At 62.3% G+C, this 115,343-nt stretch carries 94 protein-coding genes and 3 pseudogenes (1 of these 97 running past the window's edge); 31 read left to right on the forward strand and 66 right to left on the reverse strand.

The features are described from left to right. Together AC4PS7_RS27215 and AC4PS7_RS27220 are read right to left on the reverse strand one after the other, a co-directional pair. Positions 1–223, reverse strand: a pseudogene (locus AC4PS7_RS27215) (ribonucleotide-diphosphate reductase subunit beta); the annotation flags it as partial. Between the two features lie 286 nt (positions 224–509). Next, positions 510–1,607: a DSD1 family PLP-dependent enzyme gene (locus AC4PS7_RS27220; RefSeq protein WP_021491965.1), complete on the reverse strand. Its 1,098-nt coding sequence runs from the start codon at positions 1,605–1,607 to the stop codon at positions 510–512. A gap of 70 nt (positions 1,608–1,677) precedes the next feature. On the opposite strand from AC4PS7_RS27220, the gene AC4PS7_RS27225 reads away from it, so the two are divergent. Beyond that, positions 1,678–2,304, forward strand: coding sequence for a helix-turn-helix transcriptional regulator (locus tag AC4PS7_RS27225; RefSeq protein ID WP_492179839.1), 627 nt, complete (start codon positions 1,678–1,680; stop codon positions 2,302–2,304). Here AC4PS7_RS27225 and AC4PS7_RS27230 read toward each other — a convergent pair. Continuing rightward, complete coding sequence (locus AC4PS7_RS27230) at positions 2,292–2,672, reverse strand: RidA family protein (protein ID WP_021491966.1); 381 nt, start codon at positions 2,670–2,672, stop codon at positions 2,292–2,294. The genes AC4PS7_RS27225 and AC4PS7_RS27230 overlap by 13 nt on opposite strands. Further along, complete coding sequence (locus AC4PS7_RS27235) at positions 2,669–3,634, reverse strand: threo-3-hydroxy-L-aspartate ammonia-lyase (RefSeq protein ID WP_010210685.1); 966 nt, start codon at positions 3,632–3,634, stop codon at positions 2,669–2,671. The genes AC4PS7_RS27230 and AC4PS7_RS27235 overlap by 4 nt, the downstream gene beginning before the upstream one ends. A gap of 113 nt (positions 3,635–3,747) precedes the next feature. On the opposite strand from AC4PS7_RS27235, the gene AC4PS7_RS27240 reads away from it, so the two are divergent. The 4 genes from AC4PS7_RS27240 to AC4PS7_RS27255 all read left to right on the forward strand — a co-directional run bounded on the left by AC4PS7_RS27240 (position 3,748) and on the right by AC4PS7_RS27255 (position 6,815). Beyond that, positions 3,748–4,377 (forward strand): LbetaH domain-containing protein, encoded by a 630-nt coding sequence (locus tag AC4PS7_RS27240; RefSeq protein ID WP_010210684.1) that lies wholly within the window; start codon positions 3,748–3,750, stop codon positions 4,375–4,377. A gap of 151 nt (positions 4,378–4,528) precedes the next feature. Continuing rightward, positions 4,529–5,260, forward strand: coding sequence for a DUF4365 domain-containing protein (locus tag AC4PS7_RS27245; RefSeq protein ID WP_052489896.1), 732 nt, complete (start codon positions 4,529–4,531; stop codon positions 5,258–5,260). Positions 5,261–5,373: 113 nt separating this feature from the next. Then, positions 5,374–5,892 carry a sigma-70 family RNA polymerase sigma factor gene (locus AC4PS7_RS27250; protein WP_010210683.1) on the forward strand — a complete coding sequence of 173 codons (519 nt, stop codon included), beginning with the start codon at positions 5,374–5,376 and terminating at the stop codon, positions 5,890–5,892. Further along, entirely contained in the window at positions 5,889–6,815 is a 927-nt protein-coding gene (locus tag AC4PS7_RS27255; RefSeq protein WP_045792209.1) for a FecR domain-containing protein, read from the forward strand. The genes AC4PS7_RS27250 and AC4PS7_RS27255 overlap by 4 nt, the downstream gene beginning before the upstream one ends. A gap of 37 nt (positions 6,816–6,852) precedes the next feature. On the opposite strand, the gene AC4PS7_RS27260 is transcribed toward AC4PS7_RS27255, so the two are convergent. From AC4PS7_RS27260 to AC4PS7_RS27270, 3 genes are read right to left on the reverse strand one after another with little or no spacing between them, the layout of a single operon-like run. Further along, positions 6,853–7,569, reverse strand: coding sequence for an ABC transporter ATP-binding protein (locus AC4PS7_RS27260; RefSeq protein ID WP_069673100.1), 717 nt, complete (start codon positions 7,567–7,569; stop codon positions 6,853–6,855). Further along, entirely contained in the window at positions 7,566–8,387 is an 822-nt protein-coding gene (locus tag AC4PS7_RS27265; RefSeq protein ID WP_069673099.1) for an ABC transporter permease, read from the reverse strand. Before AC4PS7_RS27265 ends, AC4PS7_RS27260 begins: the two co-directional genes overlap by 4 nt. A 10-nt stretch (positions 8,388–8,397) precedes the next feature. Then, positions 8,398–9,354, reverse strand: a complete 957-nt coding sequence (locus tag AC4PS7_RS27270; protein WP_154846835.1) for an aliphatic sulfonate ABC transporter substrate-binding protein — start codon at positions 9,352–9,354, stop codon at positions 8,398–8,400. Between the two features lie 317 nt (positions 9,355–9,671). On the opposite strand from AC4PS7_RS27270, the gene AC4PS7_RS27275 reads away from it, so the two are divergent. Then, positions 9,672–9,887 carry a TOBE domain-containing protein gene (locus tag AC4PS7_RS27275; protein WP_060752785.1) on the forward strand — a complete coding sequence of 72 codons (216 nt, stop codon included), beginning with the start codon at positions 9,672–9,674 and terminating at the stop codon, positions 9,885–9,887. A gap of 189 nt (positions 9,888–10,076) precedes the next feature. Here the strand turns inward: AC4PS7_RS27275 and AC4PS7_RS27280 are convergent, their stop codons facing one another. Genes AC4PS7_RS27280 through AC4PS7_RS27295 form a run of 4 tightly spaced genes read right to left on the reverse strand, consistent with a single transcriptional unit; the run spans position 10,077 to position 12,788 of the window. Further along, positions 10,077–11,228, reverse strand: a complete 1,152-nt coding sequence (locus AC4PS7_RS27280; RefSeq protein WP_154846834.1) for a MalY/PatB family protein — start codon at positions 11,226–11,228, stop codon at positions 10,077–10,079. A gap of 59 nt (positions 11,229–11,287) precedes the next feature. Continuing rightward, positions 11,288–11,881, reverse strand: a complete 594-nt coding sequence (locus AC4PS7_RS27285; RefSeq protein ID WP_010210671.1) for an FMN-dependent NADH-azoreductase — start codon at positions 11,879–11,881, stop codon at positions 11,288–11,290. Further along, positions 11,878–12,318 carry a GNAT family N-acetyltransferase gene (locus AC4PS7_RS27290; protein WP_042571192.1) on the reverse strand — a complete coding sequence of 147 codons (441 nt, stop codon included), beginning with the start codon at positions 12,316–12,318 and terminating at the stop codon, positions 11,878–11,880. The genes AC4PS7_RS27285 and AC4PS7_RS27290 overlap by 4 nt, the downstream gene beginning before the upstream one ends. Continuing rightward, positions 12,315–12,788, reverse strand: a complete 474-nt coding sequence (locus AC4PS7_RS27295; RefSeq protein WP_010210663.1) for a carboxymuconolactone decarboxylase family protein — start codon at positions 12,786–12,788, stop codon at positions 12,315–12,317. Before AC4PS7_RS27295 ends, AC4PS7_RS27290 begins: the two co-directional genes overlap by 4 nt. 131 nt (positions 12,789–12,919) lie before the next feature. Here AC4PS7_RS27295 and pdxR point away from each other — a divergent pair, with 131 nt between their 5' ends. Then, on the forward strand, positions 12,920–14,347 hold the full coding sequence (gene pdxR / locus AC4PS7_RS27300) for a MocR-like pyridoxine biosynthesis transcription factor PdxR (protein WP_492179840.1): 1,428 nt from the start codon (positions 12,920–12,922) through the stop codon (positions 14,345–14,347). A gap of 64 nt (positions 14,348–14,411) precedes the next feature. Here pdxR and AC4PS7_RS27305 read toward each other — a convergent pair whose 3' ends face one another. From AC4PS7_RS27305 to AC4PS7_RS27330, 6 genes are all read right to left on the reverse strand, one after another. Continuing rightward, on the reverse strand, positions 14,412–15,488 hold the full coding sequence (locus AC4PS7_RS27305; RefSeq protein ID WP_010210660.1) for a nucleoside hydrolase: 1,077 nt from the start codon (positions 15,486–15,488) through the stop codon (positions 14,412–14,414). Between the two features lie 28 nt (positions 15,489–15,516). Next, positions 15,517–16,827, reverse strand: coding sequence for an MFS transporter (locus AC4PS7_RS27310; RefSeq protein ID WP_010210658.1), 1,311 nt, complete (start codon positions 16,825–16,827; stop codon positions 15,517–15,519). Between the two features lie 322 nt (positions 16,828–17,149). Continuing rightward, on the reverse strand, positions 17,150–17,782 hold the full coding sequence (locus tag AC4PS7_RS27315) for an N-carbamoylsarcosine amidohydrolase (protein WP_044287083.1): 633 nt from the start codon (positions 17,780–17,782) through the stop codon (positions 17,150–17,152). A 13-nt stretch (positions 17,783–17,795) separates the two neighbouring features. Next, positions 17,796–18,548 (reverse strand): maleate cis-trans isomerase family protein, encoded by a 753-nt coding sequence (locus tag AC4PS7_RS27320; RefSeq protein WP_010210656.1) that lies wholly within the window; start codon positions 18,546–18,548, stop codon positions 17,796–17,798. Positions 18,549–18,562: 14 nt separating this feature from the next. Continuing rightward, entirely contained in the window at positions 18,563–19,360 is a 798-nt protein-coding gene (locus AC4PS7_RS27325) for an alpha/beta fold hydrolase (RefSeq protein ID WP_010210654.1), read from the reverse strand. Then, complete coding sequence (locus tag AC4PS7_RS27330) at positions 19,357–20,490, reverse strand: FAD-dependent monooxygenase (RefSeq protein WP_010210651.1); 1,134 nt, start codon at positions 20,488–20,490, stop codon at positions 19,357–19,359. Before AC4PS7_RS27330 ends, AC4PS7_RS27325 begins: the two co-directional genes overlap by 4 nt. A gap of 308 nt (positions 20,491–20,798) precedes the next feature. On the opposite strand from AC4PS7_RS27330, the gene AC4PS7_RS27335 reads away from it, so the two are divergent. The 4 genes from AC4PS7_RS27335 to AC4PS7_RS27350 all read left to right on the forward strand — a co-directional run bounded on the left by AC4PS7_RS27335 (position 20,799) and on the right by AC4PS7_RS27350 (position 26,626). After that, positions 20,799–21,851: a 2,5-dihydroxypyridine 5,6-dioxygenase gene (locus tag AC4PS7_RS27335; RefSeq protein ID WP_042571190.1), complete on the forward strand. Its 1,053-nt coding sequence runs from the start codon at positions 20,799–20,801 to the stop codon at positions 21,849–21,851. A 151-nt stretch (positions 21,852–22,002) separates the two neighbouring features. Then, positions 22,003–22,437 (forward strand): MarR family winged helix-turn-helix transcriptional regulator, encoded by a 435-nt coding sequence (locus AC4PS7_RS27340; RefSeq protein ID WP_010210647.1) that lies wholly within the window; start codon positions 22,003–22,005, stop codon positions 22,435–22,437. 173 nt (positions 22,438–22,610) lie between these two features. Next, complete coding sequence (locus AC4PS7_RS27345; RefSeq protein ID WP_010210646.1) at positions 22,611–23,093, forward strand: (2Fe-2S)-binding protein; 483 nt, start codon at positions 22,611–22,613, stop codon at positions 23,091–23,093. 5 nt (positions 23,094–23,098) lie between these two features. Next, entirely contained in the window at positions 23,099–26,626 is a 3,528-nt protein-coding gene (locus AC4PS7_RS27350) for a molybdopterin cofactor-binding domain-containing protein (RefSeq protein WP_457243846.1), read from the forward strand. A 41-nt stretch (positions 26,627–26,667) separates the two neighbouring features. Here AC4PS7_RS27350 and AC4PS7_RS27355 read toward each other — a convergent pair whose 3' ends face one another. Further along, positions 26,668–27,315, reverse strand: coding sequence for a TetR/AcrR family transcriptional regulator (locus AC4PS7_RS27355; RefSeq protein ID WP_021491976.1), 648 nt, complete (start codon positions 27,313–27,315; stop codon positions 26,668–26,670). Positions 27,316–27,475: 160 nt separating this feature from the next. On the opposite strand from AC4PS7_RS27355, the gene ggt reads away from it, so the two are divergent. Further along, entirely contained in the window at positions 27,476–29,200 is a 1,725-nt protein-coding gene (gene ggt, locus AC4PS7_RS27360; RefSeq protein ID WP_010210643.1) for a gamma-glutamyltransferase, read from the forward strand. Between the two features lie 56 nt (positions 29,201–29,256). On the opposite strand, the gene AC4PS7_RS27365 is transcribed toward ggt, so the two are convergent. The 3 genes from AC4PS7_RS27365 to AC4PS7_RS27375 form a co-directional block, all read right to left on the reverse strand. Beyond that, positions 29,257–29,775, reverse strand: a complete 519-nt coding sequence (locus tag AC4PS7_RS27365) for an AAA family ATPase (protein ID WP_137206571.1) — start codon at positions 29,773–29,775, stop codon at positions 29,257–29,259. Further along, positions 29,772–30,335, reverse strand: coding sequence for a nicotinamide riboside transporter PnuC (gene pnuC / locus AC4PS7_RS27370; protein ID WP_047543734.1), 564 nt, complete (start codon positions 30,333–30,335; stop codon positions 29,772–29,774). Before pnuC ends, AC4PS7_RS27365 begins: the two co-directional genes overlap by 4 nt. Positions 30,336–30,441: 106 nt before the next feature. Continuing rightward, on the reverse strand, positions 30,442–32,076 hold the full coding sequence (locus AC4PS7_RS27375) for a methyl-accepting chemotaxis protein (protein WP_021491978.1): 1,635 nt from the start codon (positions 32,074–32,076) through the stop codon (positions 30,442–30,444). Between the two features lie 218 nt (positions 32,077–32,294). Here AC4PS7_RS27375 and AC4PS7_RS27380 point away from each other — a divergent pair, with 218 nt between their 5' ends. Together AC4PS7_RS27380 and AC4PS7_RS27385 are read left to right on the forward strand one after the other, a co-directional pair. After that, a complete protein-coding gene (locus AC4PS7_RS27380; protein WP_010210636.1) occupies positions 32,295–33,125 on the forward strand; it encodes an undecaprenyl-diphosphate phosphatase in 831 nt (276 codons plus the stop codon). After that, positions 33,122–33,505, forward strand: coding sequence for a DUF1294 domain-containing protein (locus AC4PS7_RS27385; protein WP_010210632.1), 384 nt, complete (start codon positions 33,122–33,124; stop codon positions 33,503–33,505). Before AC4PS7_RS27380 ends, AC4PS7_RS27385 begins: the two co-directional genes overlap by 4 nt. Before the next feature lie 385 nt (positions 33,506–33,890). On the opposite strand, the gene AC4PS7_RS27390 is transcribed toward AC4PS7_RS27385, so the two are convergent. Together AC4PS7_RS27390 and AC4PS7_RS27395 are read right to left on the reverse strand one after the other, a co-directional pair. Continuing rightward, complete coding sequence (locus tag AC4PS7_RS27390) at positions 33,891–34,247, reverse strand: MmcQ/YjbR family DNA-binding protein (RefSeq protein ID WP_044287086.1); 357 nt, start codon at positions 34,245–34,247, stop codon at positions 33,891–33,893. After that, the gene (locus tag AC4PS7_RS27395; RefSeq protein WP_010210630.1) at positions 34,244–35,152 is read right to left on the reverse strand and encodes a LysR substrate-binding domain-containing protein; all 909 of its coding nucleotides are present in this window, start codon (positions 35,150–35,152) and stop codon (positions 34,244–34,246) included. The genes AC4PS7_RS27390 and AC4PS7_RS27395 overlap by 4 nt, the downstream gene beginning before the upstream one ends. A 125-nt stretch (positions 35,153–35,277) precedes the next feature. On the opposite strand from AC4PS7_RS27395, the gene AC4PS7_RS27400 reads away from it, so the two are divergent. Next, on the forward strand, positions 35,278–35,889 hold the full coding sequence (locus AC4PS7_RS27400; protein ID WP_010210629.1) for an FMN-dependent NADH-azoreductase: 612 nt from the start codon (positions 35,278–35,280) through the stop codon (positions 35,887–35,889). Positions 35,890–36,117: 228 nt separating this feature from the next. Then, on the forward strand, positions 36,118–37,155 hold the full coding sequence (locus tag AC4PS7_RS27405; RefSeq protein ID WP_021491980.1) for an alpha/beta hydrolase family protein: 1,038 nt from the start codon (positions 36,118–36,120) through the stop codon (positions 37,153–37,155). Here the strand turns inward: AC4PS7_RS27405 and AC4PS7_RS27410 are convergent. The 3 genes from AC4PS7_RS27410 to AC4PS7_RS27420 all read right to left on the reverse strand — a co-directional run bounded on the left by AC4PS7_RS27410 (position 37,149) and on the right by AC4PS7_RS27420 (position 41,456). Continuing rightward, positions 37,149–38,324, reverse strand: coding sequence for an MFS transporter (locus tag AC4PS7_RS27410; RefSeq protein ID WP_010210626.1), 1,176 nt, complete (start codon positions 38,322–38,324; stop codon positions 37,149–37,151). The genes AC4PS7_RS27405 and AC4PS7_RS27410 overlap by 7 nt on opposite strands. A 164-nt stretch (positions 38,325–38,488) precedes the next feature. Continuing rightward, positions 38,489–40,075, reverse strand: a complete 1,587-nt coding sequence (locus AC4PS7_RS27415) for an ABC-F family ATPase (protein WP_010210624.1) — start codon at positions 40,073–40,075, stop codon at positions 38,489–38,491. A gap of 142 nt (positions 40,076–40,217) precedes the next feature. Beyond that, positions 40,218–41,456 (reverse strand): MFS transporter, encoded by a 1,239-nt coding sequence (locus AC4PS7_RS27420; protein WP_029529153.1) that lies wholly within the window; start codon positions 41,454–41,456, stop codon positions 40,218–40,220. Positions 41,457–41,611: 155 nt separating this feature from the next. Here AC4PS7_RS27420 and AC4PS7_RS27425 point away from each other — a divergent pair, with 155 nt between their 5' ends. Then, positions 41,612–42,424: a class I SAM-dependent methyltransferase gene (locus tag AC4PS7_RS27425; protein ID WP_010210621.1), complete on the forward strand. Its 813-nt coding sequence runs from the start codon at positions 41,612–41,614 to the stop codon at positions 42,422–42,424. 141 nt (positions 42,425–42,565) lie between these two features. On the opposite strand, the gene AC4PS7_RS27430 is transcribed toward AC4PS7_RS27425, so the two are convergent. Next, positions 42,566–42,952, reverse strand: a complete 387-nt coding sequence (locus AC4PS7_RS27430; RefSeq protein ID WP_010210620.1) for a TIGR03067 domain-containing protein — start codon at positions 42,950–42,952, stop codon at positions 42,566–42,568. A 297-nt stretch (positions 42,953–43,249) separates the two neighbouring features. On the opposite strand from AC4PS7_RS27430, the gene lpxO reads away from it, so the two are divergent. Further along, positions 43,250–44,149 (forward strand): lipid A hydroxylase LpxO, encoded by a 900-nt coding sequence (gene lpxO / locus AC4PS7_RS27435; protein WP_010210619.1) that lies wholly within the window; start codon positions 43,250–43,252, stop codon positions 44,147–44,149. Between the two features lie 21 nt (positions 44,150–44,170). On the opposite strand, the gene ligD is transcribed toward lpxO, so the two are convergent. Further along, entirely contained in the window at positions 44,171–46,630 is a 2,460-nt protein-coding gene (gene ligD, locus AC4PS7_RS27440; RefSeq protein WP_492179841.1) for a DNA ligase D, read from the reverse strand. A 3-nt stretch (positions 46,631–46,633) separates the two neighbouring features. Continuing rightward, positions 46,634–47,467, reverse strand: coding sequence for a non-homologous end joining protein Ku (gene ku / locus AC4PS7_RS27445; protein WP_010210615.1), 834 nt, complete (start codon positions 47,465–47,467; stop codon positions 46,634–46,636). Between the two features lie 184 nt (positions 47,468–47,651). Here ku and AC4PS7_RS27450 point away from each other — a divergent pair, with 184 nt between their 5' ends. Then, positions 47,652–47,966: a hypothetical protein gene (locus AC4PS7_RS27450; RefSeq protein ID WP_031290812.1), complete on the forward strand. Its 315-nt coding sequence runs from the start codon at positions 47,652–47,654 to the stop codon at positions 47,964–47,966. A 12-nt stretch (positions 47,967–47,978) separates the two neighbouring features. Next, entirely contained in the window at positions 47,979–49,136 is a 1,158-nt protein-coding gene (locus AC4PS7_RS27455; RefSeq protein WP_350487639.1) for a PQQ-dependent sugar dehydrogenase, read from the forward strand. Between the two features lie 32 nt (positions 49,137–49,168). On the opposite strand, the gene AC4PS7_RS27460 is transcribed toward AC4PS7_RS27455, so the two are convergent. Together AC4PS7_RS27460 and AC4PS7_RS27465 are read right to left on the reverse strand one after the other, a co-directional pair. Continuing rightward, positions 49,169–49,648, reverse strand: coding sequence for a nuclear transport factor 2 family protein (locus AC4PS7_RS27460; protein ID WP_010210610.1), 480 nt, complete (start codon positions 49,646–49,648; stop codon positions 49,169–49,171). A gap of 53 nt (positions 49,649–49,701) precedes the next feature. After that, positions 49,702–50,265, reverse strand: coding sequence for a TetR/AcrR family transcriptional regulator (locus AC4PS7_RS27465; protein WP_492179842.1), 564 nt, complete (start codon positions 50,263–50,265; stop codon positions 49,702–49,704). Positions 50,266–50,390: 125 nt separating this feature from the next. On the opposite strand from AC4PS7_RS27465, the gene pssA reads away from it, so the two are divergent. After that, on the forward strand, positions 50,391–51,734 hold the full coding sequence (pssA, locus tag AC4PS7_RS27470) for a CDP-diacylglycerol--serine O-phosphatidyltransferase (protein ID WP_021491988.1): 1,344 nt from the start codon (positions 50,391–50,393) through the stop codon (positions 51,732–51,734). A gap of 63 nt (positions 51,735–51,797) precedes the next feature. Here pssA and efeO (AC4PS7_RS27475) read toward each other — a convergent pair whose 3' ends face one another. Genes efeO (AC4PS7_RS27475) through efeU form a run of 4 tightly spaced genes read right to left on the reverse strand, consistent with a single transcriptional unit; the run spans position 51,798 to position 56,009 of the window. Next, positions 51,798–52,616 carry an iron uptake system protein EfeO gene (gene efeO, locus AC4PS7_RS27475; protein WP_010210607.1) on the reverse strand — a complete coding sequence of 273 codons (819 nt, stop codon included), beginning with the start codon at positions 52,614–52,616 and terminating at the stop codon, positions 51,798–51,800. A gap of 27 nt (positions 52,617–52,643) precedes the next feature. After that, on the reverse strand, positions 52,644–53,948 hold the full coding sequence (gene efeB / locus AC4PS7_RS27480) for an iron uptake transporter deferrochelatase/peroxidase subunit (RefSeq protein ID WP_010210606.1): 1,305 nt from the start codon (positions 53,946–53,948) through the stop codon (positions 52,644–52,646). A gap of 14 nt (positions 53,949–53,962) precedes the next feature. Beyond that, positions 53,963–55,165 carry an iron uptake system protein EfeO gene (gene efeO, locus AC4PS7_RS27485; RefSeq protein ID WP_044287144.1) on the reverse strand — a complete coding sequence of 401 codons (1,203 nt, stop codon included), beginning with the start codon at positions 55,163–55,165 and terminating at the stop codon, positions 53,963–53,965. Positions 55,166–55,175: 10 nt separating this feature from the next. Next, positions 55,176–56,009 (reverse strand): iron uptake transporter permease EfeU, encoded by an 834-nt coding sequence (gene efeU, locus AC4PS7_RS27490; protein ID WP_044287145.1) that lies wholly within the window; start codon positions 56,007–56,009, stop codon positions 55,176–55,178. A 167-nt stretch (positions 56,010–56,176) separates the two neighbouring features. On the opposite strand from efeU, the gene AC4PS7_RS27495 reads away from it, so the two are divergent. Further along, positions 56,177–57,202, forward strand: coding sequence for an AraC family transcriptional regulator (locus AC4PS7_RS27495; RefSeq protein WP_492179843.1), 1,026 nt, complete (start codon positions 56,177–56,179; stop codon positions 57,200–57,202). A 109-nt stretch (positions 57,203–57,311) separates the two neighbouring features. Here the strand turns inward: AC4PS7_RS27495 and AC4PS7_RS27500 are convergent, their stop codons facing one another. From AC4PS7_RS27500 to AC4PS7_RS27590, 19 genes and pseudogenes are all read right to left on the reverse strand, one after another. Next, positions 57,312–58,727: an efflux transporter outer membrane subunit gene (locus AC4PS7_RS27500; RefSeq protein ID WP_038453228.1), complete on the reverse strand. Its 1,416-nt coding sequence runs from the start codon at positions 58,725–58,727 to the stop codon at positions 57,312–57,314. Beyond that, positions 58,724–61,903 (reverse strand): efflux RND transporter permease subunit, encoded by a 3,180-nt coding sequence (locus AC4PS7_RS27505; protein WP_010210597.1) that lies wholly within the window; start codon positions 61,901–61,903, stop codon positions 58,724–58,726. The genes AC4PS7_RS27500 and AC4PS7_RS27505 overlap by 4 nt, the downstream gene beginning before the upstream one ends. 15 nt (positions 61,904–61,918) lie before the next feature. Continuing rightward, entirely contained in the window at positions 61,919–63,160 is a 1,242-nt protein-coding gene (mexE, locus tag AC4PS7_RS27510; RefSeq protein ID WP_042571180.1) for a multidrug efflux RND transporter periplasmic adaptor subunit MexE, read from the reverse strand. 450 nt (positions 63,161–63,610) lie between these two features. Continuing rightward, a complete protein-coding gene (locus AC4PS7_RS27515) occupies positions 63,611–64,978 on the reverse strand; it encodes an isochorismate synthase (protein ID WP_492179844.1) in 1,368 nt (455 codons plus the stop codon). Next, entirely contained in the window at positions 64,975–65,283 is a 309-nt protein-coding gene (locus AC4PS7_RS27520) for an isochorismate lyase (RefSeq protein WP_010210594.1), read from the reverse strand. The genes AC4PS7_RS27515 and AC4PS7_RS27520 overlap by 4 nt, the downstream gene beginning before the upstream one ends. Beyond that, a complete protein-coding gene (locus AC4PS7_RS27525; protein WP_044287148.1) occupies positions 65,280–66,038 on the reverse strand; it encodes a thioesterase II family protein in 759 nt (252 codons plus the stop codon). Before AC4PS7_RS27525 ends, AC4PS7_RS27520 begins: the two co-directional genes overlap by 4 nt. After that, a complete protein-coding gene (locus tag AC4PS7_RS27530; RefSeq protein WP_198832050.1) occupies positions 66,035–67,633 on the reverse strand; it encodes a (2,3-dihydroxybenzoyl)adenylate synthase in 1,599 nt (532 codons plus the stop codon). The genes AC4PS7_RS27525 and AC4PS7_RS27530 overlap by 4 nt, the downstream gene beginning before the upstream one ends. Further along, positions 67,626–68,345: a VOC family protein gene (locus AC4PS7_RS27535; RefSeq protein WP_031290816.1), complete on the reverse strand. Its 720-nt coding sequence runs from the start codon at positions 68,343–68,345 to the stop codon at positions 67,626–67,628. Before AC4PS7_RS27535 ends, AC4PS7_RS27530 begins: the two co-directional genes overlap by 8 nt. Next, positions 68,342–69,487 (reverse strand): Gfo/Idh/MocA family oxidoreductase, encoded by a 1,146-nt coding sequence (locus AC4PS7_RS27540; RefSeq protein ID WP_010210589.1) that lies wholly within the window; start codon positions 69,485–69,487, stop codon positions 68,342–68,344. Before AC4PS7_RS27540 ends, AC4PS7_RS27535 begins: the two co-directional genes overlap by 4 nt. Beyond that, the gene (locus AC4PS7_RS27545; protein ID WP_492179845.1) at positions 69,484–70,662 is read right to left on the reverse strand and encodes a cytochrome P450; all 1,179 of its coding nucleotides are present in this window, start codon (positions 70,660–70,662) and stop codon (positions 69,484–69,486) included. The genes AC4PS7_RS27540 and AC4PS7_RS27545 overlap by 4 nt, the downstream gene beginning before the upstream one ends. Further along, positions 70,659–72,329 (reverse strand): class I SAM-dependent methyltransferase, encoded by a 1,671-nt coding sequence (locus AC4PS7_RS27550; protein WP_044287151.1) that lies wholly within the window; start codon positions 72,327–72,329, stop codon positions 70,659–70,661. Before AC4PS7_RS27550 ends, AC4PS7_RS27545 begins: the two co-directional genes overlap by 4 nt. Further along, entirely contained in the window at positions 72,326–73,360 is a 1,035-nt protein-coding gene (locus AC4PS7_RS27555) for a class I SAM-dependent methyltransferase (RefSeq protein WP_183701622.1), read from the reverse strand. The genes AC4PS7_RS27550 and AC4PS7_RS27555 overlap by 4 nt, the downstream gene beginning before the upstream one ends. Next, positions 73,357–74,460: a saccharopine dehydrogenase NADP-binding domain-containing protein gene (locus AC4PS7_RS27560; protein ID WP_492179846.1), complete on the reverse strand. Its 1,104-nt coding sequence runs from the start codon at positions 74,458–74,460 to the stop codon at positions 73,357–73,359. The genes AC4PS7_RS27555 and AC4PS7_RS27560 overlap by 4 nt, the downstream gene beginning before the upstream one ends. Then, a complete protein-coding gene (locus AC4PS7_RS27565; RefSeq protein ID WP_492179847.1) occupies positions 74,454–76,199 on the reverse strand; it encodes an ABC transporter ATP-binding protein in 1,746 nt (581 codons plus the stop codon). The genes AC4PS7_RS27560 and AC4PS7_RS27565 overlap by 7 nt, the downstream gene beginning before the upstream one ends. Continuing rightward, a complete protein-coding gene (locus AC4PS7_RS27570) occupies positions 76,196–77,929 on the reverse strand; it encodes an ABC transporter ATP-binding protein (protein WP_137206548.1) in 1,734 nt (577 codons plus the stop codon). The genes AC4PS7_RS27565 and AC4PS7_RS27570 overlap by 4 nt, the downstream gene beginning before the upstream one ends. Further along, positions 77,926–83,382 (reverse strand): non-ribosomal peptide synthetase, encoded by a 5,457-nt coding sequence (locus tag AC4PS7_RS27575; RefSeq protein WP_492179848.1) that lies wholly within the window; start codon positions 83,380–83,382, stop codon positions 77,926–77,928. The genes AC4PS7_RS27570 and AC4PS7_RS27575 overlap by 4 nt, the downstream gene beginning before the upstream one ends. Positions 83,383–83,420: 38 nt before the next feature. After that, positions 83,421–83,981: a phosphopantetheine-binding protein gene (locus AC4PS7_RS27580; protein ID WP_437438498.1), complete on the reverse strand. Its 561-nt coding sequence runs from the start codon at positions 83,979–83,981 to the stop codon at positions 83,421–83,423. Continuing rightward, positions 83,958–85,487: pseudogene (locus AC4PS7_RS27585) on the reverse strand (amino acid adenylation domain-containing protein); the annotation flags it as partial. The gene AC4PS7_RS27580 and the pseudogene AC4PS7_RS27585, both read right to left, overlap by 24 nt. Next, positions 85,485–89,840, reverse strand: a pseudogene (locus AC4PS7_RS27590) (non-ribosomal peptide synthetase); the annotation flags it as partial. The pseudogenes AC4PS7_RS27585 and AC4PS7_RS27590, both read right to left, overlap by 3 nt. A 295-nt stretch (positions 89,841–90,135) precedes the next feature. On the opposite strand from AC4PS7_RS27590, the gene AC4PS7_RS27595 reads away from it, so the two are divergent. From AC4PS7_RS27595 to AC4PS7_RS27605, 3 genes are read left to right on the forward strand one after another with little or no spacing between them, the layout of a single operon-like run. Then, a complete protein-coding gene (locus AC4PS7_RS27595) occupies positions 90,136–91,020 on the forward strand; it encodes an ABC transporter ATP-binding protein (RefSeq protein ID WP_010210577.1) in 885 nt (294 codons plus the stop codon). After that, entirely contained in the window at positions 91,017–94,070 is a 3,054-nt protein-coding gene (locus AC4PS7_RS27600; protein WP_044287158.1) for an ABC-2 transporter permease, read from the forward strand. Before AC4PS7_RS27595 ends, AC4PS7_RS27600 begins: the two co-directional genes overlap by 4 nt. Positions 94,071–94,103: 33 nt before the next feature. Further along, positions 94,104–96,251 (forward strand): TonB-dependent receptor, encoded by a 2,148-nt coding sequence (locus AC4PS7_RS27605; protein ID WP_256454670.1) that lies wholly within the window; start codon positions 94,104–94,106, stop codon positions 96,249–96,251. A gap of 124 nt (positions 96,252–96,375) precedes the next feature. Here the strand turns inward: AC4PS7_RS27605 and AC4PS7_RS27610 are convergent, their stop codons facing one another. After that, on the reverse strand, positions 96,376–98,430 hold the full coding sequence (locus AC4PS7_RS27610) for a TonB-dependent receptor (protein WP_010210573.1): 2,055 nt from the start codon (positions 98,428–98,430) through the stop codon (positions 96,376–96,378). Between the two features lie 231 nt (positions 98,431–98,661). Between AC4PS7_RS27610 and AC4PS7_RS27615 the strand changes: the two genes are divergently transcribed. Further along, positions 98,662–99,651, forward strand: coding sequence for a helix-turn-helix domain-containing protein (locus AC4PS7_RS27615; protein ID WP_042571171.1), 990 nt, complete (start codon positions 98,662–98,664; stop codon positions 99,649–99,651). A gap of 127 nt (positions 99,652–99,778) precedes the next feature. Here AC4PS7_RS27615 and AC4PS7_RS27620 read toward each other — a convergent pair whose 3' ends face one another. From AC4PS7_RS27620 to AC4PS7_RS27655, 8 genes are all read right to left on the reverse strand, one after another. Next, positions 99,779–100,351, reverse strand: a complete 573-nt coding sequence (locus AC4PS7_RS27620) for a TetR/AcrR family transcriptional regulator (RefSeq protein ID WP_010210571.1) — start codon at positions 100,349–100,351, stop codon at positions 99,779–99,781. 108 nt (positions 100,352–100,459) lie between these two features. Next, positions 100,460–101,170, reverse strand: coding sequence for an SDR family oxidoreductase (locus tag AC4PS7_RS27625; RefSeq protein WP_010210570.1), 711 nt, complete (start codon positions 101,168–101,170; stop codon positions 100,460–100,462). Then, a complete protein-coding gene (locus AC4PS7_RS27630) occupies positions 101,157–101,477 on the reverse strand; it encodes a Dabb family protein (protein WP_010210569.1) in 321 nt (106 codons plus the stop codon). The genes AC4PS7_RS27625 and AC4PS7_RS27630 overlap by 14 nt, the downstream gene beginning before the upstream one ends. Next, positions 101,470–102,342, reverse strand: coding sequence for a sugar transporter (locus tag AC4PS7_RS27635; RefSeq protein ID WP_042571169.1), 873 nt, complete (start codon positions 102,340–102,342; stop codon positions 101,470–101,472). The genes AC4PS7_RS27630 and AC4PS7_RS27635 overlap by 8 nt, the downstream gene beginning before the upstream one ends. 9 nt (positions 102,343–102,351) lie before the next feature. Beyond that, positions 102,352–104,073: a thiamine pyrophosphate-binding protein gene (locus AC4PS7_RS27640; protein ID WP_465822587.1), complete on the reverse strand. Its 1,722-nt coding sequence runs from the start codon at positions 104,071–104,073 to the stop codon at positions 102,352–102,354. Then, positions 104,070–105,263: an enolase C-terminal domain-like protein gene (locus tag AC4PS7_RS27645; protein WP_010210566.1), complete on the reverse strand. Its 1,194-nt coding sequence runs from the start codon at positions 105,261–105,263 to the stop codon at positions 104,070–104,072. The genes AC4PS7_RS27640 and AC4PS7_RS27645 overlap by 4 nt, the downstream gene beginning before the upstream one ends. After that, entirely contained in the window at positions 105,250–106,128 is an 879-nt protein-coding gene (locus AC4PS7_RS27650; RefSeq protein WP_492179849.1) for an alpha/beta hydrolase, read from the reverse strand. Before AC4PS7_RS27650 ends, AC4PS7_RS27645 begins: the two co-directional genes overlap by 14 nt. A 15-nt stretch (positions 106,129–106,143) precedes the next feature. Then, positions 106,144–107,799 (reverse strand): GH3 family acyl-acid amido synthetase, encoded by a 1,656-nt coding sequence (locus AC4PS7_RS27655; RefSeq protein WP_010210563.1) that lies wholly within the window; start codon positions 107,797–107,799, stop codon positions 106,144–106,146. Between the two features lie 314 nt (positions 107,800–108,113). Between AC4PS7_RS27655 and AC4PS7_RS27660 the strand changes: the two genes are divergently transcribed. The 5 genes from AC4PS7_RS27660 (at position 108,114) to AC4PS7_RS27680 (ending at position 112,983) form a co-directional block, all read left to right on the forward strand. Continuing rightward, positions 108,114–109,100: an aldo/keto reductase gene (locus AC4PS7_RS27660; RefSeq protein ID WP_010210562.1), complete on the forward strand. Its 987-nt coding sequence runs from the start codon at positions 108,114–108,116 to the stop codon at positions 109,098–109,100. 20 nt (positions 109,101–109,120) lie between these two features. Then, positions 109,121–110,278, forward strand: coding sequence for a hypothetical protein (locus tag AC4PS7_RS27665; protein WP_010210560.1), 1,158 nt, complete (start codon positions 109,121–109,123; stop codon positions 110,276–110,278). Positions 110,279–110,288: 10 nt separating this feature from the next. Continuing rightward, positions 110,289–111,668 (forward strand): MFS transporter, encoded by a 1,380-nt coding sequence (locus tag AC4PS7_RS27670; RefSeq protein ID WP_010210559.1) that lies wholly within the window; start codon positions 110,289–110,291, stop codon positions 111,666–111,668. Between the two features lie 39 nt (positions 111,669–111,707). Further along, entirely contained in the window at positions 111,708–112,538 is an 831-nt protein-coding gene (locus AC4PS7_RS27675; protein WP_010210558.1) for a phytanoyl-CoA dioxygenase family protein, read from the forward strand. 61 nt (positions 112,539–112,599) lie between these two features. Then, positions 112,600–112,983 carry a tautomerase family protein gene (locus AC4PS7_RS27680; protein ID WP_010210555.1) on the forward strand — a complete coding sequence of 128 codons (384 nt, stop codon included), beginning with the start codon at positions 112,600–112,602 and terminating at the stop codon, positions 112,981–112,983. A 280-nt stretch (positions 112,984–113,263) separates the two neighbouring features. Here AC4PS7_RS27680 and AC4PS7_RS27685 read toward each other — a convergent pair whose 3' ends face one another. From AC4PS7_RS27685 to AC4PS7_RS27695, 3 genes are all read right to left on the reverse strand, one after another. Beyond that, positions 113,264–113,746, reverse strand: a complete 483-nt coding sequence (locus tag AC4PS7_RS27685) for a GNAT family N-acetyltransferase (RefSeq protein ID WP_021492020.1) — start codon at positions 113,744–113,746, stop codon at positions 113,264–113,266. A 409-nt stretch (positions 113,747–114,155) separates the two neighbouring features. Continuing rightward, entirely contained in the window at positions 114,156–115,097 is a 942-nt protein-coding gene (locus AC4PS7_RS27690; RefSeq protein ID WP_047543811.1) for an AraC family transcriptional regulator, read from the reverse strand. A gap of 26 nt (positions 115,098–115,123) precedes the next feature. Then, a protein-coding gene (locus AC4PS7_RS27695) for an oxidoreductase (protein WP_021492022.1) crosses the window boundary here: on the reverse strand, positions 115,124–115,343 show its final stretch. It continues 614 nt past the right edge of the window; the window shows 220 of its 834 coding nt (coding positions 615–834); its start codon lies beyond the right edge, outside the window; it ends in the stop codon at positions 115,124–115,126.

Consider the following 115,343-nt stretch of genomic DNA (forward strand, 5'->3'; position numbering starts at 1 on the left):
CCAGCTCGGCGAGGCCTTCGGCGACGTCGAGTTTGTCCAGGGCGGCCTTGGCGCGGATGATCGCGGCGGAGTCGTTGGCGGTCACGTTACGGGCTTCCAGCGCGGCGGCGGCGCCGGCACCGTCGAGACGGTCCATGTTGGCTTCGCTGGCGTGGCCGGCATTGGCGCCCTTGATCACCGCTGCACCGGTGTCTTCGTTGTCGACTTCATCCCAACTCAGCATTGAAATACTCCTTCCTGATCTGTTCTGACGGCGTGTGAACCCGTCCAAAAATATGCAATTTGCAGGCTACTAGGCATTGAAATACTGCGCATAATGTGGTCGGTAAATACCGATACTGCACACTATGTAGTGGTCTGTTCTGTTTGTGGGCACACTATATGGTGTGTGGTGACGATGGTCAACGACACAAGCGGGCATCGATCTTCACTGATCATCACCTGGGTCCTTGGACCATGCATGGACATTGCGGGCACCATCGCCGCCAAGCCGGGCTGTGACCGGTGTATCACCAGCCGCGCAGGCGTTCCCAGACCTGTAGGTCGCCATTCGCTAACACCGCGGTATAACTGCCGAATTGGGTTCCGGTGGCGCAGGCGTGGTTTGGCAGGATGCGCAGCCGAGTACCCAAGGGGAATTGGGCGACCACATCCACACCCTGGAAATGCGCCACGCCATGCTCCTGATTAGCGCTGCTCAACAGCAACCCCTCGATCGGCGTACCACGCTCATCACAGACCTGGCCGTAGCCAAAATCCTTTTTCTGCGATTGCGTGCCGCGATCCCGGCTCATGGCCATCCAGCCGGCATCCGTGATGATCCAGCCTTTTTCTGCCTGATGGCCGATCACTGTGGTCAGTACGCTCAAGGCCAGTTCATCGGTGCTGCATACGCCAATGTTGTGCATCACTAGGTCAAAGAACGCGTAGACCCCGGCGCGCAGTTCGGTCACACCCTCCAGGCTGACGGCCGAGAGTGCGGTCGGGGTAGAGCCGACGCTGACCTCGGCGCAGGGCAGGCCGGCGGCACGAATTCGCTCGGCCGCCTCGACGCAACGGGCGCGTTCCTGCTCGGCGATGGCTTGCAGGGCTTCAGGCGTATCCAGGCCGTAACTTTCGCCCGCGTGGGTCAGCACACCGGTGAGGGTGTCGCCGAGCAGTCGGGCGATGTCCAGCAGCAAAGGGTCGTGCGGCTTGACCCCGGAGCGGTGGCCGTCGCAATCGATCTCGATCATCACTGCAAAGGTTTCGTCGTGCTGGCGGCCAAAATCGATAATCGCCTGGGCACCGGCCAAGCTGTCGGTGATCAACGTCAAGCCGCAGCCCCGGCGACGCAGCGTCAGGGCCTGGGGCAGTTTGTGCGGGGCCATGGCCACCGCGTAGAGGATGTCATGGATACCCAGCGCGAAAAAATACTCGGCTTCTTTCAACGTCGACACCGTGATGCCGCTGGCGCCCGCTGCGATTTGTGCGGCCACCACTTCGGCGCACTTGTGGGTTTTGACATGGGGGCGCAACTGCACGCCCAAGGCGTCGGCGCGCTGCTGCATGCGCTGGATATTGCGCTGCATTTTCACGCTGTCGATCAAGGCGGCAGGGGTCTCCATGGTGCGGGCTCCACAATGAGGGGCAGGGTGTAAATTGACGCCCTGTCCAGGACTGGATATGTTGTCTTGCATGAAAAATACCTCTCCCAACGATACTCACCTGATCAGCCAGCTCGAACAGATCGCCGAAGGCTTGAGCAAGACCTTCAGCCCGTTCTGCGAAGTGGTGCTGCACGACTTGCGCGACCCGCAGCACTCGATTCTGGCGATCCATAACAACCTGTCCGGACGCGCGCCGGGCGACCCGACCACCGAGTTGGGCCTTGCGCGCATTGCCGACCCCGAGTACCCGCAAGTCATCGCCAATTACCAGAACCAGTTCAGCGACGGCCGCCAGGTCAAAAGCACGTCGATCGGCATCAAGGGCGCTGGCGGCGAGTACGTGGCGGCCTTATGCATGAACGTCGATCTCTCGTTGTTCCGTGGTTTGCAGGGCATGCTGGAGCAGTTTGGCTCGGTCAGCGGCGACAAACTCATCGAATCCCTGGACCCATCCAGCGCCGATGTCATCCGTGCGCGTATCGACCAGTTCGCAGCGCGCCTGGCCACCACCCCGCGTGCGCTGAAGGCGGCGGACCGACGTGTACTCATGCAGGAGTTGAAAGACTCCGGCTGCCTGGATATTCGCCGGGCCATGGAAACCGTGGCCTCGCACCTGGGCGTCTCGCGCGCGGCGGTCTACACCTACGCCAAGTAACGCGCTATCGCTTCAATCTCGACGAGATAGCCGTGATGCAGTTCGGGCACCGGCACTACGGCGCGGGCAGGGCGGTGCTCACCCAGTGCGGCGGCGTAGACCCTGTCGAATGCGGGCCAGTGCTCAACGCCGGCCACATACACGGTGACCTTCACCAGATCCGCCGGCGTTCCACCGGCGGCGTTCAGGATTTGCAATAGATTGGTCAAGGCGATCCGAGCCTGCTCGGCAAATGTCGCCGACAGGTTATGCCGACCGTCCGAGCTGACCGGCAATTGCCCGGAGATATACAACGTGTCGCCGTGGGCGATGGCCTGGGCGTAATGCCCGGCGGGCGGGGAAGCCGTCGAAGTGTGGATGCTGTTCATGAGGCCTCACTGAGCAGGGCCGCGTACTTTTCGATATCGACATTGCCGCCGGTGACGATAATGCCTACCCGCTGGCCCTTGAACCGGCCTGCTTCGTTGAGCAAGGCCGCCAGGCCCAGGCAGCCAGTAGGCTCGACCACCATTTTCATGCGCTGCATGAAGAACTTCATCGCCGCCACCAACTCGGCATCCGACACGGTGAGGATGTCGTTGACGTTGTCACGGATGATGGGGAAGGTGTAATTGCCCAGGTGCTGGGTCTGAGCGCCGTCGGCAATGGTCTTCGGCGTGTCGATATGCACGATGCTGCCGCTGCGAAACGAGCGCTGCCCGTCATTGCCGGCTTCCGGTTCCACGCCATACAGCAGGCAATCCGGCGACAAGGCACGAGTCGACAACGCTGTACCCGAGAGCATGCCACCGCCGCCGAGACCAACGAACAAGGCATCCAGCGGTCCGGTGGACTCCAGCAGTTCCTTGGCAGCCGTGCCTTGCCCGGCGAGGATGTGCGGATGGTCGTAGGGCGGGATCAGGGTCAGGCCCTGTTCAGTGGCCAGGTTGCGGCCGATCTGCTCGCGGTCTTCAGTGAAGCGGTCGTACAGTACTACGCTGGCGCCATATTCACGGGTGGCGGCAACCTTGGCGGCCGGTGCATCGGTGGGCATCACGATGGTCGCCGGGATGCCCAGCAACTGCGCCGCCAGCGCTATGCCCTGGGCGTGGTTGCCGGATGAAAATGCCACCACGCCGGCTTTGCGCTGCTGCGGGTTAAATTGCGACAGGGCGTTGAACGCGCCGCGAAACTTGAACGAGCCTGCACGTTGCAGGTGTTCACACTTGATGAACACCTGTGCACCGGTCAGCGCGTCGAGGGTGCGCGAGGTGAACACCGGCGTCGCGTGCGCAACGCCTTCCAGGCGTTGCGCGGCGTCGATGACGTCTTGGTAAGTGGGCGATGGCATGAGCGGACCTCGTTGTCTGATGCTGGATAAAATATCCACAAAAAGACAAATAGTAAAGTGTCGTATGTCCATGCTAGCGTTTCGAACTTCTCTGACCGTTAGAGGATTCGACGTTGATTCGACTCACCGACTACATCGCCCAGTTCTCCCGGTCCGCCCTTGCGCCATGGGCTGACCTTACACCCTGGGCACTGGCAACCCAGGCGCCTGCGGTCGTTCGCCAGTTGTTGGCCAGACTCCCGGCCGACGAGTACATCATCCAGGATGAAATCGCCATCCACCGTACCGCCACCGTCGAGGCTGGCGCGTTGCTCAAGCCACCCCTGATCATCGGCGCCCACTGCTTTATCGCCAGTGGTTCACTGCTACGGGGCGGATGCTGGCTGGATGAGCATTGCATCATCGGTCCCGGTGCCGAGTTGAAGACCTCGTTCATGTTCAGCGGCAGCAAGCTGGCGCACTTCAATTTTGTCGGCGATTCGGTGTTGGGGCATAGGATCAACCTGGAGGCGGGGAGCATCGTTGCCAACTACCGCAACGAGCGCGATGACAAGGAAGTGCGGGTACGGGTTGACGGGACCTTGCAGCGCACGGGGTGCGACAAGTTTGGCGCGTTGCTCGGCGACCAGTGTCGGATCGGCGCCAATGCAGTGTTGGCGCCGGGGGCGCTGCTAAAGGCTGGAAGTGTCGTGGGCCGGGGGCGGGTGTTTGATTGCGAGAGCAATGCAGACACATACACTTGAGGGCTGGAATCATCCTCCACGAGGGCCAGACGATTGACGGCGCTGGTGGTGGCTACATGAATCTAAGTCGGAGGCTGAATAGCTGCGGTTTTCTTGAATCTGTACCGACGATTACAGATTTTCCCATGTTGTAACAAGGAGGTTTCAATAAGTGAAGTATCCGCTCAGAAAGCAAATAGGTGATCGAGGCGAGTATTTGGTTGCCGGGAAATTTATTGAATTGTTTGGTGGGCCGTGCAGGCTGCAAAACGTGGATCTTGGCGTTGATGCTGAGTATGAGTTCACGAATGCTGCTCACAACGCCACGGGAGAGTTGTTGAAAATTCAGATTAAGGCCACGAGTAAAAGCTTCAAGCCCGGTGTTAATAATTTTCTTGTTGAAAAGAAACACTTGGCGTACTGGAAGAATTCCAGCGTTCCTGTGATTTTCTGTTATGTCAGCCTGCAGAGCCACGCAATTCTTTGGACGTATATTGATTCTGAGCAGGAATATCTTGAAGTGGGTGGAAAAGGAAAGCACCGACTTACGCTGCATGCTTCTCAGCATCTATTGGGCACTACGAGCAAAGGCCGATTGCAGAGGATTGCAAATCGGTCCAACAACGCATTTTTTCAAGCATTAAAGGCAGCCAGGCGCACAGTCGAAGAAATCCGAGGGGTGGGCGTTGAACGCGTCTATCATCAAAATCCTGGGCATTGCGCCCTGGTTGAAGCGCTGGCAAGCCAACTCAGGCATGCGGAAACGGCTTATGAAAAAGACGTGGATGCTCAGCAGGATCCTTTGGAAAGAAATCGACTAGATCGCCTCTGGGGTTTCTGCTACGCCCTTACGCGAAAGCTAGATCGCCAGGCGGACAGTGAGAATGACGCTCGCGATGGTTAACGGGCGAGAGATCGTTTAAAGCGGCAATGTTGAAAAGACCATGGTGTGTCGACGCGATATTAAATAGAATTAATCTCATTTGAGACTCACTCGCGCCGCGCAGGTCGCTCGCCATGAATGATGTTGTAGTTCCGACCCACGCCCCCGAACTGACCTTGTCGAGCCTGTACCGCGACCACCGCAGCTGGCTGGAAAGCTGGCTGCGCCGGCGTCTGGGCAATGCCTGGGATGCGGCCGACCTGAGCCAGGATACCTTCTTGCGTGTGCTGGCCAGCGCTCAGCCGATCGCGCAGATGCAGGAGCCGCGTGCCTATCTGGTGACGGTCGGCAAGCGCCTGCTGGTGAATTTCCATCAGCGGCGCAGTCTTGAACAGGCTTATCTGAATGCCTTGGCCAGCCTGCCGGAAGCCTGCGTGCCGTCGCCCGAACAACGCTGGCTGCTGCTGGAAACCTTGCAAGCCCTGGATGAATTGCTCGATGGCTTGCCGGTGCTGGTCCGCCGTGCGTTCCTGTGGAGCCAACTGGAAGGCCTGGGCTATCGGGACATCGCCGAGCGCCTGGACGTGTCGGAGCGCACGGTAAAACGCTATATGGCCCAGGCTTACGAACATTGCCTGCTGGTGGACCTGTGAGCCGTGACGTTGCCCGCGCCGCGGCGCAGTGGTTGGCGCTGCTGGAATCCGGCGCCGCCACCGAGCGTGATCACGCCGCCTTGCAGCATTGGCGTGACAGCCATCCCCAGCACGAACAGACCTGGCAAAAAGCCCAGACCTTGCGCCAGCGTTTCAGCGACTTGCCCCAGGCCCTGGCGATGGCCAGCCTCGATCGCCCGCAACCTGGGCGCCGCGCCGTGCTCAAGCGCGCCCTGGGAATTGCAGCATTGGTGCCGACCGCCTGGCTGATCAGCCGTCAACTGCCCATCGAGGCTTGGCGTGCCGACCTGCACACCGCGACCGGCGAGCGCAAGCGCATCCCGTTGGCCGACGGCGGCAGCTTGCAGCTCAATACCGCGACGGCGGTAGACGTGGACCTGGCGCAGCGACGCATCACGTTGGTGGACGGAGAGTTGGCGTTGAACGTACCCGGCGCGGCGGCGGTGACCGTGCGGACGCGCTACGGCGAGTTGAGCGTCAGCCAGGCCGATGTGTGTGTAAGGCAGCAGGCCAGCGGTTGTCTGGTGTCGGTGCTCAAGGGCTCAGTCCAGGTGCGGGACCTGAACGGTCAAATGACGACACTGCAGGGCGGGCAGCAAGCGCCGCTGAAAGCCAGCGGCTTGGGGGCCTGGGTGCCGTTTGATGTAGTGCAGCTGGGTTGGCGCGACGGTGTGCTGACTGCGCAGAACCAGGCGCTGGGTGACTTCCTGCGGGACCTCGAGCGTTATCGGCCAGGCGTGTTACGTTGGGAACCGAGCCTGGAAATGTTGCGGGTGACCGGCAGTTTTCGCCTGGACGACACCGACCGCATCCTCAACCTGCTGGCCTCGACGTTGGGGCTGGAGTTGCACGCACGCACGCGCTATTGGGTCACCCTCACACCGCGCAAATCCCTGGCCTGACACCCCCCTTCAATGGGGTGCAGCCAAAAAGGCGATATCAGATAACGTGGGCGCGTTGCAGCTCGGTCAAGGACAGTGCCTTGAGTTGCGCCAGCACCGGGTCACGCCGGTCCCTGGGGTGCTGCAAGTCCACGGCGAGTTCCTGGCGAATGCTGCTCGGACGGTTATCCATCACCAGCACGCGGTCACTCAGGTACAGCGCCTCGTCCACATCATGGGTCACCAGCAGCAAGGCGATCGCGTGGTGTTTGGCCAGTTGCAACAGCAGGTCCTGCAGCTTCATGCGGGTGAATGCATCCACCGCACTGAAGGGTTCGTCCAGCAGCAACACCTGCGGGCGTGAATACAGTCCGCGTGCAATCGCCACCCGTTGCGCCATGCCGCCGGACAATGCCTTGGGCAACGCCTGGGCAAATCCCTTGAGGCCGACTTCCTCGATCAGTTGCGTGACCCAGGCCTTGTCGTAGTGCTTGTCATCGCTGAAACCGATGTTCTGCTCCACCGTGAGCCAGGGCATCAGCCGAGGTTCCTGGAACACAAAGGCGACTTCGCCATCGGGGCTGCGCAGTTCGCCCTGAAAGTCCTTTTCCAGGCCAGCAACGATTCGCAGCAGGGTACTTTTGCCACAGCCGCTGGGGCCCAGCATGCTCACGGCCTCCCGAGGTTGCAGGGCCAGGCGCACGTCTTTCAGCACGGTGGTGCGGGCGAAGCTTTTACGCGCTACATGAATGTCCAACAGTGGCTGCACGCTCATTGTCCTGCTCCCTGGAACGTATCGCGCCAGGCCAGGCAGCGCTTTTCCAGCGTGGCGAGCAGGCCATCGCTGACCTTGCCCAGCAACGCCAACACGATGATTGCCGCCAACACGATATCCGGCCGCGAGGTCTCGCGCCCGTCGCTGAGCAAGTAACCCAGGCCTTTGGTGGCCGCGATCAGCTCGGCCGCCACCAGAAACATCCACGCCAGGCTCAAGCCACTGCGCAACCCGGTGAACAGGCCAGGCAGGGCGGCCGGCAACAGGATGCGACGCACCAGGCGCCACCGACTGAAGCCGTACATTTGCCCGACTTCCACCAGCTTGCGATCGATGTCGCGGATGGCGGCGACACCATTGAGGTACACCGGGAAGAACGCGCCGATGGCGATCAGCACGATCTTCGAGGTCTCGTCGATGCCCAGCCACAGCAGCAACAGCGGCACCCAGGCCAGGCTCGGAATCGAGCGCAGCCCGGCGAAAGTCGGTTCCAGGTAGGCTTCGGCCTCACGGCTCAAGCCCACCCAGGCGGCAAACACCAGCGCCAGGCTGGCACCGATGGCAAAGCCCAGCAGCACCCGGCCCAGGCTGGCACTGATGTGTTTCCACAGTGAGCCTTCGGCGAGGTCCGTGAGGGTCACGGCGATCTCACTGGGCGCCGGCATCTGGTACGACGGCAACCAACCCACTCGAACCACCACCTCCAGCACCAGCAGGATCAGCACCGGCAACACCAGGCCCTTGAGCCGCCTCGGCCAGGCACTGCGATTGATCGCCACCGGCTCGACCAGGGGCAATGCTTGGGTTTTGCTGGTCATCACGCGCTCCTTAGTGGCCGAACGAGGTGTCGATCAACTGGTCGATCACCTGGTCCACGTTCACGCCTTTGCGCACCAGTTCTTCGGACACCAGGATCGGTGCGGCCGCCTTTGACGACACCACGTCCTTGCTGCTCAGGAAGGGTGTGCTCAGGTCGGTACGCGACAGTTGCAGCTTGGCCACTTCCAACGGCAGGCCGGATTCGTCGGCGAGCAGCTTGGCGAATTCATCCGGGTGCTTCACCGCCCAATCGCGGGCCTTTTCATACGCGCCGAGTACTTTGGTGATGGTCTGCGGATGCGCCTTGGCGAACTGCTCGGTGACGCTGACCACGCCGTAGCTGTTGAAGTCCTTGTTGCGGTACAGCAGGCGCGAACCGGCCTGGATTTCACTGGCGGCCATGTGCGGGTCGAGGCCGGCCCAGGCGTCCACGTCACCTTTTTCCAGGGCGGTACGACCGTCCGGATGTTGCAGGTGCACCAGTTCCACATCGTCCTTTTTCAGCCCGGCTTTTTGCAGGCTGCGCAGGGTGAACAGGTACGGGTCGGTGCCTTTGGTGGCGGCGATTTTCTTGCCTTTCAGGTCGGTGACGCTCTTGAGCGGCGAATCCTTGCGCACCACCAGAGCGGTCCATTCGGCGCGGCTATAGACGTACACCGACTTGATCGGGCTGCCATTGGCGCGACTGAGCACGGCAGACAGGCTGGCGGAAGAGGCGAAATCCACGCCGCCACTGTTGAGGTATTCCAGGGAACGGTTGCTGCCCTGGCTCAATACCCAGCCCACCTTGGAGTGCGGCAGGGCCTGTTCCAGCCAGCCGAAGTGCTTGAGCACCAGACTGACGGGCGAGTAATAGGCGTAGTCGAGATTGACTTCAGCGGGGTCGGTTTCAGCGGCATGGGCCAGTGGTTGCAGGCACAGGGCGAGGGCGCATGCGCCGAGTAAGCGTTGGGTGAAGGGTTTCATGGAACAGCTCCGGCAAGGCATTGAGAGAAGGCTTTCTTATATTCAGAAAAATTAAATGGCATGTTCCATCATGCTTTTCAGGAATATGCAGTCTCTGTGCCATCTAGCCTGTACGTGTGTTTCCGGGGCTTTAGGGAAATGTGGTTGTAGCGGGAGAAGGCAAACTGTTGATCCACTGTCGGTGGTGCAACAGTTCGCATATATCCATAAAGAATAAATAAAGAGTTATATATTCCTTTTAATGTTCTGGTCGATGGCGCATTTTGAGGGCCTGGGCATTCGTGCGGATTGACCCAACAACCAAAAGGAAAGCCGACATGACCATTAAAGCGATCAACGTGCGCAACCAATTCAAGGGCGTGATCAAGGAAATTCTGCAGGGGGAAGTGGTGTCGGAAATCGACGTACAGACCGCGTCCGGCATTGTCACTTCGGTAATCACCACCCGCTCGGTGCGTGATCTGGAGTTGAAAGTAGGCAGTGAAGTGATTGCCTTCGTAAAATCGACAGAAGTGTCCATCGCCAAGTTGTGAGTACACCTTGATAGGTGCAAGCCTTGGACTTTTTCAGGCCTGAGTCCCCTGGTGGGTGAGGCTCGGGTGTGTGGCCGCCACCTCCAGGTTGAACATCGGCGTGCCTTGGAACCTCTGCTGTAGCCGGTTGCGGCGGCCGGCAAAAACAGTAACAGCAGGGGTGCGGCACTCGTTGCGAACAGTTGTGAGTCAGGCCTGACGGTTGCGCAGGGCGCGTTCCATGCGTTGCAGGCCTTCTTCCAGCATCGACCGTGGGCAGCCGAAGTTCAGGCGCACGAACTGCTGGCTGTCATCACCGAACTCGATACCGGCGCTCAACCCGACCTTGGCCTGTTCCAGGAAAAACTGCTGCGGATCGTCCAGGCCCAGGGCGCTGCAATCCAGCCAGGCCAGGTAAGTACCTTGCGGTGCGTGCATCACCACGCCAGGCAGGCGGGTTTGCACGGCGTCGAGCAGGTAGTCGCGGTTGGACTGCAAGTACTGCACCAGCGCGTCGAGCCAATCATTGCACTGGCTGTAGGCCGCGCGGGTAGCTTCCAGGCCCAGAGGGCTGACGCTGTCGACCATGCCGCAACGGGCATTGTTGAAGCGTTCGCGGATCTCGGCGTTCTGGATCACCGCGAAGCACGTCTTGAGACCGGCGACGTTGTAGGCCTTGCTGGCCGACATCAGGGTGATGGTGCGCTGGGCGATCTCGGGACTGAGGCTGGCGGTGGGAATGTGGCGACGGCCGTCGAAGCACAGTTCGGCGTGGATTTCGTCGGAGATGATCAGCGCGCCGTTTTCCAGGCAGGCGTTGGCCACGGCCAGCAGTTCTTCACGGGGGAAGACTTTGCCCATGGGGTTATGCGGGTTGCTCAGCAACAGCGCGCCGGCGCCGGTCAATGCCTGGCGCATCGCGGGCATGGGCGTGAGGTATTCGCCGTTGACCTGCTCGAAGGGCACTTCGATGCGCGGCAGGTTCCAGTGGCCTGGTGCCAGACGGATCGGCCGGTAGTTGGGGGTTTGCAGCACCACCGGCTGGCCCGGCTGGACAAACGCGTGCAGCGCCATGTTGAAACCCGGCTCGACGCCAGGCAGGAACAGCAGTTCATCCGGCTGCACGCGCCAGGCGTACTTGGCCCACAGGTCGGCAATGATCGCTTCACGTACATCCGGCCCGGCGACACTGTAGCCGAGCACCTGCTGGTCGATGCGCGCGTGCAGGGCTTGCAGCACGGCGGGTGGGGCGGCGATGTCCATGTCGGCGATCCACATTGGCAGCACGTCTTGCGGGTAGCGGCTCCACTTGGTGCTGCCGGTGCCGAAGCGGGGGTGGATCGTGTCGAAATCAAAGCTCATGGGGGGCTCGTATCAAGGCGTCAGGTGCAGGAATGGCGCTGATTCTAGCGCCATTATTTTTATAGGCCAGAGCTGATTGCCACCGCAAGTTGCCGGTGTGCCTGTTCCAGGGCGCGATTGACGGCTTCTTCACCGCGCACCATGGCCGGCAGGTAGACGAAATCCACCGCGTGAATGCCCACTGTAGACAGGATGGTGCTCATGTACGGCGTCAGAAAATCCGGTTCATGACCCTTGCGGGCGTTACCCGAACTGACCAGCACAAAGGTGCGCCGGTCTTGCAGCAAGCCGACTTTGGCGAACTGTTCATTCACCGTAAAACTGCGCTGGATGCGCACCACATGGTCGATCCAGGTCTTGAGCGCCGCCGGCACGGTGAAATTATGCACGGGAGTGCACAGGATCAGCAGGTCGCAGGCCTCCAGTTCAACGATCAATTGTTCCGAGAGTGCCGTGGCGCTGCTGCCGAGTCCGCCGGGTGTGGTCAGCGCGTTGGCATATTCACGGGTCAAGGGTGGCAGTGCTTGGCTGCCATAGTCGCGCTCGGTCACCTCGGCGTCGGGGACCAGGTCGCGCAACAGTGCACGGGCCAGTTTGAAGGTCTGCGCGGCCTTGCCGTGGGGGCTGAAACTGAGGAGCAGGGCCCGGGTCATTGGCTCAGGTCCTGGGAAAAGTGCATGCCCAGGGGCAGTAGGCCCTGGCGGAAATAGAAGCGCTGGGCCAGGGCCATATGCATGCCGGTGTCCAGTACCAGCCAGCGATAGCCACGGGCGCGGGATTCCTCGCGCACCCGGTCCAGCAGTTGTTCACCCAGGCGCCGCCGTTGCAATGTGGCGTCTACCACCAGGTCATCCACGTAGATAAATCGGCCGTACAGGGTGTTTTCGGTTAACCGGTAGCCGGCCAGACCCATCACGTTGCCATTTTCGCGTGCGGCCAGCAGGCGGTAGCCGTTTTGCCGTTGGCGCTGGATTTGCTCGGCAAACGCCGTGGCGTCGGTGAGGTGAGGGCGCAGCTGTTGCATCACCGCGAAGCTGGCAATCAGATCGGCCTGGGTTTCCATCTGGGCAAATTCGACATGTTCATTCATGGTTTTTGGTTCTCCAGGTGTGCCTTGACCGCCGCCGGTACTTTGCGAAAGCTGATGGCGACGCGATTCAGGGCATTCATCAAGGCAATGGCCAGGGTCAGGTCGGCGATTTCCTTCTCACTGAATGCCGCCGCGACGTCTGCATAGTCAGCATCCGGCACCTGGGTTTGCGCCACCGGGGTGACCACCTCGGCCCAAGCCAGGGCGGCACGTTCACGTGGGGTGAACAGCGGCAGACCTTCGCGCCAGGCGGCCAACAGCATGATTTTTTCCAGGCTCACGCCGAGCTTGAGCAAGTCGCGGGAGTGACTGTCCAGGCAATAAGCGCAGCCATTGAGTTGCGAGACGCGCAGGTACACCAGGTCGATCAGTTCTTTTTCCAGGCCGCAGCCGTGGATGTAACTGTGCACCGAACCCAGGGCTTTGTAGCCGGCGGGCGCGGCCTGGGCGTAATCGAGTCGGTGGTTCATGGGCGATCCTTGTGACGGTGAAGGGATGCGCCATTTTCATGGTGGGTCGGCTGGGCGGACAGGGGCATGATTGGACAAGTGGGTTGGGACATGATCAGACTCCGTGCTGTCTTCCCGTCGAGCCAATCGAGATGTCGTCACTGCCCAAATACCAGGAAATCTACCGACGCTTTCGCCAGGCCATCGATCAGGGCCAGTTGCGCCCCGGCGAGCGCGTGCCCTCGGTGCGGGCGATGGCGCAGGAACTCAAGGTGGCGCGAGGCACGGTGGAGGCGGCGTATCAGTTGCTGGTCAGCGAGGGCTTTTTCGAAGCGCGCAGGCAGGCGGGGACGGTGATTGCCGAGGCGCTGCCGCAGGTGTCGGTGAAACCCATGCCAGCTGCGTTGCCAGTGACTTCGGGCCCTCTGCCGCTGCAAATGGGCCTGCCGGCCTTGGATGCTTTCCCTCGCAAGCTGTGGGCGCGGCTGGTGACCCAGCAAGTGCGCCGCACCGACGCGAACAGCCTGGCGATGGGAGATGAGCGCGGCACCCAGGCGCTGCGTGTGGCGATAGCCAGCTACCTGGCGTTGTACCGGGGCGTGGAGTGCACGCCGCAACAGGTGTTTGTGTGTGCCGGATACGCGGGGGGCCTGACGCTGGTGTGTGAAGCATTGGCGATGGCAGGGCAGCGGTGCTGGTTTGAAGACCCTGGGTATCTGCATGCGCGCCAGTTGTTGATTCATCAGGGTGTGGAGCTGGTGCCGGTACCGGTGGACCGTGATGGGCTGGATGTTGAGCAGGGTATTTCGCGCGGACGTGAGGCACGGTTGGCGGTTGTCACACCGGCGCACCAGAGCCCGCTGGGTGTTGCGCTGAGCCCGGCGCGGCGACGGGCGTTGCTGGCGTGGGCGCGGGAGCAGGGCAGTTGGGTGGTGGAAGATGACTACGACAGTGAGTTTCGCTATCGCGGGCAGCCATTGGCGGCACTCAAGCGTCAGGATGGGGATGATCGGGTGATCTATGCCGGGAGTTTCAGCAAGATGCTGTTTCCGGGGTTGCGGTTGGGGTATCTGGTGGTGCCCGCGGCGCTGCTGGCTAGGTTTGAGCAGGGGGCTCGGGTGTTGCAACAGCGGAGTGCGCAGTTGTTGCAATTGACCGCAGCGGACTTTTTGGAGCAGGGGCATTTCACTCGGCATTTGAAGAAGATGCGGCAGTTGTATGCGCAGCGTCGGGGGTATCTGGTGGAGGCGTTGCGGCTGCATTGCGGAGCGTTCTTGCGGGTGGATGAGCAAGCGGGAGGGATTAATTTGCTGGCGCGGTTGGTGGTGGATGTGCCGGATTGGGCGGTGGCTGAGGCGGCTGAGCGGGCGGGGTTGGGGGTTAAGGCGTTGTCTGCCTGGACGTTGGAAGGTGGGCAGGGGCAGGGTGTGTTGATGGGGTTCACGAATGTGGCTTCTGCTTCGGACGCTGTGGTGGTTGCTCAGGTTTTGCATGCGGTGATTGCTGAGTATCTATCCGTTCCTCTGGTAACAACGGCTACTGTAGGGGCGGGTTCGTCAGAAAGAATCGGTCGGCTCTAAGGCGGCCCCGCGCTGGCAGGTTGCGAGAACAGCGCTCCCACGCACGGTGGGAGCGCGCAACCGGTCAGTGCTTGACCGGTGTCGGCAGGGTCACAAGGTTGACGTAGCCATCCCAGAATTTCTTCTGGTCCACCCCGAACACCACCTTGGCCTTCTGCGTGCCGACGGGCGCGCCTTTCGGGTAGCCCAGTGCGCGACCGTAGTCCGCGCCAAACGTGGCGTCCACATCCACCCACAGCTCGCGGGATTCGGTGACGATCCCAGGGTTGACCAGGTACAGCGCCGGCAAGCTGTCCCAGGTGAAGCTGTGGTAGCTCGGGTCCTTGTCGAACAACGGCCCGAACTCATGCGTGTACAGGTCGGCAATCGCGCCTTTCTGTGCAATCACGCGCTGGTACACCGTTTTGTCGAAGGTGACTTTCTCGCACACATCATTGGGGAAAATCACGTGTTCGATCGGCGAGCGCAACACGATCTTCGCCGCCTCCGGGTCGAACCACCAGTTGAACTCCGCCGCCGGCGTGGTATTGCCCGGAATTTCCAGGGCGCCGCCCATGTACACGATGCGTTTGATCAGCGGCACGATATCCGGCGCCGAACGAATCGCCAGGGCGACGTTGGTCAGCGGGCCGACGGCGAGGATCGTCACCTGGTGCGGGTTGGCGCGCACGCTGTCGACAATGAACTGCGCGGCGGCCTCCTTGCGCAGTTTCGTGTGGGTGGCCAGGCCGTCCGGTGGTGCGACCAATTGTGAGGGTGATGTGGGGCGCGGGTTTTTGAACGCCCCCGGCCAGCCGGAGCCGAACAGCGCTTTTTCTGCCTCGTAGGTGGCGTAGTCGTGCAGCAGCGGGTAGGCGGCGCCGGAGTAGACGCCGACCTCTTTATCCACGCCCATGCGTTCCACGGCCTTCAGGGCGTCGACCTGCTCCTGATCGACCCAGGCGTTGCCGCTGACCAGGGTCATGCCCAGCAGCTCGATGCGTTTTTGCGCATGCAACTGGGCAAGCATGATGAAGGCCTGACCGTCATCGTTGAGTACGTTGAAATCGGTATCGAAGATGACCTTTTCCGCCGCCTGCGCGGTGCCGGCACACAGACCGACCGCAACAAGCAGCGCACAGCGTTTCAAGAAGCCTTGCATGGTGAGTCTTCCGAAAAAATTGTTGTTATCAACGGTTCACCAGTTTCGCCGGCAAGGCGATGACCAGGAAGCTGCTGAGGATCAGGCAGCCCGCGAAAAACCACAAGGCACCGGCGCTGCTGCCTGTGACGTCGATCGCAACGCCCATCAATGAGTTGCTGACCAGGCCGGCGATATTCGCCACCGAACAGGCCAGGGCAAAGCCGGTGGCCGCCGCGGTGCCTTTGAGAAAGGTCGCCGGCAGGCTGAAGAACACCGGCACAGCGCCGATGATCGCCGCCGAAGCAATCGCGAACAGCACCACCGTGGCCACCACGTTATGGGTGAAGAAGGTGCTCGTGGCCATGGCCGCCGCGCCGATGAAAAACGGCACGATGATGTGCCAGCGGCGTTCGCGGTGTTTGTCCGAGCTGGCGCCGATCAGCAGCATGCCGAGCAGGGCGGCGACGCTTGGCAAGGCGGTGAGCACGCCGATATGGAACGTGTCGGTGACCCCGGCGTTGCGGATGAAGGTCGGCATCCAGAAGCCCATGGCGTAGGCGCTGAGCAGGATCGAGAAGTCGATACCGCCGAGCATCCATACCTTGAGGTTGAAGAAGCCGTCGCGGAAGCTGTGCTTGCTGGCGGAGCCTTCGGCATCGTCCTTGCGCAGTTCGGTGTCCAGCAGGGCCTTTTCCTCATCCGACAGCCATTTGGCTTGCTGGTAGGTGTTGGGCAGGGCCCAGAAGGTCAGCACGCCAAGCAAGACGCTGGGCACCGCTTCGATCAGGAACAGCCACTGCCAGCCACGCAGGCCGCCCATGTGGTCGAAGTGGCCCATGATCCAGCCGGACAGTGGGCCACCGATCACGCTGGAGAGCGGCAGGCCGATCATGAACAGCGCAATGATGCGCCCGCGTCGGTGGGTGGGAAACCAAGTGGTCAGGTAGTACAGGACACCCGGCAAAAAGCCCGCTTCGGCAGCGCCGAGCAGAAAACGCAGGATGTAGAACTGGGTGGTGGAGGTGACCAGCATGGTGCAGGCCGAGAGCAGGCCCCAGGTGATCATGATGCGCGCGATCCAGATCTTTGCGCCGACCCGCTCCAGCACCAGGTTGCTCGGTACTTCGAACAGGATATAACCGACAAAGAACAGCCCGGCACCGAGACCGAACGCGGTTTCGCTGAACTGTAATTGGTCGAGCATCTGCAGTTTGGCGAAGCCGATGTTGATGCGGTCCAGGTAGGCGGCCAGGTAGCAGAAGCACAGGAAGGGAATCAGCTTCCAGGTGATCTTGTGGTAAAGCGTGTTGACCGGGTCGGCGACGGTGGTCGCGGGCGCTGCATTCGCAATGGGCATTGGGTGTCTCCTGGCGGTGACTTATGGTTTTTATACAGCCGCTTTTGTTCCAGCACTTCGGAGTGCTGTAGAAGCGACTTCCAAAGGCAGTGTCAGAAGACTGAGGAGGGCCTGTTGGAGGCGATCCATAGGGAAACCGGGCTTAGGTAGGTACTGGCTGGCCAGCGATGGCATCGGCGCGGTGTCACTGATACACCGCAGCGTCTGCATCGCGGGCCAGACCGGCTCCCACAGGGATCGGTTGCCACATTTGAATGCGTTCCAAGGCCGGGCCTCAGTTTTGTGCAAGACCGCGCTCTATGGCGCAGTTCTTAATAACGTCTTATTGCTCCCTGAACTTGCGCATCGCCTCCTGCTTGCTCACCACATCGCCATATTTGCTGTCGATATCGAACAGGTTGGCTTCATGGGGCGCGGGGTGTCGATCGCCGACGCATTCGCGCACGACGATGGTGCGAAACCCGTGTTGCACCGCATCCACCGCCGTGGCGCGGATGCAGCCGCTGGTGGAACAGCCTGCCAGCACCACGGTGTCGATGCTCTGTGCATGCAGCATCGGCGCCAGGCTGCTGCCGAAAAACGCACTGGCGTACTGTTTGGTGATGACGACTTCCTCGTCCAGTGGCAACACCTCGGCACAGAACGCGGCGAGTGGGTTGCCTTCGACCATGTCTTTCATCACCGGGGCTTTTTTCACCCAGATCCCGCCATCGACGAAATGGCCGGGATGGTAGCGGATATTGGTGTGCACCACTGCAATCCCGTGCAGGCGCGCGGTGGCCAGCAGTTCCACGCTTTCGGCCACGGCCGTGACTACACCCGGCGCGAACAGCGGCGCGCCTTCGGTGGTGTAGCCCTGCATGAAGTCGATCATCAGCAGCGCGGCTTTCTTGCCAAAGCCGATGCGGTTGCCCCACACGCCCTGGTAGTTGGCGTCGGCGGATTGTTCGCTCATCGTTTCACTTCCCTCAGTAGGCGCCGGAGAGCAGGGCGCCGGCACCGGGAACGATGGGTTCCAGGTCCAGGGCCTTGAGCATCGCGTAGGTGGTGGCAATGGCGGCGGTGAGTACCGGTTTGCCGGTTTGCGCCTCGACCTTGGCCACCACCGGCAGCGACTGCATCTGCACGCAGGCGGACAGCACAATCACATCGACGCCTTCCAGGTTCATCCCGGCGACGATGGCCGGCAGGTTGGCCGGGTCGTGGCGGGCCACTTCGAGGTTGTCGGGAATCTCCAGGGCGCGCCAATCCACCACCTCGAAGCCTTCTTCGCGGATGTAGTTCACCACCAACTCGGTCAGCGGTTTCATGTACGGCGCGACAATCGCGATACGCTTGGCGCCCATCACTTTCAGGCCTTCGATCAAGGCGCCGGCGCTGGTGATTACCGGGGCGTTGGCGTCGTTGTCGGCCGTGGCTTTGCGCAGGCGTTGTTCGGAGTTGCGGTGATAGCCCAGGCCCATGGCCATGATCGCTACGAGGCAGGCGTAGCCCAGCACATCGACCTTGGCGTCGGACAGCTCGACGGCACAGCGGTCGGACTCGCCGTCCATGGCCGCCAGTTCTTCCTTGCGTACTTGCTTCATGCGCATGCGGCTGGAGTGAAAGGTGAAGCGCTCGGGACGGATCGCCTGGCGCGCGGTGAGCATCGCCGGGATCTCGGTTTCCATGGTGGTGTTGGAACTCGGCACGATCTGGCCGATGCGGTAAGGCTTCTGCATGGTGCTCTCCATTGTTATTGTTCGAGGAAATCGCCGAGGGCGAGAAAGAAACCGTCGAGGTCATCCCACGGAATCATGTGTCCTGCGTTCGGCACGCGGGCGACCTGGATGCCGGGTTGCAGGTCCTGGATCTCGGCAATGTCTTCATCGAGGATCACGCCGCCGCGTCCGGCCACCATCAACAGGGCAGGGGCCTTGAGGTGGGGCAGGTCGTGGTGGAAGTCCACCGCGTGGAAGTCATTGAAGGCTCGCACGATGGCGGGTTCGTAGCAGGTGTGCAGCCATTCGGCGCGCAGTTGCAGTTGTGCCGGTGTCCACGTGGCGCAGAAGGCGCGCATCGCCTCCGCGTCCATGCCGACCAGGGATTGGCGGATGGAGTCGACGTACCATGGCAGCTTGCTCGGGTATTCGCGTCGGCCCGGACCGGAGACCGGAGGGTCAATCAGCACCACGCGCTTCACCCCTTCAGGGTGTTTGACGGCACTGCGCACGGCAAAGCGTGCCCCCATGGAGTGGCCCATCAGGTGGTAGCTGTCCAGGTTCAGCGCATCGGCGAAGGCACCAATGTCCTCGGCGCAGGTGTCCGCGCTGTAATCCAACTCGGGACCGGTCGAGGACAGGCCGCGACCGCGCACATCCAGCACGTAGGTGTCGAACTGCGCCCCCAGGCGCTCGGCGACAAAACCCCAGGTGATTGCCGGGCTGGTAATACCGGGGATCAGGATCAGCGCCGGGCCCTTGCCGCCATAACGCAGGTAGTGCTGACGAATACCGTTGGCCTGCACGTTGGCGCCGTAGAGAAAGGTACTCACGCGGCCACCCCCGATTTCAGTTCCTGGGCGTACAGGTCATAGCCATAGACCCAGGCCGGATCTTCTTGGGTGCGCAGCCAGGTATTGGCGTTGGACACGGCCTGCACGCGCGACGCGCGCTCCTTGCGGTTGGCCTCGTAGAGTTCAAAGGCTGTGCGGTAGTCGCTGATGCCGGTTTCCTGCAGGCAGCGGGTGAGCATGGCGGCGTCTTCAATGGCCATGCCGGCGCCCTGGGCCATGTGCGGCTTCATCGGGTGGCAGGCATCGCCGAGCAACACCAGGCGGCCACGGCTCCACAGTGGCAACGGATTGCGATTGCGCAACGGCCACTTGGTCACGCTTTCGGTGGATTCGATCAGGGCTTGGACGGTGGGGTGGTAGCCCTGGAAGGCGTCGAACATCTCTTCGCGGCTGCTGTCGACGAACGCGCCCTGAAAGTCCCATTCGGCATGGGGCACACCGGTCACGTAGTAGTACTCGTCGCGCTTGCCGGTGGTGTAGTAGACCATCATGTGGCGGTCTTCGGTCCACCACTTGATGCAGTCTTCGAACTTCAGGTCGTATTTGGCGAGCTGGTCGCCACGGATCAGCGCACGGTGCGCGACCCAGCCGCTGTACAGCGGCTTTTCCACGCCCAGCAGTACTTCGCGGATCTTGGAGTTGATGCCGTCGGCGCCGATCACGATGTCCGCGTAAGTCACCTGACCGTCGGCGAAGGTCAGGCGTACCTGGGTGTCGGTTTCCTCAAGGCTTTCCAAGCGTTTGTTGAAGTGCAGGGTGCCGGGCTTGAGGGTGGACATCTGCAGCGCATGCAGGTCGCCACGGTGCACGGTGATGTAGGACGCCCCGTAGCCGGTGAGGGGGATGCGTGACAGGTAGTCGCCGCTTTCTCCGCAGCGGCTGAACCAGTGCTCGGGGTGCGAGCCCATCAGGTCAAGCTGCTTTTCGATGCCCATGCGGCGGAAGATTTTCATGATGTTGGGGCCCATGTGGATCCCCGCGCCCAACCGGGAAAACTCCGGCGCTTGCTCATAGACATCAACGTCGAAGCCGGCTTGCTGTAGCAGGGTGGCAGCGGCGGCGCCGCCCAGGCCCGCGCCGACGATGGCGATTTTCTGAGTGCTTCCCATGGGGCGTGTTCCTCTCTCTTTTTGATTTTCGGCGGCGTCTGTTCGCAAGGTTTTTAAAGTGTATACGCTCATTTTTTAAAATGGGAAGCCCGCCTTCGCAAATTTATTTTTTGGCCATAATTGTCCTGTGTAACGTTATTGTGTCTGTAAATACTGGGTATGTTTCGATAGGTAACGTTTTTGCGCGCCGCTTGCAGTCTGACTGTAATTCGGGTCTTATCGTTATTAAATGGCGTATACGCTATAAAAAATGCACTAGAGTGAGGCGTGCTGCCTGAGCTTGGTGCAGGCCCACAGGAGACAGGAAAATGCCGGTAAGCGATTGCGAACTGACCCAGATGTTTGAGCACGTGTTGAAGTTGTCCAAGGTCGACCCGACCCAGAGCGTCGCCGTGCTCAAGAGCCATTACTCGGACCCCCGCACCGTGCGAGCCGCGATGGACGCCGCGCAGCGCTTGGGAGCCAAGGTGTATGCGGTGGAGTTGCCGTCGTTCAACCACCCCAGGGCGATGGGCAACGACATGACCGCCTACTGCGGCGACACCGCGCTCACCGGCAATATCGCCGCCCAGCGTGCCCTGGAGGCCGCCGACTTGATCGTCGACACCATGATGCTGCTGCACTCGCCGGAGCAGGAACAGATTCTCAAGACCGGCACGCGCATTCTGCTGGCGGTGGAACCGCCGGAAGTACTGGCGCGCATGCTGCCCACCGAAGCGGACAAAGTGCGCGTGCTGGCGGCCGAGCAGTTGCTGAAAAAGGCGCGTTCGATTCACGTAAAGTCCCGCGCTGGCAGCGACTTCCGCGCCGCCTTGGGGCAATACCCGTCAGTGACGGAATACGGTTTTGCCGACGAGCCTGGACGCTGGGATCATTGGCCGAGTGGCTTCCTGTTCTCCTGGCCCAACGAAGAAACCGCCGAGGGCGTGCTGGTGCTGGACATCGGCGACATTTTGCTGCCGTTCAAGACCTACACCCGCGAGAAGATCACCCTGGAGATCGAGAAGGGCTTCATTACCAAGATCCACGGTGGTTTCGAGGCCGAATACCTGCGTGATTACATGAAGTACTTCAACGATCCCGAGGTGTACGGCATTTCCCATATCGGCTGGGGCCTGCAACCACGGGCACAGTGGACGGCCATGGGCTTGCATGACAAGAACGACGGCATGTGCATGGATGCGCGGGCGTTCTATGGCAATTTCCTGTTCTCTACCGGGCCGAACACCGAGGTGGGCGGGACGCGCAAGACGCCGTGCCATATGGATATTCCGCTGCGTCATTGCGATGTGTACCTGGATGATGAAGCGGTGGTGATTGCAGGGGATGTGGTTGCCCCCGTGGAATCCCTGGCTCGCTGAACATCCATGTGGGAGCTGGCTTGCCTGCGAGGGCGCTCGCAGGCAAGCCAGCTCCCACATTTTGATAGGGTTTCTTCAGCGATTGCCTTGAGTCCGTTCAGCAAGCCCGCCATCATGCTTCCCCATCGCCAGCCACTCACCGAGCCCCGCCGTGCCTGATTCCTACGTCTTTTCTGAACAAGTTGGCCACCTGCTGCGCAAGGCCTACCAGCGCCACCTGGCGATCTTTCAGCAGAATGTCGGCGACTCGCAGCTCACCGCCGTGCAGTTCGTCACCTTGTGTGCACTGCGCGATCACGGTGCAAGCTCCCTGACGGAACTGGTCAAGGCCACTGCCGTGGATCAGGCGACCATTCGCGGTATCGTCGAGCGCCTCAAGGCCAAGGAATTGATTAGCCTGGAACCCGACCCGCAGGATAAACGCAAAGTGGTGGTCGACCTGTCCCCGGCAGGCGCCGAACTGGTCGCCCAGACCGCGCCGCGCGCCGCGCAGATCAGCGAATTGACCATGAGCAATCTCAACCCGGCCGAAAGGGTCGCGGTGCTGTTCCTGTTGCGCAAGATGATCGACGACCCGCAGGACTGACATGCCACACCCCCGCAGAAGGGGGTGAAACAGGAATATGGCACCGAATTTGCTCTGAGTTGATGCAGTAGCCACTTCATCAGTCAAGTGTGTCGTGAGACCTCAGGTCCGCGACGCTTTTTTTTGACTATTTCATGTAGTGCCTACTTCACCAACTGTTACGGGCGAAGCGAATGATCAGCCAGCACATCACGGTAACGCTTGAAGTCAACGGGCGAAAAAGCGACGTCAGCGCCATGGCGGACACACCGCTGTTGCTGGTGCTGCGCAATGACCTGGAACTCAATGGCCCCAAATACGGCTGCGGCCTGGGGGAGTGCGGTGCCTGCACCGTGATCATCGATGGGGTGGCGGCCCGTTCCTGCGTGTTTCCGCTGTCGGGGGCCGTAGGCCGCGAGATTGTCACCCTTGAAGGCCTGGGCACGCGCGACGCGCCGCACCCGGTACAACAAGCCTTTATCGATGAGCAGGCCGCGCAATGTGGCTACTGCCTCAACGGCATGATCATGACCACCAAGGCCTTGCTCGACCGCAACCCCAACCCCAGCGAAGCGCAGGTGCGCAACGAGCTGTCGGGCAACCTCTGCCGTTGCGGCACCCATATCGAAATCCTGCGCGCGGTGTTGCGTGCGGCCCGCCTGATGACTGTGGATTGATGACCATGACCGACACTTCCCTTTCCCGTGACCAGTGGCTGGCCAAGACCGGCGTTTTGTTGATCATCGACGATGTCCTGCCGCCTTCGGGGCCGGTGGCCAAGGGCGGCACGCCTACGGTGAAGCCCAAGGAGCTGGGGCTGTTTATTGCGGTGAACGATGATGGTTTGGTGTACGCGTTCAATGGTCATGTGGACCTGGGCACCGGTATCCGCACTTCGCTGGCACAGATCGTCGCCGAAGAGCTGGACCTGACGATGGAGCAGGTAAAGATGGTGCTCGGCGATACCGAGCGCGTGCCCAACCAGGGGGCAACCATTGCCAGTGCGACCCTGCAGATATCAGCGGTGCCCTTGCGTAATGCGGCAGCCGAAGCGCGGCGTTTCCTGTTGGCGCGGGCGGCGGGGCGCCTGGGTGTCAGCACTGCCAGCCTCAAGGTCGACGCCGGCGTCATCCACGCTGCAGACGGGCGTACCACGACGTATGCTGAACTGGTCAGCGGCCAGCATGACCAATTGCGCATCAGCGGTGATGCGCCGCTGAAACCCATCGAGGACTATCGCCTGGTGGGCAAGGGCGCTGCTCGGGTGGATATCCCCGGCAAAGCCACTGGCGAGCTGACTTACGTGCACGATATGCGCGTGCCGGGCATGCTCCATGGCCGGGTCATTCGTCCACCGTACGCAGGGCTCGATTGCGGCGACTTTGTCGGCAACAGCCTGTTGAGTGTGGATGAATCGTCTATAGCCCATATCCCCGGCATCGTCGCGGTGGTGGTGATCCGGGATTTTGTCGGCGTGGTTGCACTGCGTGAAGAGCAGGCCGTCAAGGCCGCCAGTGAATTGCAGGTGCACTGGAAACCCTGGAACCACGGGTTACCGGACATGACGGATGTCGAACAGGCTATCCGCGACAATCCCCGCGTACGCCGCACCGTGCTGGATCAGGGCAATGTCGACGAAGCCCTGGCGGGCGCGAGCCAACGCATGCCGCGCAGTTATCTCTGGCCGTACCAGATGCACGGGTCGATCGGCCCCTCCTGCGGTGTGGCGGATTACTCGCCAGCCGGCAGCCGGGTGTGGTCGGGCAGCCAGAACCCGCACCTGTTACGGGCCGACTTGGCGTGGTTGTTGGCGTGTGATGAAGCGCTGATCGATGTGATTCGCATGGAGGCCGCCGGTTGTTACGGGCGCAATTGCGCCGACGATGTGTGTGCCGATGCCTTGCTGCTCTCCCGTGCCGTCGGCAAACCAGTGCGCGTGCAATTGACCCGCGAACAGGAACACCTGTGGGAGCCCAAGGGCACTGCACAATTGATGGATGTCGACGGTGGCCTCAACGCCGACGGCAGCATCGCCGCCTACGACTTTGAGACCAGCTATCCGTCCAATGGCGCACCGACTTTGGCATTGCTGCTGACGGGACGTGTGGAACCGGTGGCGGCGATGTTCGAAATGGGCGACCGCACCTCGATTCCGCCCTATGACATCGACACTATGCGCGTGACCATCAACGACATGGCGCCCATCGTGCGCGCCTCATGGATGCGTGGCGTATCGGCCTTGCCCAACACCTTTGCCCACGAGTCCTATATCGATGAACTGGCCTTCGCCGCTGGCGTCGATCCGGTGGAATACCGCCTGCGCTACCTCAAGGACGAGCGCGCCATAGACCTGGTGAAATCCACCGCCGAACGTGCCAACTGGACGCCGCGCACCGCACCGATGCAAACCGCCAGCGACGACCATCTGCTGCGTGGCCGTGGCTTTGCCTACGCGCGTTACATTCACAGCAAGTTCCCCGGTTTCGGCGCGGCCTGGGCGGCGTGGGTGGCGGATGTGGCGATCGACAAGCAGACCGGCGATGTGTCGGTGACCCGCGTCGTGATCGGGCATGACTCGGGAATGATGATCAACCCAGACGGGGTGCAGCATCAGATCCACGGCAATGTGATCCAGTCCACCAGCCGTGTGTTGAAGGAGCGGGTGACGTTTGAAGAGTCGACGGTGGCGAGTAAGGAGTGGGGCGGTTATCCGATCCTGACGTTCCCCGAAGTGCCAAAGATCGACGTGATGATGATGCCGCGCCAGGACCAGCCGCCCATGGGCGCCGGTGAGTCGGCCTCGGTACCCAGTGCGGCGGCGATTGCCAACGCGATCTATGACGCCACCGGCATCCGTTTTCGCGAGCTGCCGATCACCCCGGAACGCGTGCTGGCAGCATTGAATGCGGGCACCCTGGGCGAGCCAGCCAAGTCGCCTGAGAAACGCCGGAAGTGGTGGTTCGGCGCACTGTTTGCCACCTTGGGCGCGGTGCTGGCGACGGCCTGGCCGTTCCACGCTGAAATTCCACCGATAGCGCCACCCAGCGCCGGCACCTGGTCCAAGGCGACCCTGGAGCGCGGGCGGTTGCTGGCGGCGGTGGGCGATTGCGCGGTGTGCCATACGGCGCCTGGTGGCGCGACCAATGCCGGTGGGCTGGCGATGCAGACGCCGTTCGGCACGCTGTACAGCAGCAATATCACCCCGGATGTGAAGACCGGGATCGGCGCCTGGTCATACCCGGCGTTCGAGCGAGCGATGCGTGACGGCATTGGTCGAGACGGGCGCAACCTGTACCCGGCGTTTCCCTATACGGCGTTTCGCAATATCAATGAGGCGGACATGCAGGCGCTGTATGCCTACCTGATGTCCCAGGTGCCAGTGAGCCAGGCGCCGACGCCGAATGCCATGCGCTTTCCGTTCAATATCCGGCCGTTGATGGCAGGTTGGAATGCCCTGAACCTGCGGCGTGGCGAGATCTCGCCGCAGCCTGAGCGCAGCGAACAATGGAACCGCGGCAACTATCTGGTCAACGGCCTGGGCCACTGCGCCGCCTGCCATTCGCCGCGTAACCTGACGGGAGCGGAGAAGGGCGGCAAGTCGTTCCTCGCCGGTGGTACGGTTGATGGCTGGGAGGCTCCGGCCCTCAACGGCTTGTCCAAGGCGTCGACGCCGTGGACCGAGGACCAACTGTTTACCTATCTGAGCACCGGGTATTCCGATGCCCATGGCGTGGCAGCGGGCCCGATGGGGCCGGTGGTGAGTGAGTTGTCGAAACTGCCCAAGGCGGATATCCGTGCGATGGCGGTGTACCTGGCGTCGCTCAAGGGTGATGCGGCGGCCGAGGCCCCGGCGGTTACGGCGGCCAATGTGCCGAATCCCGATGGCCGTCGGGTGTTCGAAGGTGCATGCAAGGCCTGCCATGCGGATGGCCTGGGACCGAAACTGTTTGGGGTGAGCCCGTCGTTGGCCACCAACACCAACGTGCACAGCGACCAGCCGGATAATTTGATCAAGGTGATTCTGCAAGGCATCAGCAAACCGGCGACCCAGGATCTGGGTTACATGCCGGGGTTCAAGGACAGTTTGTCCAATAGCCAGGTGGCGGATCTGGCGGCGTATCTGCGCGCGCAATTTGCGCCGAATGCGCCGCAGTGGAAGGGGCTGGAACAGAAGGTTGCCCACCTGCGCGCCAACCCCGGTACGCACTGATCGTTCAACGCCTATGAGGAGCAGATGGGGGCGCTGGCTTGTTACAGCGGAATCGGTGTTACACCCCGCACCACCAAATCACTGATAAACCCCAGCCAATCCTGCTGCTGCGCCTTTTCCGCCAGGTCTTCGCCCAGGAACGAACTTAGCGTGTGGCGGTTGGAGTTATAGAAGTAGCACAGCGAGGCGATCATCAAATACACGTGCTTGAGGTCCACATCCAGGCGAAACACGCCTTGGGCCTGACCCGCCTCGATGATCGGCCGCAGCACGCCTACCGCTTCACCCGACAGCCGCCGCATCTCGCCGGACTGCCGGGCATGCTTGCCCTGGTGCAGGTTCTCGATACTGAGGATCGCCACGAACTCCGGGTGCTTGACGTAGTAATTCCAGATAAACGCCACCAGGTCACGCAACGCCTGCTCCGGTGCGTCGAGGTTCAGCTTGAGCTTGCTTTCAGCGTGGTTGAACTGCTCGTAGGTGTGCTCCAGCACACAGACGAACAGGTGTTCCTTGCTGCCGAAGTAGTAATAGAGCATGCGATCGTTGGAGTCGGCTTCCTTGGAGATGCTGTCGACCCGCCCGCCGGAATAACCGTCGCGGGTGAACACCTTGACCGCCGCCTGGAGAATGCGCGCGCGGGTCTGGTCAGCCTGTTGGGCGCGGATACCGGTTTTCTTGATCGCCATATCAAAGCGCCTTGCACGACAGTCAGGGCGCGAAATATAGCATGGGGTTTTTCGCGTCCGTTCTATGACCGACAAGTTCTGTAATAAAAACGCCATTGCGCTGGGGATTAAATCCGCGGCGGGCTATTTTGGTGCGTCTCAATAACTAGAGTAGCCATGGATGAAATACCAACCCTTCAGCCGTACCTTGATTGCCACCGCTCTGGTGTTGACGGTCAGTGGTGTGCAAGCCGCGTCCCAGGCCCCGGTGGGCGGTGAAAATGGCATGGTGGTGACGGCCCAGCATTTGGCAACTCATGTGGGCGTGGATGTGCTCAAGGCCGGCGGCAACGCGGTCGATGCGGCGGTGGCCGTGGGCTACGCGCTGGCCGTGGTGTACCCGGCGGCGGGTAACCTGGGCGGCGGCGGCTTCATGACCGTGCAACTGGCGGACGGGCGCAAGACCTTCCTTGACTTCCGCGAAAAAGCCCCGCTGGCAGCCACCGCCAATATGTACCTGGACAAAGATGGCAATGTCATCGAAGGCCTCAGCGCCAAGGGCCATTTGGCCGTGGGCGTGCCCGGCACCGTCTCGGGCATGGAGCTGGCCCTGAGCAAATACGGCACTCTCAAGCGCGCCCAAGTCATCGCCCCGGCGATCAAACTGGCGGAAAACGGCTTCGAGCTGGAGCAGGGTGATATCGACCTGCTGCACACCGCTACCGGCGAGTTCGAGAAAGACCAGGACATGCGCGGGATCTTCCTGCACAACGGCCAGCCGATGCAGGTCGGCCAGAAACTGGTGCAGAAAGACCTGGCCAAGACCCTCAAGGAAATCTCGGCCAAGGGCAGCGACGGTTTCTATAAGGGGTGGGTCGCCAAGGCATTGGTGGATTCCAGCCAGGCCGGCAAGGGCATCATCACCCAGGCGGACCTCGACAAGTACAAGACCCGCGAACTGGCGCCTATCGAGTGCGACTACCGTGGTTACCATGTGGTCTCGGCGCCGCCTCCAAGCTCTGGCGGCGTGGTGATCTGTCAGATCATGAACATCCTCGAAGGCTACCCGATGGCTGACCTTGGCTATCACTCGGCCCAGGGCCTGCACTACCAGATCGAAGCCATGCGCCATGCCTACGTGGATCGCAACAGCTACCTTGGCGACCCGGATTTCGTGAAGAACCCGATTGAGCACCTGCTGGACAAAAACTACGCGGCGAAACTGCGCGACGCCATCGAACCGCAAAAAGCCGGTGACTCCCAGGCGATCAAGCCGGGTGTGTCGCCCCATGAAGGCAACAACACCACTCACTATTCCATCGTCGACAAGTGGGGCAACGCGGTGTCGGTCACCTATACCCTCAACGACTGGTTCGGTGCGGGCGTGATGGCGAGCAAGACCGGGGTGATCCTCAACGATGAAATGGACGACTTCACCGTCAAGGTCGGCGTGCCGAACATGTACGGCCTGGTCCAGGGTGAAGCCAACGCCATCGCTCCAGGCAAGGCGCCGCTGTCGTCGATGAGCCCGACCATCGTGACCAAGGACGGCAAGGCGGTGATGGTGGTCGGTACGCCTGGCGGTAGCCGCATCATTACCGCGACTTTGCTGACGATCCTGAATGTCATCGACTACAAGATGAACATCCAGGAAGCCGTGGACGCCCCGCGTTTCCACCAGCAATGGATGCCGGAAACCACCAACCTTGAAACCTTCGCGGTGAGCCCGGACACCCAGAAGATCCTCGAAAGCTGGGGCCACACGTTTGCCGGTCCGCAGGATGCCAACCACTTGGCGGCGATTTTGGTCGGTGCGCCGTCCCTGGGGGGCAAGCCGGTGGGTAACAACCGTTTCTACGGCGCAAATGACCCGCGTCGTAACACGGGCCTGTCGCTGGGCTACTAAACGCTGCTCATCGCTGCAGGGGCGAGCGTGCTCGCGAAAACCTCACAAGCTCGCCCCTACAGCACTTTATCGACCGCGGCGAATGCCGCTTTCCGACGCGCTTCCCAGTCCCCTCGGATCACCACAACCGTCTCCTGATGCTGCTGCATCCACGCCAGGCTTTCCTGGAAAAATGACTGGCGGTCCGCCAGTGCCGGCTGGCAGCGTTGGCCGTCGGCGGTCCATTCCACATCTTCCGGTGACAACAACAGGTGCAGGTCGTAGTGGCGGGCCAGCAGTTCGCTGTCGAGCCAGGCCGGGTAGGCGCCGAACAGGGTCTGGCTCCAGAGCTTGTTGGTCAGCAGATGTGTATCGAGGATCAACAGTTCAGGCTGCTTGGCGCGGGCGTCGTCTTCCCAGGCCATCTGGCCACGGGCGATGGCCGGGATGTCCGCCAGGGTGGTGTCGCGTTGATGGTGATCGATGAAATAACGCACGTATTCACCCACCATCAACCCGCCGAAATGCGCCTGCAACTCCGCCGCCAGCCAGCTTTTACCGCTGGATTCAGGGCCCGCCAGTACCACCACTTTCATGCGTGCAACGCCGGGTCGGCGCGCCATTCGCGCCAGCCTTGCACGGCGATCACGGTGAACAGCGCGTAGAGCGCGGCGGTGAGGTACAGGCCTTTGTAGAGGAACAGCCCGACGAAGATGACATCCACGGCGATCCACAGTGGCCAGCACTGCACGCGTTTCTGCGCCATCCACATCTGCGCTACCAGGCTGAAGCCGGTAAGGGCGGCGTCGAGCCAGGGTTGGGCAGCATCCGTCCAGTGGGCCATGGCAGCACCGAGCAACAGGCTACCGACTGCGCCCACCGCCAGGCTGGCCATGATCGCCGGGACACCGAGGCTGGTGACCTGACGTCCGTGCTTGACCTCGCCGGCACGGGTCCACTGCCACCAGCCGTAGACTTGCAACGCGGCGTAAACCACTTGCAGCAGCATGTCGGAATAGAGTTTCACGTCGAAGAACACCCAGGTGTACAGCAACACCATCACCAGGCCGATGGGCCAGCACCAGGGATTTTGCTTGACGGTCAGCCACACAGCGATCACCCCGAGGGCGGCGGCGAACAGTTCAAGCCCGGACATGGTGGTTCCTTGGGAGAATGGGAGAGGGCGGTGATTGTAACGAAAGAAGATTGGCGTAGGAATTAACTGATGGGGGGAGCGGGGCTAGCCCGCTCCCCCCCCCGGATCAGACCTTGAATTGACGCAGCAGGCCGTCGAGCTGTTCGCTCAGACCACGCAAATGCGCACTCGCCACACTCGACTGCTCCGCCGCCAATGCCGTGCTGTGGGACAAACCGGCCGCCTCGGTGACGTTCTGGTTGATGTCCTCCACCACATGCGCTTGTTGCAGGGTGGCGCTGGCAATCGAGGCGTTGAGGCCGTTGAGGTTGCGCAGTGACTCGCCGATGGCGGTCAGGCTGGCGCCGGCCTGGCCGGCTTGTTCGATGGTCAGCTGTGAGGCGCTGTGGCTGTCGCTGATCACCTTGACCGCCGCTTCCGAGTGGCCTTGCAAGCGCTCGATCATGCCCTGGATCTCGGCGGTGGATTTTTGCGTGCGCTGGGCCAGCAGTCGCACTTCATCGGCCACCACGGCGAAGCCACGCCCTTGCTCGCCAGCGCGTGCTGCTTCAATGGCCGCGTTAAGGGCCAGCAGGTTGGTCTGGTCGGCAATCGAGCGGATTACTTCGAGCACGCTGCCGATCTGGGTGCTTTCTGCCGATAGGGTGCGAATCACTTCCACCGCCTGACTGATGGTGCCGGAGAGCTGATCGATCTGCTGCAGGCTGCTGTCGATATTCACCTGCCCTTGTTGGGCCTGGGCCTGTGCGTCGCGCATTTCGCTGGCGGCGTGTTCGGCATTCTTGGCCACATCCTGCACGCCGTAGGTGACTTCGTTGATGGCGGTGGCCACCAGTTCCATCTGCTGGGACTGTTGCTGGCTACGGTCATGGGCCTGGGTCGCGTTGCTGCCCAGCTCCTGCGAGGATTGGCCCAAGGCGTTGGCGCACACCTGCAACTGGCCGACTACCTGGCGCAGCTTGGCGGTGAAACTGTTGAAGTGCCGGGACAGTTGGGTGACTTCGTCCTGCCCATGGGTGTCGAGGCTGCGGGTCAGGTCGCTTTCGCCGCTGGCGATGTTGCCCATGGCGTTCACTGCAGCTTGCAACGGCCGCACAATACTGCGGGCGATCAGTGAGACCAGCAGCGCCATCACCAGCGCGATAGCCAGGCCGATGAACGAGGCTTTCCAGACTTGGCTGCTGAACTCGGCCTGCACATCGTCTACGTACACGCCGGAGCCGATGATCCAGCCCCACGGTTCGAACAGTTGGATATACGAGGTCTTGGCCACCGGCGCTTCGGCGCCCGGTTTCGGCCAGCGATAGTTGACGATGCCGGCGCCCTTGGCCTTGGCCAGGATCACGAACTCGTTGAACACGGCAAACCCATCGGGGTCGCGGATGGCCGAGAGGTTCTGGCCGTCGAGCTTGGGGTTGGCGGGGTGCATGATCATCACGGGAGTGAGGTCATTGATCCAGAAATAGTCATCATGGTCGTAGCGCAAGCCACGCACCGCGCTCAACGCTTGCTTCTGGGCGGCTTCACGGGTCATCACGCCGGTGGTTTCGAGACCGTGATAAAACGTCAGGATCCCGCTGGCGGTCTGGACCACGTGTTGAGTCTGCTGGCGCTTGGCCTGGTACAGGTCGTCGTGGATCTGCTTGAGCATCAGCATACCCAGGGCCAACAGCATCAGCACGGCGACTATCAGGATCAGCCACAGGCGTCGGCTGATCGACATATTGCGCAAACTGTTCATGGTCCTGTCACTCCGTGCTTTTTATAATTGTGGGGCTGCATCGACTTTTCCGCCTTGTCTGATAGGCTTTCGGCCTGCATTCGGAAAACCTGAGTACTGTCTGATATTTCACAAGATTTTTGCAGCTCGGGGTTGAAACTCAACACCGTATCTTGTCGTCAGTGAACCATTAAAAAGATCAACAAGGCTTGCCATAGAGCAAGACCTTTGGGGGAAGCATGGATTTTTGGACCGCCATACAGGCATTGATTCTTGGCGTTGTGGAGGGGCTTACCGAGTTCCTGCCGATTTCCAGCACCGGCCACCAGATCATCGTCGCCGACGTGCTCGACTTTACCGGCGACCGTTTCAATGCGTTCAACATCATCATCCAACTGGGCGCGATCCTGGCAGTGGTGTGGGAGTTCCGTGGCAAGATTTTCGAAGTGGTCAGTGGCCTGCCGACCCAGCGCAAGGCCCAGCGGTTTACCGTCAACCTGCTGATCGCCTTCCTGCCGGCAGTGGTGCTGGGGGTGATTTTCGCCGACCTGATTCACCACTACCTGTTCAACCCGATCACCGTGGCGACGGCGCTGGTGGTGGGCGGCATCATCATGCTGTGGGCCGAGCGCCGCGAGCATGAAGTGCATGCCGAAACCGTGGATGACATCACCTGGAAAGACGCACTCAAGGTCGGTCTGGCCCAGTGCCTGGCGATGATCCCAGGGACTTCCCGCTCCGGCTCGACCATCATTGGCGGCTTGCTGTTTGGCCTGTCGCGCAAGACCGCTACCGAGTTTTCGTTCTTCCTGGCGATGCCGACCATGGTGGGTGCCGCTGTGTATTCGGGCTACAAGTACCGCGACCTGTTCCAGCCTGCGGACTTGCCGGTGTTTGCCATCGGCTTTGTGACCTCGTTCATCTTCGCGATGATTGCGGTGAAGGGCCTGCTCAAGTTCATCGCCAGCCACAGCTATGCCGTGTTTGCCTGGTACCGCATTGCATTCGGCCTACTGATCCTGGCGACCTGGCAGTTCGGCTGGATCGACTGGGCGGCCGCGAAGGCATGATGATCCAGCATCCACGCCTGAAGGCGGCGATCTTCCTGCTGCTGTGCGCAGCGCCGTTACTGGGTTCAATCTTGGTATGGCAGCGCGGCGAGACCGTGATCCCGCTGGCGGCCTATGGCGTTGTCAGCGTGATCGCGTTCTTCCTCTACTGGAGTGACAAGCGTAAGGCCCGTACCGACAGTTGGCGCACCCCGGAAAACATCCTGCACGCCGTGGAACTGGCGGGCGGCTGGCCGGGGGCGTTGATTGCCCAGCAAGTGTTCCGCCACAAGACGCGCAAGGTGTCTTACCAGGTGCTGTTCTGGGTGATCGTGCTGCTGCATCAAGTGTTCTGGCTGGACCAGATGTTTCTGGGGGGGACACTGGTTTCAGTGCTTTAGGCCCGGATATCCGCACTGGGCCAAGGATGGCCCATTGCGTCGGCCCACGGATTCAAGCCGGAGTGAGGGCTCACCGAGCCTAGGCGAGGTGCCGAGTGGTGGGGCGAAGACCTTTTGCTTGCTTTTGGGGCTTTCCGAAAGTGAGCCGCCGTAAGGGCGGAACCCTAAGTAGCCGTTACCGCAGGAATGGATATGTACTCATTCCAACTCAAGCGCATGGTCGGCTTGGAATCCGCAATCGCAGGCAAGCCAGCTCCCACCTATTGATCGATTTACATCGGATAGGTCTCGGGCGACTTTCAGGCCGTCACGGGAGCAAGCTCTCTCGCCACAGGCCCGGCGCAACACCGAAAATTGATGTAGATACCTGGGGTGCAACAGCACGTCAATCACCCAGCAACAGCCCGATCTGCGTGCGCTTGGGTAACTTGCTGACCACCAACTGGTGGGAGCGCTGGAGCAAGCCACGCAGTTCATCAGCGTCCAGCGGGTAGGGCGTGTTCATGATGATCCACTGCGCGCGCGCCAGGTAGGGCGCCGGGTGGATGCCTGGGCGGTCCACGTGGCCGAGGAACAGTTCCTTATCGACCTTGAACGCCAGCGATTCACCGCGCAGGTTCTGCAGGGCAAACATCTTGTTGCCGGCAATCGAAAATACGCGCACACCGCCCCATTTATAGTCTTCCCGCGCGCCGGGCAGACTCAGGCAGAAGCTGGCGACTTGTTCTTCGGTCATTTTCATAGCAAGCGGTCTCCACAGCCTTTGAAGCCTTCTTCCAGGTAGTCGATCCAGGCCCGGATCGCCGGCAGCACACCGCGCCGATGCGGGTAAACCGCTTGCAGCCAGCCGCCAGGCAAGGACCACTCCGGCAGCAGTTGCACCAGCCGGCCGTTAGCCAATTCCTCTTCACAGTACATCATCGGCAGTACGGTGAAGCCCAGGCCCATGATGGCGCTGGTTTTGCGCACGATAAAATCGTCGATACCCAGGCGAGCCTCCATCGCCAGGTCGTGGGCGTTGCCCTGAGGGTCGAGAATGCGTTGATGCACCAGGCGATCCGCCTCCAGCGCGCCGAGGATCGGTAACTGTTTGAGATCCTCAAGGGTCGCCACGTGGCGACCGAGCATGAGCGCGGGGCTGGCCACCAGCACGGTCTGGGCCTGGCGCAGGCGCTTGGTGACCAGCAGCGGGTCTTCATCGCCCAGTTCGCGTACGCGCAGGGCGACATCGATGCCCTCGGCGACCAGGTCGACACGGCGGTTGACCAGGGTCATCTCCAGCTGCACCTGGGGATGAGCCGCAAGAAATCCAGCCACCAGTTCCGGCAAGATGTGCTGGGCCATGCCCACCGGGCAACTGACGCGCAGCCTCCCACGGGGTTCGCTGGACATGCTGGCCACCGCCTCATCGGCCATTTCCGCCTCCAGCAGCATCGCCTGGCAATGGCGCAGGTAGCGCTCGCCGACAGCCGTGAGGGTGAGTTGGCGGGTAGTGCGTTGCAGCAGGCGCGCGCCGAGGCGTTCTTCCAACTCGGCGATCCGCCGCGACAGTCGCGACTTGGGAATTCCCAGCAGCCGGCCGGCGGCAGCGAAGCCACCGGCTTCCACGACTTTGGCGAAATAGTAGAGGTCGTTGAGGTCTTGCATGGGTCAGCCTATTGTCCTGTCAGTGGGACAAACTATCGCATTTCAGGTGCCTTATCAGCTATTGGTTTCATGCGTAGCATCACCACCATCTGATCGCCCCTGACGATCCCAACCGGAGATCCCACATGAAACTGTTGCACATCGATTCCAGCATCCTCGGCGACAACTCGGCGTCCCGTCAGCTCAGTGCTGGTGTGGTCAAGGCATGGCAAGCGGCTGAGCCGGGCGTGGAAGTGACCTACCGTGACGTGGCGGCCGAAGGCCTCAACCACTTTTCCGGCGCGACCCTGGGCGCCCTGGGTACCCCGGCTGACCAGCGCAGTGCCGCGCAACAGCACGAAGCAGAGCTCAGCGCCAAGACCCTGGCTGAATTCCTCGCTGCCGACGCGGTGGTGATCGCCGCGCCGATGTACAACTTCACTATCCCGACTCAATTGAAAGCCTGGATCGACCGCATCGCCGTCGCCGGCCAGACGTTCCGTTACACCGAAGCGGGTCCGGAAGGCCTGTGCGGCAACAAGAAAGTCATCGTTGTGTCGACGTCGGGCGGCCTGCATGTCGGCCAAGCGACCGGTGTGGCCCATGAAGATTATCTGAAAGTGCTGCTGGGCTTCCTTGGCATCACCGACATCGAGTTCGTCCGCGCCCACGGCCTGGCGTATGGCGACGAGTTCCGCAGCAAGTCCCTGAGCGACGCCAATGTGCTGATCAACGAACAGTTGTTCGCGGCTGCGTAAAGCTTAGGTAAAACCGTGCTGTTCCCCGTTTCATTCTGAAACGGGACGTCTAAACTCTGTATTCGGGTCGCCTCAAAACGACCTGACTACGGAGTTTTTTTCGTTTACGCGCGGTCAATACGTTGGCCCAGGTTATGCACGCATGGGTTTATCATCCGGTTGAGCGCCTTGAACATGGACTTTTCAACCCGACATGCCGGTTTTTTTGCAGCAAAGGTGGACATCCTCATGATGCGTCTTTGTGCGGTTATGGTTCTTTCCTTGCTCGGTGGCCTGGTTTCAGTGCACGCCGCGCCAGCGCCGCACCCGCATTGGAGTGTGGGCTTTCATCGCATGACGTTCCTTGATCCGCTGGATTTGCAGCCGATGAAGGCCATTGCCTTTTATCCCTCCACCGGGCTTGAACACACCACGCCGCTCGGCGCCTATCACGTCGCCGCCACGGAAGACGCCAGGATTGCCATCGGCCGTTTCCCGATGCTGATGCTGTCCCATGGCAACACGGGTACGCCGCTGGCTTTGCATGACCTGGCGACGTCGCTGGCACGTAAAGGCTTTGTGGTGGTGGCGGTGTTGCACCCGGGCGACAACTACAAGGACCATAGCCGCCTGGGCACGGTGAGTAACCTGTATGGCCGGCCGATCCAGATTTCCGAAGCGATCACCGCGACCTTGGGCGACCCGATGTTGTCGCCGTTCGTCAACGTCGACCAAGTGGGCGTGATCGGTTACTCGGCCGGCGGCGAAACCGCGTTGATCCTGGCCGGCGCCAAGCCGGATTTCGACCGCCTGCGCCGCTACTGCCAGGAGCGGCCGGAAGATCGCGACGCCTGCACCACTCAAGGTGAACTGGTGGTGGACCGCGACGACCTGCAACCGCAATCCGATCCGCGCATTCATGCGTTGATGTTGATGGCACCGTTGAGTTTGATGTTCGGCCGCCACACCCTGGCCGACGTGCATGTGCCGGTGCTGCTCTACAGCGGCGACGGCGACAAGTTGGTGGCCGTGGACAAGAACGCCGCGGCGCTTGCACGCAAGCTGCCGGAACCGCCGGACTTCAAGCTGTTGGCCGGGGCAGGGCACTTCGTGTTCATGGCGCCGTGTGACAGTGATCAGTTGGCGGCCATGCCGGCGATCTGCACCGATGCCGATGGCGTCGACCGCGAGGGCATCCACCGCGACCTGATTTCCGAGGCGGGGCGTTTTTTCAGTCACACCCTCGGCCAATCCACCCGCGCCGGAATGCAGACGGCTGATCAGTAAGCGCGCCGCTTGAGCAAAAGGGTCACGCCCAGCGCAGTCACCGATAACAACGCGGCGCAGAAGAAGATCCAGCCATAGCCGAGGTTCAGTGCCACGGCGCCCATCAATGGCCCGGCAATCGCCAAGGCCAAGTCGAAAAACACTGCATAAGCACTCAGCCCCGCGCCACGGCTGCTGTTGGGCACCTGTTTGATGGCCTCCACGCCAAGCGCCGGGTACACCAGCGACAAGCCGAAACCGGTCAGCCCGGCGCCAATCAACGCCACGCCAGTCGACGGTGCCAGCCATAGCAGCGTCAGGCCGAGGGTCTCGATAGTCATGCAGGCGATTGCGGCACGAAAGCCACCAAACCGACTGATCGCAGAGATAAACACCAACCGCGACAGGATAAAACACACGCCAAACACCGTCAGGCAGTACGCCGCACCGGCCCAGCCGCGATTGAGGTAATACAGGGTGATAAAGGTGGTGAGGGTGCCGTAGCCGATTGACGCCAGGCACAGGCTGGCGCCGAATGGCGCGATACGCCCGAACACCGCCCAGAACGGCAGGCGCTCACCGCGCACCACCGGCACCGAGGGTTTATTGCGGATCAGCACCAGGCCCAGCGCGGACAGTACCGCCAGCGCAATGCCGAGGCTGTTGTAGCCGTATTCGGCCACCATCACCACACCCAGCGGTGCACCAATGGCGATGGCGCCGTAGGACGCGATGCCGTTCCAGGAGATTGAGCGTGCCGTGTGTTCGGCGCCGACGGCGCCCATGCACCAACTGATGGTGCCCACGCCGATCAGACCCTGGGCCACGCCCAGCAACAGTCGACCGACAATCAAGATGCTCAGGCTCAAGGCAGGCATGCTCTGTAGACAGGTCGCAAAGAACGTCAGCACGCCACTGACCAGAATCCCTGCCAAGCCCAAGACAATGGCACGCTTGGTGCCCACGGTATCCGACATTCTCCCGGCCATGGGGCGGCTGAGCAGGGTCGCCAGGTATTGCGAACCGATCGTCACTCCGGCCACCACGGCACTGAAGCCCAGTTGCTCATGCACATAGCCTGGAATCACCGCAATCGGCAGGCCGATGCAGATGAACGCGATGAAGGTGTAAAAGACGATGGAAACGATCTGCAGGGTGATCGACAGGGAGCTGGGGGCGGCGGCAGACATGGGCACTCGTTCGCGGGCGGGCGGTGAGTGCATCATGGCAAGGGCCCAAGGGAAAAGAAAGCAGGCTATCTATTAATGAGGGGGCGGCATACCCATGCAAAAAGCCCCGTCACACAGGACGGGGCTCTATCTTGCCGCTTGCAGCTAAAAACGAATGGCTGCTGTTAAAACACCACGCCCTGGCTACGCAGGTAATCATCATAGGTGCCGCTGAAGTCGATCACGCCGGTGGCGCTCAACTCGATGATGCGGGTGGCCAGGGACGACACGAACTCACGGTCGTGGCTGACGAAGATCAGCGTGCCCGGATAGTTCTCCAACGCCAGGTTCAGCGCTTCGATGGATTCCATGTCCAAGTGGTTGGTCGGTTCGTCCATGATCAGCACGTTTGGCTTTTGCAGGATCAGCTTGCCGAACAGCATGCGGCCTTGCTCACCACCGGAAATCACCTTCACCGACTTCTGGATCTCGTCGTTGGAGAACAGCATGCGACCCAGGGTGCCACGGATCATTTGCTCGCCTTGGGTCCACTGGCCCATCCAGTCGAACAGCGTGACGTCGTCTTCGAAGTCATGTGCATGGTCCTGGGCGTAGTAGCCCAGCTCTGCGGCGTCGGTCCATTTGATGCTGCCGGCGTCCGGGGTCAGTTCGTTGACCAGGGTGCGCAGCAGGGTGGTCTTGCCGATACCGTTCGGGCCGATGATCGCTACGCGCTCGCCCGCTTCAACCTGGAAGCTGAAGTCCTTGAACAGAGGCTTGCCGTCGAAGCCTTTGGCCATCCGCTCGACGATGACCGCCTGGCGGTGCAGCTTTTTGTTCTGCTCGAAACGGATGAACGGGCTCACACGGCTCGATGGCTTGACTTCGGCCAACTGGATCTTGTCGATCGCCTTGGCACGGGAAGTGGCCTGTTTGGCTTTCGAGGCGTTGGCCGAGAAGCGGCTGACGAAGGATTGCAACTCGGAAATCTGTGCCTTCTTCTTGGCGTTGTCCGACAGCAGTTGCTCGCGGGACTGAGTCGCCACGGTCATGTACTCGTCGTAGTTGCCCGGGAACAGGCGCAGCTCGCCGTAGTCCAGGTCAGCCATGTGGGTGCACACGCTGTTCAGGAAGTGACGGTCGTGAGAGATGATGATCATCAGGCTGGAGCGCTGGGTCAGGATGTTTTCCAGCCAGCGGATGGTGTTGATGTCCAAGTGGTTGGTCGGTTCGTCGAGCAACAGCACTTCAGGATCGGAGAACAGCGCCTGGGCCAGCAATACGCGCAGTTTCCAGCCTGGTGACACTTCGCTCATCGGGCCGAAGTGTTGTTCCAACGGAATACCCAGGCCCAGCAGCAGTTCGCCGGCACGGGATTCGGCGGTGTAGCCGTCCATCTCGGCGAACTCGGTTTCCAGCTCGGCCACGGCCATGCCGTCTTCTTCGCTCATTTCCGGCAGCGAGTAGATACGGTCGCGCTCGGCCTTGACCTTCCACAGCTCTTCGTGGCCCATGATCACGGTGTCGAGCACGGTGAATTCTTCGTAGGCGAACTGGTCCTGGCGCAGTTTACCCAGGCGTACGTTCGGCTCCAGCATCACCTGGCCGCCGGACGGGTCGAGGTCGCCGCCGAGGATCTTCATGAAGGTCGACTTGCCGCAACCGTTGGCACCGATCAAACCATAACGGTTGCCGGCGCCGAACTTGACCGAGACATTCTCGAAGAGCGGCTTGGCGCCGAACTGCATGGTGATGTTAGCTGTGGAGATCAATTACTTTACCTATCAATGGGTTGCGAGCGTGTCGGCAGGCGCCTTCAGGCATGCGTCAACAGCGACATCAAGGCGCGAAACCCGGTCGCTGAGCAGAAAATTTTGGATGTGTGTTGGAATTTGGCGCGCATTGTCGCATATGTCAGGCGACAGTTGTATGTCTAGCGAAGGAAGGTTTCGCCAAGGTCTCCGGCATCGCCAGCCACAACAGCGCCAATGCCAGGGCCGCCACGCCGGCCAGGGTCAGGAACGCGGCGTTGTAGCCGGCCTGTTGCACCACGAAACCGGCCAGGCTGCTGCTCAGTGCCGCGCCCAGGCCGAATACGGTGGAGAGGGCGCCCAGGCTGACGTTGAAGCGCCCGGTGCCTTGGGTCAGGTCCTTGACGATGACCGGGAACAACGCGCCGAAGATCCCCGCGCCGATGCCGTCGAGCATCTGCACGGCAACCAGCCAGTAGGGATCACTGGACAGCGTATAGAGCACACCGCGCAGCGGCAGGATGATGAACCCGGCCATCAGCAAGGGTTTGCGTCCCCAGATGTCGGCCTTGAGCCCAACCAGCCAAGCCATCGGCACCATCACCAATTGCGCGGCGACGATGCACGCCGACGTCAGCGGCGTGGCCATCTGCAGGTTGATCTGTGAAAGTTTCTGGCTGACCAGCGGCAACATTGCGGCGTTGGCCAGGTGGAACAGGGCGCAGCAGATGGCGAACAGCAATAGCGGGCGGTTGGACAGCAACACGCTGATACCGGAGGGTTGTTCGTGGTCAGTGTGGTGCTCCGGGTCAAAACCTCGGGCGACGTCATGGTCGATGGCCTCAGCCGACACGCAACTGATCGCGATGACGCTGGCCACCGCCATAAAGGCCATCAGGTAGAACACCACCACTGGGCCGAACAGATACGCCAAGCCGCCGGCCAATAGCGCCGCGACGGCATTGCCGGCGTGGTTGAATGTTTCGTTGCGCCCCGTACGGCGGGTGAACGCGCGTGGCCCGGTGATGCCCAGGGAGATTGCGCTGATTGCCGGAGCGAACACGGACGCGGCGACGGCGCTGGCGGCCTGGGTCAACGCCACCAGGCTGAAGGAGCTGACAAAGGGCAGCAGCAGGCAGCTGCCGGTCACCACGATGGCGGCCAACGCAACCACTGCGCGCTTGCTGCGGGTGCGGTCGATCAGCGCCCCCGCCGGTCCCTGGGTGAGCAAGGCGGCGATGCCGGCCAGGGTCATGACCACGCCGATGCTGGCCGGGTCCCATTTGTGCACGGCCAGCAAGTAAATGGCCAAGTAAGGGCCGAGGCCGTCGCGCACATCCGCGAGGAAGAAATTCAGGCTGTCCAGGGACAAGGCGTTGCGCAGGTCGGAGTGTTTGGCCACGGCGAGGTCTTCGGAGATGGCGTTCAAGGGCAGAACACGCATTGCGATAATGACCCGTGGGGCCTGCGTTAAGTTTCGCCCGCTTCGCGGGGTTTTAATCCGAGAGCACTTGGCTTATTTTCGCAGCCCCGCTGTATTGAATATCTGGAGACGCAATGGACATGCCCTCGGCTCAACAGGCGATTGCCAGCAACAAGGACGCCTGGGACCAATCCGCCAGCCTGCACAAAACCAGCGACACCTGGAACGTGCTGCTCAACAGTGTCGGCGCCGCTGACTTTTCTTGCCTGGACCCCACGCTTACCGGCGTGCTGCAAGACGTTGGGGTAGTCGGTAAGGATGTGGTGCAACTGTGCTGTAACAATGGCCGCGAAAGCCTTTCGTTGTACGGCCTGGGCGCGCGTTCGGTCGTGGGCGTGGATCAATCCCAGGCGTTTGTGCAACAGGCCCGTGAACTGGCCGAAGTCTCACCGCACAACCCTGAGTTCATAGAAAGTGATATCCACCAGTTGCCGCACTCTTTGCAGGCGCGCTTCGATATCGCTCTGGTGACCATCGGCGTGCTGGGCTGGATGCCGGATGTGAAGCAGTTCATGCGACACGTTGCGAGTACCTTGAAGCCCGGCGGCACGTTGGTGATGTATGAAACCCATCCGTTTCTGGAGGTATTTGATCCACGGGCGCAAAACCCTTTCCTGCCGGCCAGTTCCTACTTTCAGCGCGAGCCGTTTGTGCTGCAGGAGTCGATTGTCTACGAAGGGCAGGGCGAAGTGGCCGGGCCGACGTCCTATTGGTACGTGCACACCCTGGGCGACGTGGTCAGTGCCGCAATCCGCGCAGACCTGCAAATCACAAACCTCCAGGAGTATCCGCACTCCAACCGCGAAGAACTGTACGACCAGTACGAGCACCAGCCTGCGCAATTGCCGATGTGTTTTACGCTGACCGCCACCAAACGTCCCGGATAACGTCATGGGGTGCCACAGGCAAAAAAAGGCCCGCGAGGGGAGGCGGGCCAAGGGATTCACTGGAGTAGGTAAGTTTCACCCTATAGGTCCGAAAGTGAAGGCTTCGTGAAAATGCCGTCGCAAACTTGTAGGGCCTGCCCCTCAGGTGCGCCGCACGAACGTGCGCATGGTCTGCCCGGGACCGGTACTGAATGTGGTCGGCCTGGGCATGCCTTCATCCGCTGCAATGAAAACAAACTCATCCCTGTCGAGCCGATAACTGGCGGGCAAGTGCTTACCTGCATCCTCGCCGATGGAATCGATCCAGGTAATGGTTTTAGGGACGGTGCTGCTGTCGAGGGAGAATCGGCCCGCCAGCAACACTTCGCCCGAGGTGGTCCTCACTTCAAAGCGGTCGTCGGTAATCGTGGTCAGTGCCCCGGGGGCGCTGTGGGCGTCGACGGGGTTGAGCACGCCATTGTCTTCCAATGACGTCTGCTCCCAGGCGCCTTGGAGGGCTTGAACATCCGGGTCTATCAGGGAGGGCATACACATTCCTTTTAGGTGCTGGGGCTGCTTTTTACCACTGGATGGTTGCCTGCGCATAGCCAGGGCTGACATTTGTCGACCCTTGCGCCCAACACACTCACGCGACAGCTTTTCACAATTCTTAGTTAACTTTTGGTTACAACCTGTGGCTAAATAACTGCCAATGGCCATCAACCCGTTGTACCTCAACGGGTCGTGCCGACTGTGTGAATTGTGATTTCAGGTGCTGCTATCCAACCTCGGCCGTTGTGGGCACGCAGGAGCAGCCTGTTCTCTTCTGACGTGTGACGAAATCCCTTGAAACTCATCATTGTTGTTCTTTACGTTGCCTCGATTGCGTATGTACATCTGCGTGGCCGGGTGCGGCACAAGCTGGGTCGCCAGCTCAGTGATCATTCGACCTTCCTGGCACCGATCAACTGCTTTCTCTACCTCTTCTCCAAGCTGCCCAGCCGACCGTATCTGTCACCCAGTGATTTTCCCGACCTGAGTCCGCTCCAGGAACATTGGGAAGAAATTCGCCTGGAAGGCCAGAACCTGATGCGTGCCGGGGAGATCAAGCGCTCGGATCAGTACAACGACGTGGGTTTCAACTCGTTCTTCAAGTCGGGTTGGAAGCGTTTCTACCTGAAATGGTATGGCGACAGTCACCCTTCAGCGATGAAGCTGTGCCCGCGCACCACTGAGCTGGTGCAGAGCATCGGTTCGATCAAGGCCGCGATGTTCGCCGAGCTGCCGCCGGGCTCCAAGCTGGTGCGCCACCGTGACCCCTATGCCGGCTCGTACCGCTACCACTTGGGCCTGGACACCCCGAACGATCCTGGCTGCTACATCAATGTGGATGGCGAGAACTATTACTGGCGTGATGGCGAGCCGGTGATGTTTGACGAGACCTACATCCACTACGCCGAAAACACCACGCAGCAGAACCGCATCATCCTGTTCTGCGACATCGAGCGGCCGATGAAATACCGCTGGGCGGCTGCGTTCAACCGCTGGTTCAGCCGTAACGTGATGGCGGCTGCAGGTTCGCCCAACGATGCGGGTGACAAGACCGGCGGGCTCAATCGCGCCTTCACGCGTCTGTACAAGATCCGCCTGCGTGGCAAGGAACTGAAAAAGCGCAATCGTACGCGCTACTACCTGGAAAAATGGGCGATCTTCGCTGGATTGGCAGCTATTTTCCTGCTGATCTGAGGATCGCTTTGTGGGCGCCATTCATTCCGGTGGATGGGCGCCCAGTTTGTCCCACATCTTCTTGCTGATCTTCTGGCGATTGGCATACCCCGCCCAGGGGTCCGCTTTCAAAGCGTTCAAGCGCTGCAGCACATTGGCGACGGTCCATTGTTGCGCACCGCGTAACCCCTCCAACTCCTCGCGGCTGACCGGTACCGACACTGGCAAGCCAGGCCGTGCGCGCACGGAATACGCCGCTACGGTGCTGGCACCGCGGGCATTGCGCAGGTAATCGATAAAGATCTTGCCGACCCGGTTTTTGGGGCCCGATGTCGCGGTAAAACGTTCGGGCAACTGCTCGGTCATGAACTGGGCGATGCCCTTGGCGAACGCCTTGACGGTCTCCCAATTGTCTCGGCGCGCCAACGGCACGATCAGGTGCAGGCCCTTGCCGCCGCTGGTTTTGACGAAGGCTTGCAACCCCAGCTCATCCAAAACCGACAGGGTGAGTTGCGCGGCCTCCAGCATGGCTTTCCAGGGCAGTGCCGGGTCCGGGTCGAGATCGAGCACAAACAAGTCCGGGGTTTCGATCTTGTCCGAGGTGGCGCCCCAGGTGTGAAACTCCACGCTGCCCATTTGTACTGCGCCGATCAATGCGCCGACGTTGTCGATTTCCATCAGGCGTGCATGGCCAGGATCGAGAGACTGATCCAATTGCTTGATGTTGGGAATGGCCAGGCGCTCCGAGTGTTTCTGGAAGAATTGCTCGCCTTCGATACCCTCGGGCGCTCTCAGCAGTGAGACAGGACGATGGCGCAGGAAGGGCAGAATCCATTGGCTGATGGTGTCGTAGAATTGCGCGAGTTGCTGTTTTTGTGTGCCGCTGTGTTTATCGATCACACGGTCTGGGTGGGTGATGTTCACATCGCGACTGGTTTTTTTCACCGGCTTCCTTGAGTGGACCGTGCGTGGTTGCTCATGAACAACCTGCGCCACCGGCTTGTCGGTGCGCAGCCCGACAAACGCTGCCTGGCGGACCACGCCTTCGCGTGTCCACTCGGCAAACTGCACCTGCGCGACCAACGTCGGTTTGACCCAATGCACACCACGCGCTTGGGCGCTGGACAGTGGCTTCGCCAGGGGTGACGTCTCGCACTCCAGCGGTGTGAGCTGCGCGTAAATGGCTTTCAGCGCCGCCTGATCGAAACCCGTTCCCACACGGCCCGCGTACACCAGGCCCGTGTCGTTATTCACCGCCAGCAACAGCGCGCCGAAGCCACTGCGTGAACCCTGTGGCCGGGTGTAACCGACGATCACGAATTCCTGGGACAGCCGGCATTTGAGTTTGATCCAGTCGGCACTTCGACGGGAAACGTACGGGCTGCCCAGGCGCTTACCGATCACGCCTTCGAGGGCCAAGTCGCAGGCGCTTTCAAAGATGTCCCGGTGGTGCGCGGTAAACGCTTCGGAATAGCGCAGCAATGTGCTGCGGCTACCGGCCAGAGCCTCCTTTAGGGCGGCGCGGCGTTCCTCGACCGGCGCCTGGCGTTGGTCCTCGCCATTGAGAAAGGGCGCGTCAAACAAGTAGTAGACAATGTCCAGGCTGCGGCCGATATCTAAGGCATTTTGCAGCGCCTGAAAGTCCGGCAGGCCGTCGCCATTGAGGCTGACCACCTCACCATCCAGCCAGCTGTCCTTGAGCTTCAGTGCCTGCAAGGCCTTGACCTGACGCGGCAGACGCTCGGTCCAGTCGTGCCCGTTGCGGGTGAACAGGCGCACTTCACCCGCTTGGATACGTGCGAGCATGCGGTAACCGTCGAACTTGATTTCGTATTGCCAATCGCCCTCGGGTGCACGATCCACCAGTGTGGCCAATTGTGGGGTGAATTGCTCGGGGAGGGCGGTTTTCCTGGCCTTGGCCCGCGTCTTGGGTTTGCCCACTGAGGCATCGCTGAGCACGCTGTTCGGCTGGGCCTGGACGATATCGTAGTCGTCGGCCGAGCGCGCCTGTGGGTCCTTTTCCTTGATCAGCAGCCATTGTTCCTTGTCGCCGCTGCCCTTCAAGCGCGTGCGCACCAGCGCCCAGTCACCGGAGAGCTTCTCGCCGACCAGGGTGAATTTGAGCTTGCCGGCTGCGTAGGCCTTGCGGGGCTCATCGTGGGGCTGCCAGATGCCGCGGTCCCACACGATGACATCGCCTGCACCGTACTGACCCGCTGGAATGCTGCCTTCAAAGCCGCCATAGCTCAGGGGATGATCTTCGACGTGGACGGCCAGGCGCTTGTGGCTGGGATCCAGGCTCGGGCCTTTGGGGACGGCCCAACTGAGCAGTACGCCGTCGAGCTCCAGGCGGAAGTCATAGTGCAGGTTGCGTGCGTCATGCTTTTGAATCACAAACGACAGCGCCGAGGCTTTGCGTTTGCCTGCTGGCGCACTGCCTGCCGGTTCGGCGGTTATCCCGAAATCACGTTTGCGGTTGTATTCGCTCAAGGGCTTGGACATGACTTAGGAGGCCTTGGTGGATTTCTTCGCGGCAGGCTTCTTCGTGGGTTTGCCGGCCAGGCTACGCTTGAGCAGTTCCGTCAGGTCGATCACATCGGCGGACTTGCGTTCTTCGCTGTCTTTGCTGGTTTCCACATCCTCGATCTTGCCGGCCTTGGCCTTTTTGGCCACCAGCGCCATGATTTTTTCCTGGAAACTGTCGCGGTAGTCGTCGGGCTGCCAGTCGGCGCTCATGTCGTCCACCAGGCGCTTGGCCATGTCCAGCTCGCCCTTGGCCAGGCTCGGCTTGGTCACGTCGCTGCCCAGCTCCAGTTCGTCCAGGCTTCGCACTTCGGCAGGCCAGCGCAGCATTACCAGCACAAGTGCCGAGTCCAACGGCATCAAGGCTGCCAGGTGCTGCTTGGTGTGCAGCACGACATTGGCCAGGGCCACTTTGCGGGTTTTCCTGAGGGTTTCCCTTAGCAATGCGTAGACCTTGCCGCCACGCTTATCCGGAGCAAGGAAGTAGGGGGTGTCGATGTTCTGCAATGGGATCTGGTCGCTGGCGACAAACGCGATGATCTCGATGGTCTGGGTCGATTTGGGGTGGGCCGAGCGGATTTCCTCTTCGCTGAGCACCACGTAGCGGCCTTTCTCGAACGCAACGCCTTTGACAATGTTGTCCTTTGTCACTTCCTTGCCGGTGGTCTTGTTGATGCGTTTGTAACCCACCGGGTCCATGCTGCGTTTGTCCAGCCAATCAAAGTCGACGCCTTGAGAGGAGGTGGCCGAGACCAGTGAGACCGGGATGTGCACCAGGCCAAAGCTGATGGCGCCTTTCCAGATTGCCCGTGGCATAAGTGCGATTCCTTACGAAGAGGCTGTGTTCTGGTGACTCGAAAGCGGCGGGAAAAGTTTCTCCGGTCAGATGCGCGGACAGATCGTGTTACACCTGATGAGAAACTATTTAGTGTCGAAAGCCGAACCCAAGGCGTAGCGTGTTATCGAAAGCACGTACTCCTCGCCCCAGAGAGGCTTCGTCATGAACAGTTGCAGGCGTCACGTTGCAGCCCTGTTGTTGGGTCTGGCCCTTGTTCCTATGGTCCAGGCGCAAAACCTGCCCGGTAACAACAGCGGCAACAACGGCCCGATCCACCGGGCCAATCCCAATAGCATGCAGGGTACCCAACAGAATGCTCCGGCGGTTCGCGGTATCCAGACCGGGCCGACCACGCGCACGCCGACCCTGGAAAACGGCGGTATCGGCAATAGCTATCCCAAACGCAATGCCGCGCCCAGCCGCCCAGCCACCGAAACCAAAGCCCCCACTTATGATGCCAACGGCAATCGCCGGTAAGGATTCCGCCTTATGTTTCTACGCAAAAGCCTGCTAGCCGCCCTTTGCGCCACCACGCTGCTGCCGTTGACGGCTGCTTACGCCGCCGACGCCCAGCAGTTCCCCAGTGAACAGGGCAGCATCAGCGCCACGCCGATCGCCAAAGGCCTGGACCACCCATGGGCGGTGGCCTTTCTGCCGGACAAGCAAGGCTTCCTGGTGACTGAACGCCCTGGCCACCTGCGCTTTGTCAGCCCCGACGGCAAGCTGTCCGCGCCACTAAAGGGGGTGCCTGAAGTCTGGGCCAAAGGGCAGGGCGGTTTGCTGGATGTGGTCTTGTCGCCGGACTTCAAGGAGGACCGCACGGTCTACCTGTCCTACGCCGAAGGTGGCGGCAAGGGCGGTACCGCCGGCACCGCGGTGGGCCGAGGGCGCCTGGCGGCTGACCTCAGTGGCTTGACCGACTTCAAGGTGATCCTGCGCCAGGAGCCCAAGCTGTCGACCGGCAACCACTTCGGCTCGCGCCTGGCCTTCGACCGCGATGGCTACCTGTTCGTGACCCTAGGGGAAAACAACGATCGTCCGACCGCCCAGGACTTGGACAAGCTGCAGGGCAAGGTCGTACGCATCTACCCGGATGGCCGCGTACCGGATGACAACCCCTTCGTCGGTCAGCAAGGCGTACGTCCGGAGATCTGGTCCTACGGCCAGCGCAACCCCCAGGGACTGGCGCTTAACCCGTGGAGCGGCACGATCTGGGAAAACGAACATGGGCCGCGTGGGGGGGATGAGATCAACATCATCGAGCGGGGCAAGAATTATGGTTGGCCGTTGGCAACCCACGGCATCAACTACTCGCTGACACCGATTCCCGAAGCCAAAGGCAAAACGGTGGAGGGCACAGTACCGCCGCATCACGTGTGGGAAAAATCACCGGGTATCAGCGGCATGGCGTTTTACGATGCGGATCGCTTCAAGCCCTGGCAGCACAACGTGTTTATTGGTGCGTTGGCCACCCAGGAGTTGATCCGCTTGCAGTTTGATGGCGACAAGGTGATCCATGAGGAACGCTTGCTCGGTGGGCTGAAGGCGCGCATCCGCGATGTACGACAGGGGCCGGATGGCTTTCTGTATGTACTGACGGATGAGGAGGATGGCGTGCTGTATCGAGTGGGGTTGAACCAGGACTAAGCGTTGGGGCCGGCAAACCGGCCCCAACTGTTTTACAGCCCTAGCTCGGACAGCCCTGGATGATCATCCGGGCGCCGGCCCAGCGGCCAGTGGAACTTGCGCTCGCTTTCTTTGATCGGCAGGTCGTTGATGCAGGCAAAACGATTGGCCATCAGGCCATTCTCGTCGAATTCCCAGTTCTCGTTGCCGTAGGAGCGGAACCAGTTGCCCGAATCGTCGTGCCATTCATAGGCATAGCGCACCGCGATGCGGTTATCGGTAAACGCCCACAACTCCTTGATCAGCCGGTAGTCCAGTTCCTTTGCCCACTTGCGGGTGAGAAAACCTTTGGCTTCTTCGCGGTTATGCGCGAATTCGGCGCGGTTGCGCCACTGGGTGTCCAGCGTGTACGCCAGGGACACCCGCTGCGGGTCGCGGGAGTTCCAGCCGTCTTCGGCCAGGCGTACTTTTTCGATGGCCGACGCGCGAGTGAACGGCGGCAGTGGCGGACGTATTTCTGCAGTCGATGACATTGGACGGTTCCTCAACGAATAAGGTTTATCGGAAGTTGCGCCTACCAGCGGGTTCAAAGTCCCAATAACGTTCGCGCCATGCATTGCGCATTATCGGCAACTGTTGAATCGCCCATCACTAGGGCAACGGTAATGGCGCCATCGATCAGGATCAGCAGTTGCGCGGCCTGCCGCTCGGGGTCGGGGGTGCCATGTGCTTGACACAGTTCAAGTGCGTACTCGAACAGTTTCTGTTTATGGGCCTTGGCCAGCAGGCGCACCGGGTCGCGTGGGTCACCGGTTTCGCCACTGGTGTTGATGAAGGCACAGCCACGGAAGTCGGCGGTGCCGAACCAATCCTTGAGCGCGCTGAACAGCGCCAGCAGGCGTTCTCCCGTGCCTTCACGGCGTTCGACTTCATCGCGCAGCCACTGCATCCAGCGTTCATCGCGACGTTGCAGGGCGGCAATCACCAATTCGTCTTTATTGGCAAAGTAGCGGTAAATACTTTTTCTCGAGACACCGGCGGTCTTCACCAGAAAGTCCATGCCCGTGGCGGCGATGCCATGGCGATAGATCAACTTCTCAGTAACGTCGAGAATAATGTCGCGGGTTTCATTGCGGTTCATTTCGTTCATGTGGCTAACAGTAGAACGATCGTTCTTCATAGTCAATTAACATTTTTCCATGCGCCGCAGCGAGACCTGAGCACCCCCATGGTGTAAGCTCGGGGCCTCTTCGGATTCGACCCATTGCGAGCCTTATGCCGTCGTTCTTCAAACGCTCCCTGCTGCCCAAACTGCGCGGTTTCCCCCTCAGTCCCGACGCCCTTGAGGTACTGTCCAGCGCAGACGCTTATCGTCGCTGCCTGCTGGAGAAGATTGCCCAGGCCACCCGGCGCATCTATATCGTCGCGCTGTACTTGCAGCAGGACGAAGCGGGGCAGGAGATCTACGACGCCCTGCACGCCGCCAAGGCTGCGCGGCCGGAACTCGACATCGTGGTGGTGGTTGACTGGTTGCGTGCCCAGCGCGGCTTGATCGGTGCCGGCAAGCAGCCCGGCAACAGCGCCTGGTACCAGGCCATGACCCAGCGCCACAGCAGCGAAGTGCCGGTGTACGGCGTGCCGGTGCAAACCCGCGAGTTGTTCGGCGTGCTGCACCTCAAGGGCTTCGTGATCGATGACTCGGTGCTGTACAGCGGCGCCAGCCTGAACAATGTGTACTTGCACAAATTCGACAAGTACCGTTTCGACCGCTACCACCTGATCCACAACAAAGCGCTCGCCGATTCCATGCAGCACCTGGTGGAGCACGGCCTGGTGGCATCCAAGGCGGTCAATCGCCTGGACCTGCCCAATCCGCCCACCACCCGTAGCCTGCGCAACGACATCGGCGATTTGCGCAGCCGCCTGAAACACGCGACTTACGACACCACGGCGGGGCAGTTGCCCAATGGTCAACTGTCGGTCAGCCCCTTGCTCGGGGTCGGCAAGAACAACCCCCTGAACCGGGTGATCCTCGAACTGATTGCCAGCGCCCAGCATCAGCTGACCATCTGTACTCCGTACTTCAACCTGCCGCTGCCGGTCACCCGCGAAATCAACCGCGCCCTGGCACGCGGGGTGAAGATCGACATCGTTGTCGGCGACAAGACCGCCAACGATTTCTACATCCCGCCCAGCGAGCCGTTCAAGGTCATTGCTGCGCTGCCCTACCTCTACGAAATCAGCTTGCGCCGCTTTGCCAAGCGCCATCAGCCGATGATCGACAGCGGCCAGTTGAACCTGCACCTGTGGCGCGACGGTGACAACACGTACCACCTCAAAGGCATGTGGATCGACCAGCGCTACACCTTGCTCACCGGTAACAACCTCAACCCGCGCGCGTTCCGCCTCGACCTGGAAAACGCGTTGTTGATCGATGATCCCAAGCATGAGTGGCTGGTGCCGCGACGCACCGAACTGGCGCAGATTTTCCAGCACACCACGCGTATCGAGCGTTATCAGGACCTGCAAACACTGCCGGACTACCCGGAGGCCGTTGGCAAGTTCCTGCGCCGGGTCAGCCGCGTTCGTATCGAACGATTGCTGTACCGCATCCTGTAAACCTGCAGGCAAAAAAAAGACCCAGCCCCTTCAACCGGGGACTGGGTCTTTTTTGTCTGTCGCTTAGTTCAAGCCCAGCTTGCCACGCAAGGTGGACAGGTCTTCCGCCAGGGTGTTGACCGGGCCCACCAGGGCCTTGCGGTCGTTTTCCTTGACCTTGTCGTAGGTCTCGAAACCACCGTCCTTGGTTTTGTACTTGGCCAGGATCTTGTCCACGGTGGCGAAGTTCTTGTCGACCTTGGCCAGGAAGGCTTTGTCTTGTTTCTCGATCTGGCCACGGAACAGGTCGACGATTTTCTTCGCGCCGTCGATGTTGCCCTGGAAGTCATACAGGTCGGTATGGCTGTAGCGGTCTTCTTCACCGGAGATCTTGGTGGCGGCGACTTCTTCAAGCAGGGCTGCGGCACCACCTACGACTTTTTCCGGTGGGAAAGTCAGGCCATCGACGCGCGTCTTGAGGTCGTTGACGTCGGTGTTCAGCTTGGCAGTCAGCTCTTCCAGGCCTTGGGTAGTGTTCTGCGAGAACAGTACATACTCGATGCGGTGGAAGCCGGTGAAGTCATCGGCGGTCACGCCCTTTTCATGATCGTCGACGCGGGAGTCGATGGATGCGTCGAGGTCGCTGAACAGCTCGGCGATCGGCTCGATGGACTCATAGTGCACGCGGGTCGGCGCGTAGAGTTTCTTGGCGGTGGCCAGGTCGCCCTTGTTGATGGCGTCGGTAAAGGCTTGGGTCTGGGTGACCAGCTCGCCGATTTCTTCGGTGACGTAGATTTTGTAGTCCGACACCGGCCCGACCAGGTCCAGCGGCGCGGTAGCGGCGAAGGCTGCCAACGGCGAAAGGGTCAGCAATAACGACAACGCGATAGACGACTTTTTCATGGGACGGTTTCCGCTCTGGGGTGTGTTTTAGGTCTGGGCAGTGGTGTGGGGGTGCGTTGCAGCCAGCAGCGTGCGCCCGATGAAATCCTTCGGTCCCGTGACCCCCGGCAAGGTGAAGAAGTACCCGCCGCCGACCGGCTTGAGGTATTCCTCCAGGGGCTCGCCGTTGAGCCGGGTTTGCACGCTGATAAAGCCTTTCTCCAGGTCAGCCTGGTAGCAGATGAACAACAGACCCATGTCCAGCTGACCGTTTTTGTTGACGCCGTTGGAGTAGTTGAACGGTCGACGCAGGATCAGGTTGGCCTGAGTCTGCGGGGTGCGCGGGTTGGCCAGGCGAATGTGGGCATCGAGCTTGGTCACCTTGCCTTCCGGGTCCTTGCTGTAGTCGGGCACCTGGGTTTCTTTGTCGCCGTCCATGGGTGCGCCGGTCGGCTTGATGCGGCCGATGATGCTTTCCTGTTCTTGCAGCGGGGTACGGTCCCAGCGCTCGACGAAATTGCGGATGATGCGCACGGCCTGATAGCTGCCGTTGGCCGCCCAGGCCGGTTCATCGCTGCCCGGTTGCACCCACACAATCTGATCCATGGCCTTGGTGTCGTTGGAGTTCGGGTTGGCCGAACCGTCACGGAAGCCGAGGAAGTTGCGTGCGCTCTGCGCGGGTTCGCCAGGTTTACTCGGTGCCTGGGGCGGCACGCTGCCTTCCTGTTTCCAGCGCACCAGCAGCAGGTCGGGCAGGTTCTTAACGATGTCGCGCAGGGCGTGGATATTGGTGTCCGGCGTGTTGGAGCTGAACTGCAGGCTCAGGTCACCGTGGCACTGCGCCGGTTCCAGTGCGTCGTTGGGGAAGCCAACCATGCGGCTCAGGCGTTTGGGCTTGACCGCGCCAAGGCCGAAGCGCTCATCGAACAGCGATTCGCCGACGGACACGGTAATGGTCAGGTTGTCCGGCGTGACCACCGGGCCGAGGATGCCGGAGTCGGTAGGTGGCAGTTTCGGGTCGACTTGCGGCACGGTGCCGCCGGTCATCAGGAAGGCAATGCGTGCGTTCAAGGTGCGGAACAGGCGCTCCAGGTCCTCGCGGTCGCTGGCCAGTACATCGAATGCCACAAGCATGCCGCAGGCTGGGCGCGGGGTGACGATACCGCTCTGGTGGATGCCGAAGAAGTCGTGGTGATCCTGGGTCTTGTCGCTGCGCGGCGCGGTGGTGACTTGTTCCGCGGCGGCGGCCATGGCCGGGCAGGTCAGGGCGCTGCCGGCAATGGCGGCGCCGGTGGCGGCCATGCCCAGCAAGACACGGCGGCGTTGGTGGTCAAATTGTCCTGAATCACTCATGTGTGCGGTCGTCTTCACTTCAGGCCGGAAAGGCCAAGGGCGGGGTCGATTCCATCGAGTGCAGCGGCCAGAGCCTTGGCCTTGTCGGCGATCTGCTGGCGCTGATCGGCGGTGACGCTGTCGTAGTGGCGGTACTGGCCGTCTACTTTCAATTCGTTGAGTTGGCTGTCGAAGGCCGTGAGGGCGCTGTCCACGTTAGGCAGCAGGTCGGCGGCGGACTTGGTCAGCAAGGGGCGCATCAGGTCGACGACTTTGTGCGCAGCTTCCAGGTTGGCGGCGAAACCATTGAGGTCGACATGGCTGTAGCGTTCCTCTTCACCACTGACGGCACGTACATCGGCCAGGCTGTTGAGGTTGCGCACCACAATGCTGACCAGTTGCTCCGGCGGCAGTGACTGGGCGAGCAGTTGTTGCTTGAGGGTGGTGACGTCGGTCAGCAGACGCTGGGCAATCGGCGCCAAGCCGTCGAGACTGCGTTGCTGGAACAGGCTGTATTCGAGCCGGTGGAAACCGCTGAAGGCCGGGTCTTGCTCGCGCTTTTCAAAATAGTCGGCGCGGGCGTTGATCGCGTTGTCCAGCTCCGCCAGGCGTTGCGACGCCGGGGCCAGCCGTTGGTAAGCCTCGCGCGCCGGAACGTAGAGCGCTTGAGCCTGGGCCAGGTCGCCAGCGTCGATGGCTTGTTGCAACGCGGTTACGGCCTTGATCAATGCACTGCCCTGGCCGCTCAGGTACACACGGAACTCCGACAGCGGCCCGATAAACGCCACCATCGACGGCTTGGCCTTGGCTTGCGCGTCGGATTCCGCGGTCGGTGTCACGTGCAAGGTACCGCGGGGATTGCTCAGCAAGCCGCAGGTGATAGCGTAGTCGCCGGGCAGCAGGTTGGCGTTGATCACCTGGCTCAGGCCTGGGGCGATGTTTTCCCGTTCTTCGACCACCAGCACACCGTCGAGGATTTCCCATTCCACTGCACGGTCGGAGCGGTTGATGATGCGAAAGCTGGCGCGGCCAGCGGGCACGCTCAGTTCATTGGGCTCGCAGGCGTGGCCATGGAGGGTCACCGCGATTTCATTGTGGTTGGTCTGGCGCTTGCTGGCCGCCAGTTGCGAAGCGTAATAGAACAGGCCACCGGCGGCGATCATCACGACCACCGACCCCGCCACGGCCCAGCGCAGGGCGCGGGGTGGCGAGGAGGGCTGAGGAGTAGGGTTGGACAAGAGGCGGTCCTTACTGGCTGGAAACGGAAGAGGGTGTGGCCGGTGCGGTGGGCAGGAAGAACATTGCCAAGGCCACCACCAGATAAATCAGGTAGGCGCCGAGGGTGCTGATGGTCGGCGCTTCCTGATAGCCGAACATCCCGGCCAGTACTGAGCCCAGCGGGCTGTCCATGGGCAACGCGGCACTGAAGTCGAACAGCACGGTCTGCAGGTGATTCCACACGCCTGCTTCATGCAGGGCCTGCACCGAATTGGCGAGGATGCCGGCAGCCACCACCAGGATAAACAGGCCGGTCCAGCGGAAAAACGCCCCCAGGTTCAGGCGCATGCTGCCGGTATAGATCAGGAAACCGACGATGATCGCGAGGATCAGGCCGAGCAGGGCGCCTATGGGTGCGCCTGGTCCTTCGCTCTGTTGGAACACGGCCAGCAGGAAGAACACGGTTTCCAGGCCTTCGCGGGCCACGGCGAAAAACACCATGAGGATCAGCGCCGTGACCTGGTGTTTGGAACCGGCCAGGGCGTGGTCGAGGGATTCGTGCAAGGAATGCTTGATGGACCGCGCCACTTTGCGCATCCAGAACACCATGGAGCTAAGGATGCCCACGGCGACCAGGCCAACCACGCCTTCAAACAATTCTTGCTGTTTTTGCGGGAACTCGGCGCTGACCAGTTCCAGGCCCCCACCGACCAGCAGGGCCAGTGCAGCAGCGAGAAACACGCCGATCCACACGGCGGGCATCCACTGGCCACGGCCGGTCTGTTGCAGGTAGCTGGCGATGATGCCAACGATCAATGCGGCTTCAATGCCTTCGCGCAGCATGATGAGGAAAGGAACGAGCATTCGGCACCGCGTCACAACTAGATAGGGTGCTAATTTGTAACATAATGATACTCATTTCTAAACAACAATCCTTGACGTTTGCTGAACATGGGCTGAACGGTGGTGGCAATGCGCGTCCGCCCTTATGATGCGTGCCATTCTTTGCGCAGCTGGATACGCGGTTCACCATGTCGGAAAAAGACACCATCTCCATTCATCTTGTGCGTGAAGCTTTATTGCAAAGCTGCGCGCCGGGGGCGCCCAGTGCTGAAGTGCTGCACGACGCCGGGATAGACCCGCAGTGGCTGGCCGAACCTAGCGCGCGGGTTTCGGCCACCACCTACGCACGTCTATGGCGCCTGTTGGCACGCCGTACCGATGATGAGTTCTTTGGCATGGACCCGCGCAAGCTCAAGTCCGGTAGCCTGGCGTTTCTCTGCCGCGCTGCAATGGCGCAGCCAACCCTCGCCACCAGCCTGGAGACCGCGCTGGGGTTCCTGTCACTCATGCTGGAGCGGATGCCCGCTGAGTTGGTGCGTCAACAAAGTCTGGCGGAGATCGTGCTGGTCGAGCCCGAGGCTGAACCCAATCGCGCCTTCACCTACTTTACCTACTGGATGATTGTGCACGGCGTGGCCTGCTGGCTGGCAGGACGACGTATTCCAATCCTGGCGATTGAGCTGCGCTGCGCAAAACCGGACTTTTGCGCTGACTACCAGGTGATGTTCTCCGACAACCTGCGTTTCGATCGGCCCCGTACGCGGATGATCTTCTCTGCCGACTGCCTGGACCTGCCAATCAAGCGCACCCCGGAAGAACTCAAGCGTTTCCTGGCTCACGCACCGGCCAATATCCTGGTCAAATACCGCGATCCCGACAGCCTCGCCACCCGCATCAAGCACGACCTGCGCCAGCTCCCCCCCAACACCTGGCCGGAGACTGAAGGTCTCGCCGTCAGCCTGTGCATCTCCGCCTCAACCTTGCGGCGGCGCCTGGCGGAAGAAGGGCAGACCTACCAGGGCCTCAAGGACAGTGTGCGCAAGGAATTGGCGATTGTGTGGTTGGCGGAGCCACAGATCAGTTTTGCCGAGATCGCGGAGCGGTTGGGGTTTGCGGATACGAGTTCGTTTTATAAGGCGTTTCGTAAATGGAGCGGGTCGAATCCGGGGCATTATCGGAGTCTGATTCTTAATGAACACTTCGCTGATAAATGAAGGATTCGCGAAAAATCTTTTTTGAGCGACGGATAAAAAAGCCCCGTGACCGAATGGACCACGGGGCAAAAAATTGGCTGGATGCGACCAACCAAAGGAGCTCTTTACATCACTTGGCGCTGGCGACCACCGTATCCGGCTGCCAGCCGCCCCCCAGCGCTTTGTAGATCGCGACAATCCCGCGATACAAATCCACTTCGGCCTGGGCCTGGGAGTCTTCGGCGGCCAGGCGCTCACGTTGTGCGTCCAGCAGCACCAGGAAGTCCACGGTGCCTTCGCGGTAGCGGATCGCGGCCAGGTCGGCGGCGGCGCGGCTGGATTCGCTTTGGCGGATCAACGAAACCAGGCGTTGCTGACGTTTGCCGTAGTCGCTGAAGGCGTTTTCGGATTCTTCCAAGGCCAACAGGACTTGCTGCTCGTAGGTCGCCAGGGCGCCGTCCGCCTCGGCATCGGCGCCGCGCAAACGGGCGCGCACGCTGCCCAGGTCAAATGCTGCCCAGGTGATGCTTGGGCCCAGGGCCCAGGCATTCGCGGCGGACGAGCCGATCTGCGAGCCTCGCCCGGCGGTAAAGCCGAGGAAGCCGCTGAGGCTGACCCGGGGGAACAGGTCGGCCTTGGCCACGCCGATACGCGCCGTGGCAGCAGCCAGTTTACGTTCGGCGCTGAGGATGTCCGGGCGACGTTGCAGCAATTGCCCTGGATCGCCAATCGGCAACGCCTTGGCAATTGCCGGCAGGTTTTTCGGGCCCAGGTCGACGCTGAGCTTGTCGGGACGCTGGCCGAGGAGGGTGGCGATGCGGTTGCGCTCGCGCACTTGTTCGGCTTGCAGTTGCGGCACGCTGGCCTCAACCGCCGCGAGACGCGCGTCGGCACGCTCCACGTCGAGCTGGTCGCCCACACCGGCATCCCGCAGGCTGACGGTGATGGTGCGCGATTCCTGCTGGTTCTTCAGGTTGTCCAGGGCAATGCGTTCACGCAGTTGCGCACCACGCAGTTGGCCGTAGGCGTCCACCAGTTCGGCAATCATGGTGACTTGCAGCTGGTACAAGTCAGCCTCGGCGGCCTGCTGGTCGGCGTCGGTGGCTTCCAGGTTGCGCTGGATGCGACCGAACAGGTCCAGTTCCCAGGCCATGTCCAGGCCGAGGTCATAACGCTCACTGTTAACGCGCTTGGTGGTCTGGCCCGGGATTTGCCCCTTGGCCAGGTCACTGCTGGCACGGCTGGTGATGGTCGGCATGGCGTCATTGCTGGCGTCATCGCGGATCGCCCGTGCCGCCCGCAGGCGAGCAAAGGCGACGCGCAGATCCCGGTTACCTTGCAGCGCCTGGGTTACCAGTTGGTTGAGGGTCGGGTCCTCGAACTGTTGCCACCAGATGCCTTCGAACTTGGCGTGGTCATACTGCTTGGCATCGGCAGCGGCCGTGATATTGGCCGCCTCCGGTGTCTGGGTTTTGTAGTCCGGGCCCACGGCACAGGCGCTCAGCGCCAGTACCAACAAGCTCGGCAGGAATACTTTCACACTCATTGCTGTGTCTCCAGCTTCAAGGCCTTGGCCGCTTTGCGCGCTTCGCTGCGCTCTACATAGCGACGGATCAGTACGTAGAACACTGGCGTCAGCAACAGACCGAAGAAGGTCACACCGATCATCCCGGAGAACACCGCCACGCCCATGGCATGACGCATCTCGGCACCCGCACCGCTGGACAACACCAGTGGCACCACACCCATGATGAAGGCGAACGAGGTCATCAGGATCGGCCGCAGACGCAGACGGCAGGCTTCCAGTACCGCAGCGAGCGGATCGAGGCCTTCTGCCTGTTTGTCCTTGGCGAACTCGACAATCAGAATCGCGTTCTTACAGGCCAGGCCTACCAGAACGATCAAGCCGATCTGGGTGAAGATGTTGTTGTCGCCACCCGAGATAATCACCCCGGTAATCGCCGACAGCAGTGTCATCGGTACGATCAGGATCACCGCCAATGGCAGGCTCCAGCTTTCGTATTGGGCGGCCAGTACCAGGAACGCCAGCAGTACGCAGAGCGGGAACACGAACAGCGCAGTGTTACCCGAGAGGATTTGCTGATAGGTCAGGTCAGTCCACTCGTAGGTCATGCCGTTGGGCAGTTCTTCTTTCAGCAGTTTCTCGATCGCCGCTTCAGCCTGGCCCGAGCTGTAGCCCGGTGCAGCGTTGCCGTTGATTTCAGCGGTGATGAAGCCGTTGTAGTGCATCACGCGGTCCGGGCCCGAGGTGTCGCTGACCTTGATGAAGGTCGCCAACGGGATCATCTCGCCTTTGTTGTTGCGCACTTTCAGCTGGCCGATCTGGTCTTCATCCAGGCGGAACTGCTGCTCAGCCTGCACGTTGACCTGGTAGGTCCGGCCGAAGCGGTTGAAGTCGTTGGCATACAACGAACCCAAGTAGATCTGCAGGGTATCGAAGATGTCGCTGATCGCCACGCCGTGGGTCTTGGCCTTTTCACGGTCGATGGCGGCATCGACCTGGGGCACGTTGACCGTGTAGCTGGTGAACAGGCCGAACAGCTCCGGCGTGGTACGGCTCTTGGTGATGATGTTCTGCACTTCTTTGTACAGCTCGTCGTAACCCAGGTTGCCACGGTCTTCGATCTGCAGGCGGAAACCACCAATCGTACCCAGGCCCTGTACCGGCGGCGGTGGGAAGATCGCCATGTAGGCTTCCTGGATGTCGCTGTATTTACCGTTCAACGCGCCGGCAATCGCACCGGCTGACATGCTCGGGTCTTTACGTTCGTCGAACGGTTTCAAGGTCACGAACACGATGCCGCTGTTCGGGCTGTTGGTGAAACCGTTGATCGACAAGCCCGGGAAGGCTACGGCAGCTTCCACACCCGGTTGTTTCAGCGCGATGTCAGACATGCGCTTGATCACGTCTTCGGTGCGGTCCAGGCTCGCGGCGTCCGGCAATTGGGCGAACGCCACCAGGTATTGCTTGTCCTGGGCCGGTACGAAACCGGTCGGGGTGTGGGCAAATCCGAACCAGGTCAGCACCATCAAACCGGCGTACAGGAACAGGGCGATGCCGCTGCCGCGAATCACACGGCGTACGGTGCCGACATAACCGTGGCTGGCTTTTTCGAAAAAGCGGTTGAACGGACGGAACAACCAGCCGCCGAAAATCTTGTCGAGAATCTTGGAGAAACGATCCTTCGGCGCGTCATGGCTGCGCAGCAACACCGCGGCCAGGGCAGGGGACAAGGTCAGCGAGTTGAACGCCGAGATCACCGTCGAGATCGCAATGGTCAAGGCGAATTGCTTGTAGAACTGCCCGGTCAAGCCGCTGATAAAGGCAGCTGGAATGAACACCGCACACAGCACCAGCGCCGTGGCGATGATCGGGCCGGTCACTTCGCTCATGGCTTTTTCAGTGGCCGGGAACGGGTCCAGGCCCAGTTCGATGTTCCGTTCGACGTTCTCCACCACCACGATGGCGTCGTCCACCACAATACCGATGGCCAGTACCAACCCGAACAAGGACAGCGCGTTGAGCGAGAAGCCAAACAGGTGCATCACCGCAAACGTACCAATCAAGGATACCGGCACGGCCACCAACGGAATGATCGAGGCGCGCCAGGTCTGCAGGAACAGGATCACCACCAACACAACCAGGATCAACGCTTCGAACAGGGTGTGCACCACCGCTTCGATGGAGCCGCGCACGAAGATGGTCGGGTCATAGACGATGCTGTAGTCCATGCCTTGCGGGAAGCTCTTTTTCAGCTCTTCCATCTTGCCGCGCACTTCGTTGGAGATCTCGATGGCGTTGGAGCCAGGGCGCTGGAAGATCGGGATCGCCACGGCCGGCTGGTTGTTCAGCAACGAACGCAGCGCGTATTGGCTGGAACCCAGCTCTACCCGTGCGATGTCTTTCAAACGAGTGATTTCACCGTTATCGCCGGAACGGATAATGATGTTCTCGAACTCTTCCTCGGTCACCAGGCGACCTTGGGTGTTCACCGACAACTGGAACGCGGTGGCGGTCGGGGCAGGTTGCGCACCCAGGGCGCCGGCGGCCACTTGACGGTTCTGCTCACGGATCGCGGTCACCACATCGGTGGCCGTCAGGTTGCGCGAAGCGGTCTTGTTCGGGTCCAGCCACACCCGCAGCGAATAGTCGCCCATGCCGAACAATTGCACGTCACCCACACCGCCCAGACGCGCCAACTCATCCTTCACGTTGAGCAGGGCGTAGTTGGACAGGTACAGCATGTCGTAGCGCTGATCCGGGGAGGTCAAGTGCACCACCATGGTCAGGTCGGGGGAGGCCTTGTCCACGGTGATACCGATGCGCGTCACTTCCTCAGGCAGTTTCGGCTGAGTCCGGGTCACGCGGTTTTGCACTTGCACCTGCGCGTTGTCCAGGTCGGTGCCCAGGGCGAAGGTGATGGTCAGGGTCAGCTTGCCGTCGGCGGTCGACTGCGAGGACATGTACAGCATGTTCTCGACGCCGGTGATGGCTTGCTCCAACGGAGCGGCCACGGTTTCACCAATGACTTTGGGGTTGGCGCCCGGGAAGTTGGCGCGTACCACGACGGTCGGCGGCACCACTTCCGGGTATTCGCTGATCGGCAGTTGGAACAGCGAGATCGCACCGGCGATCAGGATCAGCAGCGAGAGCACTGCTGCGAAGATCGGCCGCGAAATGAAGAACTTGGAAAAATTCATCTTGAGTCGTATCCCTTAACCGCGTGGGGTCGCAGCGCTGGCAAGTTTCGGCGCGGCTTTATCCGGCGCCACTTGTTCCAGATTGCTGGCTTCAAGCGCTTGTCGTTGTTGGGCCAAGGCGGCGAGGGTTTCCTTGCTGGCCATCGGAATGGTTTCCGGGGCGACCGGCGACCCTGGGCGCACGCGCTGCAGGCCCTTGACGACGATGGTGTCTTCTTTGTTGAGGCCACTGCGCACGATGCGCAAACCTTCGATCTTCGGCCCCAGTTCCACTGAGCGATAAGCCGGCTTGTCGCCTTCCATCACCAGCACGAACTTCTTGCCGAGGTCGGTGCCGACGGCTTCGTCGTTGATCAACACGGCGGAGTAGGTGCCGCTGCCAACCAGCTTCAAGCGGGCATACAGGCCAGGGGTGAATTCGCCTTTGCTGTTGTCGAACACGGCGCGACCACGGATGGTACCGGTGGCCGGGTTGACCTGGTTGTCGACGAAGTTCATCTGGCCCTGGTGCGGGTTGCCGGTCTCGTTGGACAGGCCCAGATAAACCGGAGTGGTCGCACCGCGACGGCCTTGGCGAGCCAGTTCGGTGTACTTGAGGAACACACGCTCATCAGCGTCGAAGTAGGCGTAGACCTTGTCGGTGGAGACCACGCTGGTCAGCGCGGTGACGTCGGCGGTCACCAGGTTACCGGCGGTGATTTCGGCACGGCTGACACGCCCGCTGATCGGCGAGGTCACACGGGTAAAGCTCAGGTTCAACTTGGCCAGGTCCAACTGCGCCTGGATCCCGGCGACGGCAGCGCGGGCTTCCTGGGCAGCGGTGGTGCGCGAGTCGGCCAGTTCGGCCGAAATCGCATTGCTCTGGCGCAGGCGCTCGCCGCGTTGGGCTTCGTTATCGCTGCGGGTGGCGGCGGCGCGGGTTTGTTGCAACTGGGCTTCAAGGCGGCGGACTTCAGCCTGGAACGGACGCGGGTCGATCTGGAACAGCAGGTCGCCTTTCTTTACCAGGGCGCCTTCAGTGAAGGCCACCTGATCGATCTGGCCGGACACGCGCGGACGGATCTGTACGGTTTCGGGGGCTTCCAGGCGACCGGTGAACTCGTCCCACTCGTTGACCGGTTGTTCCAGCACCTTGGCCACGCTGACTTTGGCAGCAGGCATGGCGGCCGCTTGTTCCGGGGTCTTGCCGCACGCGCTCATCACCACGACGGCCAAAACCGCCAGGGGGAAGCGCAAATGTTTGAGTGACTGTTCCATGAGGTGCATCCGCCAATGTATTTGAGATGGGCGGATCATGCGCGGCGCTGTGCTATGTCACGAATCGAATGAAGCAAAGGTAACTATCATTCGGAATGATATAAGCGCGAGATTAGCCCTCTAGTATGGGGGTTTCGTTAGGGAGCTATCAATGAGATTAATGGCAAAAGTCTTTTGCCGTGCGGGTAAGGAACCTGAATCGTGGCATAGAGGCTGGCGGATGCGTCGCACGATACTGCGAGCGTTATCCGCACGTCGGCATGGAGCGTCCCAGCCAAAATCCGTCAGGGGAAGGGGACGATGTGGCCGTCTCGATTGCCCGCGCGCTGCCGGAATCTGCGCAGGTCAGCCAGACGGTCCGCCCGTTGTTCTCTTGGAGGCGGGCACTGATTTGATCCTCGTCGCCATAGCCTCCGACCTCATTTATGAGGTGCTCAAAGAGGCGTCTGATTAGGGCCGGGGGGGGACGAGCAAGAGTGCCTGCTCCATGCTGGCAAGCTTGATTTGGGTCTCCTCATACTCCTCGGCAGGCTGAGAGCCCTCAACAATCCCGCACCCCGCGAACAAATGACAGTGCCGAGGGGCGATCAGCGCCGAGCGCAGAGCCACCAGGAAGTCACCGTTACCCTGTGAATCCAGCCAACCCACAGGCGCCGCATACCAGCCCCGGTCGAAGCCTTCGTGGCGACGGATGAAGTCCATGGCGGTCGCAGTTGGCAATCCACCCACCGCCGGCGTTGGATGCAGCGCGTGGATACCGTCCAGCAAACGCTTGTCTGGGTTGAGTTGCGCCATGATCGGCGTGCTCAAGTGCTGCACGTTGGCCAGCTTCAGCAGGTGGGGGGATGACGCGGCCTGGAGGTCGCTGACCTTGCCGTCCAGGGCTTGGGTAATGGTCTGCACCACCAGTCGGTGTTCATGTTGCTCCTTGGGATCGGCCAGGAGCCGTTCACCGATAGCGTGATCCTCGTTGGCCGTCATGCCACGTCGCGCGCTGCCTGCCAGGGCATGGGTGGTCAGACGACCCTCCTGACAACTGAGCAACCGTTCGGGCGTGGCACCCATGAAGCAATGCTCGCCACGGTGCAGCGCGAACAGGTGGGACGCGTTGCGGCGTGCGTGCAGACGCTGCATCACTGCCCCACTGTCGAGGGGTGCGTCCAGTTGGTACTCGATATGCCGCGCCAACACCACTTTGTTCAAATCGCCAGCTGAAATGGCCTGCAATGCCTTATCGACCTTACCCTGCCATTGCCGGCAAGGCAGTGCATTGCGTTCGATGACGTCGGGCGCAGTGGCCGTCGCGGCGGGAGGGTTGAGCAATTGTGCATAGGCCGCCAGGCTGTCGCGAGCCAATGCCTGCGGGTCGCTGTCGGGTCCGACCACCCGCTGGCAGCGCAGCCAGCGGCCGTGGGCGTCTTCGCTGAGCAGCCAATGGGCCAGATGAAAACTGGCGTCAGCGAAGGCGGCCCAATGGGGGGCGCACGGCCGCTGTTCATCGAAGCGCATGCCACCCAGCAGCAACGGTGCCTTGGACCCAACGATTACCGCGTCGGCGCACAGGGCGAACCATTGGCGGTCCACGTCGAGCATGCGCCGGGGGCCGCAGGCCTCGATCTGCCAGGCGCAACCCAGGCCGAACAGCGCCAGGTCCGGCGAGTGCGTGCACCAGAAGAACCCCTGCCTGTGGGCTTCATAAAGGGCCAGGGCTTCCAGCGTCGGCGCGGCGTATGAAGAAACGGCCATGACTGGCCTTTGATACGCCACCGCACGCTGGTGCGCGGTCTGGAACACCTTGAGCAACGCGTTCTCGTTCATACCACCTTGCTCTTTTTCTGCAGCCAGAAGGCGGTCTGCTCGGCGATGTACCAGTGGATGATCTGGTTGAACAGCCCCTCGATAAACTCACCGTCCAGCCCGACCGCCTGCGCCCATTGACGGCGCTGCGGCAACATCGCTGCGACGCGCTCCGGCGCGGCGATGCTGGCCTGGTCAGGTTTGAACGCGGAGGCGGCCTTGACGTACTGCATGCGCAGGCCGAGGGCGTCGATGATTTGCTGGTCGAGGCTGTCGATGGCCTGACGAATGTCCGAAAGGCCGGTGCAGTGTTCCGGGGTTTTCATACCGAGTCTCCCTGAAGGTAGGCAGTGCGTTGCAACAGGTGATGGATCACCGGTCGTGGTTGGTGCTTGAGGTAAAAGTGGTCGCCCTCGAACAGGCGAATATCCGGGATGTGATGGCTGAGATCGGCCCAGTCGCGGGCCTGCTCAAGGCTGACTTCCGCGTCATCACGGGCCAGCAGCACATCGAGTGGCGCCGTCAAGCGGGCAAGCTGCTTGGGCCGCCAGGTTTCGATGGCCTGGTAGTCGCTGCGCAGGGTCGGCAGGAACAGCGCACGCAGTTGCGGGTTGGCCCACAGGCCGGCGGCGTCGGCGTCCTGGCGCAGGATATCGGCGATCAGCGTGGCGTCGTCCTGGCGGTGCAGGTCACTGGGCGGTTGCCGGTGCGCAGGCGCGTGGCCCGAGACGAACACATGGGTGGCTCCACAACCTGCCGCCTGCAGGCGCACCCCCACGGCGTAGGCGAGGGCGGCGCCCATGCTGTGGCCGAATAGCAGCAAGGGCCGGGCGGGCAGCGTTTGCAGCGCTGCGGCAATGTGCATGGCCAGGCTCTCCAAGCACGGGATATGCGTTTCGTTGAAACGCTCTTCACGCCCTGGATACTGCACGGCCAACAGGTCGATATCCCCCGGCAGGTGCGCCAGCCACGGACGAAAAAAACTCGCGCTGCCCCCGGCATGCGCCAGGCACACCAAGCGCGCCCGCGCCAGTTCGCTTTCTCGCAGCACGCGCAGCCACGGCGATGCAGCGCCGTTCATAGCGCCAGCACCTGCTCTGCCAGGGCCTTGCGGTTGACCTTGCCCAGGCGCGTCAGCGGGAACTCGCGCAGCACCTGCAAGCGATCCGGCAATTTGTAGGCGGCCAGCCCACGTTCACGCAGCCAGGCGTTGATCGAGGCCAGGTCGACCTGCTCGCCGTGGGCCAGCACACAGGCGCAGCTGCGTTCCCCCAACAGCTCGTCGGCCAGGGCCACCAGCGCTACATCGCGAATCAGTGGGTGGCCGAGCAGCAGGTTCTCGATCTCTTCCACGGGGATTTTCTCGCCACCGCGATTGATCACGTCCTTGCTGCGTCCCTCGACGATCAAATGCCCTTCGGGTAGGCGCCGCACCAGGTCGCCGCTGCGGTAAAAACCGTCGGCGGTAAAGGCGCGCAGGTTCTGCTCGGCGGCGTTGTAATAGCCGCGAATGGTGTAGGGACCACGCACCAGCAATTCACCAATGGCACCAGGTGCTACCGGCTGGTCGTCGGCGTCGACGATGCGGATCTCATCGTCGGCGGTCAGCGGTAGTCCCTGGGTGTCAAACACCAACGCCTGCGGATCATCCAGCGGCGTGAAACACAGTAAACCCTCGGCCATGCCGTACACCTGTTGCAGGCCGCAGCCCAGGGCCGGGCGGATGCGTGCGGCAATCTCGGCCTTGAGCCGGGCACCGCCGACCTGCAGCCATTGCAGGCTGCTCAGGTCGTTATCGGACCATTGCGCGACTTCCAGCCACAGCAGTACCAGTGGCGGGATCAGGGCGGTGTGGGTGATGCGTTCGCGTTCGATCAGTTCGAAGGCGGTGTCCGGGCTCGGTTCCGGCGCCAGCACCAGGGTGGCACCGACGCTGAACACGCCCAGCGCACCGGGGGAGGCGAGGGGGAAGTTGTGCGCCACCGGCAATGCGGCGAGGTAACGCGTATCGGCATCGAACCCACACGCCTGGGCCGCCAGGCGCGCATTGCACGCGTAGTCGTCATGGGTGCGCGGGATCAGCTTGGGCAGGCCGGTGGTGCCGCCGGACAGCAGCAACACTGCCACCTCTCGCGAATCTGGCTGCGACCATTCTCGCGGGCTGGCGACACACTGCGCCAGGGGCACAAACTCCTCGGCGGCGCCAACCACCCACACCTGTTGCAGGCTCGGCACTTGCGCACGCAGCGTGCGCGCCAACGGGCGATAGTCGAAGCCCAGATGCTGATCGACAATCACATAGGCCACCGCCTGGCTGAGATACGCCAGGTGCGCCAGTTCATGTTCACGATGGGCCGGCAACGCAAACACCGGAATGACGCCCAGGCGCAGCAGGGCGAAGGTCAGGCTGAAGAATTCGGCGACATTCGGTAACTGCACCAGCACCCGCTGGCCAGCCACCAGCCCGCGCTCAGCGAGACCGGCGGCCAGACAGTCGGCCTCATGGTTGAGCTCGGCGTAGGTCCAGCGCCGAGTGCCGTCTACCAACGCTTCTTTGTGCGGCGTACGCCGGGCCTGCTCGCGCAGCAGTTCGCCCAGGGGCGCGCCGCGCCAGTAGCCTTGCTCGCGGTAGCGGTGGATAAAGTCGTCGGGCCAGTCAGTACATCCATCAAGCATGGCAATCTCCTTGGGCAGTCGGGCAGCTCAACAACTGGGCGCCGTGCAAATTCAACGGGTGCGCAAGACCGGTGATATGCACCGCTTGTACGCCGGTGTGCGTGGCCGGTTGCAGGCGCAGCAGCGGGTCATCGCCGGCCAGTAAGTTGAGGGCGGGGTGATCGTCGGGGTGTACGCCCAGAAGAATCGCGGCCAACCCGGTGGCGCCATTGGGGTGCACCCTGCGCGCCGGGTGCTGGGAAGGTGAGTAGGGCGTGACCAGGAATGGCAGGCGGTCATGGCGCGGGTACACGAAGCGAAAGCGTGTTTGACTGCCATCGGCGCAGGTGCGTCGCCAGTTCACCGTGCGCCCCATGTGCACGCCGCAGGCCGCGAGGCTCTTGAGGCGCGGCGCCAGGGCCGGGTCTTCGCACAGCAGGGCGAGGTCGCAGAAGCCTTCGCCCTGGGCGGCCCAACGCAACATGCGCCGTCCGGCCCCCCGGCCGGCGAGGCAGTCGATGGGCCACTTGAACAGCCAGGCATGCCGAGGCGTGGTCAGCAGTTCGATGATCGGCCCCTGGCTGAACCAGATGTGCGCGTGTTGCGCGCTGGCCTCGGCAGTGGCGTAAGTGACCTCGAAGCCGGCAGCGCGGAAATTCGCTACGGCCTGGTGCAGATCGCGCACCCACAGCAGCACATGGCTGCATGCGGAAGAGGGTTGGGCAGTGTTCAAAACGGCAGGGCTCCCAGCAGTTGGGCGGTGTCGTCACCGCAAGGGGGGTGTACGGCGTCGGCACGGGCCTGGAGTTCGGCCAGTGGCAGTGCACGCGGCACCGGTGGTTCGATCAGTTCAGGCATGCCGATCAGGCTGTTCATTTCGCGCCAGGCCATGGACACCTCGGTGGCCCACACACCGCTGCGCAGGCGGCGTGCGGGTTCATCGATGTCGCGACACAGCTCGCCGAGGGCGACAGTGACTGCATCGGGCCAGACCTGGTTGAACACCTGGTGGTAGCTCGCCGGGGTCTGCGGGTCGAGCACCACCATGGTCGGACCGGCCAGGCGTTCGCTGCCGGGGCCGGCCATGATCAAGCGGTCGGTGTTGTCCCGTGGGGCGTGCAGGCGCGGGTTCCAGAGCACCGGGCCATGGGTGTCACCCAGGCTCAGCACGCCGGCTTCGCAGCCCACTTCGAGGCGATGCAACAGGAAGGAATGGTTGTCCGGGTCCTGGGGGTGCACCTGGTTCTGAATGCGCAGGCTGATCGGTACACCGTTGAAACGCGCGTTGAGCCGCGTGAAGGGTTGCGTCCCGACTCCGGCACCCGGCGCTGCGAACACCCAGGGCCGCATACCCCCGGCGAGACGCCCGAGAATGTCCAGCAGCGGGTAGGCGACCTGACTGTTGCAAGCTGCGTCGATATACGCCAGCCCCTGCTGTTCGCGCAGGTACTCGGCCACGGTGAGAAAACGCCGGATCGCGAGGATATTCGGGTACAGCGTGTTCACCGCATAAGCCGCGCGGCCCTGGCGCGCGGCCTGCATGCACGCAGCGATTTCGCGGTGGTGCACCGGGTGTTCCTGGAGCACATGGATGCCCCGCCGCAGCAGGTGCTGGGCCAGCTCGCTGCCGGCGCCGCCGGTGGCGCCTGAGCGCACCACCACGCAGGCGATATCGACGTCATCCGGCACTTGCTCCACAGCCTCGTACAGCGGCACGCCATAGTGCGCGGCGCAGGCGCGGGAGTAGGCATTGCCGCGTGACAGGATGCCCACCAGTTCGTAGTCGGCTTGAGCGCGCGCCAGGGCTTGCAGGTAAATACGGCCGAACGCGGTGCCAGCAATGACCACGCGTTTGCGTACAGGCGGGCGGCTCATGACCAGGTCACCGGCAGGCAGTGGGCGCCGCGAAAAAACGTCGCGGTTTTCCATTGCACTTCGCCGCAGCGTTGCAGGTCGGGCAGGCGCACCACCAGGGCGTGCAGCGCCTCCTGCAATTCGACCCGTGCCAGGGCCGAGCCGATGCAGTGATGCAGGCCATGGCCGAAGCCGAAATGGCCGTTGGCATCCCGATGCAGGTCCAGCGCCTGCGGGTTTTCAAAGCGTGCGGGGTCATGGTTGGCGGCGCCGATGGAGGCGAACACCGCGTCGCCCTGGCGCACCAGGGTTTCACCGACCTGAATGTCTTCCAGCGCGTAGTGCACAAACATCGCCGCCGAGGTCAGCGGGATGTAGCGCAGCAGCTCTTCGACCGCCTGCGGTATCTGCTCGGGATCGGCCTTGAGCTGTTGCCACTGGGTGGGGTTGTCCAGCAGCACCTGGATGAAATTGGGGATCTGCGCGGCACTGCCTTCGTAACCGGCGACCAGGATCGCAATGCACAACAGCAGCAATTGCTCCTCGTTGAGGGACTCGCCTTTGTCGTCGGTCTGGGTCAAGGCGGTCATGAAGTCATCCCGCGGTTCGCGTCGACGCTCGGCCACCAGGCCTCTGATGTACGCGGCCAGTTCACCCAAGTGACGTTGGGTTTGGGCTGCGTCCTCGGTGCGGGTCGACAGCAGTGAATCGTTCCACACCTTGAAGCGATCACGGTCCTGAACCGGTACACCGAGCAGCTCGCAGATCAGTGCCAGGGGCAGCGGCAGGGCGTAGTCGTTGACCAGGTCGGCAGGCGGGCCGGCGGCGAGCATACGGTCGATCAACTGGTGAGCGTAATCGCGGGCGTGGGGGCGCAGGGCTTCGACGCGGCGACGGGTGAAGGCCTGGGCGGCGCGCGAGCGAATTCGCGTGAGTTGCGGCGGGTCCATCATCACGATGCCACCGGCGATGCGCGGAAACGCGCGGGGGCTGTCGTCGCGGCGAAACGCCTCGCTGCGGCTGAAGCGCCGGTCGCCCAACACCAGGCGAACATCGTCGTAGCGGGTGGCGAGCCAGGCGGGGGCGCCGATGGGCATCTGGATGCGCAACAGCCCCGGTGCCTGCTGGGCATGGCGATAGGGCTCGGCCAGCTTCAGGTCGGTGAAGCAGTTGAAAGGGTAGTCCAGTGGGGTCATGGCAAGTCCTTGGCGGTGCTGAAGTCGGGCAAATGGTCGAGCAGTTCCAGCTGCAGCGCGGGGTCTTCCAGATGGGCCTTCAGTGCGGCGCGGCTCAGGCGTTGGGCCGGGACCTGAGCTACGAATACGCGATGGCCCAGGCTCGCCAGCGGGTGTGCGGCGGCGGGCAGGCTGCGGTTGCCGTGGAAGCCGGCCCGCGCCAGTGCGCTTTGCCATTGCATTAGGTCCAGAAATGTGGCGCTGCTGAGTTGGCGCTCGTCGCTGGCCTGGTTGAGCATGAAAGCCTGGGAGGCCATCACCCAGAATGCTTCCTGGGTCGGTTCGCTGAACACCAGCCAGCCGCCCGGTTTGAGCAAAGCGAGCAGGGTGGCCAGGGAACGTTCGGTGTCGCGGGCCGCATTCAGCACGCCACCGGCGACGATCAGGTCCCAGGTCTGGCTTGGATAACCCTGGGCCAGGGCTGGGCGGTCGATATCGAACACGCCGTGGCGCACCCACGACCAGCCCTTGAGCCGCTCGGCGGCTTGCTCGCTGAAGTAGCGCGATACGTCGGTGCACAGGTAATCCACATTGGCATTGGCCAACGTGGGCAACACCGCCTGGGTGGTGGAACCGGTGCCAGCGCCGACTTCCAGCACGTGCAGCGGCACACCGGCCGGCTGGCGTGCGGCCCAGGCGCCGATCCAGTGGGCGACGGCGCGGTGCTGGTATTGCGCCGCCAGGCTTTCGCGGTACAGCGCTGTCGCGCGTTCGGTGCGGCCTTCGGGAAACAGCAGATGCACCGCCGCACATTCACCGCGCATCAACGACGGCAACTGCCGCGCATTCTCCCGCGCATAGTCGAGGGTGCCGCTGCCGCCGGTATTCCGCGCCCAGTCCACGCTCAACTGCGCCCAAATACGTTCAAGGGCGGCATCGCTCCAGGCATCTGCGTCGAGGGTGGGCTGCAACCTATCGGCGGCACGTTGCAATAGGCCCTGGGATTGCAGCACATCGAGCCAGCGTGCAATCAAAGGCCGGTGACCGGGGGCAATGCCGGCCAGCGCCAGGCTGTGTGCCACGTCATTGAGCGGTGCAGGCAGCAGCCCGCACTGCTCAAGCCCATTGAGCATGGAGAGCAACGCGGCATGGCCCAATCGGTCATTGAGTCGCACTGCCTCCCTCAGCTGTGCGGCTTCAAATTGTTGATCGAGCGCCGCCTCGGTTGCGGCCAGGTGATCGTCTACCGGCATGCTCGCGCAAGGACGCGGGACCACGAACAGCGTCTGACCGTGCAGGGCCGCGGCATTGACTTGGGGATGGTCCATCGCGCGCTCACGCCAGCGTTGATGCGCGAGCTTGATGCTGGCCAAGTCGTGCCATTGCTCCGTGAAGCCTTGGACGCTGCAATCGAGGTGCGCCGCCGCTCGCTCCGCGAGCTTCCAGTCACCGGAGCGGTTGCTGACGAACAGCAACTGTTGCAGGTGGCTGAGATCACTCAGCGCCAGCGCGGGGAAATCCAGCAGGCACTCCAGCTGTTCGGCGCTCATCATCACTACCGCGGGGCGTTGGCGCTCAAGCAAGGCCAGCAGCCGGGCGGGCGCCAACTGATGAACGCCCAAGTCGGTAAATGCAGGCAGTTGCCAGGGCGCAGTGGGCAGGTCGATCAGCAGGGTATCGACGTTCATCGGGAAACTCCTGTGGCATGGAACAGACGTTGCCCGGCGACGGCCAGCGGGTCGGTCGCGGCGGGCCATAGGTCGAGCAACTCAAAACCCGCGGCGTGCAGGGCCAGGCGCCAGGCGTCGGGTGAGAGGAACACCTCATCGGTGGCCCTTGGCGGGGCGCCGGCTGGCGGGGATAGCAACAGGTGCATGAAGGTCAGCATCGCCGGGTTGTCGGCGATGGATTCGCTGAACAGCAGGGTGCCGCCGTCGCGCAGGCAATCGCGGATTCGCGCCAGGCTGCGCGGCAGGTCGCAGGCGTTGTGCAGCACGTTGCCGGCAATTACCAGGTCCTGGCTGCGGGGTTCGATGCCTTGTTCGCTGAAGTCGCGATCGAGGTCGAGCAGGTTGAATTGCACGCCTGGCTCCAGGCGGAACTGGCGACGAGCCGCGCCGGTAAACAGGGCGCTGAGGTCGGTGAATCGATAGACCTTTTCGCGGTCTTCCAGGGCCGCGAGTACAGCGCGGGTGGTGCAGCCGGCGCCGGCGCCGAGTTCCAGCACTTGCAGCACTTCGTCGGCCTTGCCGGCCTCCCGCGCGCGGGCCGCCAGCGCCTGATTGATCGCGGCGGTGAAGTGGTTGTGCTGGTACGCACCGAGTACCGCCACCGGGTCCCCGGCAAGCACCAACAAAGGCGCCAGGGCAATCTGGTCGCGCAGCAACTCGGGCAGGCGCTCGATGACCTGGGCATGCAGTTGCGCCATGCTCGGCGGGAAGCCCAGTTCCGCATACAACTTTGGTAGATCGCCGATGGCTGCTTGTGGCGGCGTGCCGTGCCACGCAAACCGGTCGTTGTCTTCACGCACGGCTCCGGCACGCGACAACGCCGCCAGCCAGCGCCGCACAATCCAGGCATGGCGCGGTGCCGTACCGAGGGCCTGGTTAAGGTGTTCGGCTGTTCGCCACACCTGCATCGGCAAGGCCTGCGTATGCAGGAGCACGTCAGCCATGACGCCCAGGCTCAATTGTTCCAGTGCGTTGAGGGCGGTGTTCATAGGCAACCTTCTTCGGCGTATTGCAGGTGTTCGAGCGGGTGGTCCAGCAGGTTCAGCGTGCGGATCGACGAGGTGCGTTGCAGGCGTTCAAGGCTGGCGGCGGGCGGCAAGGCGTGGGCGGCGTGATAGCAGCCGGGGCGGATTTCGCCTTCGAGCACACTCACTACGGTGATCGCCGCCATGGCGCCGGTCAGTGCCGCATTGCCGGCGCCGCTGAGTACCAGACTGCGAGTGCACGCTTGGCCGTCGCAGAGACCATCGAGTTGCAGCAACAACGTGACAAAGGGTGGCTGGCCACTGAGGTCCAACTGGCTGGCCGTGCATAAGCGTTGCACCGCTTCGGCACGCGGCAGGTTGTGCGCCTGGTCGAGGGCGTTGAGCACATGCCCGTCGGTTATCACGTTGAACCACTGGCCTGTCTCCAGGTGCAGGTCCCTGGCCAGGCGTTCGCCTTCCTCGTTCAAGTAGGGCAGCACATGCACCGGGCCGGGGAAACACGGCAGCAGCACATCGCGACGGCGCCTCAGTGCGCGGCTGCACCGGCCGTTGTGCCAGGCCGCCAGGGGCTCGCTGGAGCCGTCAACCGCACCTTGCAGGAAGTCGTCCGCGGCCACCGCCGTGAACTGGTCGCGCAGGCCGAAATAGCTGGTCAGGCCCTGCACCCGAGTGAACCCTTGCGCAGCCAGCCAGCGCGGTAGCAGGCCGGTGAGCCCCGGTTGCAGGCCCGCGCCAAGCACCGCGCTACGCCCGCGCCATAGGGCCGGGTCGAGGTGTATATCGCCGGCGGCGTCGACGTAATGTGCATCGGCTTTCAAGGCGGCCTGTGCGGCACGCTCCGCCACGCGCCAGGAGGGGCCGGCGCAATTGAGCAGCACGTCGCAGCCACGGGCGAACCTGGCCAGTGCGGGCGTGTCGTTGAAGTCCACGGCCGTCCATTGCAGCCGAGCATCCGGCCATTGCTGATGCAGCCGCGCCAGGCAACGCGCGCCGGTGTGCGCGTCACGCCCGCCCAGGCGCAGGTTGTGCAGGCCCAGGCTCAACAAGGCCTGCGCGCTGGCCAGGCCGACGTCACCACTGGCACCCAGCACCCCGATCAGCATGGCTGGGCCTGCGCATTCAGGCGCCAGCCGCCGGCGCGCTGACGGTCATGCCAGAACCCGGCATAACGACCGTTGAGGCTGAGCAGTTGCGCGTGGGTGCCCGATTCCACCAGACGCCCCTGGTCCAGGACCAGGATCTGGTCGGCGGCCATGATGGTCGGCAAGCGATGGGCGATCACCAGCACGGTCGAGTTTTGCATCAGGCGGTGAATCGCGGCTTGTACGAAGGCTTCGTTGTGCGGGTCGAGTGCAGCAGTGGCTTCGTCCAGCAGCACGATGGGCGCACGCTTGAGCAACGCCCTGGCCAGTGAGACGCGCTGGCGTTCGCCCCCGGATAACGATGCGCCGCCTTCGCCCACCGGCGTGTTCCAGCCCTGGGGCAGGCGTGCGACGATTTCATCCACACCGGCCAGCCGTGCCGCTTCGGCGACGTCGCGGGCACTGGCGTCCGGGCTGCCCACGCGGATGTTCGCTTCCAGGCTGTCGTCGAACAGGTACACGTCCTGCATCACCAGCGACAGTTGCGCCATCAGCGCCTCGCTGGACTGTTCACGCACGTCCACGCCGCCGACCTTGACGCTGCCCGTGGTGGTATCGAAAAAGCGCATCAGCAGGCGAGTGACGGTGGTCTTGCCCGAACCCGAGGCGCCGACAATCGCGGTCATTGAATGGGCCGGGGCGCTGAAGGTCAGGTCCTTCAATACCGTCGGGCCACTGGGGTAGGCGAAGCTCACCTGTTCGAAGGCCAGGCTGCCCGGCGCGGACAAGGGCTGGCTGACGACGGGCTCGGGCAGCGACGGCTCACGCAGGATGCCCACCAACTGATCCAGGTCATTGCCGGCCATGCGCAATAGACCGCTGCGTGCAGCAGCTTCGGCCAATGGCCCCACAAACCGCGCTGCCAGGGCGAGCAGGGCAACCAGCTGGATGGCATCGATTTCACCATGGGCAGCCAGGGTAATGCCCACGCCTACCAGCAGCGCGAACGCCAGCTGCACGGTCAAACCGCCAGCGAGCAGCTTGGGAAAGGTCTGCGACAGCATCGAACCACCGGCCAGCTTTTGCGCCTGATTGGCCGCCTGCAACGGCGCGTAGCCGTCCTGGGTGCGACCAAACGCGCGCAGTACTTGCTGGTAGCGGGCGAACTCCACCACCCGGTTGCCGGCCAGGGTCGCGGCGGCTTCCACCCGCGCATCGTTGCTGCCGATGGCGGCGGCCGACCAGTGATGGGCGAAGTAGATCAACGGCGCACACAGCACGGTCGTCAGGCCCAGGCGCCAGTCGAACACGAACAGGGTCAGTGCCACGGTGGCCGGCACCACTACCCCGGACACCACCGGCCCCAGGTAATGGGCAAACAAACCGGTGACCATCAACGTGCCGCTGGTGGCGCTGCGCGATAGGCGTCCAACCTTTTCCGAGTTGAACCAGCCCAGGGGCAGGCTGACCAAGTGCTGGCCGAGACGATCATGCAACGTCGTCAGCACCAGCAGAGCTAGGGCAAAACCCTGCATGGCCTGCTGGTAGTGGGCGACGCAGGTCAGCACCACCATCGCCGCCAGGCCCGCCAGCCAGGTCATGGCGCTGGGCAAGTCGCCGACGAACAGCGCGTGCAGGATCGGCACCAACAGGGCCACGGCCAGGCCTTGCAGCACGGCACTGGTCACCAGCCACGCCAGGTAACGGTAGAGACGCGAGGCATGGGTCGGGCCCAGTAAGGTCACAAGGCTACGGATCACAAAGACATCTCCAAGGCAGGGGTTTCGGCACCTGCTCGCCACATTCGGGCATAGGCGCCGTTGGCTTTCAGCAGTTGTTCATGGCAGCCGCTTTCCAGCACGCGGCCCTGGTCGAGAACGACGATCTGGTCGACCCCACTGATGCTTGCGAGGCGATGGGCAATCACCAGCACCGTGCGACCACGTGCCAGGGCCGACAGGGCGTCCTGGATCAGCGCTTCGGATTCGGGGTCGGCGTGGGAGGTGGCTTCATCGAGGATCAACACCGGCGTGTCCGCCAGCAGGGTGCGGGCGATGGACACGCGCTGCGCTTCGCCACCGGAGAAGACCGCATCGTCGCCGATCACCGATTGATAACCCCGGGGCAGGGCCTGGATACGCGCATGAATCTGCGCCGATCGCGCCGCCGCCACGACCTCCGCATCGCTGGCGTCGGGGCGGCCGAGGCGCAGGTTATCGGCGACTGTGCCGTGCACCAGCTGCGCGTCCTGCAACACGAAGCCCACGTGTCGATACAACTGGTGCGGGTCGATCTCACGCACATCGGCGCCACCCACGCAGATGCGGCCAGCGTTGACGTCATGAAAGCGCGGCACCAGCTTGGCCAGAGTCGACTTGCCGGCACCGGATGCACCGACCAATGCGGTGACGCTGCCGGCTGGACAGTGCAAGTCGACGCCCTTGAGGATCAGGTGCTCGGCGTCGTAGCCGAACTGCACCTGTTCAAAGCGGATGTCGCTGCCTTGGGGTTGGACGCAGGCCTTGGGCGTGGGCAGCTCCTCGACGTCCAGCAGTGCTTCGATGCGATCGGCTGCCGCCAGGGCCGTGCGCTGGGCCGTGAGGCTCTGGTTGATCACCAGCAGCGATTGCGGGATGACCACCGCTACCAGGGTTTCGGCGAACAGTTCCAACGGCGTGATCCAGCCGTACGCCAGCAACAGGCTGCCGACCCCCAGGCTTACCAGCAGGATCACCGGCACACTCAGGGCCATCGAAGAAAAGGCTTCCAGGCGCAGCAGCGGCCTGACCCAGCCGGCGTATTGCTCGCTGAACTGGTTGACCGCCTGCTGATAGCTGCGATGCGCCTGGCCGACCTGGCCGAACGCTTTGACCACGGCAATGCCGTGCACGAACTCGACAATTGCCGCGCTGACCCGGGTCATGCTCTTGTCCAGCAACTGCATCTTGGCGCCGAAGCCGCGCATCATCAGGGTGTAGGCCACTGCGTAGATGGGCAGCGTCAGCACCGCCAGCAGCGCCAGCCGCCAGTTCAGCGTGGCCAGCCACAGCAAGCCCGCCAGCGGGGTGACGATGGCCGCGGTGAGTTCCACCGCATGGTGGGCGACCAGGTGGTGCAGGTCTTCGAGGTCATCCTGCACCACCTTGCGCACGGCGCCGGAGGTGGTGTCGGTGTACCAGCCCAACGGCACGCGCCCGAGCTTGTGCACCATGGCTTCGCGCAAACTCGATTGCAGCCGGTGGTCAGCCACATGGGTCAACCACAGCGCCACGCCGCTGGCCATCCACCCTACGCTCAGGGCGATCACCACCAGCGCGGCCCACAGCCACAGGGTTTGGCTGTCGGCGCTGCCGGCCAACAGCAAGCGGCCCAGTTCGGTGAGGCCGATAAAGGGCACCAGGTTTACCAATGCGCCGAGGGCGGCGAACGCCACACCGAGGCGGATGAGGCGATTGACCGGGCGTTTCAGGGTATCCAGGGCAGTGGTCATGAGTTTTTCCGAAGGGCCTCAAGCAGGTGCCCAGTAACGGTGTGGACGTGGGGCGGTTCGATCACGCTGAAATGGTTGCCGGGCACGTCGATCAACTCGAAGCGGCCCAGGCAGGCGTCTTCCCAGAACGGCGCGGCCAGATGACCGACGCCGCCGGTGATACCAAACGATTGCTGCTCCAGGCAGCGCAGGTAGGTCATGTTGCCGAGGAACGGCGGCGGGTCGAATCGCGCCGCACGCATGCTGTGGCGGCACACGCGGAACAGCGTCGGCACCAGTTCGGCGCCGATCGGTACGCCGGCCTGGCCTGAGGCCAGATGCGCGTATTCGGCCAGGCGCTCCTCCTGGCTGCGCGCCGATTGCTGTTGTACCGCCAGCGCCAGCGCGTCCAGCCCCGGATCGCCGCTCAACGCCGCCATGGCCCCGGCCGGCACGCGGCGGTTGTCGCGGGCCATCAACAGGTCGATGGCACGGTACACGTCGTAGTCTTCGATGTGCGCACCGAACACGGTTTTCACCGGGTCCAGGTTCAGGTTGGGCACGAAGATCGCCTCGTAGGCCAGTTCTTCGTCGGTGTCGATGAACATCGGGATGCTGTCGATCAGGCTCAAGTCGACCACCTCCATGCCGCGTTCGAGCAAGCGTCGGGCAACCTCAGTGGCCAGCAGGCCGCCGAGGCAGTAGCCGATCAGTTGGAAACGTTGATGGCCGTCGGCAATCAAGCGCTCGGCGTAGTCCTCGGCCACGCTCTCGATCAGGCGTTTGGGCTCCAGCGCCAGGTACTGTTCGGTGTCCGCCACGGCAAAGCCAATCACCGGACCCGCCTGCTGGTCGGCAAGGGCGCGGCCCAGGTGCTGGAAATAATCCAGGGTGCCGAGGGCCGCATGGAACATCACCCGCACCGGGCCGGCCTCACCCCCGCCAAACGGCACCACCAGCGCGTTGCTGCGGGATGAGCGTTGCGCTTCACCGCTGGCGGCAACTCGGGCCGGCGTGGTTTTGCCCTGATTGAGCAGGCGCGCGAGGGCGGCGACATTCGGCTCATTGAGCATCTGCCGCAACAAGGTGTCGTAGCTCAGGCTTTGGGCCTGGGGCAGTTGCTCACGCAGTTGGCCGGCGACACGGGCGAGGATCAGCGAGTCGGCGCCTTTTTCATAGAAGCTGTCCTCGACGCCGATCTGCGCCAGCCCCAGGGCGTCGGCCCATACGCGACACAACTCGGCGGTGAGCGGATCGCTCGGCGCTTCTTGACTGCTGGAGGCCTGGGCATCGGCGGCAGGGCGCCAGCCGGCCAACGTCTTGCGGTCGACCTTGCCGTTGGCGGTCAGCGGCAAACGGTCGAGTACCTGCAGGTGCGCTGGCAGCATGTAGTCCGGCAGGCGCTGGGCCAGGGCGCGGCGTAGGCTGTCGACACTCAGACGCTGCACGCCGGCCTTGAAGCGCGCGGCGAATACCTGCATGCCGAGGGCGGCCAGCGGGTGGTCGGCCTGGGGCAGGGCAGGCAGGCATTCGCCACCGAAGGCCTTGACCCGCGCCTGCCAGATATCGGCGTCACGTAGACCACTTCGGCCCTGGTCGTGGTCGCCATTGACCGGCGTCATCATGAAGCCCTGGGTCAGCAGGATCGGCGGCCACTCACCGGTGGGTTCGCTGAACACCAGCCAACCGCCGGGACTGAGCAATTCGGTGATCTGGCCGAGGGCGTTATCGATGTCTTTGACGCTGTTGAGCATGCCCGCACACAGCACGATATCCACGCTGTTGCTGGCCAGACCCTGAGGGCGGATGTCCTGGTCGATGTCCAACACGCCATAGCGCACCCAGGCCTGTTCAGCAAAGCGTTGCTTGGCCGCCGGCAGGAAAAACGCGGTCATGTCGGTAAACAGGTAGTCGACTTCCAGCCCATCGAGCAAGCCGATGACCGGCGCGCTGGTGGCGCCAGTACCGGCGCCAATTTCGAGGATGCGCAGCGGGCCATCGCCTTGATGGTGGGTGGCCAGGCGATTGATCAGCGCAGCAATGCAGTGGTTGTTGTAGCGCGACACCGCGTCACCGCCATACAGCTGCAATGCCAAGTCCAGTTGGCCTTGGGGGAACAGCAGGTCGAACGGGTTGACCTCGCCCTTGAGCAGTTGCGGCAGTTGCCCCACATGCTTGAGCTGGTAGTCGAGCAGCGCCTGGCTGCACAGCCCCGAGGCGACCGCCTGTTCCACCCGGCCCCACGCCAGTGCCGGGTTGGGCGCGGGTTGCGCGAGGCGGTAGTGCGAGTGGGTGTAGCGCAGCAAACCAGCCTCGCACAGCGCGCCCAACCAGCGGCGTACCAGCCAATGGTGACGCGGCTCGGCGTGCAAGGCGTGCAGGATTGTGCCAGCGTCCGGTTCGGCCCGTTCGCCGCTGAACAGGCCGGCTTTGAGCAACACCTCCAGTATTGAACTCAATGCGGCGGCACTCAGGTCAGCCTGATACTCGCGCACCTGTTGCGCGTCGAAACTACCCACCTGGCTGTCGGCATAGCGTTTGACCGCCGTAAGCAACGACGCGCCTGGAAGCGGCTCGGGTTCGGCGCGTGCGGCGGTGACGAACGCCAACAGGTCGCCACTGACCAGGCTGACCGCACTGTCCACGCCGGGGGTGGCGAGCAGTGCAGCCTCAACCTCACCCAGCTCCACCCGGTGCCCGCGAATTTTCACCTGGCCGTCTTCACGGCCCAGGAATTCCAGTTCACCCCCCGGCAGGTAGCGGCCACGGTCACCGGTGCGGTACAGGCGCTGACCGTCGAGCGGATGAGGAAAAAAGCGTGCGTCACTCAAATCCATATCGCCCAGGTAGCTCTGGGCCAGGCCGACACCGGTGATATACAGGTCGCCCGGCACCCAGGTCGGTGCATCGCGCCAGTGGTGGTCGAGTACCCGAAAGCCTTGGTTGGCCAACGGCAGGCCGTAGGGAATGCTGCGCCACGCTGGGTCGATGGCGCCGATAGGGTGCAGGTTCGACCAGATCGAGGCTTCAGTGGCGCCGCCCAGGCCCACCAGTTTCAGTTCGGGCAGCAGCGCCTTGAGTTGGGGGGGCAGATTCAGCGGGATCCAGTCACCGGAGAGCAAGGCCAGGCGCAGGCTGTCCAGTGGGCGGGGTTCGGCGTGCAGATAGTCGGCGAGCATGTGCAACTGTGCCGGTACCGAGTTCCACAGCGTGACCTGATGGCGCTGCACCAGCTCGGCCCAATGCGATGGGTCGGCGCCGCGTGCGGGGTCGGGCAGCACCAGGGTTCCGCCCACGGCGAGGGGACCGAACAGGTCATACACCGACAGGTCGAAACTCAACTGCGCCAGGCCCAGTACGCGGTCATCGGCGTTGACCTCGAAGCGTCGGTTGATGTCTTGCACGGTATTGAGTGCGGCACGATGGCTGATCATCACGCCTTTGGGCTCGCCGGTGGAGCCGGAGGTGTAGATCACGTAGGCAAGGTGATCGGGGCTGCCTTCGAGCAGCTCGAAATCCGCGCCTGCCGAGGGCAGCCGGTCCACGCTGTGCCACTGCGATGTCTCGGGCAACGGCGTATGGGGCTGCGCCAGGGAATGCCCCAGCACATGCCGCACCTTGGCGCTGCGCAGTACGCGGTCGCGGCGTGCGGCCGGAGCGTTGCTGTCCAGGGGCAGGTAGGCGGCGCCGGCGAGCAACACGCCGTAGGCTGCCACCACCTGGTCGAGTCCCTTGGGCATCAGGATCGCCACCGGTTCCTGCGCGTCGCATCCCGCCTCACGCAGGGCTGACGCCACCGCCAGCGCGCGTTCGGCAAGGGCGGCGTAGGTCAGGCTGCCACTGGCATCGATCACCGCCAGGGCGTGGGGATGTTCCCAGGCCATGGCCAGCAGGCCGTCATGCAGACGGCCGGTGGGCAACGGGGCGGCGGTAGCATTCGCCGCCAAGCGTTCACGCTGCTGCCAGGCCGGCAGCGGCACTTGCACCGGATGTTCCCAGGCTGCCGGGTCCAGGGCCAGCAACTGCAATTCGGCGACGAACGCCTGCTGCATGTCGTCCACCAGGCCGTCGGGAAACACGCCCTGGCGCACGTCCCAATGAATGTGCAGGCCATTGGCGTCATCCATCACCTGGCAATCGAGGGTGACTTGCGGCGTCTGGGTGATGCCGTGGCCAACCCGGCGTTGACTGGCCGGCGGCGCCTCAATCCCCAGGCCGATGGCGCTGGTGAAGACCACCGGCATGGCCGCCGCTTCACGCCCGCGGCGGCGACCGATTTCGCGCATGACCTGGATGCCGGAGAACAACCGGTGCTCCAGGTCGGTAAACAATTGGTTGCCCAACTGGCGTGCCTGGGCGGTGAAGTCCAGGCCCTCGGGATCGTTGACCTGCAACAGGCTGACCGAGGTGAAGTCGCCCACCAGGCGATCCACCTGTGGATGCAGCGGCAGGCGGTTGAGCAATGTCAGGTTGAGGCTGAAGGCGGGTTGCTGGCTCCAGCGTTGCAAGGTCGCGGCATAGGCTGCCAGCACTACGATCGATGGGGTGAGGCTACGTTCGCTGGCTGCGCTTTTCAGGGCAGCCCATGGCTGCGGCTCAAGCCGCGCCGAGTGTCGCTGGAACCGTGGCTCGCGGGTGTCTTCGCCGCTCAGGGGCGTCGGCAGTTGCGGTGCGGCGGGCAATGCGTCGATGCGTGTCAGCCAGTAATCACGGTCGCGTTGGTGGCGGCTGCCTTCGAGCAAACTGCGCTCGGCCAGCAGGTAGTCGCGAAAGGTGATGTCGAGGGCTGGCAAGGCTGCCTGGGGATTCTGCAGCAACAGTTCCAGCTCATTGAACAGCAGCTGCGCGCTGGCCCAGTCGGCGATCAGGGAGTCCATGGAGAAGTGCAGTGTGTCGCCGTTGTCACTGCGGCTCAGGCGCAGCTCAAACAGCGGCCAGACCTCGGTGGGGTAAAGCTTCTGCTCCATGGCCTGGCGAATCTGTTGCACCGTATGCTGGTGCTGCGCGCGGGTGGCGCCACGCAGGTCGGCAATGGTCAGCGAATAGTGGGCGACGTCGGCCAGCACCCGCTGCGAGCCTTCACTGGCGATCACCGCGCGCAGCATGTCGTGGCGAGCGATCAAGCGGTTCCAGGCCAGCTCCACCTGCTGTGGGTCCAGGCTTGGCCAGCTCAGTTCCAGATAGCCATGGCAGGCCACATTACCGTAGCCGAAGGACGATTGGCGGCCCAGCAGGTAGGCGTTCTGCACATCGGTGAGAGGGAAGGGCGTGTGGCGTTGCGCCGGATCAGCCAGCACGAGCGGGCGTTCCTGTGTCTCTAGCAAGTGCAGGATCTGTTGCTTGTGTTCGCGCAATTGCGCCAGGCGCTCGGTGTCGAGCAGGCCCTGGGGTGCACGGAATTTCAGTTGTCCGTCCTGGGGCCAGAGTTCGACGCCCAGGGATTTGAGTTCGCTTAGCAGTTTGGCGGCGGGCATGGGTACAGCTCCTGGGAAAAAGGGAGGTTGCGCGGGCATCAGATGACGCCTTCTTCAAGGGTGTGCGGGGTGGGCAGGCGTTCGAGGGTCTGCGCCACTTCCAGCAGGCTGGCGGCGCCGAACAACTGGCCCATGGGCAGTTCCACGCCAAGGCGGCTGCGCAGCATTTCGAGAAAACGCGTGGCCAGCAGGCTGTCGCCACCCAGGCGGAAAAAGTTGTCGTGGCGCGATACGTTCGGCACCTTGAGCAAGTGCTGCCAGAGCTCGGCGATCACGTGTTCGCCGGCGCTCAGCGGTTGCTCATCCAGCGCCACGCGTGACTGGGCAGCGGCGGTCAAGGGGGCGAGCAGTGCACGGCGATCCACCTTGCCGTTGCTGTTCAATGGCAGGCGTTCAAGCACCAGGACCTGTTCCGGGCGCATGTACGCCGGCAGGCACTGTTCCAGGTGTTGCGCCAGCACCTCGGCGCAGGTGCTGGCAGTGACAGCGGCCATCAGACGGTTGTCGACGACCAGCGCCACGGCGCTGTTCACACAGGGATGGCGAGCCAAGGCGGCTTCGATCTCGCCCAACTCGATGCGATGACCACCGATCTTCACTTGACTGTCGGCCCGCCCGAGAAACTCCAGCAGGCCATCAGGGTGGTAGCGGCCGAGGTCACCGGTGCGGTACCAACCGTCGACAAAACGTTCGGCATTCAACTGCGGCGCGTGGCGATAACCGCGCGCGACGCCGGCGCCGCCGATCCACAATTCCCCCGTGACCCAGTCCGGGCAGTCACGGCCCAGGGCATCGACCACCCGGTAGGCCTGGTTGGTCAACGGCACGCCGTAGGGGATCGAACGCCAGCCCGGCAGTGGTGGTTGCACCTCGAAGTGGTTCGACCAGATCGCCGCTTCGGTCGCGCCGCCAAGGGCGATAAAACGGCAACTGGGGGCCTGGTCTTGCAGGCGTTGCGGCAGGTCGAGGCCGATCCAGTCGCCGGACAGCAGCGCGACCTTCAGATCCAGGCGCTGACGGTCTTTGGCGTTGGCTTCCAGCAGCATGTCGAGCAGCGCCGGCACGCTGTTCCACAAGGTCACGCGGTGCTGTTGCAGTGCCTTGAGCCAGGCCCGTGCATCGCGGCGCTGGTCTTCGTCGATCAGCACCAGGGCGCCGCCCACCGAGAGCAGGCCGAACAGGTCGTATACCGACAAATCGAAGTCCAACGCCGACAGGGCGAGGCCCCGGTCGGTGGCCTGGACGTCATAACGGCGGTTGATGTCGGCCACGGTATTCATCGCCGCACGGTGTGTGATTTCCACGCCTTTGGGCTGGCCGGTGGAGCCGGAGGTGTAGATCACATACGCCAGCTCACCCGCCGCGAGAGGCCGTGGTGCCGCTAGCGGTTCGGCTTTCAGCGCGCTGGATGGCTTGAGGTGTTTGACGCCGGGCAGCTGCGGGTCGTGCTCGGCGAGCATCAGGGTCACGCCAGCCTGTTGCAGTATTCGCTGGCAGCGCTGCAACGGCTGGTCGACACCCACCGGCAGGTACGCGGCGCCGGCCGCCAGAATGCCCAGTACGCAGGCGACCTGCTGCGGCCCTTTGGCCAGGGACACGGCCACCAGGTCGCCGGGTGCGACGCCTGCATCCATCAGGCTGTGGGCGATACGCAACGCACGGTCAGCCAGTTCGCCGTACTTCAGCGTGCCGTGTTCACCCCATAACAGTGCCGGGCTTTGCGGAGTCTGGCGCGCCTGTTCAAAGAAACCCTGGTGCAGCGTCGGGTCGCCCGGCACGCGGTCGCCCGGGGCGTTGAGCTGCGCACGCCGTTGCGCCTGGGCCTGGGGCAGCAGGTCAGGTGGAGCGCTGTCCCAGGCGTGCTCGGCCAGCCAGTTGAGGCTATGCAGGTAAGCGGCGAACATCGTTTCGACCAAGCCTTCGGGAAACAGGCCGACCACACGATCCCAGTTCAGGGCGATACCACCGTTCGCTTCGACGACCTGGTGGTCGAGCCACACTTGCGGGGTTTGTGTCAGGCCGAACACCTGGCGGGCAAACGGGCCATCCACCGGTGCCGCCGTGCCATCCGGCACGCCCAGGGCACTGGTGAACACCACTGGCATGCTCACCTGTTGCTCGCCATTGCCACGGGCCAGTTGGCGCAGCAGGCTGACCGACCCCACGCAGCGATGCTCCAGCGCCTCGCCCAGGGATTGCTGGGTACGCCGTGCGCGGTCGACCCAACGCTCACCCGCCACCGGCACATAACCGAGCAGGGTCAGCGAGGTAAAGTCGCCCATTATTTGGTCGACCTGTGGGTGCAGGGGGCGGCGATCGAACAGCGTGAGGTTCAGGCTTAGGTCCGGGCGTGCGCTCCAGCGGCCGAGGGTTTCGGCAAAGGCACAGAGCAGCACCGCTGAGGCGGTCAGCCCTTGTTGCTGGGCCTTGGCCAGGATCGCTTGCCAGGCGCTGGCATCGATCTGCCCCTGCAGGCGTTCAAAGCGTGGCCGGCCGAGGCTGGCGGGGTCGGCGGCCAGCGGCAATTGCGGGTGGGGTGGCAATTGCGGCAGACGTTCCTGCCAGAAGCGCTGCGCGGCTTGCCGTTCGGCAGGCGCCGCGGCGCACTGCAATTGGTAATCGCGGAACGACAGAGCCAATGGGGCGAGCGCCATGTCGGGCTCACGGTACAAGGCATCGAGTTCGGCGTAGAAACGCAGGATGCTCAGGGCATCGAGGATCAGGTTGTCCAGGCTGATCGCCAAGCGTGTATGCCGGCCATGGGTAACCGCTTGCACGTCGAATAGCGGCCATTGGTGGGGGTCGAACACGCGATGGGCACAGTGCTCGCGCAGGTCGTCGAGGCTGGCGTGGCCCTGGCCGATCACGAAGGCCGGCACCTGTTGCAGGATGCGCGCCTGGCCGCTGTGATCGAACACGGCACGCAGCATTTCGTGGCGCTCGATCAGACGCTGCAGGGCGCGTTGCAGGCGCGGCAAGTCGAGGTCTTCGACGTCGTATTCACGGTAGAAGTGGCAACTCACGCCCCCCAACACCAGGCTGGGATCGCGGCCCAGCCAGTACGCCTGTTGCACCTCGGTCATCGGGAACGACGCATGGCGTTGAGCCAGGTCTGCAACAATGGTGCGCGCGGATTCGGCCCGGACCTGTTGATGCAGAGTGGTACAAAACTGCGCCAACACCGGCTTGGCAAACACCTGGGCGATGCGTGCACCGCCCAACCCGTGTTCGGCGAGCAGGCGCACCAGGCGGGTAGCGCTCAGGGAGTCGCCGCCCAAGGCAAAGAAATTGTGCTCGCGGCACACCTCGCTACAGCCGAGCAGCTGCTGCCAAGCGCGGGCCACCTGCTGTTCGATGTCGCCGCAGGGCGGAGTCAGGTTGGCCTGCTGCGCCGGGCTGTGCTGGGCGAGCCAGGCGTGTAGGGCCTTGCGGTCGACCTTACCATTGCCGGTCAAGGGCAACTGCGCGCAGCCGAGGATGAACGTGGGAATCATATACGCCGGAAGGCGCTCGGCCAGGCCCGGCAGGTCAATGGGCGCAGGCTGCGCGGGGCCGTGCGCCTGGCGTACAACCGCCGCCAATTGCTGGCCGGCCAGCAGCACGACGGCGTGCTCCACGCCTGGGCAGGCCAGCAGTGCCTGTTCGACTTCGCCAGCTTCGATGCGATAGCCGTGCAGCTTGAGCTGGAAGTCTGTACGCCCGAGGAATTCGACATTGCCGTCGGGGTGGTAGCGTGCACGGTCGCCAGTGCGGTACCAGCGCTGGCCTTGATAGTCGACAAAACGCTCGGCGCTGCGCACGCGGTCGCCGCGATACCCTTCGGCAACCCCGGCGCCGCCGATCCACAGTTCCCCCGCCACCCAGTCCGGGCAGTCATGACCCTGGTGGTCGACAATGCGCAGGCTGACGTTGTCCAGCGGTTTGCCGTAGGGCAGGCAATGCCATTGCAGCGGTTGGCCGGGGAAGGCTTCGAACAGCGTCGAGTGGATCGCCGCTTCGGTGGCGCCGCCCAAGGCCATGAAGCGACAGCCTGGCGCCTGAGCCCACAATCTTGGCGCCAGGTCCGGGGCGACTTTGTCACCGCCCAGCAACACCGCACGCAGCGGCAGGCGGGCGTCGGCCGCTGCGCAACCGAGCAACATGTCCAGCAGCGCCGGTACGCAGTTGAGCACGCTGGCGTGGTGCAGCAAGGCCAGTTCACGCCAGCGCAGGGCATCGCGCTGCGCTTCGGGCTCGATGCCAATCACCGCCGCGCCGGTGGACAGCGCGGCAAACAGGTCGAACACCGACAGGTCGAACTCCAGCGCAGAGAGCGCGAGAATGCGATCGTCGGCGGTCAACTGCAGGCGCCGTTGCAGGTCGTCCAGGGTGTTGGCTGCGGCCAGGTGGCTGATTTCCACGCCCTTGGGGTCGCCGGTGGAACCGGAGGTATAGAGGATATAGGCCAGGTCGCTGATCGCGCCGGGCCGGGGGGCTTCCAGCGCGGGGCCCTCGGATGGCAGGGCCTTGAGCAGTAACCGCGCGCCCGACCCGTCACAGATTTTCTGGCAACGCGCCTCGGGCTGGTCGATGCCGATCGGCAGGTACGTGGCACTGCAGGCGAGGATGCCCAGCACCGCGATGACCTGTTCGGGCCCCTTGGGCAGTTGCAGCGCCACCACATCGCCGCGCCGGATACCTTGGTCTTCCAGGTACGCCGCCAGTTGCAGGGCACGCTCTGCCAGCTCGCCATAGCTGATGACGGGAGGGGTGCCTTGCAGCAATGCGGGCAATGTGGGCGTCAGGCGTGCCTGGGCAAAAAACGCTTCATGCAGGCGCTTGACGGGCAGGGCGACACGTTGGCCTTGCACGGCTTGGCGCACTGCCAGTTGCGCGGCGGGGACCAGCGCTGGCGGTGCCTGATGCCAGCTGGCGGGGTCAAAACACAGGCGTTGCAGCAGGTCGGTATAGGCCTTGAACATGCCATCGAGCACGCCGCCGGCGAACAACCCTTCACGCGCATCGAGGTTGACCAGGATACCGCCGTCCAGCTCGGTGACTTGCGCATCGAGCCATACCTGCGGGCCTTGGGAAATGATCCATGCCGGCTGGCCAAAACTGGCTTGTACGCCCTCGGCGAACAGCTCGCCCAAGCCCAGCGCGCTGGTGTACACCACGGGTGCCAGCACTTGCTCACCGCGTTGGCGGGACAGTTCGCGCAACACCTCCAGGCCGGAAAACGCACTGTGTGCGACGTCGCTGTGGAATCGCCGTTGCAGGGCTGTGGCGCGTGCGGCAAACGTGCCGGCGCCCCGGCCGTCCCAGGCCAGCAGGATCGACGAAGTGAAGTCCCCGACCAGACGATCGACGTCGGCATGCAGCGGTGTGCGGTTGAACAGCGGCAGGTTGAGCAATAACTCGGGTGTATCGCACCAGGCGCCAAGGGCCTCACAGAACACCGCCGCCAGCGCCATGGCCGGCGTGAGCCCGTGTTCCCGCGCCTGGCGTTCGAATGCCTGGCGTTCTGACGGCGGCAGCCAATGGTGACGACGGCAGACCTGGCGGTCATCGCCCTGGGGCTTGATCGGTAGGCTCGGAGCACCGGGCAATTGATCGAGGCGCTGTAACCAGTAGTCGCGCGCTTGTTGGTGGCGATCACGCTGCTCGGCGCTGTTCTGTTCCTGGCGCAGGTCGGCCAGGTAGCGGGCAAAGTTGTAGTCCAGCGCGGGCAGGGGGTGTTGGCGGTACAACTGCACCAGGTCGCCGAGCAGAGTGCGCAGGCTCAGGGCATCGGCGGCGAGCATGTCGAGGTTCAGGTGCAGACGGGTGCCGTTGGGCAACAGCGATAGCTGGATATCCAGCACCTGGCCTTGTTCAACGGCCAGCTGACGGTGGGACAGCTCGGCGCGCAAGGCCGCCAACCGTTGCTGCACCTGCTCGGCGCTGGCCTGGCGCAGGTCATGCACCGTCAATCCTGGCCACGGGCTGTGCGCGAAGATCTGCTGGCGGCCGTCATCGAGAAACTGCGCCCGCAACATCGGGTGCCGCGCGAGCAGGGCACGTACGGCCGCTTCCAACCGTATCGGGTCAACGTCCTGGCCATCGAACTCGTTATAGAAGTGCGCGGCCACGCCACCCAACTGTTGGCCGGGGGCGCGGCCGATCCAGTAGGCGTGCTGCATCGGCGCGAGTTCGAACGGTAAGCTGTCGTCGATAGAGGTGCTGATCGGCGCGGTGGCTGTGGGCGCTGTGTCAAGCAGGGCCAGCCAGGCACACAGGCGCGGGTCCGCTACCAGGTCGGCGAAACGTGCGGCCAGGCCTTGGCGGCGCCATTGGCCGGCGAGGCGGATCAGGGTGACGGAATCCAGCCCCCATTCGATCAGGTTGGCCTCCAGGGGCACCTGGTCGGCGGGCAGTCCAAGGGCGTCGGACAGGGATTGGCGCAGCAGTATTGCGGTTGAGGTGCTGGGAGTGGCCATGGCTCAACGTCTTCTCATCGCTAGGGCCCGGACCGGGGTTGGCCCAGGCGCTGGGGGCAGGCAAATGCATGGGGGAAGATGCTAGTCATTCTCATTTTGGCGACTACCCGGATCGAATCGTTTTCGCCCCGTATCCGTTTGCCCAGTGCGGATTGCGCGGGCGCAGCGGCGGGGCATGCCGCCAATACGTCGCGCGATGCGGTTGGAAAATGACTTGAATCGGGTAGAGCTCGGCCCACGCCCTTGACTACCGTCGCTCGCCGCCCTTTTGCAGGGCCTCTTCATGGAGTTGCGGATGTCAGTCGATTCAGGTTTACAGGTGCGCGGCCTGCGCAAGCGCTACAACAATGGCGTCGAAGCGCTACGTGGCGTGGACCTGAGTGTTGGCCCCGGCATGTATGGTTTGCTCGGTCCCAACGGCGCGGGCAAGAGCAGCCTGATGCGCACCCTGGCGACCCTGCAGCAGCCGGACGCCGGCAGCATTCACCTGGACGGCGTGGACGTATTGCGCGGCCCCGACCATCTACGCCGCCGTCTGGGTTACCTGCCGCAGCAATTGGGCGCGTACCCTGGCGTGAGTGCCCGGGATTTGCTCGACCGTTTCGCCTGGCTCAAGGGCCGTACCGACAATCGCCAGCGCCGCGAGGAAATCGAGGCTCTGCTGCATAAAGTCAACCTGCAGCAGGCCGCTCACCGTGCGCTGGCGACCTATTCGGGGGGCATGTTGCGCCGGTTCGGTATCGCCATGGCGCTGGTGGGTTCGCCGCGCTTGCTGATCGTCGACGAACCCACGGCCGGCCTCGACCCGGCCGAACGTAACCGTTTTCATCGGGTGCTGGCGGATGTCGCCGCCGAGTCCATCGTGCTGCTCTCGACCCATATCGTCGAAGACGTCGAGAACCTGTGCAGCCGCCTGGCAGTGTTGGCCGGCGGGCAGATTATTGTCGAAGGTCGACCGGCCGATTTGCTCGCTGCCGAGCAGGGCCGACTGTGGGAAGCGCCATTCAGCCGCGGCGAAACGTTGCCCGCAGCCCTGCATGTGGCCGCCAGCCCCGAAGGCAGTCGCGTGATCGTGCATGGCGAGCGGCCGGCAGACTCGCGCTTCACCCCCCACGTGCCACGCCTGGAAGATATCTATTACCTGGCGCTGGCCCAGGCCGGTGAGGCGGTGGACGCATGAATACCTTCGCGTTGCTGCTGCGTGAAACCTGGGTGGAAGCCCGCGCCGGGCTGCGCAGCGGCATTCCCTTGCTGGTGTTTCTTGGCCTCACCGGCTACCTGCTGATGTCCCTGACAAATGCCGACTACGTGCAGAAAATGGGCGCCAGCGACATTGCCCGTAATGCGCCGAGCTTGATTTACCTGATGTCATGCGGCTGCATGTTCTTTCTGTTTTTTGCCTGGGCCTGGGTGTTTGCACAGCCGGCCCTGCGCGACCGCAAGGCGCAGTTGGAAGAGGTACTGCTGACCTTGCCACTGTCGTTGCCGGCCTTGCTGTGGGGGCGTTTTATCGGCGCGGCGCTGGTGGGCGGGTTGCTCGCCAGCTCGTTGATTGTCGGCTTCCTGGTCAGCCCGGTATTGGGCTGGCTCGGCTGGGTGCCGGCGGCGAGTATCGGTGCGCCGGTGTGGTCGGCGCTGGGGTTTGCCTGGATTGCCTTGCTGTTGCCGGTAAGCACCGGGATCGGCGCATTGTATTACCTGCTGGCGTTGCGCAGCCGTGGCCTGGCCGCGCCATTTGGCCTGGCGACGGTATTGATGCTGTTGTGGATGTTTGCGGTGGTGGTGCTCAAAGGCGGGCATATCAACCCGCTGTTGGCGGCCAGCCTGGACCCGTCGCTGTTTACCTTTGCTCAGGCCCAGATCGAAACCTGGAGCGCCGCGCAGAAGTCCCAGGCGCTGCTGGCGTTGACGCCGGGGTTTTGGCTCAACCGTGCGCTGTGGTGTGTGTTGCCGCTGCTGGTACTCGCCGTGGTATTGGCGCGCACCACTCGCCAGGGCCTGATGGGGCGCCGCAGCGGCGCGGTGCTGGCGGAACCACCGATGCTGCGCAGCAGTGACGTGCAGTTGCCGGGTCCATTGGCGGCCAGTTGTTGGGCGCACGCCGTGTGGCATGAAGCGCGCTGGCAGGTACGCCAGTTGTTTGCTCGGCGGATCTGGTGGGTGGCGCTCGGCTTGCTATTGGTGATGGGCGTGCTCAGCGGCTTTGTCCACGGCGTGTGGCATGCGCGCGGGCCGATGGTGCCACGGGCGGATCTGACCCTGCCGCTGTTGTCGAGCGCGTTGTTCCTGGTGATCGCGTTTATCGTCGCGGCGCTGGTAGGCCTGGTGTGCCGTCGTGATGACGTCGAAGGCCTGGGTGCCATGTTGCAGGCAACGCCCGCGCCAACCTGGCTGCGGTTGTTCGGCCGCACGGCCTGTGTGTTGTTGGCCACCGTGACCCTGGCGCTGGTGCCGGGCATTGCCAGCCTGCTGATCAGCGCCATCGCTGCGCCCGACAGCCTGGCACCGGGCTTTGTGCTGATTTACCAGGCGCTGGTGTTCGCGCCGCCGCTGCTGGAACTGGCCACGCTGACGGTGCTGGTGCATGCGTTGATACGTCGCTCGGGGCTGGCTTACGCCATGTCGATGCTGCTGACGTTTTTCCTGGTGCTCAACCACGAACTGGGGCTGGTCAGCTATCCCGCCTATGCGATGGGGATACCGGCCCATGTGGCGTTGTCACAGCTCACCGGCTGGGCACCCTGGTTGCCCTATCTCGGCACCTTGGCGGGCTGGAAACTTGCGGGTTGCGTGGTGATGGTCGGCGTGGCGGCGCTGGTGTTACCACGTGGTCCCGAGCGACGCCGTTTCGCTGACTTGCGCCAGCCGTTGCCGCTTGCCATGTTGGCTCTGGGCGCCTTGGGTTTGCTGGGCAGTGGCGTGGCTTTGCAGCGTTACCTGGTGGAGCAGGGCGACTACCAATCGGTGGCCGAGGAACGTGCCGAGCGCGCCGCCTGGGAACAGCGCTGGCTGGCCGGCGCGGCTGCCTGGCAGGTGGCGGGCGGGCGTGTGCAGTTGCGCGTCGATTCAACCGCGCGTCAAGTCGAGGGCCAGTGGACGCTGGACGCCATGGTCGCCCGCCAACTGGATGCCGAGTTGCCCCCAGGCCTGCGGGTGACGGCGGTCAGCGTGATGGGGCAACCGGTCACGTTCGAGCAGGCCACCGAACACCTGCGCGTGCCCCTGGCACAGTGCACGACGAACGCTTGCAGTGTCGAGCTGAACTGGATTGTCAGCGCCAACGGCTGGCCGTCGGAAGGCGAAGCTTACTGGCTGGGGCCGCACGGCGTATGGCTGGAAGCACGCCGCGTGATGCCGCGCCTGGGTCTGGACAGCGAGCGGCTGTTGCGTGCGCCGGTGCAGCGCAGCGAGGCCGATTTGACGCCCGAAGTGCCTACCTTGGCGACGAATTCCGCCGTCGCCGTGGAGGCCGTTGCACCGGCGGGCGACTGGCAATGGCATGTTGAGATCGACGGGCAGGCCTTTAGCGGTCACAGCTCAGCGCCCATGGATTTTGCCTACAGCCTGCAGGCACGGGCGGATGCCAGTCGCCAGCAAACTGCCGTTGAAGTGCGTGAAGACCTGGACCTGATGAGCGCTTGTGTGGCGCGACGCCTGGGCAGTCGCCCGGCGGTGGATGACGTGAGCTTGTGGCCGACCGGCATGGGCGCCAGTCGCTTGAGCCACGGTCACCTGTTGCTCGCCCAATCGCCAGATTGGGACGCGGCTGCTGCCGGCGTCGGGCGCTCGGCACGCCGTGCGCATATCGCCGAACTGCTCGCCCGACGGATGCTGGTTGATGCCAGCGACCTGCGCCAGGTGCCGGGTTACTTGTGGTTGAGCCAGGGCGTAGCAGGTGCGATCGCTTTGCTGTGTGTGGCGGATGTGGACGGCCCTGAGGCTCGCGCGGTTCTGGTGAAGCTCATGGACGATGACCTGACCCGCGCGCTGGGCAATGACGGCGAACCCGTCGGCACCCTGGCCGATGCCCGCGAACACGGCTGGGCCGCCACTTATGCAGTGCTGGCGAGCCTGGGATGGACCGCTGCGCAAAGCCCCGAACAACTGAAGGCAATGACTGCCGCTATCCGAAACGGCCAGGGATGGCCGGCCGCGATCCAGCCTCTGCTGGGCGCGCCTGATCCGCAAGCGATCGCCGCCGCGCTCACGCGCTGGGGGCCTGCTCAATGAATTTGAATCATCCCTGCCTTTTGGAGTTTTTCCATGTCATCTGCTCTGTTTATCCAGCCGCTGCGCCGTCCCCTCGGCTGGCGGGCCAACGTCTTGACCCAGGCCATGGCGCTGGGTTTGTCCAGCCAGATGTGCACGGCCTATGCCGCTGACTATCAGCCGGAGGCCCCCGCGGAGTCCATTGAACTGGCTCCGCTGACGGTCAGCGCGCGGTTGAGCCAGGAGAGTGCCAAGGATATTCCCTTTGGTCTCTCGGTGATCGATGGGAAGACCCTGGAGACCCGGCGCCTGCGTACCCTGGAAGACGCGCTGCGGACCACGCCGGGGGTGGAGGTGAACTCCTGGGGCGGCGCGAATGACGCCAATGTGCGTATCCGTGGCGTCGGGTCACTGAACCAGATGAGCATGGATGACGGCTCGGTGGTGTTGAATGTGGACGGCGTGCCGATGTCAGTGCGCAATGCGGCGCTGGCCACCCTCGACGTGCAGCAGGTGGAGGTGCTCAAAGGCCCCCAGGGCACGTTGCTGGGGCGCAACAGCGAGGCGGGCGCGATCAACGTGACCACCCGTAAGCCGACGCGCGAGCTGGAGGGGTATGTGCGTGGCGAAGTGGGCAACCAAGGCCAGTTCATGACCGAAGGTGCCGTGGGCGGGCCGTTGACCGACTCGCTGGCGGGGCGTATCGCCGTGCGTCGCAGCGGCTTTGATAACTGGGTCGATGATCAACAGGACGGCGACCCGCTGACCAAACCCCGAGACCTGGCGCTGCGCGGCAGCCTGCTGTGGGATAACGACCAGGGTACCACCGGCTTGCTGACCGCCGAGCGCCAGCGCGCCGAGCACTATGCGGGCCTGGAGCTGCTACGCCCGTTTGGCAATCGCCCGAGCCTGGACTACACGCCCGGCACATTCGATGGCAACCAGAAGACCAATGAGCGTTACTCCTTCGAACTCAACCACGACCTGGCGCAGTCGCGCATCACCTCGATCAGTGCCTACACCAGCACCGATTTCAATGCGGTCAAGGGCTACGATCGCAACATCACGCGGGCGTTGTACGGTTCTGCGTTCGAATACCTGATCGAAGACTCGGCCCATGAGCGGGTATGGAGCCAGGACCTGCGCCTGGGGTCGCTGGCGGATGCCGATGTGTTTTGGGTGACGGGGCTCAACTTGTCGCGCTCCGAGCGCAGTTTCGACTCCAACAATCTCACCAACGGCGCGCAGCAGTTGCGCGACTTCAGCACCAACAGTTACGCGGCGTATGGTGAGGTGACGTACCCAATTGCCGAAGACTGGAAACTCACCACCGGCCTGCGTCATACCTGGGACCGCAAGACCTATGGTGGCGATTACTCCACTGGCGGCGCGCTGGTCAGCGACAGCCGGCGATTGCAGGACAATTACAGCACCGGGCGCGTGGCGTTGAGCTACGCGCTGACGCCGCAGACCAATGTGTATGCGGTGCTGTCGCGGGGCTACAAGTCGGCGGGGTTCAACGATTACGCCACGTCGGTCAAGGACAGCGAACCTTACAAGGCGGCCAAGGTAAATTCCGCCGAGTTGGGCTTCAAGCATGAAAGTGCCGGGGGCGACCTGAGCCTGGAAGGGGCGTTGTTCATCACCCGCGTACAGGACGACCACCTGCTGGGCTACGATTTCAACACCCTGGCGGTCAGCGCGGTGAATGCCGACACCCGCAGCAAGGGCGCCGAGTTGTCGACTACCTGGCACGTCACCGATGAGCTGACCTTGGGCAGTGCCGTGAGCTACACAAATGCAGTGGTGACGTCGGATGCGCCGGGTGTTTCCGGCGGTGACGTAGCGGCGGGCAGTCGCGTGCCGGATGTGCCGCTGTGGAGCGGTAATTTCAGCGTCGCCTGGCAGAAGAACCTGGGGGCGTTGCTCGGGTTACCGGCGCCACGCCTGAACACCTTGCTCAATTACCGCGTACAGAAAAACCGCCCGGCCGACCCGCAGAACCACTACGACCTCAAGGGCTACGCCAAGCTGGACCTGCACCTGGGCCTGGAGAGTGGCGGTTCGGAGGTCTACCTGTGGGCCGACAACCTCCTGGATGCGCGCTACGACCTGTACGGCTCGTACTCCACTGACCAGGTACTAACGGGCATGCCAGGGCGCGGGCGTTCGGCGGGCGTGGGGTATAGCTACCAGTTCTGACCCACATCTGCCCCTGTAAGAGCGAGCTTTCTCGCGAAAGAGCGTCCCGGTGCCGCGTTAAATCAGGTTGCTCGGTTAGCGTTGACGTTTTTCGCGGGCAAGCTCGCGCCGACAGGGGGGAGGGTCAGAACGTGTAGGTGTAGCCGACGCCCAAGGTTCGGCGGCGTGCCGGTGCACCGTAGGCCACCGGGTCACTGTAGAAACCGTAGGTGTCGTAGGTCTGGTTCAGCAGGTTGTCGGCGAAGGCATAGACTTCGCCGAACTTGCCTTCCAGGCCGGCGCGCAGGTCGAGTTTCTCGTAGTTGTCCAGGTTGAAGTGGTTTTGCGGGTCGGCCGCGCGTTCGCCCATCAAGTGGTAGTTGAGGCTGGTGTTGAGGGTGGTTTCGCCGAGGCTGGCGAAGGTGCCCAGTGGGTGTTTCCAGCTGGCGTTGAAGTTGCCGCTCCAGCGCGGGACATCCGGAGTGCGGTTGCCGGCCGCGACGTCACCAGCCTGGATGCCTTGCACGCCGCTGGTGATCTTGGCATCGAGGTAGGTGGCGCTGGCGGCCAGGGTCAGGCCGTAGTCGAAGCGCCAGCTGCCCTCCAATTCGGCGCCGCGGGTGCGGGTGTCGGCGTTGAAGGCATTGGTGGCGAAGGTCGCCGCGTCGTAGCCGAGCAGGTGGTCGTCGTGCACGCGGGTGAAGAACAGCGCACCGTTAAGGCTGCCGCGACGGTCTTCAGTTTCACTCTTGAAGCCCAGTTCCGCGGCTTTGCTGACGGCGGCCTTGTAGGGTTCGCTGTCGGTGACCTGCGAGGCGTAGTCATTGAAACCACCGGATTTATAGCCCCGCGCCAGTTGCACGTAGACGTTGGTTTGCGGCGTGAGGGCGTAGCTCAGGGCAACGCGGCCGGTGCCGTAGTCGTCGGTCAGCTTGCGTGAGTCCTGCACTGCACTGCTGCCGGAGAAGTATTGGCCGTCGTAGGTCTTGCGGTCCCAGGAGTGGCGGTAGCCGGTGGTGAGTTTCAAGCGCTCGGTGAGGGGGAAGGTCATTTCGCCATATCCGGCGTAGGTGGTGGTGGTGAAATCGCGGTACTTGGCGCCGGAGGTGCCGTAGGTGTTGCGCGGCGTGTCGTAGCTGCGCTCGTTGCGGCTGGCGGCGAGGCCCGCAACCCAGAACACCTCGGAGTCGGGCAGCGAACTCAAGTGCAGGTCCTGGCTCCAACTGCGCTCGAAGGATTTGTCCACCACCCAAAACTCGCTGGGGGTGCCGTACAGGGCGCCCATGAGTTTGCTGTCGTAGGCGATCAGGCCTTCGAAGTCGGCGGTGCCGGTGGCGGTGGTGGAGGTCAGGCGGCTGTTGGCGAAATCATGATCGACCTTGATGGTGTAGCGCTCGGTGGTCTTGTAGTTGTCGTCGAACAGGCCGGGGGTCAGGTTCAGGCTGGGGTCGCTGCCGTAGGGACGCAACACCAGGGAGTTGGTGGCGCGCTCGGTGTTCTGGCGTTCGGCGCTGACCAGCACATGGGTGTCATCGTTGAGGTCCCAGAGCAGGCTGCCTCGGTAGGCTTCGTTACGCGGCTTGGTGATGGGGTGGTTGGTCTGGTCGTTGTCGATCCAGCTGTCATAGCCGGCACGACGCACTGCCAGGCGACCGCTGAGGCTGTCGCTGATCGGCCCGCCGATGGCACCTTCGGTGAGGAACTGGCCTTCCTGGCCGACTTCGCCGCGCACATAACCTTCAAGTTCGCGGGTCGGTTGATGCGTGGTGATATTGACCGCGCCCGCCTGGCCAATCGCACCGGACAGCGTGCCCTGGGGCCCCTTGAGTACTTCGATGCGATCGACGTCCAGGGTGCCGAAACCGAGGCTGCGCGACGACACCGGCACACCGTCGATATTGAATGCCACCGAGCTGTCATCCATCGACATCTGGTACAGCGAACCGACGCCGCGGATCAGTACGTTGAAGTCATTCGGCCCTCCTGAGGAGTTGACGCTCACTCCGGAAGTGTTGCGCAGGGCACTCTCCAGGGTGTCGAGGCGTTGGGTGCGCAGTTGCTCGCCGCTGATCACGCTGAGGCTGATGGGCACTTCCTTCGGGTCTTCCTGCTCCATGCGCGCAGTCACCGTCGAGGCCGGCAGTTGCACGGGCTCGCTGATGGTGGTGGCGAGTGCCGAATTGGCCAGTGTCAAACTCATGACTATTGTTATAATATTACGTTTGTAGCAAAATTGGCGGGTAGCCGTCGTGTTGCATCGTGCAGACATGATGGGACCTTGACTGAAGATTCTGATCGGCGCGCGTTGCGGGGGGCAGCGGCGATTTGGCGGAGCCTGTGCAGCGCGCCAGATGCTAATAATTATCAATTGCACAATTCCACCCCGATGTGATCTGATTCGAGCCGTATCCGGTCAGCCAGGAGATTTACGATGTCAGCCGTTCAAGGAGGCGCAGGGGAGCCGATGCCGGTCTCGCGAATCATTACGGGAGGATATGGAAGCGACCTCGGACCAGGGGCGCACTGTCGCGTGACCCGCGTGTCGCTGCAGGACGGGCTGGACATCGTGCGTTGGCAAAGCACGTTCGAACAGCCGATCGAATTGCCCTTGCAAGACGACAGTGATTGCATCCATTTCAGTTTCACCAACCTGCTCAAGGGTAAAGCCTCGTGCAGCTTTCAGGAGGGGCGTCGGCAACGGCGCTATGCAATTGACGAGGGCGCCGGCAGCATCAGCTTCGGGCGTTGCCGCCATGGCCTGTATCACCAGCACGGCGAGATCGATAACATCACCGTGATGATTCGTCCTGAAGTGCTTGAGCAATGGGAGTTAAAACTCGATCCACTGTTGAACAAAGCGCTGGCCTGTGACCAATGCTTCCTCGATGGACACCGCAGTGGCGAAATGAGCGCGACTGCGCACCTGCTCGGCAGCGCTATGGATCAGGGGGCCGGACTGTCACCCGCCCAGCCGCGCAGCAGTCTATGGCTCTACGGGCAGAGCGTTACGCTGGTGAGTTTGTTCCTTGAGGTGCGCCAGGACGCTGAATGCACCTGTCGCGTCAGTAACACCGACCGCCAAAGGTTGGTGCGTGCCCGTGAGCGTCTGCTCGAAGACCTGGGCAAGGCGCCGAGCCTGTCGGAGTTGGCGCGTGAGTCCGGGTTGAGCCAACCCAAGCTGACACGCGGGTTTCGCCAACTGTTTTTCAACAGTGTCTACGGCGTGTTCCAGCAAGCACGAATGATTCAGGCACGCAGCCGCTTGATGAGCGGTGATGAATCCGTGATGCGCATTGCCTCGGACCTGGGGTACGCCAACGCGAGTCATTTTGCGACGGCGTTTCGCAAGCAGTTTGGAATCAACCCATCGACTTTCAAGAACGGCGGCAGAAGCAAATCATTTGGGATTAATGCTTCATAGACCGTTTCAATAGCGGCTATCGCGATAGGTCTAATAGCCTGCGCCAGCCCCGAAGTACCGGGGGAATTTGACGGCCCCCGCTTATTGAGCGCAATGGATTGGTGCCGCCCTAGCGGCAACGAGCCGTTCAGCGAATTTGCTTGCCTACGTTAAATCGAAGCAACATTAGCGCCGCATCGCATGCATCACTCGCATAGTGACTTCCACTGAACGCATGGGCACTCACCGTCGCCCCGTCCAGCAGCATAATGATGTAGGTCGCGAGTGTCGTGGCGGTCTCTTGGGGGTAGTGGCGGGTTATTTCGTCTTCTACAAGTCCATGCAGCTTGCGCTTGTAATCGAGGGCGATCTCTCGGATATCCGAGCGGTCCGGGAATTCGGCCACCGCTCGGCCGAACAAACAGCCTGCGAAGCTGGTCGAGCAGAACCACTGACCTCGCCAATCAAAGATCGAGATGATCTTCTCTTCCAGACTGGGCTTTTCGTCCATGCGCATCTTCAATTGCTTGAGCAGATGATCCGAGCGCTGTAACAGCACGGTTTTGACTAAGTCTTCTTTACCCGCGAAATTACGGTACATCGTCATCCTGGCGACGCCAGAGGCTTCAATGATCCAGTCGACGCCCACGGGGTGAAAACCGTATTGGGAAAACAGGCTGGTAGCAGTGTCGACGACATGCTGCTTTTTCGATACAGACAACTCGGAACTCCAGGCTCGGGCAGTAGAAATGGGCGAAAACCGTAACATTCTGATATAGACCAGTCTATCTCAGTCTTGATTCAGTATTTCGCCCATGCGTCGCAAACCTCAGGTCAATGTCACCGTATCGCCGCCATCCACGGCCAGTACGGTGCCGCTGATCATTGAGTTGGTCGCCAGCAACAGGGCGGCCGAGGCGATATCCTCAGGAAGCGCGATGCGCTTGACCGGCAGTGCTTGGCTGCGCTGGCGCATTTTTTCTACCAGGGCTTCGGGATGCATGCCAGTGTCGACAAAGCCCGGTGAGAGCACGTTGACCCGCACCGGTGAGAGTTCGCTGGCCAGCCCACGTGCCAGCCCCTCGATGCCGGCATTGACTGCGCTGATCAGCGCAGTTTGCGCACCGGCGCGCTGGGCAAAGCGCCCGGAGACCAGCGTGAGCGAGCTGTGCTCGTCAAAGGTGGCGAGCCGGGCAATGTGATAAGCCGCCCAGAACTTGCTGTCGAAGATGCGCTGGGCATCCTCCAGAGAAACGCTACGCAGTGGGCCGAAGGTCAGCGAGGCGGCGGTGACGACAATATGCTTCCAGCGCGTCGGCCGGGAGAAAAAATCCTCCAGCTGCGCCGGTTGCGTAACGTCCAGTGCCTCGGTTGCCACGTTCGGGCCGATGTCGTGCGCAGCGCGATGCAACCGCGTCGCACTGCGCCCGGCCAAGGTGACTCTCGCTCCTTGCTGGTGGAACAGTTTGGCGATTGCAAAACCGATCCCGGCAGAGCCGCCGATGACCAACACCTCAGTAGTGGGTTCAAACGTAGGCATAGTGGTCTTCCTTCTGGTGTGCGGGCGCAGGGTGCGGGTAATCGAAAATCAACATCTGGCACAACGCGCGCAACCTGGGGCGGAAACCCGCGTGCAGCGGATGTTCCCGCCAGCCGGGGAGTACCGACTCGTCGGTAAACGTGAGGATAAAACCCTGGTCGAAGCCCAGTGACCGCTCGCCGCTGTCTGCGATCACCTCCACCGCTACCAAGCCTGGCACCTGGCCGGGAAATGCGTGCAGTTCCTGCAGCAGCGTGGATACGGCGGCCGCGTCAGGGCTTTTGAGCAAAACAATGCGTTTAAACATGAACGTTCTCCCATTCGATCAAGTTGCTCAGGCGCGGGCCGTTGTCGAAATCGCACACCACGGTATCGCCGTGGCTAAGGTGGATACCGGCATCGGCGCTGTTGCGATCGGCGCCCAGGTACAGGTAGATCAGCGTGCCGGGCAGGCGCAGCGACGGGTGCTGCCAAAGGGTTTCGAACAGGTCGTCGGCGTCATAGCACAGGCACGACAGGCCGGTGCTGAAGCCTTGCTCCCAGTGCAGGTCGCCCGCGCGGTAGATGGATGTCTTGCCCTGTATCAGTTCGGGCAGGGGCTGGCGGTAGAGCAGGTGGGAGATGGCGCTGGGTTGTAACTTGGCGTAGGCCAGGTAGTTGCGCTTGGATTTGGCCAGGGCGATATCGGTCAGGTCGTTGCCGAAGGTGTAGCCGATATAGGTCGGGCGACTGTTATCGGCCACCAGAAACAGCGCTACCACTTCAGCTTCTTCGCATGCCGAGAGTGCGCCGCGGTTCATGCGCAGTACGTCGCCGCTGCGCTTGAGGGAGTCGGCAAAGCCCTTGATAAAGAAGGCCGGGCGCTCGCCGTGTTGCGGTGGTTCCGCGACTTTGCTCTGATGGGTCAGGCCAAAGCCGCACACCATGCCTTGGCGTGGGTCGGGCGGTTGCAGGCAGGGCAGCAGCTCGAAGCCGGCAAGGTCCGCAACGGTCAACGGCGCAGGGCTGTGCTCGCGCAGGTATTCCAGCGGCCCGCCGGGGTATTCGCCCGCCGGTGTGTCGCGCAGCAGCGTGTACAGGTCGCTCACCGGATAAAGGGTGTAGGGCCCGGTGGAGCTGGGGCGGGTGACGTAGCGCTGGCCATCCCGCGCGCATTCGAAAATGATCGACATGGGAAGCTCCTAGAGGGTCTTGATTTCGAGCAGGGCAGGCTTGCCGTAGGTGCGCATGTAGGACAGGCAGTCGGCGATCTTTTCCCCGATCTGCGCCGGTGTCTCGGCACTGCCAGGGCTATAGAGGTCAAAGGTTTTCGCCAGGGCGACGAAGTCCACCTCGTTCTCATGAAAGCTGGTCGCCAGATTGGACAGGTCGCTGGGCCGTTGACGCAGGTCGGCAATCCGTTCGGCGTGCTGCTTGGAATTGAGGTAGAGACGGTTGTTGATCACCAGCACCAGCAGGGGAATGTCGTAGGCGGACAAGGTCCACAAGGCGCTTGGGGTATAGAGCAGGTCGCCATCCGATTGCAGATTGACGCACAGCCGGCCGCTGCCTTTGTGGGCGACGGCCGCACCGATGGCTGCGCCCAGGCCATAACCCAGCCCGGCGCCGCCGCTCATGCCGATATACGCTTCACTGCGCTCGATGGGCCAGAGCCCGCGCACCAGGGTGTCGATTGTCACGCTGCCAGTGTTGGTGAGTACCCAACGTTCATGCCCGATGGCTTCGTGGATAGCGATCAGCGCCTGGGCGATGGTCAAGCCGTCGGCGGGTTGGGTGACTTGCGCCAGCAGCGCCTGGCGACGCGCCTGCTTGTGGGCCGCAATGCGCTGGGTGCGCTCATCGACCAACGTCTGTGCCGTGTGAGTGCGAGACGCCGCCAACGCCTGCGCCGCCTGTGCGATACGCGTGATGGAGGCCGCCACATTGGCGTGCAGCGCCAGGTCGGCGCACACCAGCTTCTGGCTGTCGGCCACCCAACTGCTGATCAACAACGAGTGGGTGCCCAGGGTCGCGATGTAAAGACCAGCGTGGGGTTGCTGTCCGGAGTTGGCGAGCAGCCCATAAAGATCCTGGACTTCCAAGGCCAGCAGAAAGTCGCACTCGCTCATCAGTTGCGCATCGTGGTCCTGGAACACCAGCGGATGGGTATTGGGCACGTTGTAGCGGCCGTTACGTGAAATCACCGCCGCGCCTGTGAGGGTGGCGAGCCTCAGCGTTTGCTCGGCCTGCTCATCGTCCAGTGCGGCGTAATCAATCGCGATCACGGGGTGATGCGCCGCCAGCATGCGGTCCACCAGTTCGTTCAGTTGCTCATCGTCCAGTGCCGGCAGGCGTTCCGGGCGTACCGCGCCGGATGGCAGCAAGAGTCCCGGCGCCAGTGACTCTTCTTGAACTGCACTGTCGATGGCGACATAACAAGGGGCGTGAGGTTCGGCCGCGCACAGCTTGAGCGCCCGTTGCACCGATTCCAGCGTGGCGGCTTGGGAGACCGGCATATCGGTCCATTTGGTGTAACCCGAGAGCAACTTGTCGATGCCCTGGGACGTGTGGATCCAGTCGATCCAGGGGCGACGCAGTGCGGCGTCGATCGGCCCGTTGCCGCCGAGCACCAACAGCGGGACCCGATCGCACCAGGCGTTGAAGATGGCCATGCTCGCGTGCTGCAAGCCGATATTGGCATGTACCAGCACCGCCATATGCTTGCCGCTGGCCTTGTAATAACCGTGGGCCATTGCCACCGAAATTTCCTCGTGGCAGCACATCAGGATGGCCGGTACGGCCGGGTCGGGGTGATGCACCAGCGAGTCATGAATGCCGCGAAATGACGCGCCGGGGTTGAAGCAGACGTACTCAATGCCCTGGTTGATCAGAAGATCGACAAGCAGATCGGAGAAATACTTCATCGTGCACGCTCCATGTGAAGAGATTCGTTGGGGTGTCTGTCGACACCGGTTGCACAGTGGTAGGGCTGCACATGGGACGTCAGGCGGCAGCCAAGGCCTGTTCGCGTCGGAACGGGCAAGTGAATGGCGTTGTGTTCTCTATCAATGGCTGGCATCGGTTCGAGCAGGTCGGTGTGGAAAAAACGATCGTGTTGCCCGGCTTCCACGCCGATAAAACCCTCGTAGGCCGTGAGCAGCGCACGGTGCGCGGCGATCAGCGGTCCGACTTCGGCAACTTGCACGCCAAGGTAAACGGGCAGCCCCCACGCGTGGCACTGCTCGATCATTCGCGCACTGGCCAACAGCCCACCGCATTTGGCGATCCGAAGGTTCACCGCATCCAGCGCCTGGTGTTGCCACGCCCGCGCCAGGCTGGACGCTGAGGTGACCGACTCGTCGAGCATGATTGCCACGCCATGCTTGAGCCTCGCCTGGCGGTAATCCTCCAGGCTGCCGGGCGGCAAGGGTTCCTCGAACAGCGCGACACCCAGTGCATGAAACTGTCGCGCGCTGCCGTGGAGTTGTTCGGCCGACCAACTCATGTTCGGGTCGACGTACAACGCCAGGGGCGGCGCCAGTGCCCGGATGGTTTCCAGGCGTTGTTGGTTGGCGTGCGGATCACCGGCCAGTTTGAGCTTGAGCGAGCGCAACGGTTTGCGCTGTTCAAGGAACGCCTGAACCGGTTGCGACAGGTCGAGTACCTGGGTGATGTTGATGTGCGCGGGCACGGTGCGGCGTGCCGTCGCGACGGCCTCGGTGATGCGCAGCAGGTAGGTGGACAATGGCAGGCCGGCCTGTTGGGCCAGCGAGTCGAGTATCGCCATTTCCACCACGCACCGCGTGTTGTTACCCAGGTTCTCACTGGCCTCGAATGGCAGGCCATGTTCATATAGCGCGCGCCCCCGGTCGACCGGGTCGCCGCTGGCCAATGCTTTTGCCAAGTGCGCGAAGTCAAGGCTGCGCAGTTGGGTCAGCACCGACTCGCAGTCTTCGCCTGTCACGTAGCGGCGCGGCGCGCATTCACCGATCCCTGTAAAGGCGCCGAGCGTCCAACTGAGCACCACACTGTCTGAAGTGTGGCGTTGGTGGGCGCCATGCACGAACGGGTTGGCCATGGGCTGGCGTACCAGGTAGACCTCAGGCGGCGTCATAGGCGTAGCGTCCGTTGGCCTTGACGAAATCTGCGGTGAACTGCACCACCTGGCCCATCGCGGGGGTGAAAAACAGGTAGTGCTTGTCCTGATTGACCAGCAGGGTAGAGCCGTTGCGGCACAGGTGCTGGAAGTGACCAACGGTGACGTTCACATCCACCAGCGGGTCTTTGTTGGCGCAGATAAACAGGCTGGGGGCGTCGATGGGTCGGGCATCGGCCGCCAGGTAGACCTTTTCCAGCGCCAGCAATTTTTTCCGCTCTCGATGTTGCAAATGAGTGGTGGCCAGCGTGTCGTTGCGGATGAATTCGGCCAGATTCGGGTTGGCGGTGAAGTCGTCCGGGTTGAGCCCCGCATCCCACAGCGTCTGCCTGTCGTCCAGATCGATGTCGGCCCGCTCCTGTTCACTGAGCCGGTCATGCATTTTGCCCAGCCAGGCCGAACAGATGACGAGATTGTCATAGGGCAGCTCGGCGCGGGGGCTGCTTGCGATGGCGGCCAGCACCGATCCGCCCAGGCAGTGCCCGAACAGGCAAAGCGGCACATCGTCGGGCACTTCGCGACGAATGTGTTCGATGGCGGCCGAGGCATCCGTGTGCAACGTACGCACGTCCGGGAACCCATGTTTCTGACCGCTGCTGATACCGCATCCTTCGCGGTCCAGGGCGTAGAACGCGATGCCCAGGTTGGCGAATGCATTACCTACCGACCACAACCAACCGGCGTGGCTTTGCAGCCCATGAAAATACAGGATGGCGCCTTGCGGCTGCTGCGGGCGCCAGGCATGCAGGGCCATCCGCCGGTCTGCCTGAGCCAGGTAGTGGACTTCACGCGCAATGTTGTGCTGAAACAAGTGCATGTTCATGAGTGCCTCTCAAGATCAGAGTTGCTGGATGCCCAGCAGGGACAGGTCGGGTTGGAAGGGCTTGTACTTGATCTGCAGGGTTTTCCTGGCGGCTTTTTCCTGTTCGATCGCCATGGAGATCGCGTTGCCAGGCACAGTGATGACCTTGATTTGTCCCAGGCGCTTGCTGGAACGCTTGGACTCGTACTCGATATTGATCGCCTGCAGATGACCATCGAGTAACTGGCTGAGGCGCTCCGACTCACCGCAAGGCGCGCCTGCCGCCTCGATGGCCACGGCGTAATAGGGCGTTTCGTTCCAGACCGGGGCGCACAGGTAAAGCCCGGCATTGGGGATGCCACACATCTGCACCGCTTCGTGCAGTTGGGTCTCGGTGATCTTTTCGCCGGTGAAAGAATGCATCACCCCATTACGCCGGCTGAAACTGATACGCGGCACGCCTCGGTAATAGCCGTGCACGCGATAGATATCGCCGGTGTACATGCGCACCATCCCGTTGCCCTGCCACATGACCAGGTGGTATTCGTCGCCTTCCTTGAGCTGATCCAGAGACACGGTCTGCGGCTGCACCTGATCACGTATCAGCGCATCCATATCCACTGACACGGGAATGAACTCGAAAAACGCCTGATCAACCGCCAACGGCTGGCTGTCCTGATCGTCATCCACGGGCAGGGTCACCACGCCTTCGGTGCCGCATGACATGAATGGCAGCACCTTGGCCTGCCCCATGATTCGCTCCAATTGGGGCTTGTAGAGCTTGGCCGACGCTGCAGTCCAGCAACTGAAGCGCTCCAGCCCCGGCCATACATCCGGCAGTGACACCCCGTCGCGGGCCAACACACTCTCCAGCCGGTGCGCAGCCGCAGGGTCAGCTGCCCGCATGAGGCTGCCGGCATGGGCGCCGTCGTGCAGGTCGCGCAGCAGGCGTTCACGGTTTTCCAGCAGGCAATGGTGCAGGGAGAGCAGAGTGCTGGGGTTGATGGCCGTGAGTAATCTGACGTCCTCACCCAGTGTCCACAGCAGCCGTGCATACATCTTCTGCTCATGGCTGGCATCCGGCGTCGGCGTAAACCAGGGCGCTTCATACCAGGGCGGGTTCCAGTCGCCGCTGCCGATCTGCGGGTGGCGGTTGCTGATCGCCTGGTAGGGCAAACCTTCAACGTACTCGTTGCTTGGGTCGCGAACGGTTTGCGTGTCCAGTGTGGCCCACGGATTTGCGTGCAGGGCCGGGTAGTCATGGGCAAAGAACCCCCACATGGCCTTGATGGCCGGCACCCGGTACTGGCGAATCCAGTGCAGCGTGTAGGGAATGCGCTTGGATTGCCCGGTGGTACCGCTGGTCTTGAGCCAGCGCACCACCGGGCTGCAACTGAGTATTCCGCCTTTTTGCTGGCCTTCACGCACCAGGATGTCGCGGAACCCTTCATAGGTCATGACCGGGATATTGGTGCGGGTGATCCTGCCGTTGCAGTGGCTGACCTGAAAACCGTTTTCTTTCCAAAACAACGACTTCTGGCACACGTGAATGATGTCTTCGAGCACGTGTTCCTGGGTCTTTAGGGGCTTGTCGAGCCTTTCCAAATAGTTCGCTTGCGCTTGGGCGCATTCCGCTTTGAAGGTCGGCACCCCGCGCTGCCAATGGCCGATCCAAGAGTCCATCTTGCCCATGCGTTCGTCCTCGATCTTGTGGAAAGAAAAAGAGACCGTTATGTCTCTGTTGAGAGTGTTTAGACGCTCAAAATATATGTGTCAATATGTTTCTGGTTATTGGATCCAATCATTTGGTTTTGGCGGAATAAAATTTTAAGATCGGTTATTAGGCATTAATAAATTGATTTATATAGTTATTTATCATGTTTATGGCTCCTGCTAAGGGCATTCAAACCCGAAATAAAACAAAATATTTAGAAACATTGTGTTGACGGGGAGGCGATAATTTGAAAAAGATGTAGAACGATCAGTATCACAAGGAGGGCGATTCCATGGTTTCGACGATCACGTTGGGCACACAGGGTCTGCAGGTTGGCCGCATAGGGCTGGGCTGCATGGGGATGAGCCAGTGGTATGGCGCCACGGATGACAACGAATCGCTACGCACCTTGCATCGAGCGTTGGAGCTGGGCGTGAACTTCTTCGATTCGGCCGAGGCTTACGGGCCGTTTACCAATGAGCGGCTGTTGCAGCGCGCTTTTGCCGGGCGCCGCGGGGAGGTGGTCATCGCCACCAAGTTCGGTTTCCGCATCGTCGACGGCCAGATCGTTGGCGTGGACAGTTCTGAAAGCAATCTGCAAAGAGTCGTCGAGGCCTCGCTCAAACGCTTGGGGACCGATTACATCGACGTGCTGTATCAGCACCGGTTGGATCCTACGGTTCCCATCGAAGAAGTTGTTGGGGCGATGGGGCGTCTGGTCGAGCAGGGCAAGGTCAAGTACCTGGGCCTTTGCGAGGTGGGCACGCGCACCATCGAGCGCGCCCATGCCACTCACCCGATTTCAGTGATACAGGGTGAGTACTCGTTGTGGGAGCGCAATGTCGAGCAAGAGATCCTGCCGCTGTTGCACAACCTCGGCATCGGCTACGTCGCTTTCTGCCCATTGGGCCGCGGGTTCCTGACCGGCAAGGCGGCCAGCGCTACTCACTACGACGCCAATGACTTCCGCCAGCAAGACCCGCGCTTTCGCGAAGAAAACTTTGCCGCCAACACCTTTCTGACCGAGTCGATTCTTGCGCTGGCCGATTCGTGGTCGATGACGCCTGCGCAGTTGGCGCTGGCCTGGTTGCTCACGCGCAGCCCGCACCTGGCAGTGATCCCCGGAACCAAGCGGGTCGCCTACCTGGAAGAGAACGTGGCTGCCGATGCCTGCGTGTTAAACGACGAACAATCGCACGCGATCCAGGCGTTGCTTGGGCAGTGGGCGGTGGCGGGTGAACGCTACGAACAGCGAATGATGCAATTCATCGACCGATAGGCACTGCCACGGAGGCCGGTATGCAGCCGCACCGCTTGCTGGACGAAACCGAACAGCGGTTTCACCAGAATTTCCTTAACCGCAACGGCAATACCCAAGTGACCACATTGCTCACGGTGCCGGGGTGCGTCAGCCCGCTGCGGGCGTGCAAGGCATTTGGGCAATTGGTCGCCGACTATGCGTTTCTGCGCCAGAAGATAGTGCCTGTCGGCAACGACAGGCATGGGTTCGTGGCAGTCGAAGACGAGGTCCAGGCACTACCTTGCACACCCCCGACATCGTTGCTTCCCGACGTTTTGCTCAAGCTTGAGCTCAACCGTTTGCTGGCCGACCAGGAAGGCTGGAGGGCGCTGGTGGTGACCGACCCCGAGATCGATCAGACCCATATCCTGCTCACGCGCAACCATGCGATCTCCGACGGCTACAGCACCGCCAGGTTGGTCAATAGCCTCGCCGGCTACCTGGGTGAGATGCCCGCCAGCCTCGATGATCGAGCGGCGCATGCGTTCCGCATACGCCTGGCGCATTGGCGCGGTTCACCCATCGAGACAGGCAAAGCCAGTTACGCCGATTTTGTCCGGTTGCAGATCAGTAGCGAGGCCGAAAAACGCATCGATCAACTGCGCACGGCGTCGGGTTTCAGCACTAACGCCATTTGGGGCGGGGTTTTTGCTCATAGCTATCTCAGGCATTTCGGCGTCCCCGCATTCGATTTATTCACCGCGTATTCACGACGTGAGCCTGGCGCCGCTGGGGCTCCGCTGACCAAGGCCTGCTTGATTGACGTGCGCAAAACCACGCTCGATAGCCAGAGCCCGGATCTGTATGGGTGTATCGAGCGGTATGCGCAGGCGGTGGCCGAGGCCAGGGCGCTATTGGGAACACACGAAGAGACGGTGCTCGACCACACCCCGAGGCCCGCCCTGGCGTTTACCAACACCGGGTCGCTGGAGCGGTTCCTGACGCATCCCGCGGCTTCTGTGATCGGTTTCTCAACGTTGGTCAACCGCACCGGTGGCAACTACGACTTCGTCCTGCACTTGGCCCGGTTCAATGGCACCTGGCATGCAGCGTTGGCCTTCAGCTCGCTGAAAGTAGAGCGCTCAACGGCGCTGGCGTTCAAGGCGCAGATCGAGGCCGTGCTTGAGGCACTGCCTGCTGCGTTCAACATCCCGTGAGGAATTGATAATGGATACTTCCAGCAAGAAGAAATTAACGTTGTTCGCCACCTGCCTGGGGTTCGTGGTGGTGTTGCTTGATGTCAGCGTGGTCAACGTCGCGCTCGAAAGTTTCAAGGCCGAGTTCGCCACCGATGTGCTGCAACTGCAATGGATCGTCAACGCTTACACGCTTTTGTTTGCCTCCTTCCTGCTCACCGGAGGCGCGCTGGGTGACCGGTTCGGGCACAAGAAAGTGTTTTTATGGGGGTACGTGGTCTTTACCCTGGCCTCGCTGGGCTGTGGCCTGGCCCAGACGTTGCCGTCGCTGATTGGCTTTCGAGCGCTGCAAGGCATCGGTGCTGCACTGCTGGTGCCGACGTCCCTGGCCCTGGTGCGTATCACCTTTGAAGTGCCTGCCGAACGCAGCAAGGCGATTGCCTTGTGGGCGGGCGTAGCGGGCATTGCGCTGGCGGCCGGTCCGGTCGTGGGCGGGTTACTGATCGGTGTGTTCGGGTGGCGCAGCATTTTTTTCATCAACTTGCCGATTGGCCTGATCGGCATTGTGTTGTGCCTGATCAACGCACCGCGAATTCCGGCCAATCACAAAGGCGGTTTTGACCTGTGGGGGCAACTGCTGGCGTTGTTTACCCTGGCCAACCTGACCTACACCGTCATCGAGCTGGGCCGCCAGAAAGGTCTGGACCAACGCGTTGTGATGCATGCGCTGTGCTTCCTTGGCGGCCTGCTCGGATTTTTGTGGGTCGAATCACGTACCGCACGACCGATGGTTCCGCTCGCGGTCTTCAACAATGCGGCCTTCAGCCTGGCCTCGATATTGGGAGTGATCGTGAACTTTGTGTTCTACGGGCTGATTTTCGTGTTCAGCATTTTTTTGCAGCAGGTCAATCACTATTCGGTGATCAATACCGGACTGGCCTTTATTCCCATGACTGGCGTGCTGTTCTTCGGCAATCAGTTGGCGGCCCGTTGGTTGCCCAAGTTGGGTGAGCGGCGCCTGCTGTCGTTGGGGCTGGCCATCGCGCTGCTTGGCGTGGTTGCGCTCACGCCGTTCGTGGGTGGGGCGCCTTACGCCCACATTGCCGTGCAGATGTTTGTCATCGGCTTCGGTATCTCACTGACGGTGCCCACCTTGACTGCCACCGCCGTTAACCATGTCAGCAGTGACAAGTCCGGCGTGGCGTCGGCCATCGTCAATGCGTCGCGCCAGGTGGGCGGCCTGATTGGCGTGGCGATCTTCAGTCTGTTGATCAACGTTGCCGACGCCGCCCAGTTCGGCCATGGCTTCACCCAAGTTATCGTCTTGTCCTCGCTGCTGTTGGCTGCGGGCTGGGCGTTGACGCTCGTGTTGCTGCGCAAGCAACCTATGGCCGCGCAATCGGCCGCCTGAAGCAGTGCTCAATAAACCTGGAAACATTGGAGATTGAACATGCAAGCAGTCATGAAGACCGAGGCAAACGACGGCTACGCGCCGCACTCTATGGACGCCCAGCAAATCCTGGATTATCGGGCCAACGGCTGGATGAAACTGGAAAATGTGATCAACGCCCAAACCGTGCAGATGCTGCTCAACGAGGCCAAGACCCGGATGGGCGAAGTCGCGCGCACCGTCGATCGCAACGATCCCGGCAAGCAGATCGAAAATGCCTACCGCTGGTATGCGCGCTGGGATGAAGTCTCCGCCACCTGTCCGCAGATCAAGGCACTCAGCCACTCGCCGCAGCTGGCCAGCATTGCGTCGCAACTGGCGGGCGAGGAGGTGCGGTTCTATTCGGACCATGTGTTCGCCAAGAACCCCGAGTCCGAAGCCGGTGGTGACACTCCCTGGCACCAGGACTTTCCACATCATCCACTGGACCGGCAAGGAGCGCTGAATATCTGGATCGCGCTGGTCGATCTCACGCCGGAGATGGGGACCATGCAGTTTCTCAGCCGCAGCCACCGAGCGGGCATGCTGGGGCGCTACTTCAATCGCCGCGATAACGTAACGTTGCTCGACGAACATCCTTGGGTGCTGGATGAGTTCGAAATGTCACCGCCTATTTCGCTCAAAGCCGGCGATGCCACCGTGCATGACATGAACGTGATCCACGCGGCTCCCGCTAACAGCTCTAATACGCCACGATGGGTGTACTCAACCCTGTGGTTGCCCGTTTCGGCACGCTACACCGGGGCTTCCAACCACCGTACCGACCCCCTCGGGTTGACGCTGGATATGCCGATGGAGCACCCGAAGTTCCCCATTATCCCAACGCGCTGACAGGCAGGTTACCCGGCCGGCGCCTGCCGGTCGGTGTTTGATTACGCCCAAGGAGTTGAACATGCCACATGTATACCTTGAGTACACCGCAGGGGTAGGGAGTGACGTTAATTTCAAGGAGGCTAGCCAGCGCCTTCATAACACCCTTGTTGAGGTTTCCGGACTGCGGCTGGACTTGGTTAAGACGCGGCTCATTCGATACGACAACTATTTCGTAGGTGATTGTGTTGAGCCTCAGGAGTTCATCCATCTGAACGTGTCGACTGTTTCCGGTAAGGCTGGCGATGATGAAAAACGCCACACCATCAGCCGTCTCCTGCTGGAGGTGCTCGCTGACATTTTCGAGCCGGTGCTGCGCCAGCAGAAGGTGGATATATCCGTACAGATCACTGAAGTGCCCGCAAGTGGCTACGTGCGCATACGATCAACGTTTTTGGAACCATGATGGTTGGATGATGGAATGCATCAAGACGCCCGTCTTCGACCTCGCCGGGACCGTTGATGTATTCATATCGCGACAGGTTCGGTATCAGCATTGCGGCGATGAAAATGAATGCGCGCCCAGTTTTGCCCCCCTTTACATCGGGCGCGCGGGCGATCGCGAATGGGGGCTTATGACCTGACGCTTCACTTCAACGCCGGATCTCCAGGGTTAAGCTTCCTCCACGACTGCATGCCGGACTGACTTACTCAACTTGAGTTCGGCAGCCTGCTCGTCACCCGCGTTACAGGAGCTCTCCACTGGCCAACTGTTTCCGCATCGGTGTACAAGCCAGCTCAAGACCGGAGGGCGAGGTATAGATAGCTTGAATATCTCCGTGATAGCCACACCGACGGTAGAACGCGGCTGCGTTAGGGGTAGCATCTAAATGGATGTCGAGGATCCCAGCGTTAAAGGCCAGTCGCTCAAGGTATAGGAGCATTGTCTTGCCAATCCCCTGTCCCATGAATGCAGGCAATACGAAAATAGCGCCTATCTCTCCAGACTGGAAATCAATCAGACCTGTTGCGACCGGTATCTCGCCCAACCAGGCAACGTGGTACTCCTTTTCCACCCAAGCCCGATATCGGTCTGTGAGCGGCACATCAGTCCACGCCATTACTTGCTCAGCGGTATAGACGGTAATGCATTGATGCCGGATCGCCTGGAGGCGTATATCAAACGCGGCCTCGGCGTCAGTACGTTTGGCTGGGCGGATCAACAGCATCTTCACTCTCCTTGTCATCAATGAGTTGGAAGGGGAATGAAAAAGCCCCATCCATTTCTGGCGGGGCTTCTGGTCAATGCTTCTGTTCTAAGCGCACATCGCCCTATGGCCCGCCAAAGGCAGTCATCAAGGGGCGCATCATGCTAACGAGATTTGTAGGCGTCATTGATCGATAATCTGGAAATTCGAGCACTGTGTCAAGAAACGAAAATGCGAACTGGCGAGTGGCTCTTTCGGGAAATCTGATCGTGTTCAGACCATTTACTTTGTCCAGACGTCTTCACCAGACGCTTACTGTTCATCCATGCGGCCGCAGATGTGAAACTTCACTCGCCCGCCGTATCGGCAGGCACGCCATCCGCACGATCCCAAGCCTACTGGCGACGGCCAAGACAGGATTGTTTGAAACTCAGTGTGATGACACGAAGGGCGAAGGGGTTGGCGGTGCCGGCAACGCATAAGCCTGCTTCATCCATGCCACCTCCGCTATTGGCGTGCGTCCGAAGAGGCGTTTGAAATCGCGGCTAAATTGCGAAGCACTTTCATAACCCACCAGAAATGCCGACTTGGCCGCTGTCAGGTCGTTACGCAGCATCAGTAGTCGCGCTTGATGCAACCGCGTCGACTTGAGGTACTGCATAGGCGAGGAATCGGTCACCTTGCGAAAATGTAGATGAAAGTTAGGCACGCTCATCTGCGCTTCCTGGGCGAGGATTTCTACATCCAGACGCTCGTGGTAACAGCGGTGGATTTTGTGAATGGCGCGCGTCACCTTGCCGAACTGACCCTGCTGGGCGATAGCCGCGCGTAGGGTGCCGCCTTGTTCGCCAGTGAGGATGCGGTAGTAAAGTTCGCGCAACATCGCTGGTCCGAGGATTAGCGCGTCGGTGCAGTCGCCCATGACTTCCAGAAAACGCAGGGTCGACTGGCGCAGCGGTTCGTCCATGGGCGAGGCGTACATACCCATAGGCTGAGCCGCGCGGATGTTCCATACCTCATCTACCTGCTGAATCAGCTCGCCGGCCAGATTGAAATCCAGACGTATGTACACCGCCAGCATTGGCTCCGCCTCGCTAGCGTCGGTCTCCATTGTAAAAGGCACGGGCACTGACACCACCAGATAATGCTGGGCGTCATAGATGTAAATGTCATCACCCAGATAGCCGCGTTTCTGCCCCTGACAGAGGATGACGATGCCCGGCTCATATAGAACCGGGGTGCGCTTCAGCGGCCGGTTGGAACGCAGAAAACGCACATCATCCAGCGGACTCAGGTTGTAACCCTCCAGCGGTGCAAGCTGGCCCATCAACTGCACCATACGCGCAGTGCTCGGGTCCTTGGATTTCGGCATCGATTGTACGTTCTCCACTTTTATGCTCAGCCGTCCGTGGAACAGCTCAGCGCTTCCCATTGCTCAATACTCTCCGCCGTCCGCTGCAGCTTGTCACGCACCAGAGCCAGGGCGTCGCTGCCCAGCAGCAGTTGAGCCGGCGGATTGGGGCTGGTGATAATAGTCATCATGGCGCGTGCGGCTTTCTGCGGGTCGCCCAGTTGAAGGCCGCTTTTTTCCTCACGGGCTTTTCGCACCGGGTCGAAA

It is taken from the genome of Pseudomonas sp. DW-iso3 (genome assembly GCF_058725305.1).

Coding starts and splice junctions, on each gene's coding strand:
- AC4PS7_RS27220 (WP_021491965.1), bottom strand. CDS start 1,607: ATGGAGACCCCTGCCGCCTTGATCGACAGCGTGAAAATGCAGCGCAAT.
- AC4PS7_RS27225 (WP_492179839.1), top strand. CDS start 1,678: ATGAAAAATACCTCTCCCAACGATACTCACCTGATCAGCCAGCTCGAA.
- AC4PS7_RS27230 (WP_021491966.1), bottom strand. CDS start 2,672: ATGAACAGCATCCACACTTCGACGGCTTCCCCGCCCGCCGGGCATTAC.
- AC4PS7_RS27235 (WP_010210685.1), bottom strand. CDS start 3,634: ATGCCATCGCCCACTTACCAAGACGTCATCGACGCCGCGCAACGCCTG.
- AC4PS7_RS27250 (WP_010210683.1), top strand. CDS start 5,374: ATGAATGATGTTGTAGTTCCGACCCACGCCCCCGAACTGACCTTGTCG.
- AC4PS7_RS27260 (WP_069673100.1), bottom strand. CDS start 7,569: ATGAGCGTGCAGCCACTGTTGGACATTCATGTAGCGCGTAAAAGCTTC.
- AC4PS7_RS27265 (WP_069673099.1), bottom strand. CDS start 8,387: ATGACCAGCAAAACCCAAGCATTGCCCCTGGTCGAGCCGGTGGCGATC.
- AC4PS7_RS27270 (WP_154846835.1), bottom strand. CDS start 9,354: ATGAAACCCTTCACCCAACGCTTACTCGGCGCATGCGCCCTCGCCCTG.
- AC4PS7_RS27275 (WP_060752785.1), top strand. CDS start 9,672: ATGACCATTAAAGCGATCAACGTGCGCAACCAATTCAAGGGCGTGATC.
- AC4PS7_RS27280 (WP_154846834.1), bottom strand. CDS start 11,228: ATGAGCTTTGATTTCGACACGATCCACCCCCGCTTCGGCACCGGCAGC.
- AC4PS7_RS27285 (WP_010210671.1), bottom strand. CDS start 11,881: ATGACCCGGGCCCTGCTCCTCAGTTTCAGCCCCCACGGCAAGGCCGCG.
- AC4PS7_RS27290 (WP_042571192.1), bottom strand. CDS start 12,318: ATGAATGAACATGTCGAATTTGCCCAGATGGAAACCCAGGCCGATCTG.
- AC4PS7_RS27295 (WP_010210663.1), bottom strand. CDS start 12,788: ATGAACCACCGACTCGATTACGCCCAGGCCGCGCCCGCCGGCTACAAA.
- pdxR (WP_492179840.1), top strand. CDS start 12,920: ATGTCGTCACTGCCCAAATACCAGGAAATCTACCGACGCTTTCGCCAG.
- AC4PS7_RS27305 (WP_010210660.1), bottom strand. CDS start 15,488: ATGCAAGGCTTCTTGAAACGCTGTGCGCTGCTTGTTGCGGTCGGTCTG.
- AC4PS7_RS27310 (WP_010210658.1), bottom strand. CDS start 16,827: ATGCCCATTGCGAATGCAGCGCCCGCGACCACCGTCGCCGACCCGGTC.
- AC4PS7_RS27315 (WP_044287083.1), bottom strand. CDS start 17,782: ATGAGCGAACAATCCGCCGACGCCAACTACCAGGGCGTGTGGGGCAAC.
- AC4PS7_RS27320 (WP_010210656.1), bottom strand. CDS start 18,548: ATGCAGAAGCCTTACCGCATCGGCCAGATCGTGCCGAGTTCCAACACC.
- AC4PS7_RS27330 (WP_010210651.1), bottom strand. CDS start 20,490: ATGGGAAGCACTCAGAAAATCGCCATCGTCGGCGCGGGCCTGGGCGGC.
- AC4PS7_RS27335 (WP_042571190.1), top strand. CDS start 20,799: ATGCCGGTAAGCGATTGCGAACTGACCCAGATGTTTGAGCACGTGTTG.
- AC4PS7_RS27345 (WP_010210646.1), top strand. CDS start 22,611: ATGATCAGCCAGCACATCACGGTAACGCTTGAAGTCAACGGGCGAAAA.
- AC4PS7_RS27350 (WP_457243846.1), top strand. CDS start 23,099: ATGACCGACACTTCCCTTTCCCGTGACCAGTGGCTGGCCAAGACCGGC.
- AC4PS7_RS27355 (WP_021491976.1), bottom strand. CDS start 27,315: ATGGCGATCAAGAAAACCGGTATCCGCGCCCAACAGGCTGACCAGACC.
- ggt (WP_010210643.1), top strand. CDS start 27,476: ATGAAATACCAACCCTTCAGCCGTACCTTGATTGCCACCGCTCTGGTG.
- AC4PS7_RS27365 (WP_137206571.1), bottom strand. CDS start 29,775: ATGAAAGTGGTGGTACTGGCGGGCCCTGAATCCAGCGGTAAAAGCTGG.
- pnuC (WP_047543734.1), bottom strand. CDS start 30,335: ATGTCCGGGCTTGAACTGTTCGCCGCCGCCCTCGGGGTGATCGCTGTG.
- AC4PS7_RS27375 (WP_021491978.1), bottom strand. CDS start 32,076: ATGAACAGTTTGCGCAATATGTCGATCAGCCGACGCCTGTGGCTGATC.
- AC4PS7_RS27380 (WP_010210636.1), top strand. CDS start 32,295: ATGGATTTTTGGACCGCCATACAGGCATTGATTCTTGGCGTTGTGGAG.
- AC4PS7_RS27385 (WP_010210632.1), top strand. CDS start 33,122: ATGATGATCCAGCATCCACGCCTGAAGGCGGCGATCTTCCTGCTGCTG.
- AC4PS7_RS27390 (WP_044287086.1), bottom strand. CDS start 34,247: ATGAAAATGACCGAAGAACAAGTCGCCAGCTTCTGCCTGAGTCTGCCC.
- AC4PS7_RS27395 (WP_010210630.1), bottom strand. CDS start 35,152: ATGCAAGACCTCAACGACCTCTACTATTTCGCCAAAGTCGTGGAAGCC.
- AC4PS7_RS27400 (WP_010210629.1), top strand. CDS start 35,278: ATGAAACTGTTGCACATCGATTCCAGCATCCTCGGCGACAACTCGGCG.
- AC4PS7_RS27405 (WP_021491980.1), top strand. CDS start 36,118: ATGATGCGTCTTTGTGCGGTTATGGTTCTTTCCTTGCTCGGTGGCCTG.
- AC4PS7_RS27410 (WP_010210626.1), bottom strand. CDS start 38,324: ATGTCTGCCGCCGCCCCCAGCTCCCTGTCGATCACCCTGCAGATCGTT.
- AC4PS7_RS27425 (WP_010210621.1), top strand. CDS start 41,612: ATGGACATGCCCTCGGCTCAACAGGCGATTGCCAGCAACAAGGACGCC.
- AC4PS7_RS27430 (WP_010210620.1), bottom strand. CDS start 42,952: ATGCCCTCCCTGATAGACCCGGATGTTCAAGCCCTCCAAGGCGCCTGG.
- ligD (WP_492179841.1), bottom strand. CDS start 46,630: ATGTCCAAGCCCTTGAGCGAATACAACCGCAAACGTGATTTCGGGATA.
- ku (WP_010210615.1), bottom strand. CDS start 47,467: ATGCCACGGGCAATCTGGAAAGGCGCCATCAGCTTTGGCCTGGTGCAC.
- AC4PS7_RS27450 (WP_031290812.1), top strand. CDS start 47,652: ATGAACAGTTGCAGGCGTCACGTTGCAGCCCTGTTGTTGGGTCTGGCC.
- AC4PS7_RS27455 (WP_350487639.1), top strand. CDS start 47,979: ATGTTTCTACGCAAAAGCCTGCTAGCCGCCCTTTGCGCCACCACGCTG.
- AC4PS7_RS27460 (WP_010210610.1), bottom strand. CDS start 49,648: ATGTCATCGACTGCAGAAATACGTCCGCCACTGCCGCCGTTCACTCGC.
- AC4PS7_RS27465 (WP_492179842.1), bottom strand. CDS start 50,265: ATGAACGAAATGAACCGCAATGAAACCCGCGACATTATTCTCGACGTT.
- pssA (WP_021491988.1), top strand. CDS start 50,391: ATGCCGTCGTTCTTCAAACGCTCCCTGCTGCCCAAACTGCGCGGTTTC.
- efeO (WP_010210607.1), bottom strand. CDS start 52,616: ATGAAAAAGTCGTCTATCGCGTTGTCGTTATTGCTGACCCTTTCGCCG.
- efeB (WP_010210606.1), bottom strand. CDS start 53,948: ATGAGTGATTCAGGACAATTTGACCACCAACGCCGCCGTGTCTTGCTG.
- efeU (WP_044287145.1), bottom strand. CDS start 56,009: ATGCTCGTTCCTTTCCTCATCATGCTGCGCGAAGGCATTGAAGCCGCA.
- AC4PS7_RS27495 (WP_492179843.1), top strand. CDS start 56,177: ATGTCGGAAAAAGACACCATCTCCATTCATCTTGTGCGTGAAGCTTTA.
- AC4PS7_RS27500 (WP_038453228.1), bottom strand. CDS start 58,727: ATGAGTGTGAAAGTATTCCTGCCGAGCTTGTTGGTACTGGCGCTGAGC.
- AC4PS7_RS27505 (WP_010210597.1), bottom strand. CDS start 61,903: ATGAATTTTTCCAAGTTCTTCATTTCGCGGCCGATCTTCGCAGCAGTG.
- mexE (WP_042571180.1), bottom strand. CDS start 63,160: ATGGAACAGTCACTCAAACATTTGCGCTTCCCCCTGGCGGTTTTGGCC.
- AC4PS7_RS27515 (WP_492179844.1), bottom strand. CDS start 64,978: ATGAACGAGAACGCGTTGCTCAAGGTGTTCCAGACCGCGCACCAGCGT.
- AC4PS7_RS27520 (WP_010210594.1), bottom strand. CDS start 65,283: ATGAAAACCCCGGAACACTGCACCGGCCTTTCGGACATTCGTCAGGCC.
- AC4PS7_RS27525 (WP_044287148.1), bottom strand. CDS start 66,038: ATGAACGGCGCTGCATCGCCGTGGCTGCGCGTGCTGCGAGAAAGCGAA.
- AC4PS7_RS27530 (WP_198832050.1), bottom strand. CDS start 67,633: ATGCTTGATGGATGTACTGACTGGCCCGACGACTTTATCCACCGCTAC.
- AC4PS7_RS27540 (WP_010210589.1), bottom strand. CDS start 69,487: ATGAGCCGCCCGCCTGTACGCAAACGCGTGGTCATTGCTGGCACCGCG.
- AC4PS7_RS27545 (WP_492179845.1), bottom strand. CDS start 70,662: ATGACCCCACTGGACTACCCTTTCAACTGCTTCACCGACCTGAAGCTG.
- AC4PS7_RS27550 (WP_044287151.1), bottom strand. CDS start 72,329: ATGAACGTCGATACCCTGCTGATCGACCTGCCCACTGCGCCCTGGCAA.
- AC4PS7_RS27555 (WP_183701622.1), bottom strand. CDS start 73,360: ATGAACACCGCCCTCAACGCACTGGAACAATTGAGCCTGGGCGTCATG.
- AC4PS7_RS27560 (WP_492179846.1), bottom strand. CDS start 74,460: ATGCTGATCGGGGTGCTGGGTGCCAGTGGTGACGTCGGCCTGGCCAGC.
- AC4PS7_RS27570 (WP_137206548.1), bottom strand. CDS start 77,929: ATGACCACTGCCCTGGATACCCTGAAACGCCCGGTCAATCGCCTCATC.
- AC4PS7_RS27575 (WP_492179848.1), bottom strand. CDS start 83,382: ATGCCCGCCGCCAAACTGCTAAGCGAACTCAAATCCCTGGGCGTCGAA.
- AC4PS7_RS27595 (WP_010210577.1), top strand. CDS start 90,136: ATGTCAGTCGATTCAGGTTTACAGGTGCGCGGCCTGCGCAAGCGCTAC.
- AC4PS7_RS27600 (WP_044287158.1), top strand. CDS start 91,017: ATGAATACCTTCGCGTTGCTGCTGCGTGAAACCTGGGTGGAAGCCCGC.
- AC4PS7_RS27605 (WP_256454670.1), top strand. CDS start 94,104: ATGTCATCTGCTCTGTTTATCCAGCCGCTGCGCCGTCCCCTCGGCTGG.
- AC4PS7_RS27610 (WP_010210573.1), bottom strand. CDS start 98,430: ATGAGTTTGACACTGGCCAATTCGGCACTCGCCACCACCATCAGCGAG.
- AC4PS7_RS27615 (WP_042571171.1), top strand. CDS start 98,662: ATGTCAGCCGTTCAAGGAGGCGCAGGGGAGCCGATGCCGGTCTCGCGA.
- AC4PS7_RS27625 (WP_010210570.1), bottom strand. CDS start 101,170: ATGCCTACGTTTGAACCCACTACTGAGGTGTTGGTCATCGGCGGCTCT.
- AC4PS7_RS27630 (WP_010210569.1), bottom strand. CDS start 101,477: ATGTTTAAACGCATTGTTTTGCTCAAAAGCCCTGACGCGGCCGCCGTA.
- AC4PS7_RS27635 (WP_042571169.1), bottom strand. CDS start 102,342: ATGTCGATCATTTTCGAATGCGCGCGGGATGGCCAGCGCTACGTCACC.
- AC4PS7_RS27640 (WP_465822587.1), bottom strand. CDS start 104,073: ATGAAGTATTTCTCCGATCTGCTTGTCGATCTTCTGATCAACCAGGGC.
- AC4PS7_RS27645 (WP_010210566.1), bottom strand. CDS start 105,263: ATGACGCCGCCTGAGGTCTACCTGGTACGCCAGCCCATGGCCAACCCG.
- AC4PS7_RS27650 (WP_492179849.1), bottom strand. CDS start 106,128: ATGAACATGCACTTGTTTCAGCACAACATTGCGCGTGAAGTCCACTAC.
- AC4PS7_RS27655 (WP_010210563.1), bottom strand. CDS start 107,799: ATGGGCAAGATGGACTCTTGGATCGGCCATTGGCAGCGCGGGGTGCCG.
- AC4PS7_RS27660 (WP_010210562.1), top strand. CDS start 108,114: ATGGTTTCGACGATCACGTTGGGCACACAGGGTCTGCAGGTTGGCCGC.
- AC4PS7_RS27665 (WP_010210560.1), top strand. CDS start 109,121: ATGCAGCCGCACCGCTTGCTGGACGAAACCGAACAGCGGTTTCACCAG.
- AC4PS7_RS27670 (WP_010210559.1), top strand. CDS start 110,289: ATGGATACTTCCAGCAAGAAGAAATTAACGTTGTTCGCCACCTGCCTG.
- AC4PS7_RS27675 (WP_010210558.1), top strand. CDS start 111,708: ATGCAAGCAGTCATGAAGACCGAGGCAAACGACGGCTACGCGCCGCAC.
- AC4PS7_RS27680 (WP_010210555.1), top strand. CDS start 112,600: ATGCCACATGTATACCTTGAGTACACCGCAGGGGTAGGGAGTGACGTT.
- AC4PS7_RS27685 (WP_021492020.1), bottom strand. CDS start 113,746: ATGCTGTTGATCCGCCCAGCCAAACGTACTGACGCCGAGGCCGCGTTT.
- AC4PS7_RS27690 (WP_047543811.1), bottom strand. CDS start 115,097: ATGCCGAAATCCAAGGACCCGAGCACTGCGCGTATGGTGCAGTTGATG.